Origin of the sequence: Bradyrhizobium sp. LVM 105 (assembly GCF_003957705.1) — a bacterium.
GTDB classification, from domain to species: domain Bacteria; phylum Pseudomonadota; class Alphaproteobacteria; order Rhizobiales; family Xanthobacteraceae; genus Bradyrhizobium; species Bradyrhizobium frederickii.
This window is the reverse complement of record NZ_QZMV01000002.1, coordinates 686,725-800,656: the sequence shown is the minus strand read 5'-3', so window position 1 is coordinate 800,656 and position 113,932 is coordinate 686,725. Positions and strand designations below refer to the sequence as shown.

Genomic DNA, 113,932 nt, shown 5'->3' with positions numbered 1-113,932 from the left:
CACCTGCGTCATCTACCGTAACAATCGATAACACTTCGCAATCCGCGTGGAACCGCGGTCTCCGACTTGTGGAGCGGCAATCGTCGAGAGGCTGAGGTACGATGCGCGAATGCATTGGGGCTGTGCTGGTTCGAACTCAATCGGACCAGATGAAGAGAATCAGTCCGCGTGGAACTCGGCGATCGGCCAAGCCCATCTACCGTCTGCTGCTGATGAGCGTCTCGGTGGCCATGCTATCGGCGCTGCTGCCGCGATCTGTGGCAGCGCAGGGCTGGAACGGCAGCACGAGTTCCGACTGGACCGTCGCAGCCAACTGGACAGGCGGAATTCTGCCCAGTGCCGGTGCCGCGGCCGGCATCAATACATTGTCCCCCAATCCGACCATCCTCGGCGTCAGCGGTGCTGCGTCGGCTGCGGTGGGCAGCTTCGGCGTCGCTCAGTCATCTGCAACGTCCGGCAGCCTCACAATTCAGAACGGCAGCACGCTGACGAGCGGCGGCACCCTGTCTTCGGTCGGTTCGGGCACGGCAGGCACCGGCATCGTGACGGTGACCGGCACCGGATCGCGGTGGATCGTATCCAGTACGACGTTCATCATCGGCAATGCCGGCAACGGCACACTCAACATTACGGACGGAGCGACCGTCGTCGCCCAGAACGGGATGAGGCTCGGAAACCTTGCCGCAGGTTTCGGCACGCTCAACATCAGCGGCGGTGGCGTCCTGGAGACAACCGGTCTGGTTGCGGGCGCCGGAGCGCGGCAGATGAACTTTGATAGCGCCATTGTCCGGGCATTGGCCAACAGCGCCGTTTTTTTTGGTGGGAGCATCAACCAGATCAATATTGCCGCCGGCGGACTGACGTTCGATACCAATGGGTTCAACGTCAAAACGCTTGGATTCAGCGGCGTCGGTGGCTTGACCAAGATCGGCGCCGGGACCTTCACGCTGGGCGCCGCCAGTACGTATACCGGCGAAACGGTGATCCAGCAGGGCACGCTTGCGCTGGCGGGCCCTGCCGGCTCTGCCACTGATGCCCTCGCCAACTCGAGCCGCGTGGTCGCGAACGCAACATTCGATATTTCGGCGATAATAGGTGCCGGCTCGCATATTCAGAGTCTGGCCGGCACCGGCACCGTCAACCTGGGCGCCAAAGACCTGATCGTCACCAATGCGAACGATACGTTCGCCGGAGCCATCAACGGCAGCGGCGGACTGACGCTCACGAGCGGCACGCAGACGCTGGCGGGGGGCAACACCTACACCGGCGCGACCACGTTGAGCGGGGGCACGCTACGAGCCGGCGCTGCGGGCGCTTTCAGTGCCGCTTCCGCCACCGTCGCAAACGCTGGCACGACATTAGACCTGAACGGCTTCAATCAGACGGTGGCCTCGCTTGATAACGCCGGCACCTTGCGGTTCGGCAGCGCGCCGGGGACTACACTGACGGTGACCGGGAACTATGTCGGCAACGGCGGCACGCTTCTCCTCAACACTGCGCTCGGCGGCGACAACTCGGCCACGGATCGCCTGGTGGTGCAGGGAAACACGTCTGGCTCCTCCACGCTGCGAATCACCAATGTGGGCGGCGCTGGAGCGCAGACGGTCGAAGGCATCAAGGTGATCGACGTCGCCGGTGCCTCGAATGGGAGTTTCGTCTTGCAGGGCGATTACGTGCTGCAAGACCAGCAGGCCGTCGTCGGGGGTGCCTACGCCTATACGCTGCAGAAGAACGGCCTCGGCACGCCGACGGATGGCGACTGGTATCTGCGTTCAAGTCTCATTAATTCGCCGACGTCGCCACCTGCCGGACCGCTCTACCAGCCCGGCGTTCCGCTCTATGAGAACTATGGACAGGTGCTGCTCGGCATGAACCAGGCGCCGAGCTTGCAGCAGCGCGTCGGCAACCGCTATTGGAACGGCAGCGAGGCGATGGCGCGCGCTGGCATCAACACGGCGCCGACGGCGGATAGTTCGTGGACGCAATCGGCATTCTGGGGCCGCGTTGAGGGCGGTCAGGCCGAGTTGCGGCCGTCGAACACCACCGGTTCGACTTACAATGCCGACGAGATGAAGGCCCAAGTGGGTCTCGACGGCGTTGCGCTCGACAACGACCGCGGCCGGTTGATCTTAGGACTCACCGCGCAATATGGCCTGACGACGGCCAATATCAATTCGTTCTTCGGCAACGGCCGCATCCGTGCCGAGGGGACGGGGGTGGGAGCGACTGCGACCTGGTATGGCCATGACGGCTTCTATGTCGATGGCCAGGCTCAGACCATGTTCTACCGCAGCGACCTCTCGTCGGCGCTCGTCGGCAGCATGACGCATGGCAATGAAGGCTTCGGCTACACGTTCAGCGTCGAGACCGGCAAGCGGATTGCGGTCGGCAACGGCTTTTCGCTGACGCCGCAGGCGCAGCTTTCCTATGCAAAAGTCGGTTTCGATGCCTTCGCCGATCGCTTCGGCGCGCTGGTCTCAATGCAGGATGCCGAGAGCCTGCTCGGCCGCGTCGGGCTGTCGCTCAATCATCAAAATGTCTGGAACGACGGCTCGGGCATTATCCGCTCCGACGTCTATGCGATCGGCAATCTGCAATACGAGTTCCTCAATGGCACCAGGATTGACGTCGCCGGCACCGGCTTCGCGAGTGCCGGCGACCGCCTGTGGGGCAATATCGGCGGTGGAGGCACCTATAGCTGGGCCAACGGACGCTATGCTGTGTTCGGCGAAATCACCTATCGCGCGAGCCTCGAAAGCGTTGACGAGAACCACAGCTACAGAGGCACCGGCGGCTTCCGCGTCACCTGGTGAATATCGGCCTCTGCGCGCTTCTCGTTCTTGGCCCTGACGCCCAAAGTCCGGAATAGGCCCATAGCGTCGTTTGGTCCGATGCAGCGGTCTGTCTGGAGTTGGCGGAAAAGTTGACCGGCCGGCCGAGCGCTCCGACTTCTCGGTTTGCCCGTTCAGCGACGTCTGGAGATGTCCGCTTTTCCGCCGCTATTGGAGGCATTGCGCGGCCAGCCGCGCAATGAGTACGCGGCCTAGCTCAACGCGGCCGAGAGCTTGTGCATCACCCGGTCGAGCACCTTCACCTCCTCGGCGGTCAGCACGCCGAGCAGCTCGGTCTCCCGCGCCAGCGCGAAAGGCACGATCTTGCGATAGAGCGCGCGGCCGGCCGGGGTCAGCGCAACGATCAGCTCGCGCCGATCTTCTGGATGATGCTTGCGACTCGCGATGCCGCGCGACTGAAGTCCTTGGACGGCGCGGCTGACCTGCATCTTGTCGAGCGTCGTCAGAGGGCCGATCTCCTTGGTCGCGATTTGCGGGCGTACGCCGAGGATCGCAAGCACGCGCCATTCCTGCCGCGTCAGTGCAAAGCGCTCGGAATAGACCTCGGCAACCGCCAGCGACACCTGTTCGGCGAGCCGCGCCAGCCGGTACGGAAAATATCGCTGCAGGTCGAGCTCGCCCCCATCCTGCGGCGTCATGCGCTTGGTCGCTTCCCGGTCTCGCGCCTCCCCCGAACGTCCCATCACACCATGTCCGCGCCGTAGGTCCACCTGGCGGATTCTTCCGAGCCAGTTGATCCAGATCAAATCCAGGGAATAGTAACATCTGATACCAATTTCGCAACGGCAAATCCAGGGAGCGAGACATCATGAAAATCGAGAAGATCCATCACGTCGCCTATCGCTGCGTCGACGCCAAGGCCACCGTCGAGTTCTACAAGAAGGTCATGAACATGGATCTTCTCGGCGCCATCGCCGAGGACCGGGTGCCGTCGACCAAGGCACCGGATCCCTACATGCACATCTTCCTCGATGCCGGGAACGGCAACATCCTCGCCTTCTTCGAGCTGCCGAACTCGCCGCCGATGGGACGCGATCCCAACACGCCGGACTGGACCCAGCACATCGCCTTCCAGGTCAAGGATCTCGCCGAGCTCGATGAGGCCAAGGCGCGCGCAGAGGCCGCCGGCCTCGAGGTCGTCGGCGTCACCGACCACGCCATCTTCAAGTCGATCTATTTCCGCGACCCCAGCGGTCATCGCCTGGAGGTCGCGGCCTGGACCGCGACACCCGAGCAGATCGATCGCATGAAGTCGGTCGCCCACGAGATGGTCGAGGAATGGTCGCGCACCAAGCGTCCGCCGCGCCACACCGCCTGGATGCACGAGAAGGAATTCGCGGACGCGCATTGATCTCTGGCCGTGCATCAGGAAGCGAACATGACGAGCTACATCTATCCGAAGTTCGGTTATCGGCGCTGCCAGGAGCAGGCCGAGGGAATTGTGAAGCGGCACCCGATCGTGGTGATCGGCGCAGGTCCCATCGGCTTGACCGCGGCGCTCGATTGCGCGGCACGCGGCCAGCCGGTCGTGGTGCTCGACGACAACGACACCGTCTCGATTGGCTCGCGCGCGGTCTGCTACGCCAAGCGTCCGCTCGAAATATGGGACCGCCTCGGCTGCGCGGCGCCCATGGTCGGGCGCGGCGTCAGCTGGAATGTCGGGAAGGTGTTCTTTCGGGACGAGCTGTCCTACCAGTTCGATCTGCTGCCGGAGGCCGACCACCAATGGCCGGCCATGATCAACCTGCAGCAATATCATCTGGAGGAGATGCTGGTCGCCCAATGCAGGGGCAATCCACTGATCGAGCTGCGCTGGAAGCACCGTCTCATCAGCCTCAAGCAGGCCGCCGACCATGCGACCTTGGCGGTGGAAACGCCCGACGGCATCTTCACCATGGAGGCGCAATGGGTGATCGCCTGTGACGGCGCCAATTCCGACGTGCGCAAGATGGTGGGCGCCGAGTTCACCGGACAGTTCTTCCAGGACCGCTTCCTGATCGCCGACGTCGCCATGAAGGCGGATTTCCCGACCGAGCGCTGGTTCTGGTTCGACCCGCCGTTCCACCCCGGCCAGTCCGTGCTGCTGCACCGGCAGGCGGACAATATCTGGCGCATCGACTTCCAGCTCGGCTGGGAGGCCAATCCCGATGAGGAAAAGCGGCCCGAGCGGGTGATCCCGCGCATCCGCGCCATGCTCGGCGAGGACACCGAGTTCGCGCTCGAATGGGTTTCGATCTATCAGTTCGCCTGCCGGCGCATCGACAATTTCCGGCAAGGTAGGGTGCTGTTCGCCGGCGACGCCGCGCATCAGGTCTCGCCGTTCGGCGCACGCGGCGCCAATACCGGCGTGCAGGACATCGACAATCTCGCCTGGAAGCTCGCGATGGTGCTGCGCGGCGAAGCCTCGGAAGCGCTGCTCGACAGCTATCACGAGGAGCGTGCCTATGCCGCGGACGACAACATCCTGAACTCGACGCGGGCCACCGACTTCATCACCCCGAAGACCAAACCGAGCCGCTATTTCCGTGACGCGGTGCTGGAGCTCGCCCGGCATCACGGCTTTGCCCGACCGCTGGTCAACAGCGGCCGGCTCTCGACCCCGACCCCTTACCTGACGTCGGCGCTCAACACGCCCGACCAGGACGCGGTGCCGGGAGGCATGCGGCCCGGCACGAATGCGGCGGATGCGCCGATCGCGGTGGACGGCAAGCCGGCCTGGTTCCTGCATTGTCTCGGTGACGGCTTCACGGTCGTGGCCTTCGGCAAGGGGAGCGACAAGACCGAGATTGCGGTGGGGCCGTTCACGGCGAAGCTCATTCTCGTCGGTCGCGACATCGAAGATCCCACAGGTCTTCTTGCCGAGCGCTACGGCGCTGCGCCCGGGACCACCTATTTGTTCCGCCCCGATCAATATGTCGCCGCGCGCTGGAGCGGATTCGACGAGGCCAAGATCACCCAGGCGGTGCTGCGCGCCGCCGGCCACGACACCGCCGACCGGACGGAGCTTGCGGCATGATGCTCAATCTGTCACCGAACATCGCTGACCCCGACGATTTCTACGCCGAACTGATCAACAGTCAGCGTGACCTCGACGAGGAGCAGGCGCTGCGCATGAACGCCCGGCTGATCCTGTTGCTCGCCAATCACATCGGCGACCGCAAGGTGCTGACCGAGGCGATCGGTTGCGCCCGCAGGGGCGGCGGTTAGGTCGCGGACGCCGGCCGCATCGAGGCTCGTACGAAGCCGCCGGCGGCGCCGGGTTCCTGTCGCGCGATCTCGCCGGCTGAATGCGGCGCCGGGGTCGCTCGCGTCGAAAAGCCACGGGGGCGCCTCTTCTTGACTTGGCTCAAGGTGAGCTCGGCGAAGTTCGCCATCCTCTCAGGCCACACCAAGGTCGGAGGAAGCCCCATGGTAGGCCGAACCGTTGCCGCAGCGTTGCTGTTCGCCGTCCTGAGCCAGCCAGCTCTGGCTCAATCGCCAGCGGACCATCAGAGCCATCATCCAGGACAGGACCAGGCGCCGGCGTCGCCGCAGTCGAGTTCTCCCGCAAACCCGTCCGCCGAGCGGCAAGGCTCGACGCGCGGCGGAGAAATGATGGGAATGATGGGGCGCGGAATGATGGGACAAGGAATGAAGGGGCACGGCTCGACAGGCGGCGATGCCGGGCACTCGCCGGTCGTCTTCCGCATCATCTTCGCGCTGATGGATGCCGATGGCGACGGGAACGTCTCGTTGCCGGAGTTTCAGGTCGCCCACGAGCGAATTTTCAAGGCAATGGACCGCGACAAGGACGGAAAGCTCACGTTTGAGGAGATGATGGCGTTCATGCACAGGAACAAGAGCCACGTCGCGCCACAGCAGTGAGCCGAACCGAAGGGCAGGCGCGCCAGACCATGTCGTTTGATCGGGTCCTGCGCTGGGCTCTGGTTGCGATCGCAATCGCCGGGTTGACTGCCGGCATTCTCGCGCGGGCCGCGGGCCGACCCGATCTGGCCGAGGTCGCGTGGTCGCTCGGCACCGCGCCCGTGATTGCCGGATTGGCGGTCTCGATCATCCAGGATCTGCTGAGAGGCCGCGTCGGAGTGGACGCGATCGCTCTGCTCTCGATGAGCGCGGCGTTGGCGCTCGGGCAGCCGCTCGCAGGGGCTGTGGTCGCGCTGATGTACTCCGGTGGCAACGTGCTGGAGGAGATCGCGATCGCACGGGCGGAGCATGATCTGCGATCCCTGGTTGATCGGGCGCCGCGGCAGGTCCATCGCAAATCCTGCGACCGGATAGAGGATGTTCCGATCGAGGACGTCGCGGTCGGCGAAGAGCTTCTGGTGCAGGCCGGCGAGGTCGTGCCGGTCGACGGTGTCGTTGCGTCGGCTTTTGCCACGATCGACGAGTCTGCGGTTACCGGCGAACCGATTCCGGTGGAGAAGACACGCGGAAGCGCCGTTCTCTCCGGCTCTCTGAATGCGGGTGAGACCTTCCAGCTGACCGCGACCGCGCCGGCCAGCGAGAGTACCTACGCGGGCATCGTGCGCATGGTGACTGCGGCGCAAACGGCGAGAGCGCCCTTTGTGCGGTTGGCCGATCGGTATGCGCTGATCTTTCTGCCGGTGACACTCGTCATCGCCTTTGTGGCATGGTACGTCTCCGGCGACGTGACCCGCAGCCTTGCCGTGCTGGTGGCGGCGACGCCTTGCCCCTTGATTCTGGCCGCACCCGTGGCCTTTATCGCCGGGGTGGCGCAGGCGGCCCGCCGCGGCATCCTGGTCAAGGGCGGGAGGGCGCTGGAGGCGTTGGCCCGTGCGCACACGGTGCTATTCGACAAGACCGGGACGCTGACCGTAGGCGGGGCGCGGTTATTGTCCGTCGAAGTCGCGCCGGGCGAGGATCCGGATGAGGTGCTCGCGCTCGGGGCGTCGCTAGAGCAGGCTTCGCATCACGTGCTTGCGAAGGCCGTCGTCGCTGCGGCCCTCGCCCGAGGGCTCAAGCTGAAGCCGCCGGATCATGTCAAGGAGACCATGGGTTCCGGCCTTAGCGGCCAGATCGACGGACGCCAGGTTATGGCGGGCTCGCGAGAGATGGTTCTCTCGCGTGCCGAGCTATCGCCATGGGAGTTGCGGGCAATTCGTCGTGCCTCGTGGCGCTCGGCGCTGATCGTCTTTGTCGCGGTGGACGGCCGTCTCATCGGCGCGTTGCTGCTGGCCGACGAATTGCGAGCCGATACACCACGAGCGATCAGGCTGCTGCGCGATGCCGGCATCGTGCGCATGGTGATGGTCACGGGTGATCGCGCCGCCGCGGCGCAGGCTATCGGGGCCGCGCTCGACCTCGATGCCGTGCTGGCCGATCGCGTTCCCTCGGACAAGGTCGAGGCTGTGCGTAGCGAACAGCGGCTGCATCCGACCATCATGGTCGGCGACGGCATCAATGACGCCCCGGCGCTGGCCGTGGCCGACACCGGGGTCGCGCTCGGCGCACGCGGTGCAAGCGCCTGCTCCGAAGCGGCAGACGTGGTGATTCTCACGGATCGGCTGGATCGGGTCGGCGAAGCGATCGTCATCGCGCAGCGGTCGCGGCGCATCGCCCTTCAGAGCATCTTCGTCGGAATGGGATTGTCGTTGGCGGCAATGGTCGCTGCCAGCCTCGGCTGGCTCGATCCCGTACCCGCCGCGATCGTCCAGGAGGTGATCGATGTTGCCGTCATTCTGAACGCGCTGCGAGCGCTCAATCCGCCCCTGGTCAGGACTGGTCCGCGCCTCAGCGCGGAGCAGGGGCTGACATTGCATCACGATCATCAGGCCCTGCTCAGGGATCTCGACCGCTTGCGTCAGATCGTCGATGCCCTGGATGATGCGGCCCCCGAATCCGTCGCTGCCTTGATCGGCGAGGCCCACCGCCTGGTCCAGGGCAGCGTCGTGCTGCACGAACGCGAGGATGAAGACAGCGTCTATCCGAAGCTCACGGAGGTGCTGCGCGACCGTCACGGGCTCTCTGCCATGAGCCGTGCGCATCGCGAGATACTGCATCTCGCGCGGCTACTGGCCCGGATCGCGGAGGATCTGCCGTCGGAGAAGATCGACCGCTACCTTGTTCGAGACGCTCAGCGCGTGATCGAGGCGATCGAAACGCTGGTGCGCATGCACACGGCCCAGGAGGAGGATATCTACGAGGCCGTGGCGGCATAGGCGATCGCCGTGCCGCACGCTGACGGGCATCAGGAGCTGTTCGCGATGCGATGATGAAAGCCGCATGTGCATTCCGCTTCGAAACTTGCCCTCGCAGCCTTTCCCTGTAATCTGCAACAAGCAACAGGGAAGGGATCGATGGCAGGAGTCTTGGAGGGCGTGCGTGTGCTCGATTTCGGGCGCTATATCGCGGGACCCTATTGCGCGACGCTGCTCGCCGAATTCGGCGCCGAGGTCATTCGCGTCGAGAAGCGCGACGGCAGCGAGGATCGCTTCGTGGCGCCGGTCGGCGAGAATGGCGAAGGCGCGCTGTTTCTCCAGGTCAACCGCAACAAGAAGTGCATCACGCTCGACCCGATGAAGCCGGAAGGGCAGGAGGTGATGCGCCGCCTGGTGGCGAGAGCGGACGTCGTCGTCGCCAATCTGCCGCCGCAGACCCTGCGCGCGATGAAGCTCGACTACGAGTCCCTGAAGGCGATCAAGCCCGACATCATCCTGACCACGGCGACCGCGTTCGGCGGACCGGGCCCGTGGTCCGACCGCGTCGGCTTCGACGGTGTCGGGCAGGTGATGTCGGGGTCGGTGTACATGACGGGCGCAGGCGATCCGCCGTACCGCGCCGCGGTGAACTGGGTCGATTTCGGCACCGCGCTGCATTGCGCGTTCGGCACGCTCGCCGCCCTGATCGAGCGCGGCAAGTCCGGGCGCGGGCAGATCGTGGAGGGCGCGCTGCTCGCAACCGCCTTGTCCTTCACCAACGCCACGCTGATCGAGCAGGCCGTCATCAACGTCAATCGCGTGCCGACCGGCAATCTCGGCCAGACCGCGGCTCCCGCCGACATCTACCGCACCAGGGACGGCTGGGTGCTGTGCCAGGTCACGGGACATCCGCTGTTCAAGCGCTGGGCGCGGCTGATGGGCGAGGAGGACGTATGGCTGAACGATCCCCGCTTTGCCGACGACATCAGCCGCGGCAACAACGGCGCCGTCATCAGCGAGCGGATGGCGCGCTGGTGCGCCGAGCGCACCACGCAGGAGGCCGTCGATACGCTGGGCCAGGCCATGATTCCGACCGGCCCGGTGCTCTCGCCGCAACAGGCGCTGGATCATCCGCATATCCGTGCGGCCGGGTTCATGCAGGACGTCGACTATCCCGGCCTGCCGAAGCCGGCACCGGTGACACGGGCCGCGGTCCGGCTCTCGGAAACGCCCGGTGAAATCGCAAGCCGCCCGCCGACGCTCGGCGAGCACACCGATCTCGTCCTCAAAGAGCTCGGCTATGACGAGGCCGCGATCGCCGCGCTTCGGCAAGGCGGCATCGTCTAGGCTCACAGCAATTGCTTCAACGCCAGCGCGTCGGCGGGGGCGGCGCTCTTCTGGTCATTGTCGAAATAGACATAGACGTCGCAGCCCTGCCGCTTCCAGGACTTGATGCGCTTGGCCCATTGCGCCAGCGCGGCCTTGGTATAGTGCCCGTGATAGCGCCCGCTCGGCCCGTGCCCGCGCACATAGACGAAATCTGCCGTGCGCTTCCACGGCGCCGGCGCATCGTGATGGTCGGACAGGCAGAGCGAGATGTTCTCGTCGGCCAGCATGCGCAGGATGCGCGGCTGATACCAGCTCGGATGACGGAATTCGAAGCTGTAACGCCGTTTCCGCGACAGCAGCTTGAAGAAGGATGCAAGCCGATCGGGGTTCGCCTCGAATTGCGGCGGCAGCTGGAACAGGATCGGGCCGGCCTTGCCGCCGAGCCGCGAGATGCGGTCTTCCAGCAGCTCGAGGCTGTTGACGGAGCGCTCCGACAGGCGCTTCCAATGCGTGATGAATTTCGATGCCTTCCAGGCGAAGATGAAATCGCGCCCGGTCTGCTCGCGCCAGCCCGTCACCGCTTCGGGCGTCGGCGTGCGGTAGAACACGCCGTTCAGCTCCGTGGTGTCGAACTGTCCGGCGTAGTAGCGCAGCTGCTGCTTCAGCGTCACGCCCTCGGGAAAGAACGGGCCGCGCCAGGAATCGTAATGCCAGCCCGAAGTTCCGATCAGAACGCGCGCCATCGATCTGCCATCCCTTGGGCGCGGCGGGAAGCCGCGCCTTGCTGGAGGCAAACGTTCGTGCGCGAGATATGTTGCTGTCGGCGTGGCGGGCGCGCGTGGATCAGTTCGACGCCAGCGCCGCCTTGGCCACCTCGGCCATCCAGCTTGACGCCACGGGTAGGATCGCGTCGTTGAAATCGTAGCGCGGGCCGTGCAGCTCGGCGCCGTCGCGCAACTCGCCGTTGCCGATCCAGACGAAGGCGCCCGGCCGCTGCTGGAGATAATGGGCAAAATCCTCGCCGGCCATGCTGGGCGCGAGGTCGCGCCGCACCGGCGCCCGCACCTTTTCCGCAGCAATGCGCGCGAGGTCGGCCTCATCAGGCGTGTTGACCACCACGCCCACACCCCAGACGATCTCCGGCGTGACCTTGACGCCGAAGCTCGTCGCGATCCCGGCGCAGGTGCGTTCGATGCCGTCAAGGATGACGTCCTTGACCGCCTCGCGGTGGTAGCGCAGCGTGCCGCGGATGGTGACGCGTCCCGCGATCTGGTTCGGCGCGGTGCCGCCTTCGATGGTGCAGAGCGACAGCACGGCGGTGTCGAGCGGATCGACGCCGCGCGCCACGATCGATTGCAGCGCCACGATCAGATGGCCGGCCGCCATTACCGGATCGCGCGTCAAATGCGGCATGCCGGCGTGGCCCGCATGGCCCTCGATGGTGATGGTGATGCGTCCGCCGGAGGCCATGACGACGCCGTCATGCACGGCGATGGTGCCGGCGGCAAGGCCCGGCCAATTGTGAAAGCCGAACACCCGCTGCATCGGAAAGCGGTCGAACAGCCCGGCGGCGACCATCGCGCGCGAGCCGCCAAAGCCTTCCTCGGCCGGCTGGAAGATGAAATCGACCGTGCCGCTCCAGCTGGTGTCAGTGGCAAGCAGCGCGGCGGCGCCGAGCAGCGAGGCGGTGTGGCCGTCATGGCCGCAGGCATGCATCACGCCGGGAGTCTTTGAAGCATAGGGCAGGCCGGTGTCCTCGGTGATCGGCAGCGCGTCCATGTCGGCACGCAAGCCGACGCGGCTCTGCGCATGCCCGCGCGTCAGGGTCGCGACGATGCCGTGGCCGCCGATGCCAGCCTCGAACGGAATGCCGAGCTCGGTGAGCCTGTCCTGCACGAAGGCGGCGGTGGCGCTTTCCTGGAGCGAGAGTTCCGGGTGGGCATGCAGATGCCGGCGCCACGCGGTCAGTTTCTGGTGCAGCTCGGGTGTCAAGGCAACGATCTCTCGCAAAATGTAGGTTGCCGGCACAATAGCGGATTATCCGCGCCATGCATCAAGCGCCTTGGAATGGCTCGCGTGCAGCAATGAGATCGGCGATGGCTGGGGCACCAACCGTGCCGTGCGCTCCACTTCACCTCTCCCGCTTGCGGGAGAGGCCGGGAGAGGGCTGGATCGTCATTGGGAGTCTCACTGCGGAGACACCCTCTCCCCAACCCTCTCCCGCAAGCGGGAGAGGGGGCGCGCCTCACTTGTTGTCGCATCTCTCTACGCCGGCAGCTTCGCCAGCCCCGCCCAGTCGAAGCTGATCCCATGCCCGGGCCGGGCCGGCGCCAGCGCTTTGCCGTCCTCGAGCACCAGCGGATGCTCGATGTACTTGTCGAGCCCGAATCCGTGCGCCTCCAGATAGGTGCGGTTCGGGCAGGCCGCGAGCAGATGCACGGTGATGTCGTGGGCGCCGTGGCTGGTGACGGGCAGGTTGAACGCTTCCGCCAGCCGCGCGATCTTCATGAAGGCGGAAACGCCGCCGCAATTGGTGACGTCGGGCTCGGGATAGGACACCGCGCCACTGGCGATGTAGCTCTTGAACTCCCACAGCGAGCGCAAATTCTCGCCCGCCGCGATCGGCACGCCGCCGGCCTGCATGATGCGCACGTGCCCCGCGACGTCGTCGGGGATGATCGGCTCCTCGAGCCAGGTGAGGTCATAGGGAACGAACGCGCGCGCGGCGCGGATCGCCTCCTCCACCGTCCACTTCATGTTGGCATCCGCCATCAGCGGAAAGCCGTCGCCGAGATGCTGTCGCATCGCGGAGACCTTGGCGACGTCGGCTTTCAGGTCGGGCCGGCCGACCTTCATCTTGATGGCGCGGAATCCCTTGGCGAGATTGCCGTCGGTCTGCTTGAGCAGTGCATCGACGGAGAGATCGAGATCGATGCCGCCGGCATAGCACGGCACACGTGCATCAAAGCCGCCGAGCAATTGATACAGCGGCAGCTTGGCGCGCCGCGCCTTCAGGTCCCACAGCGCGATGTCGAGCGCGGAGAGCGCCAGCACCACCGGCCCGCCGCGCCCGCCATAGTGCAGCGCCCACCAGACCTGCTGCCAGATTGCCTCGGTATCGTCGGCCTCGCGGCCCTCGACCAGCGCGGGGATCTCGCGCCTGAGAATGTCGGCGACAGCGCCGCCATTACGGCCCACGGTGTAGGTGTAGCCGACGCCTTCGGCGCCGTCGGCATCGCGGATGCGGCAGGTGATCAGCTCGAACGCCGCGATCTCGCCATGGGTGGAGTCGGACAGCGTGACGGGGAGGGGAATCCGGTAGAGTCCGGTCTCGATGTTTGCGATAAGCGGCATGCGACCTCCCTTTTTCTTTTTATTTCGTAGGGTGGGTTAGCGAGCGGCTGAGCGAAGCGCAGTCCGCTCGCGTAACCCACCTCTTTAATCTCCGCGGCGGCAGAAATGGTGGGTTACGCCGCGCGAACTGCGCTTCGCGCAGTCGCGGGGCTAACCCACCCTACAAATCTATCTCACCGCATCGTTGCGAGTTGCACCGCCAGCGCGCAGGCGCGGTCATATTCGTCGAGATTGATCCATTCGTCGACCGTGTGTGCCTCGTTCTGGCCGGCGCCGAAGGTCACGGTCGGAATGCCGTGACGGACCATCCAGTTGGCGTCGAGGCCGCCATTGGCGGTGCGGACGTTCGGAGTTCCGCCGACGGCGGTCACGGCCTCGACCGCGCGCTTGATGACGGGCTGGCTGTCCTTCATGCGGAATGGATAATAGTCGGTCTCGGCCTTGAACTTGACCTTGCCGGACTTGCCCTGCGCATTCGTCACCTTCTTGGCCGCTTTCTCGAACGCGGCCTTGTAGGCCTTGGTGATCTCCTTGAAGAATTTGCCGTCATGGCTGCGGCTCTCGCCGCGCACATGGACGTAATCGGTGACGACGTTGGTGGCATCGCCCGCGGGGCGGCCCTCGCCGCCGGTGACCGGGCCGACATTGCTGGTGCCTTGCCGCTTGCCCTTCACCACCTTGCCGAACCAGCCGCCCGCCTTCACGTCGGCGAGCGCCAGCGCCATGATCATGGTCGAGGAGATGCCGCGTTCCGGCGCGACGCCGGCATGCGAGGCCCGGCCGAAGATCTCGACGGTCCAGCGGTCGGCACCGACCGCGCCGATGACGACGTTGGAGGCCGAGCCGCCGTCATAGTTGAAGGCCATCACCGGCGAGCCGAGCTCGTCCAGCTTGACGTGGCGCGCGCCGTAGAGCCCGCTCTCCTCGCGGACGCAGAACAACAGCGTGATCGGGGGATGATCGAGCTTCTGCCTGGCGAGCTCGGCGGCCAAGGTCACCAGCACGCCGCAGCCGCAGCGGTTGTCGCCGCCGAGCGCGGTCCTTGCTTCGTTGACGATCTTGCGCCCGGATTTCTTCGGCTTGGCGCCGGCGCAGAGCGGCACGGTGTCCATGTGGGTCATGAACATGATGCGCGGCTGGTTGTGCAGCGCGCCGCGGCCGGGCAGGTCGACGATGAGATTGCCGGTCTCGGTCGGCACGGGAATGCGGGTGTTGGCGTCGTCGAGCCGGATCGCCTTTGCCGGCACGTCGGCTTCCTTCAGCGCGGCTGTGAGCTCACGCCCGATCGCCGCCTCCTGTCCGGTCACGCCCTCGACGGCGAGGAAACGCATGAGGCGATCGGTGGCGGCTTTGGTATCGACGGGCATGATTCTTCCTTTGGCAAACCGGCCCCGCACCTTATGAATGCGACGAGGTGTAAGTCAAAAAGATCAGCACGCCGAGTGCCAGCATGGCAGCCATGAATAGCAGCACGGCCGGTAATCCCGCGAACGCTGCCACCGCGCCCGTCACCGACTGCATCAAGGCCGCGCCGAGGAAGAAAGCGAGGTTGATCGCCGCCAGCGCCTTTCCCGCCACTTGCGCATCGACGAGCTGGCGGGACATGCCGAACAGCAGCGGCTGGGCGGAGGTCGCAAGCCCGATCAGCACGAACAGCACGAGGTCGTATTGCGGCGGCATCACGGGAACGCCGAACAGGACGGAGACCGCATAATATGGTGCCCCGAGCGCCATCAGCGCGAGCAGCACCGCCCCGGCCATATGCGAGCCCGCCACCAGATCGCGGCGGCGGCCGAGCCTGCGGTCGATCATGCCGATGCACAGGGGACCCGCGATCATCGCCAGCGTGAACGCGCCGAGCTGGTTGCCGGCCTCGACCCGCGAGAGTCCCTTGACGTCCATCAGCCACGGCCCGCCCCACAGGCCGCGCAGCACCAGCGAGGTCGCCAGCGACACCAGCGCCAGCGCGATCAGCCCGCGCAAGGGACGCGAGAGGCCGAGCCTGAGCACCTCGATCATTTGCGTCAGCGGCGAGGACTCGTCCTTGTGCTCGGCCGGCTGGTGTGGGACCAGCGCGAACACCGCAAGCGCCACCGCGATTCCGCCGATCGCGGACATCCAGAATCCGGCGCGCCAGCCGTAAGCGTCCACCACGAAAGCGAGCGGGCTCGACGACAGCAGCATGCCGATATTGCCGATCGAGAGGATCGCGCCCGACCACAGCCCGAAGCGGGCCGCCGACAATTGCTTGGCCGCCAGCGTCATCGGGCACATCAGCATGCCCGAGGTGGCAACGCCCAGCATGAACTGACCGACGGCAAAGCTCGCAGGGCCGGTGGCAAATCCCGATGCGACGGCGCCGAACACGGTCCCCGCGAGCAGGCTCAGCGACACCGGCCGCACGCCGAAGCGATCCATTGCCGCCCCGACCGGGATCTGCGCCGCCGCAAAGGCGAAAGGATAGATCGAGGTGAGGCTGGCGAGGGCCTGCGGCTCGAGATGGAAATCCGCCGCCATCAGATCGAGGCTCACGGCCGGAATGGTGCGCAGCAAGGTCGAGAGCATGTGGCCGCAAGCGAGCGCAAGCAGCGCAAAGATCAGCGCGCGAGTGCCATCTCCCGCCTCGTTCGTGGCAGCCGTCGTCATGAGCGTTCGTCCCGGCAAGCTTTGTGCTGCGGTTACACGATCGCAAGTCCGCTGCCAATGGCGGGCCGGGCAGCCCCCTCATTCCGGATTGCGTGGCGCTGATCGTCGGCCGGGGAGCCGTGTTAGATCCGTACAAACGTATCGACGTTCGTTGTCACGGCGCGCCACCCAAATTGCCGACCCGGGCGACATCGTGTCCCATGTCGGTTCTCCTATGCCCGCGCATCCGGTACAATACGCAGCCGGCGCAAGCGATGCAGTTCCTTCGCCGCAACCTGCATCAGACCATCGGCTGCCTTGCGCTCCTGACCGACGATGACGCCCGAGGCAAAGGCCTGGGCGCGGCGATGCGCAGGCGGCGCCGTCAGCGCGGCCTCCGTCGCCAGCTCGCGGTGCGCCATGAAGTCGTTCAACGATCCCAGCGCGGATTGGATCTGCTTGAGGCGGTCGGAAAGCTCTGCAAGCTCCTTCTGCTGGCTATCGCTGTAGAGGCTTTCGAAGAATTCGACGGCATAGCGAATCTTCTTGATCCTGATCCGCAGCTTGTGGCGCTGCATCGGTTCGAGATCGCTCAGCCGCTTGCCCTGCTTGCGCGCCTTCCGGATGCGCCGATCGAGCAGCTCCGCGGCGTAGGCGGCGATCGTGCGTTCGTCATTCCGACCGTCATGGACGCGAGGCCGTCCTTCAATCCATTCGATCACGTCGATCAGCAGGCGGCGGTAACGCGCCGACATGACCGCCGCGCGTGCGCGCTCGAATGCCGCCATCCGTTGCCGGGAGAACCGCTTGCGGATCGCGCGGGCGCCGCGTCGCGGCACGCCCTGCTCGGTGATCGGCCGAATGCTCTCGTTCAGGAACACGTCGATCTCACGCGCTGGCGCCAGCTCGCCCGTGAGCCATTTCAGCTCGGTCTTGATCCGTGCGGTGCTCGCGCGCGGCAGAAGATCGGCGAACAGCGAGATGGCCGCACGCAGGCGTCGCAGGCCGACGCGCATCTGATGGACCCCCTCGGCGTTCCTGTCGCGTACCGGATCGGCGTTGGACGTGATCTGACGTAGCGTCGAATGCGCGATGAGGCGGAACGCCTCGCGCGGTGACAGCCCCGCCTTCAGCGCGATCGATTCGGCGCCTTGGGCGCCGCCGCCGCTTCCCGAGACCAGCAGATATCCTTGCTCGGCCTTGGAGCGCAGATCGAGCTCGGCCCCCGCTTTGCGCTCGAGCTCGCGGGCAAGGCGGAACAGGTCTGCAACGTGTCCGGACTTCAGTTCCAGCTCCAGCTCGGCAACGGGCCGCGACCGCCGCCCGGCGCTGATGCGGCCACGGTCGACCGCAAGCTCGATCTGGCTCCTGCGTACGCGCCGCGCTTGCGCCACGCGATGAATGTCGGTCTGGAACACAGGGGCAAGCTTGTGGCGAAGCTTTCGCGTGGCAAGCTCCTGGAGCGGCGTATCCTTCGCCTTCTCGAGATCGGGGATTGCACCGGAAACCTCGCGCTCCCATTCGCCCCGCGTCACGCCGCCCGTGCCGCCCGCTTTCACGGTCTGCACATAACGATCCTCGATCTTGCGGACGCGCAGCGTCAGGCCATGACGTCTGAGCCTATGCTTGTTCGTATCGTAATAGGTCGACACGAGCGTTTGCTCGGTCTGGTCGCCGCGCCGTCCGGTCAAGCCACTCTTCCGCAGCAATGACGACAATTTTCCTGGCGCAATGCGGAATTTCAGTTCCGTTTCAGTGCTCATCGCGAACGCGTCCGTTTAGCCAGTTCAAAGTGGGTTACCGCGGGAAGTTCCGGCGCCCCGAGCATTTCAATGGGAACGCGCGCGCGAGATTTGCAAGGTCATGGAAATTTCACGGAACCCGGCGTGCGTGCGACTGATTGAGGAGCAGCATCCGTGAGCTGAAGGAGGCTTCGTTGAGCCGCATGAACGCAGTCGCGATCCTCGTCATCGCGCTCGTCCTCGCTGTCGGCTCCGCCGCGCTCTATCGCCTGGATACCGGCGAGGGCGGCCGCACCAGCCGGGCGGATTCGGCGAGGATGGCGTCGGATTGAGCGGGGTTTAGGGAGGACGCAGGAGGAAGTCTTGAGGTCAAGCAGCGTTGGGAAAGGAGAGCTAATGAGAAAGCCCGCAATCCATCCGGACGAATTCCCGGTTGAAGCCGCCGAGACCGCTGTCAAGACCACAGCGCGAGGCCGACGCCCTCATCGGTGAAACGCTCGAATGCTACGATGACGGCGCTATCGAGCAAGACGAACTCGCGGCATTTGCTCTGGTGCTCGGGCTGTTGAGCAATGCCATCGCGGACCGACGAGCCGCGTTGCAGCGCGCCAATTTCGAAACCGTTCGAGGCGCGGCGACGGCGCCGCGAGGATGAGGCGACCATCCGAAACTGCCGCGGTCGATCTCCGCGCGCAAATGTCCCGCAATGCAAAGACCGAGGGCACAGTCGGGAGGATCAACTTCTGCTTGCGGGCACCCAGCTTCCGACGCGGCCGGTGTGACGGTGACCGTCGCTGTTTCGCTCATTCGTGATTCAGGGCCGCGCGGCCCGGGAATAATCGGAACAAAAGCGACGTTGTCGCTCTTAGCTTGGTCAGGAGACCTTCTCATGCTGCGCTCAAGACCGCCACGGGTCATTCGCACAACGCTTGATCTTGCGAATGCGAAGCAGGTCAAGTCCGTTCGCAAGCGCCTCAAGATCTCCGATGCCGATCTGGTCAGGATCGTCGATAAGATCGGTAACTCTCTGGCGGCCATCGAGAAGGAAGTTCAGCTCGAAAAGCTCGAGCTCGTTGAGCAGTGCAGCACCAAGGGCGGACACATGATCCCCGGATAGACTCAATCATCCCGTCGAAAAGGAGAACTGAGATGAACGGCCTGATTTACCTCATAGGACTCATAGTCGTGATCGCGGCCATTCTGTCGTTTTTTGGCTTGCGTTGATCGTTCTCATGCGGGCCGACGCGCCACCCATCTGGGTGAAGCAGTTGGCGACTTCGTGTGTATCAAATGGATGATTTGCACCAGGTGAATACCATCATCGCCACGACCATTTGCGCGTTCTTCAAAGGACATCCCGACGCCCAGATCGGGACCGAAGAGGCCAAGCTGCTGGCGAAGCAGATTACCCAGGCGCTGGAGGAGGCAGGGCTGCAGATTTCTGCTGCCAATCCAACGAACGCGCCGCCCTAGTCTTTCGGCGGCCAGCCGATGGCGTGACCAAGCCTCGATTGCATTGTTTCGTGAGGGCGAACGCGTCCCGGAATTGGTGACGGCAAGAACGTTGCGGCACCGTCCTACATCTCTTTGCGAAACAAAACGGGTGCCTGAACGCTTCCGCTCTGGCCCTGCTTTCCGTTAACTCGAGTCCAACTCCCCTAGAAGCTTCCCCGCCTCTTCGAGTAGCTTCCGGATCGCCCGTCGCTCCGCGATCCGCTCCTGCGTGAAGGCGCCGTGCTTGTACGCGTTGCGATTGCCCCATGGCGCGCCCGATCCCGGGGCGCCACCGTGCATGCGGCAGCGCGGCTTGCCGCGCACGGCCGGCGCGCGGCAGGCGAGGCCGCCGCGCGTGCTGGCGCCGCAGCGCGGGCTCGCCGCCATCGCGCGCGTGTTGCGGATACGATCGGCGCTCACGCGGTGGTGCCCTGTAACACTTCGGCCAGGTTGGGCTCGGGGTCGCCGGCGTCGCGAGACGGGACCAGTCCCGCGTCTGTCGCGCTGCCCGGCTCGCCGACCGTCAGGTGCGCATGCTGCGCGACATTCCCCACGATTGCCCTGCCGCCATCCTGCACCGACAGATTCTGCACCGTGATCGGACGTTCGCCGTTGCCGCGGTGGCGGTTGAGGGCCTCGATCTGGGCGGCGAAGGTGCGGGCCAGCCGGGTCATCGTGCGCGCGACGCCTTCCTGCTGCGCGAGGTCCTCGGTGAAGGCGAGGCGGCAGGCCGAGCGCATGGTGGCGACGTGAACCGACACCATCTGCGCCGTCAGCATGGCCTCGAGCGAATCCCTGGGCGCGATGCTCTTCATCATCGAGACCATGAAGGCGAGATTGGCCTCGTCGGGCTTCTGCAGGATCACGCTGGCTTTCATCAATTGCTTGAGGATGCCGTGCAGCGCGTCGCGGTCGACGGCGCCGAGCGCCTCGCCCAACAGCCGTTCGCCGGCCTCGGCGTCGGGATGCTGAATCACGATGTGCTCTGGGGTGAGCTTGATCCGTGGGCTCGGCCTGCCGCGGTCATGCTTGGTGACGGGCGTGGTGCCGTTGCGTGTCAGGGCTGTCGTCATGTCGATATCTCCTTGGGCCCACGGCAGGCGCGCGGGGAGGCTCGCTGGCGCGAGGCCGACCCGCGCAGCTGCCGTGCGGCGGTTTTCGATTTTCAGATGTCGATGAAAGGCTTATGCGCGATTGAAACCGGCACCCATAGCCGGGCAGGCCGGGTTGCTCACGGTCATCGCGATGATGCCATTATGCCCCTGTTTTGCCCGACGAGTCAAAATCGATTTCGTCACATCCGAAGATGGGTGCCCCGCGCAAGCCCTTGTTTCGACTGGGGCCGTCTACTGTGCATGGGGTTGTTTTCGCATTTTTTGTTTGGAGGAGGTGCGTACCTGCCGTGCTGCGGAATGAAGACGCCCGAACGCGATTGCGAAATCCGGCACGACCGCTATTCATGATCCTCCAATGCGTCGCACCAACAAGCCTGCACAAGCGGCGCTGGTGAGGTCTGGGGAGAGAACCAATGCAACGAACCGTCCGCCTGCTCGCCGCCATCGCGGGATTGTGCGCTGCTGTGCTGTCGACCGAAGCCATGGCGCAGAAATATCCGGTGCGGCCGGTCAAGGTCATGGTCGGCTTCAGCGCGGGCGGACCGGTCGATGTCGTCGCGCGCATCGTCGGCGATCGCCTCGGCAGCAAGCTCGGACAGCCCTTCGTGGTCGAGAACCGCGCCGGCGCCAACGGCATGATCGCGGCCGAAGGCGTCGCGCGTGCCGAGGCGGACGGCTACACCATGCTCGCCTGCAACTCCTCCACCATCACGCTCAACAAGACGCTGTTCAAGGACATCCGCTACGATCCGGAAAAGGACTTCGCGCCGCTCACCACCGTCGTGTCGGCGCCGCTCGTGCTGGTGGTCAATCCGGAGAATCCCAAGACGGCCGATATCAAGACCGTGGCCGATCTCGTTGCCGCGGCGAGGGCCGCGCCCGGTGCGCTGGCCTACGGCTCGGGCGGCAACGGCAACCTCGCCCATCTCGCCATGGAGCTGCTCAGCCAGAAGGCCGGCATCAAGCTGATCCACGTGCCCTATCGCGGCGGCTCGGCCGCCGAGGTCGGGATTCTCGCACAGGAGGTGCTGGCGGTGTTCGATCCGCTCTCCGCCGTGCCGCTGGTCAAGGCCGGCAAGCTGCGCGCGCTCGCGGTGTCGTCGGCCGAGCGGCTGCCGTCGCTGCCTGACGTGCCGACCGTTGCGGAAGCGGGCTATCCCGGCTTCGACATCTCGTTCTGGGTCGGCTTCTTCATGCCGAAATCGACGCCGGCGCCGATCCTCGAGACGCTGCACCGGGAAATCGTCGCGGCGGCCAAGGATCCGGCGATCGCGGAGAAGCTCGGCTCCCAAGGCGTCGTCAGCGTGCTCAGCCCGGCCGACTACGCCACCAAGATCGCGAAGGAGACGAAGGACCTTGCCGAGGTCGTGGCCGCGGCGAACATCAAGGCGGAGTGAGAAGGCCGCTTGCTTGAATTGATCATGATTGCGGTCATCTCTATGCGTCGCCGGCCAGCTGCGCCAGCCGGTCGAGCAGCGGGCGTTGGCCTGCGTTGATCTTCTCCCGCGCCGCTTCGAGCGTGAACCATTCGGCACGATCGACCTCCGGGAAGGTTTGCCGTTGGCCGCTTCGTGGCGGCCATTCCATCTCGAACGTGTTGCTGCGAACGCTGCGCACGTCGAGATCGAGCTCGGCAGCGAAGGCGGTGACGAGCTTGCCGCCGCGCTGCTTGACCTGACCAACCGCCGTCAGCGGCCCGGACAGCTCGAGCCCAAGCTCCTCGGCGAATTCGCGCCGCGCGGCGATATCAGCATCTTCTTCGTCCGCATATTCCCCCTTGGGGATCGACCATGCGCCGAGATCCTTGTTGCGCCAGAACGGCCCCCCGGGATGAACGAGGAGAACCTCGAGCTTCCGGCGCCTGCGATAGGCGATGATCCCGGCACTCTTCGATGGCATCGCGGGTTCCGTGCAGAAGGGTCCACCTTTCGTTCGGGAAAAAGTGGAACAGGCGGTTTTAGCGCAGGTTAGTAGCCAACGTTCATTTGATAAAAGGGAGTGACCCATGATCCGCCTGTTGGCAACCACGGCCTTGGGGCTGGTGCTGGCGAACGCCGCCTTTGCGCAATCGCCCAGCACGACCACGAAGTCCGAGCAGACCCCGCAATCCCAGACAAATTCCACAGCGCCGTCCAGCACATCCGGCGCCGCTGATACGCAGCGCACCACATCGCAGCCGCAGCAATCACCGGCGACTGGAACGTCGGCACAGAATACGCAGAGCCCCGCGTCGTCTGGGGCTGCAAATCCCGGCACGACCAACAATGCGGCGAACAGCACGGATACCTCGCGGCCACAGAGCGGCACCGCGACCTCGAACACGGCCGGCAACCAGCCCGCGCCCCAGCAGAGCGCCAACCCGCCACCGGCCAACAGCAACCAGGCGCAGGATCGGTCCAATCCGCCTCCGACCAACAGCAATCAGGCCCAGCAGGCCCCTGCGGCGTCCGGAACCAACCAGGCCCAGCAGGCGCCGAATGCGCCCGCCAGCAATCAGGCGCAGGGCGAGCGGGCCGGAACCGGCTCGCAGGCGGCCGCGCAGACCGACGTCAATCGCAACCGGCAGCAGGAGACAAGGATCAGCACGTCGATCTCGCGCCTGAACGTTCGGCCTTTGACCAGCGTCAATTTCTCGCTGAACGTCGGCACGGTGGTGCCGCGCGACGTGCATCTCTCGACGCTGCCGCCGGACGTCGTCGAGATCGTGCCGCAATATCGCGGCTACAGCTTCGCGCTGGTCAAGGATCAGATCGTGGTGGTCGATCCGGCGACGTACAAGATCGTGACGGTGTTGCCGTATTCGGGGCAATCCACCGCGACAACGACGACCACGCGCGAGCGCAGCGCCAGCAAGTTCTCCGATCGCGATCGTGAGGTGATCCGCAAGCATGCGAAGATCCGCCCCGAAGGGCGAAGCGAGGCGCGGACCACCGGCAGCACGGCGCGAACGGAGATCCGCGTCGGCGATCGCGTGCCGGACAGTATCGAAGTGGAGGAATTCCCGAGCACGGTCTATCGAGATGCGCCGGGTCTGCGGGAATACCGCTACATCCATCGCGACGCCCGGACCTACGTCATCGAGCCCCGCGAACGGCGCGTGATCGAGGAGATCGACTAGCTGTGAATGTCGGAGCCACTCTCGCGGGTGGCTCCGAGCACTAAAGCGCGATGCGATTAGGATGAATCGTCATCGCGCTTTAGGTTGTTGTTTGAGCATGATCTTTTCGGAAAACCGCTGCGCACTTTTCCGGATCATGCTTTAGCCCGAGGGCCGTTCGCGTGATGCGAAGCGAACGGCGCGGGTCTTCGCGCTCTTTCCGGCCGCGCGCGCTGCAATCATGCTGCGCGCCTTGCCGTGAGCGGACGCATTCTTGCGCAGCAGGGTCGCGAATCGCTTGCGGGCACGATTCTCCGTCAGCCGCGCAGCCAGCTGTTCGGCCTTGCGGATGAAAGCGATCGCGGAAGACGTCAGGTTGACTGGAACCCAGGCCACGTCCCTGGCCTTCGACAGGCTGCCGACACCTTCGCAAGGCGCCTCGCGCGGCAGGTCGATCCGGATCGCAATGGCCTCCGAACGCTCGGTCCAGTCCTCGGCCTTGGTGCCAGTGATGATGCGGACATAGTCGCGCGTCTCGCGTGGCAGCTCACTCTGTTTGGCAAGCCACCTTTGAATGCGGCCCGGGCCTGCATTGTAGGCGGCTGCGGCGAGACCGAGATTGCCGAAATCATCGCGCAGCTTGCGCAGAAACTTTGCCGATGCCGGCAGCGCCTTCATGGGGTCGAAGGGATCGTCGAGCCCGACTTCTGCGGCCGTCTCCGGCATGAACTGCGCCACGCCCTGCGCGCCGGCATGGCTGACCTCGTTGGACTTGAAGCGACTCTCCTGCCAGAGCAGGCGGGCAAAGAACGGCACGGGAATGCCGCTGGCCTCGGCGGCTTCGCGAAGCGCATGGCAGAATTTATCGGTCGGCGAAACCGACCCCTCGGTGACGGGCTCGCTCGCGCGCAGTGGCTCGATCGTTTCCTCATGCGCCGCGCGCGCGTTGGCCAGCTCGATGGCCTGCACGCTGGCGAGGAAGAGTTCGACCATCGGAACCAGTGGCGAGGCATGATTGTTCTGAAGAATGGCGGTGTTGAAGGTTGATGTCTTCCGGGACGCCGACGGATCGAGGTCGCACATCAGAATCAGGAACGCGGCGCAAGCCGCGACGACAAATCGCATTTGCTGGGACAACCTCGAACTGTGGGAATGAACGGCCAGCGATGCGCCGGCGCTAGGAAGTCCTTAACCTTCCGATTGCGGCAAAGCTGCGATCTCGTCGGTTCCTTCGGTGCTACTACGGTGTTCCCAAAAAGAAACTGCCCGCGATTTTGCGGATCATTGTTTTTCAAATGGGACGAGCGATCATGATGCGATGGATGCTTGGCGTGGTGATGTCGCTGTGGCTCGTCTGCCCGGCGCTAGCGGGCAATCTCGATGCGAAGGCAGTGAACGATGCAGCGCGTCCGGAAAAGCAGCCAGCTGCGGACAAGATCAGCGCGCCGGTGACGAAGCTTCAGATTCTGCTCGATCGTGCGCAATTCTCTCCGGGCCAGATCGACGGCAAGCTCGGCGAGAACGCGCAGAAGGCGCTGAAGGCGTTCGCCGAGCAGAACGGACTTGGCTTCGACAAGACCATCGCCGCTGAACTCTGGGACAAGCTGAACGCTGCCAGCGAAGGCCCTGTTCTCGTCGACTACAAGATCACCGACGCGGATGCGAAGGGGCCATTCCTCAAGAAGCTGCCAACCAAGCTCGATGAGATGAAGTCGCTGGAGGCGCTGAGCTACACCAGCCCGCTCGAAGGGCTCGCTGAAAAATTCCACATGAGCGAAGAGCTGTTGAAGGCGCTCAATCCGGGAAAGGCGTTCGACAAGATCGGCGAGACGATTGCCGTGGCCAACGTACCGGCGCGTCGGGAGCTTCCGCGCATCGTTCGGATCGAAATCGACAAGGCGCGCGCGACGCTGAAGGCTTACGAGGGCTCTGGTCGTCTGGTCGCGTTCTATCCGGCGTCAATCGGCAGTCCGGATCGCCCGACGCCGACGGGGACGCTGAAAGTCACCGGCACCCATGAGCTGCCGACCTATCACTACAATCCGGAATACAGGTTCAAGAGCGTGAAATCCAAAAGGCCCTTCGAGATCAAGCCGGGTCCCAACAACCCGGTCGGATCGTACTGGATCGGGCTCTCGGCGCAGGGCTATGGCATCCACGGGACGGCGGAGCCGGACAGGGTCAGCAAGTCCGCCTCTCACGGCTGCATCAGGCTCACCAACTGGGACGCGCGCGTGCTCGGCGAGAATGCCAAGCGCGGCATCCCCGTCGTCTTCCTCGATGCGCCGACGGAATCCTCCTCGCAGCAGCGGGACACGGCGGCCGGCAAACGGGCGGCGAACTCGTCGAACTAGTCCTTGGGGAAGTCCTTGCGCATCGCGATCTCGGCGGCATCGCCGGGCGACAGCACGGTCTGGTCGAAGGCGGCCTGCGGCTTCGTCATGATGTCGTAGAGCGAGATGCCTTTGATGGGCTTGCCCATCAGCTCGCGGACGCAGTCGGCGAGCGTGCCGTTGTAGACGAGATAGGGCGGACCTCGGTCCTTCTGCCTCTCGCCCTTCAGCGACGGCCACTTCTTCAATTCGGCCGGCGCGTCATAGGCGATCGGCGATCCCTCTTTGAACATGCGTTCGGCCCCGGTGGCTAGGATTGCCTGGAATCCTAGAGCCGCCGGGTAAACACACGTTAAAGAATTAGTTCAAATCAATCGGCGATGAAGGCGAGCAGGGTGCCGTTGGCCTTGGCCGGCGGCACGCAGACCGCAGGCCCACTGCGCACGGCAGCCGACCCCAGTGCCTTCTCCGTCGTCGCGAGATCGCCGCTGACGAGCACGAGCGCTGCGCCGCCGCGCTCGGCGAGGCCGGCGAGTGGCACGCCGGGATAGCGCTTTCCGAGCTGCTCCAGCGTGAGATATACGAAGTCGGCGCGATCGCCGCCGGAGGGCACGGTCACGGCGCCGTCGGATTCCGCCTTCGGCTCGCGGTCGATCAGCCGGCCGAGATGTGCGGCGTCCTGCGCCGGCTCGGGCGTTGCGATCAGAATCTGCTTGATCCGCTTCGCCGCGTTGGCGTGCTTCATCAACTCGGGAATCCACACGGTCTCGCGCGTCTTGTGCTGGCAGGCGAAGATGCGAACGCCGCCGGGCGCTTCGGCGGTCGGCCACATGAAGGTGCGGAATTTCGCGGCGGAGACCGTGCCATCAGGCAGCGTCACCGGCCGCTCGAAATCGGTCGGGCCGATCGGCGTCAGGCCGCGGGCGCGGATCTCCTCGGCGCCGGCGGTTGAATCGACCGCGGTAAAGGCGATGCGCTCGATGCCTTCGCCGCGCTTGTCGAGGAAGGCGCGCGCCGGCGCGTTCTGGTCGGTCGCGGCGAGCACGCCGAGCAGCTCCATATAATCGGGATCGAACATGATGGTGTAATTGCCGGTGCCCATATGCGCGCTATGGGTGCCGCGCGGAGAGACGGTGAAGCCGAGCCGCCGGTAGTTCTCGGCGGCCTGGTCGAGATCCTTCACCATGATGACGGCGTGGTCGATACCGATGACGTTCTTGAGAGCCACTGTTCTTTTCCCGCGAATGCAAACCGACATGGACCGCCGCGCCGGCGGCCGCTGATCCTGTCTACGCCGGATAGGCGGCCAAGTCATTTTCAAATCGGCGCGAGATGCGGAATTTCATTTCGCGAAATGCGGCGCCGTTGGATGACCAGGGTCAGCGGGCCTGCGCGAGATAGGCGGCGAGGATCGCGCGCTCCTCGCCGGTCATCTCGGTGATGTTGCCCGGCGGCATCGCGCCGGACCAGGCCGCGACACGGCCGATCAAGCGGATGTTGCGATGGATGTGCTCGGGCGTATCGAGCAGGATGCCCTTCGGCGCGGTCACGATCCCGGCCCAGACCGGCTCGGCCGCGTGGCACATGCTGCACCGGGACATCACGATCTCCTCGACAGCGTTGCGCGTGGGTTGTGCTGACAGCGCGCTCGTCCTCACCTCGCGTGGGCCGGCTGCGGAGAGGAACAGGATCGCGATCACGCCGATTGCCGCCACGCCCCAGACCCACCATGGCGATTTGCGCCCGGCGTGCCGCTCGTTGAAGAAATGGCGGATCACCGGGCCAAGCGCCAGGATGATCGCGACGATGATCCAGTTGAAGCGTGTGGCGTAGAGCAGGGGATAGTGGTTGCTGATCATCAACACGACGACGGGGAGCGTCAGATAATTGTTGTGGACCGAGCGCTCCTTGCTGGCCTTGCCGAGCTTCGGATCGGGCGACTGCCCCGCGATCAGCGCCGCCACGATCTTCTTCTGGTTCGGGATGATCAGCGCGAAGACGTTGGCGACCATGATGGTGCCGATGATCGCCCCGATCTGGTTGAAGGCGCCGCGCCCGCTGAGCACATGGGTGAAGGCATAGGTCAGCGCGACCAGGAACAAATAGCCGCCGACGGCAAAGGGCAATTCGCGCTGCGCGAGCCCGGTGCGACAAGCGGCCTCATAGAGCAGCCATGCCAGCGCGAGGCTCGCGAAGCTGAACAGGCCGGCCTGGAACGGGCTGAGGTCGAGGATCGACTTGTCGACCAGGAACAGGTCGGCCTCGAGATAATACACCACCACCATCAGCGCAAAGCCGGACAGCCAGGTCGTGTAGGCCTCCCATTTGAACCAGGTCAGCTCGTCTGGCATCTGGCTGGGGGCGACCAGATATTTAATGATCCGGTAGAAGCCGCCGCCATGGACCTGCCAGGCCTCACCCTGCACGCCATCGGGCAGGTCGCGTCCCGGCCTGAGGCTGAGATCGAGAGCGATAAAGTAGAAGGAACTGCCGATCCAGGCGATCGCCGCCACCACGTGCAGCCAGCGGAGCAGCAGGCTCGCCCATTCCGATATGATGGATCCCCACATGATGCCCCCAACAATCGTGGCGGCGATGCCGCGGCACTGCTGACCGCGACGTGCAGCCGCGCCCTCACATCTGTCGCATCGATCGGCCGCATTTTCCAGTACGATGGAATGCGGCTGATGCACATCGTGCGAGCACGGGCTGACGTGGAATTCGGCGGCGTGTAACCTGCCGCAGACCATTTGCGGGCGATCGACGTTACGTTCGCGACGGGCAGGCCGGGAGGATGACGACGTGAAGAACAGGATTTCGACCGCGGTGCTGGCTGCGGGGATGATCGTATCGGCGACCAGTGCGGAGGCCGAGCCGGTGTTGCAGGGCAAGGACGCTTATGGCGATTGGCAGGCCGACAAGCCCGGCACGACCAGGCTGATCCGGCCGCAGGATCTGGTCAGGCCCGGCGCCACGCGCTCGGTTGCGAGCTCGTCGCGCGTGGTGCCGCGTCCGCCGGAGGCCGCGCTCCGGGTGCCGGCGGGCTTCAAGATCGAGCTGTTCGCCGAAGGCCTGCGCGCGCCGCGCATCGTGCGGGTGGCGCCGAACGGCGATGTCTTCGTCGCGGAGACGCGGGCCGGCACTATCCGCGTGCTGCGCGCCGGCGAGGGCGGCAAGGTTGCGAGCAACGAGGTGTTTGCCAGCGGCCTGCGCCAGCCCTTCGGCATCGCCTTCTTCCCGAGCGGCGACAATCCGCAATGGGTCTATGTCGCCAACACCGACAGCGTCGTCCGCTTTCCCTATCAGGCCGGCGATCTCAAGGCGCGCGGCAAGGCCGAGACAATCGTGCCAAGCCTGCCGCATGACGGCGGCCACTCCACCCGCGACATCGTCTTCGCGCCGGACAACAAGCGCATGCTGGTCTCGGTCGGCTCGCTCAGCAATGTCGCGGAAGGTCTGGGCACGCCGCCGGGCGGATTGGAGGCCTGGGCGAAAGCGCAGCCGCTCGGCGCGGCCTGGGCCAGCGAGACGGAGCGCGCCACCGTGCTCGCCTTCACGCCTGATGGCAGGGAGCGCAAGATCTACGCCACCGGCATCCGCAATTGCGTCGGCCTTGCGATCCAGCCACAGACCGGTCTGCCCTGGTGCTCGACCAACGAGCGCGACGGCCTCGGCGACGATCTCGTGCCCGACTACGTCACCAGCGTGAAGGAGGGCGCCTTCTATGGCTGGCCGTGGTTTTATATCGGCAGCAATGAAGATCCGCGCCATTCCGGCGCGCGGCCGGACCTCAAGGACAAGGTGACGGTGCCCGATGTGCTGATTCAGCCGCATTCGGCCTCGCTCGGCATGACGTTCTACCAGGGCACGCAGTTTCCGCAGGAGTACCAGGGCGATGCCTTTGCTGCCGAGCACGGCTCGTGGAACAGGTCGAAGCGCACCGGCTACAAGGTGATCCGCATCAGGATGAAGGACGGCAAACCAACCGGGGAGTATGAGGATTTCGTCACGGGATTCGTGGTGAGCGACACGGAAGTTTGGGGAAGGCCGGTGGGAGTGGCGGTGGCAAAGGACGGATCGCTGCTGGTGTCGGAGGATGGCAACGGCACGATCTGGCGGGTGACGCATTCGCGGTGAGCGAACATGCTTCGCCTCTCCCCGCAAGGGCAGGGCAATCGCATATGGCATCACACGCGAGCTGAGCGCGCGCCTCGTCCTTCGAGACGACCGCTTCGCGGTCTCCTCAGGATGAGGCTAAGTGGCATCGGTGCTCGCTGAAACTGCTGCCGCGCACTCCGTCCTCATCCTGAGGGCCCGCCAAAGGCGGGCGTCTCGAAGGATGGCCGCAGGGAAAAGCTCTCATATGCGATAGCCCTGCCGCGGGGGGAGGGAGAAGTAGGACCTACCCCCGTCTCACGCTCGCCCCGCCGTCCACCGGCAGGGTCACGCCGGTGATGAAGTTCGCCTCGTCTGACGCCAAAAACAGCGCGGCGTTGGCGACGTCCCACCCCGTTCCCATCTTCTTGCGCAGCGGCACCTTGCTGTCGCGCTCGGCTTCGACCTCGGCGCGGGTCTTGTGCCATTCGCGGGCGCGGGTGTCGACGGCCATCGGCGTGTTCATCAGGCCGGGCAGGATGACATTGGCGCGGATGCCGTATTCGGCGTTCTGGTAGGCAAGTTGTTCGGTGAAGGCGATCATCGCCGATTTCGTCGCCTTGTAGGCGACGTAAGGATAGGTCGTGATCGCCGCCATCGAGGAGATGTTGATGATGGCGCCGCTCTTCTGCGCGCGCATGATCGGGATCACTTCCTTGGCGGCGAGAATGCAGCTCTTCAGATTGATGGCGACGACGCGGTCGAACGCCTCCTCGGTCAGTTGCAGCAGCTCGGCGTCGCCGCCGGACAAGCTGACGCCGACATTGTTATGCAGCACGTCGATCCGGCCCCAGCGCGCCTGCGCGTCTACAACCATCGCCTTGATGTCGGCCGACTTCGTCACGTCGGCCTTGAAGGCCGCGGCGGTGCCGCCCTTCGCGGCGATCATCGCAACGGTTTCTTGCGCGGATTCCAGATGATGGTCGACGCACAGGACCTTCGCGCCTTCGCGCGCGAAGGTGAGCGCGGTGGCGCGGCCGTTGCCCATGCCTTCGCCGGGACTTTGCCCGGCCCCGACGACGATCGCGACCTTGTCCTTCAACCGCATCTCAGTTCACTCCCCGGCACGGGCATCATTCGTCCCATTATTTTCGTGCAGATTAGCAATCGTCCCGACCGGAGAGAAGAGCGTGGCTCCTGCGTACATGTCATTGACATCACATGGAATTGCATGTTGCGGCCGGCCTGTCGCGCATGACTGAGCCTTGCAGCGCAGGGAACCGTTCTGAGGTCGCAGCGTTTGCTGCCGGAGCCTTTCCCGCGCTAGGTTCTCTCCCGGGGGACCTCCCAACCGCCAGTGGCTTGCCGATGAATCTGCTCGATCCGCAAGGGCCCGTGGCTGCGGCCAACAGAACCATTCTGGTCGATTCCGTCTTCATCATGCTCGTGATCGTGGTGCCGACCATTGTCGCGATCCTGGCCTTTGCGTTCTGGTTTCGCGCCTCCAACACCAAGGCGCGCTACCAGCCCGACTTCGTCTATTCCGGCCGCGTCGAGATGGTGGTGTGGTCGATTCCGGCGCTCACCGTCATCCTGCTCGGCGGCGTCGCCTGGATCGGCTCGCACCAGCTCGATCCTGCGGCGCCGGTTCCTGGGACCGGCAGTCCGGTGCGGATCCAGGCCGTCTCGCTCGACTGGAAATGGCTGTTCATCTATCCGGACCAGCGCATCGCTACCGTCAATACGTTGACGGTGCCGGCCGGCGCCGAGCTGAATTTCCAGCTGACGTCGTCGAGCGTGATGAACACGTTCTTCATCCCGCAGCTCGGCAGCATGATCTATACCATGAACGGCATGGTGACGAAGCTGAACCTGCGCGCCGACAATGAAGGCAAGCTGCAAGGCCTGTCGGCGCACTTTTCCGGCGACGGCTTTCCCGACATGATGTTCGACGTCAACGTGATCTCGCCGCTCGCCTTTCCCGATTGGGTGGCGAATACGGCGAAGACCGACGCGGTGCTGAACGAGGCCAGCTACAAGAAGCTGATGCAGCAGGGCATCGAGAGGGGCAGGCCGTCCTATCGTCTCGAAGACCCGCGCCTGTTCGACCTGATCGCGAACCAGCACATTCCGCCGGGGCCGGGCCCGGAGCTGATCTCCGAGGCCGGCGGTCCGCACAGTGGAGGCCATGATGCTCGGTAAGCTCGACTGGTCCGCCATTCCGTTCGATCAGCCGATTCCGCTTGTCGCCGGCGCGGTGGTGCTGGTTGCGATCCTCGCGGTGCTGGCCTGGGTCGTGGCGAAGGGACATCTGCCCTACCTCTGGCACGAATGGATCACCAGCGTCGATCACAAGCGGATCGGCGTGATGTACATCCTGCTCGCTTCGGTGATGCTGCTGCGCGGCGGCAGCGACGCCATCATGATGCGGATCCAGCAGGCGGTCGCCTACCAGTCGCAAGGTTATCTGACGCCCGAGCATTACAACCAGATCTTCTCGGCACACGGCACCATCATGATTTTCTTCGTGGCGATGCCGTTCGTGATCGGGCTGATGAACCTCATCGTGCCGCTTCAGCTCGGCGTGCGCGACGTCGCGTTCCCGACCCTCAATTCGGTCGGTTTCTGGCTGACGGCGACCGGCGCATTGCTGGTCAATATCTCGCTGGTCGTCGGCGAGTTCGCGCGCACCGGCTGGCTCGCCTTTCCGCCGCTGTCGGAATTGTCCTATTCGCCGGGCGTCGGCGTCGACTATTACGCATGGTCGCTGCAGATCTCCGGCGTCGGCACGCTGGTCGCCGGCATCAATCTCGTCACCACGGTGCTGAAGCTGCGCACCAGGGGCATGAACTATCTGCGCATGCCGATGTTCTGCTGGACCACGCTGGCCTCGAACCTGCTCATCGTCGCGGCCTTTCCGATCCTGACCGCCACGCTCGCGATGCTGCTGCTCGACCGCTACCTGGGCTTCCATTTCTTCACGAACGAGGCCGGCGGCAACGTCATGATGTTCATGAACCTGATCTGGGCCTGGGGGCATCCCGAGGTCTATATCCTGGTGCTGCCGGCCTTCGGCATCTTCTCGGAGGTGGTCTCGACCTTCTCCGGCAAGGCGCTGTTCGGCTATCGTTCCATGGTGCTTGCGACGATGGCGATCTGCGTCATCTCCTTCATGGTCTGGCTGCATCATTTCTTCACGATGGGGGCGGGCCCCGACGTCAACGCCATCTTCGGCATCGCCAGCATGATCATCGCGGTGCCCACGGGCGTGAAGATCTACAATTGGCTGTTCACGATGTATGGCGGCCGAATCCGTTTCGCGACGCCGATGCTGTGGGCGGTCGGCTTCATGGTCACCTTCATCATCGGCGGATTGACCGGCGTCCTGCTCGCGGTGCCGCCGGCCGACTTCATCCTTCACAACAGCATGTTCCTGGTGGCGCACTTCCACAACGTCATCATCGGCGGCGTGCTGTTCGGCGCCTTCGCCGGCTTCGAATACTGGTTTCCCAAGGCGTTCGGTTTCCGCCTCGACGAACGCTGGGGCAAGGCTGCGTTCTGGTTCACCTTCCTCGGCTTCTACGTCACGTTCATGCCGCTCTACGTCGCCGGCATGCTCGGCATGACCCGCCGCATGCAGCACTATGATGTCGCGGCCTGGCGACCCTGGATGATCGTCGCGGCGGCCGGCATGGCGGTGCTCACGGTCGGCGTGATCTGCCAGATCGCGCAGCTCGTGGTCAGTATCCGCAACCGGGAGGCGCTGCGCGACCGCACCGGCGATCCCTGGGACGGCCGTTCTCTGGAATGGGCGACCTCGTCGCCGCCGCCGGTGTTCAATTTCGCCTTCAATCCCGACGTGCGCGGCGAGGACGCCTATTGGGACATGAAGGTCCATGCCCGGCAGCAATCGCTCGATCATGACCGACCGGACTATCAGGACATCGAGATGCCCCGGAATTCCCCGACCGGCTTCGTCTGCGCGTTCTTCGCCACCATCATGGGCTTTGCACTGATCTGGCACATCTGGTGGATGGTGGTTCTGGGTGGCCTCGGCGCCTGGGCGACCTTCGTCGTGTTCGCCTGGCGCGACCATGACGAATACGTCATCCTGGCCGAGGACGTCGCAGCGATAGACCGTATCAATCGCGAGGAACGCCGCGGCCTCGTCAGCATGGCGGGGACAGTCTGATGGCGATGACCGCAACCGCCGGCCACGCGCACGCCGATCCGCATCACATCGGCGTCGTCATCGAGCATCCCGGCCCGGCGCCGAAGCGGATCGTGACCGCCTACGGCTTCTGGATCTTCCTGCTCTCCGACATCGTGATGTTCTCCTGCTTCTTTGCAGCCTATGCGGTGCTATCAGGCCAGACCGCCGATGGCCCCAAGGGCTCGGAGATCTTCGAGCAGAGGAACGTCGCGATCGAGACCGTCTGCCTGCTGCTGTCGAGCTTTACCTGCGGCATGGCCAGCATCGCGGCCGATGTGCGCAACCGGTTCTGGTTCCATCTCGCCATGGCCGTGACCTGCGTGCTCGGGCTGATCTTCCTCGTGCTCGAGTTCCGCGAATTTGCCGACCTCGTCGCGCGCGGCTATGGCCCGTCGCGCAGCGCCTTCCTGTCCGCATTCTTCTCGCTGGTCGGCTGCCACGGCCTGCACGTCTCCGCCGGCGTGTTGTGGCTGCTCACCATGATGGCCCAGGTGTTCGCAAAGGGCTTTCGCGCCGATATCTTGCGCCGGATGACGTGCTTTGCCTTGTTCTGGCACGCGCTCGACATCATCTGGGTCGCGGTGTTCTCCGTCGTTTATTTGCTCGGGAGTGGCGCATGAGCGATCAGACCCACGCGCGGACCGACCATGACCTCGCGCCGGGCGAGGAAGAGCAGCATAGTGTCGGCGCCCGCATTCTCGGTTACGTCGTCGGGCTCGCGCTCGCGCTGCTGCTCACGGCGACATCATTCTTCATTGCAGGCACCGATCTGGTTTGGCAGCCCTCCATTCCCGTCGCGCTGATCGTGCTGGCGATCGCGCAGATGGGCGTGCATCTGGTGTTCTTCCTCCACATCACGACCGGCCCCGACAACACCAACAACGTGCTGGCGCTGGCCTTCGGCCTGCTGGTGGTGTTCCTCGTGGTCGGCGGCACAGTCTGGATCATGGCGCATCTGAATGCGAACATGCCGCCGATGGACCAGATCATGCGTATGCAGTGATAGCGCGTGGTTGCGCGATCGGATTGGACTTGGTCGGTTCGGATTCACCTGTCCCCAGCACCGCACAAAAAAGAAGAGCCGCTTGTGATGACAAGCGGCCCAAGTCTAGGGAGGAAACGCCCGAGCAAGGACAATCCGATGAGGATCGTCTGCCAAGGAAACGCTCGCGCAAGCGCTTGCGTACGCATACAAATGCAGCAAGTCCCGGCTTAGCTCAATTCCGGATCAATACGGTGCCGGACTACTACTCACGGCTGCGTGAAGCACTTTGTTCACTTCGGGCGGCGGCAATTATAGGCTTTGCGGAAGCCGGCCGCCTGGGCGTCGTCCTCCGAGCAGAACCAGCGGTCCGGCTTGGTGGTCGCCGGGTAGCTCGGGCAGCCCCGCAAATGATAGATGCCGATATTGCCGGTGACGCGCGCGCGCACCGCAAGCTTGCCCTTGATGCTGCAGCTCGGCGGCATCGTCAGCTCCTCCGGAAACAGCACGGCGCGAATTTCCTTGTCGCGGTCCTGGCGGCAGGCCGAGCCCAGGAGTGCGCCGTCCCTCTTGCCGGCGCGGAAGTCTTGCGGTGCAACAAAGCAGCCCTTCCAGATTCCGGCCGACGCCGTCTTGGCTTCGGACGCCGCCGGCTTGACGTTCGCCTTGATCGGCTCCCTCGCGACGGCAAAGCCAAGCTTGATCAACTGCTCGTTCAGGCTGGCCTTGTCGCCCTCGGCCGTGCAGATCGCCCGATGCCGCTTGCCGAAGCTCTTCTCCGGCCCGACATCGTCGCAGCGCACGGTCCGCTTGTTGATCAGCTTGGCCAACTGGTCGCGCGCCTCGATGCCGCAGGTCCAGGGATCGGCGTGATCGTCGATGCAGACCTGGTCCAGCTCCGGCGCGTCGACGCCGTCGAGCCGGTAGGTGACGTCGCCGAGCTGGATGGAATTGCCGTCGCGGGCCGTCGCGGCGGCGGTCAGCGCGGAGGCTGGCTGGGACGACGCCAGCAAGCCGGGCAAGGCGCAAAACCAAACAAGCGCGAAAGCGCGGGCGGCGGCAAAGACATTTCGGAAGGACATGTGGTCTCGCTATCGATTGCTAGTCTGCCCGTTCCTAGCATCCGGATATGGCGATACCAATGGTCTGCACCCCGCGAAGTGTGACATTCCGGCCTCGCGGCTTTACTCCCCGGCCGCTCTGACCCTATCGTTCACGGGCCTTGCGAACCGTGCAGGCCGAATCGCCCGGAAAGCGGCGAAGGCGGGAGGAACAGGTTGCGATGAAAGACCCCGTGGACGTCCTGATCATCGGCGCCGGCGCTTCGGGCGCGGCGGTGGCGTGGTCGCTGGCCGAGACCAAGATGCACATTCTTTGCCTCGAGCAGGGCGGCTGGATGAACCCGGCGGAATATCCCAGCACGGGCCGGGACTGGGAGGCCAAATTCTACGGCGAGTGGTCGTCGAGCCCGAACGTGCGCGGCCGGCCCGAGGACTATCCGATTAACGACGACAATTCGCCGATCAAGGTCGTCAACTACAATGCGGTCGGTGGCTCGACGGTGATGTACACCGCGCATTGGCCGCGGCTGCATCCCTCCGATTTCAAGGTGAAGACGCTGGACGGCGTCGCCGACGACTGGCCGATCGACTACGACGCGCTGACCCCATTCTTCGAGGAGAACGACCGCATGATGGGCACGTCGGGCCTCTCAGGCGATCCGCTCTCGCCGCTGACGCATCCGCCGATGCCGCAGCAGCCGCTCGGCCTGTCCGGCGCCATCATCGGCAAGGCCATGAACGAGCTCGGCTGGCACTGGTGGCCGTCGGACACCACGGTCGCGACCATGGACTATGAGGGGCGGGCGCGCTGCATCAATCTCGGCCATTGCACGCCGGCCTGTGCGCAAGGCGCAAAGTCCTCCACCGACATCACCTATTGGCCGCATGCGATCCGCGCCGGCGTCGAGCTGCGCACCCATTGCCGGGTACGCGAGATCACCACCGACGAGAACGGCATGGCCTCGGGCGTGGTCTATTACGACAAGGACGGTGTCGAGCAGTTCCAGCCCGCGCATGTCGTCATCATCGCCTGCAACGGCGTCGGCACGCCGCGGCTGCTCTTGAACTCGGCGTCCAGCCGCTTCCCGAACGGGCTTACCAATTCATCGGGCCTCGTCGGCAAGAATTTGATGTTCCACCCCTATGCGCAGATCTACGGCTATGTGAAGGAGCCGACCGACAGCAACCGCGCGCCGCCGACCTGCCTGTGGAGCAAGCAGTGGTATGACACGGACCTGTCGCGCGGCTTCGTGCGCGGCTATGGCGTGCAGTTCGTGCGCGGCGCGGGCCCGGTGTTCGAGGCCGTCGTCAGCGAGCAGAAGGGCATTTTGCCCTGGGGCGAGGATCATCACCGTATCTTCCGCAAGCTCAATGGCCATCGCCTGGGTTTCTCCGCGATCTGTGAGGATCTGCCGGAGGAGCACAACCAGGTCACGCTCGATCCCGTGCTCAAGGACAGCCACGGCATTCCCGCGCCGAAGATCGACTACACGATCAGCGAGAACAGCCGGAAGATGATGGAGCATGCACTCGCCCGCGGCCGGGAGGTTCTGGAGACGGCAGGCGCGACCGACATCTGCATCAACTCGCCGATCCCCTGGGGCGGCTGGCATCTGCTCGGCACCGCGCGGATGGGCACGGACCCGGCGCGCTCCGTCGTCAACGAATGGGGCCGCACCCACGACGTCAAGAATCTTTTCATCGTCGACGGCAGCATCTTCGTCACCTCGGGCGGCGTGAACCCGACCTCCACCATCCAGGCCCTCGCGCTCTACATCGCCGACCAGATGAAGCAGCGCCTCGCCAATTTGTTCGATTGATCATGATGTGGACCGAAGCGAGCCGCGAGGTCAGTGCACCTCTCCCGCTTGCGGGAGAGGTCGGCGCGCAGCGCCGGGTGAGGGTTCTCTCCGCTGGGGGAGTCTCTCTGCGGAAGCACCCTCTCCCCAACCCTCCCAGCGCGAGCGAAGCTCGTCGCGCCCCGCAAGCGGGGGAGGGAGCGCACCTTCATTTTGGTCTCAAAGTTTCCACGAGAGGACGACATGGCTGAAGAGCTCACCCTCACGCCGCGGCAGCGCCAGGACCTGCGCACCATCGCCGCGATGATCATTCCCGCCAGTGACGAGTATGGGGTCCCCGGCGCCGACGACCCCGCAATCCAGGCCGACATCCTGGCAACGCTCGGCCGGGACACCAGGCCCGTGGTCGCTGCGCTCGATCACCTGGCGCAGCTCGCGGGAGGGTCGCTCGCGGGGCTCGATGCCGAGAGGCGCGATGCCGTGGCGCCAGTGTTCCGCAAGCACGGCGGCGTGCCCGCGGCAACGCTCGTGCGCGTCGTGCTGCAATGTTATTACCGCGACGACCGCGTGCTGCGCTCGCTTGGGCTCGAGCTGCGCGCGCCGTTCCCTAAGGGCCACGTGCTGCCGGACGGCGACTGGTCGCTGCTCGATCCGGTCAAGGCGAGAGGCGGTTCGCTCAGGCGGGCGCCCTAGCCATCTGGGCAGTCCAGCCCTGCGCGCCAGGCGGGCACCTTGCGCGGCAGCGAACAGGCCACCATCTGTGTGAGCCTTCAAGGACTCTTGCCATGCTGGATTTCACTTCAGACATCGTCGATGACACGCCGTCATCGCGAACGACCCCCTCTGCCCCGGTCGATGACCGGGCGTTGCTGGACGCCTATTCCAATGCCGTGATCGACGTCACCGACCGGGTCGGCCCCGCGGTCGTGCGGGTCGAGACCGGGCCGAAGGTGCCGAACGGCCGCGAACGCGGCGGGCTCGGCTCGGGCATCGTGATCTCGCCGGACGGGCTCGTCCTCACCAACAGCCACGTGGTCGGCACCTCGAAGGAGATCCGGCTGCGCGATGTCGAGGGTCATGTCGGCGACGCCCAGGTGCTCGGTGTCGATCCCGATACCGACCTCGCTTTGCTGCGCGCCAACGGCGTGCGCCATTTGCCCTATGCCGCGCTCGGCAATTCCAAGACGTTGCGTCGCGGCCAGCTCGTGATCGCGATCGGCAATCCGCTCGGCTTCGAATCGACCGTGACGGCCGGCGTGGTCTCGGCGCTCGGCCGCTCGATCCGCTCCGTGAGCGGGCGCACCATCGAAGACGTGATCCAGACCGATGCCGCGCTCAACCCGGGGAATTCCGGCGGGCCGCTGGTGTCGTCGCATGCCGAGGTGATCGGCATCAACACCGCCATCATCAACGGTGCGCAGGGCATCTGCTTCGCGGTCGCCAGCAACACCGCGCAATTCGTGCTGTCGGAGATCATCCGCCACGGCTATGTCCGCCGCGCCTATATCGGCGTTGCCGGGCAGACCGCGCCGGTGCCGCGGCGGCACGCGGTGCTGGCCGGCATCGAGAACAAGATGGGCGCGCTGCTCGCGCAGATCGAGCCTGACGGCCCTGCGGCAAGGGCGGGCCTGCTGCCCGGCGACGTCGTGATCAGGCTCGATGGCGTCGAGATCAACGGCGTCGACGATCTGATCCGCGTGCTCGATCGCGACCGCATCGGCCGGCGGCTCGCCATGGATGTGCTGCGGCTCGGCCGCCTGCGGGCGATCGACATCGACCCGATCGAGCGCAAGCCGCAGCGCTAGCTGCGGGCTCACGGCCGAGGTATGACAATGTCATGCCTCGTCCCGGGAACACCGCCGCATGATGCCGGCGCATGAGACCTACGATGTCATCGTCATCGGTGCCGGTGCCGGTGGCATGACGGCGGCGGCCGTGGCCGCTGCCGAAGGCCTGCGCGTGCTCGTAATCGAGAAGACCGCGTTCGTCGGCGGCACCACGGCCTGGTCCGGCGGCATGGTCTGGATCCCTGCCAATGCGAAAATGAAGGAGGCCGGGCTCTCCGACAGTGTCGCCGATGCCGTCCAATATCTGTCGAGCACGGTGCCCGAGCCCGCCAATGCCGGCCTGCGCGCCGCCTTCCTCACGCGCGGGCCCGAGGCGGTCGCCTATCTCGAAGCCAACACGGAAGTTCGTCTCCAACCGGTGAAGGCCTCTCCGGATTATTATCCGGAACGACTGGGCGCAACATCAGGCGGCCGCGTGCTGGAGCCGGTTGCTTTCGACGGCAGGCGGCTGGGCGAGGGCTTTGCGCGCCTGCGGCCACCGCTGCCGGAGGTCACGCTGTTCGGCGGGATGATGGTCAATCGTCTCGACATTGCGCATTTGCGCAGAGTTGGAAAATCGCTGCGCTCGACCATGCGCGCGGCGCGGCTGGTTTCGGCCTATGCGTTGCAACGGCTGCGAAGCCTGCGTGGCACGACGCTGCATCTCGGCAACGCGCTTGCCGCGCGGCTGTACGCCTCGCTGCTGGCGCGGCAGGTTGAAGTTTTCTTCAGCGCCGAGGTCGAAGACCTCTCGATGCAGGGCGATCGCGTCAACGGCGTGGTGATCCGCCATGGCTCCCGCGACCGGCCGATCGCAGCGCGCCGCGGCGTGGTGCTGGCAACCGGCGGCTTTTCGCACGACGCCGTGTTGCGCAAGCGTCTCTTTCCCGCGGCGGCCGGATTTGTCTCGGCGGCCAACATCTCCAGCAGCGGCGACGGGCTGCGGCTCGCGGCAGCGACAGGTGCCGCGCTCAACACAGACGCGACCAGCCCGGCCTATTGGGCGCCGGCCTCGCTATTCGCCAGGGCCGACGGCAGCCGCGGCGTATTCCCGCACATGGTGACCGACCGCGCCAAGCCGGGCGTGATCGCCGTCAATCCGGCGGGCCGGCGCTTCGTCAACGAGGCGCTGTCCTACCACGACTTCGTGCTGGCCATGCTGCGCGACGGCAACGGCGAGCCGGACCGGCCGTTCTACTTGATCTGCGACCGCCGCTTCCTGTGGGCTTACGGTCTTGGCCGCATCAGGCCGTTCACGCGCCTCTATCGGCGTTTTGTGGCGAGCGGCGAGTTGATCGAGGCACCCGATGTCGCGCAGCTCGCCGCCAGGATCGGCGTCAAGCCGTCCACCCTCACGGCGACGATCGTGAACTACAATGCCGATGCCGAGGAGGGCCGCGACCCCGAGTTCGGCCGCGGCAGCACCATCTATCAGCGCCATCTCGGCGACATCAGCCACAAGCCCAACCCTTGCGTGGCCCCGATCAGGCGGGCGCCGTTCTTCGCGATGCGCATTCATCCGGCCGATCTCGGCACCGCGATCGGCATGAAGGTCGACGCGCAGGCCCGCGTGCTGCGCGCGGATGGCGCTCCGATCGCCGGCCTCTATGCCTGCGGCAACGACATGGGCTCGATCATGAACGGGCATTATCCGGGGCCGGGCATCATGTTAGGACCGGCGCTGACGTTCGGCTATATCGCGGGACGGCATCTGGCGGAGGGGGCGGTGACACGTGAGACCGCTGCCGGGCGCGTTGGCGTCGGTCCAGCCATCCCCACCGCTGTCATGCTCCGCGAAAGCGGGGCTTCCAGTACGCCGCGGCCCATCGAAGAATCACAGCTGCCTCTGAGTACTGGATCGCCCGGTCAAGCCGGGCGATGACACTGAGTGTGTGCGAGACTCTGGATTGCTTCGTCGCAAGGGCTCCTCGCAATGACGTGGAGAGAGCTGGCCCCAGTCTTTATTCCGCCGCCGCGGCAAAACGGCTGTTCTCAAGCTCCGCTTCCAGCCGCGCCGTCTCGGCTGCCGCGAGCTTGACGTTGGCTTCCTTGACGTGGCCAAAGCCGCGGATCGTCTCGGGCACGCGGGCGAGCCTTGCCAGCAACGGAATCTGCTCCGCCTTCAGCCCGGCGATCCGCTGGTTGATCATCGCCAGATAATCCGCAACTAGCTTGCGCTCGGTCCGGCGCTCCTCGGTGCGGCCGAACGGATCGAACGCGCTGCCGCGCAGGAATTTCAGCCTGGCGAGCACGCGGAAGGCATGGATCATCCAGCCGCCGAACTCCTGCTTCTGGAGTCGACCCGTCGTCTTGTCGCGCTTGGCGAAGATCGGCGGCGCCAGCTGGTACTTCAGCGTGAATTCGCCGTCGAATTTCTCAGACACCTTCTTGGCAAAGCTGCCATCCGTGTAAAGCCGCGCGACCTCGTACTCGTCCTTGTAGGACATCAGCTTGAACAGGTTCTTCGCGACCGTCTCGGTCAGCTCCGTAGACGTGGGCGAGGCGGCATTCTCCGCCTTGCGCACCTTGGCGACGGCCGCGAGATAGCGATCGGCATAGGCCTTGTCCTGATAGGAGGTCAGGAATTCGGCGCGTGTTGCGATGATGTCGTCGAGCGACTTGGTCGGCGCGGACGCACGGTTCTTGAACTGCAGCACGCTGCGCACCCGCGACATGTCGTGGGCAGCGAGGCGGCCCCAGGTGAAGGCGAGCTTGTTCATCTCGATCGCGGCGCCGTTGATCTCGATGGCGCGGAGCAAAGCCTCCAGCGACAGCGGGATCGCGCCCTTCTGGAAGGCGAAGCCGAGCATGAAGGGATTGGTCGCGATGCTGTCGCCCATCAGCGCGGCGGCAATGCCCGTCGCGTCGATAATGTCCAGATTCTGGTCGCCGATCGCATCACGCAGCACGGTCTGCATCGTGCCCATCTCGAAGTCGAGATCTGGATTTTGCACGAAGCTCGCAGTCGGTTGCAGATCGGCGTTGATGTAGGCTTTCGTCACCCCGCGCTCGGTGCGGCTGAGGGCGGCGGGGCCGGCCGAGACGATCATGTCGCAGCCGAGAATGACGTCGGCACCGCCCGTGGTGATGCGGACCGCGGAGATATCTTCCGGCTTCGGCGCGATCCGCACATGGCTCATCACCGCGCCGTTCTTCTGCGACAGGCCGGTGAAATCGAGCGCCGAGCAGCCGCGGCCGTCGACATGGGCGGCCATGCCGAGCAGCGCGCCGATGGTGATGACGCCGGTGCCGCCGATCCCGGTGACGAGGATGTTGTAGGGACCGTCCAGCTCACGCGCCGGCGGCAGCGGCAGGTCGGCGAACAGCTGGCCGGTATCCACCGCCGAGGTCTTCATGCGCTTCAGCGTGCCGCCGTGCACAGTCACAAAACTCGGGCAGAAGCCCTCGACGCAGGAAAAATCCTTGTTGCAGTTGGACTGGTCGATCTGGCGCTTGCGGCCGAACTCGGTCTCCAGCGGCTGCACCGAGACGCAGTTGGACGCCTGCGAGCAATCGCCGCAGCCTTCGCAGACCAGCTCGTTGATGAAGGCGCGCTTGGCGGGATCGGGATAGAGCCCGCGCTTGCGGCGGCGGCGCTTTTCGGCGGCGCAGGTCTGGTCGTAGATGATGACGGTGAGGCCCTTGATGTCGCGCAGCTCGCGCTGCACGGCATCGAGCTCGCGGCGGTGATGGATGGTCGCGCCTTGCGGGAAGTAGTTGCCTTGGGGATACTTGCCCGGATCGTCCGAGACGATCGCAAGCCGCTTGACGCCCTCGGCCCAGACCTGGTGCGCGATCTGCGCGACGTTGAAGGCGCCCTCGGCCGGCTGGCCGCCGGTCATCGCGACCGCGTCGTTGTAGAGGATCTTGTAGGTGATGTTGATGCCGGCGGCGGAAGCGGCGCGGAGCGCCAGAAGACCGGAATGGGTATAGGTTCCGTCGCCGAGATTCTGGAAAATGTGCTGCTCGGTGGTGAAGGGCGATTGGCCGATCCAGTTCACGCCCTCGGCGCCCATATGCGAGATCAGGTCGGTCCGGCGGGTCGGCATGCTCAGGGCCATGCCGTGGCAGCCGATGCCGGCCATGGCGCGGCTCCCCTCCGGTACGCGCGTGGAGGTGTTGTGCGGGCAGCCCGAGCAGAAGAACGGCGTGCGCGCGAGCTTGATCTGCGTGTTGGTGGTGACGGGTTGGTCGAACGCCTCGAGCCGGGCGAGGCGCTGCTCCAGCACCGGGCTATGATGGCCGAGCTTGCGCAGGCGCGCCACCAGCGCGGATGCCACGATGGTCGGCGTCAGCTCGCCCTCGCTCGGCAGCAGCGGCGCGCCGCTTTCGTCGCGCTTGCCGGTGACGGTCGGGCGCTTTGAGGCATCGATGTTGTAGAGGATGCGCATCAGTTGGTCTTCGATGAAGCCGCGCTTCTCCTCGACCACGAGCACGTCCTGCAGACCTTCCGCAAAGCGCTTCGCGCCGCTTTCCTCCAGCGGCCAGGTCAGCGCGACCTTGTAGATGCGAAGGCCGAGATCCTGCGCGTCCTTGTCGGTGATGCCGAGGTCGGCCAGCGCCTGCCGCAGATCGAGATAGGCCTTGCCGGTCGCAACGATGCCGAGCCGCGCGGGCTTGGAATCGAGCACGATGCGATCGAGCTGGTTGGCGCGGGCAAAGGCCTGCACCGCGGCCATCTTCGGCCCGAACAGGCGCTTCTCCGCCTCCAGCGGCGGATCGGGCCAGCGGATGTTGAGGCCGCCGGGCGGCATCTCGAAATCGTCGGGGAGCACGATCTTGACGCGTTCAGGGTCGCTATAGATCGAGGCCGAGCTCTCGACGGTCTCGCTGATCGCCTTGAAGCCGACCCAGCAGCCGGAGAAGCGCGACAGCGCGAAGCCGTAGAGGCCGAGATCGAGATAGTCCTGGAGCGTCGCGGGGTTGATCACGGGGATAAGGGCGGCGGCGAACACCTGCTCGCTCTGATGCGCCAGCGTTGAGGACTGGCAACCATGGTCGTCACCGGCGAGCGCGAGCACGCCGCCGTTGAGTGCGGTGCCGGCCGCATTGGCGTGCTTGAGCGCGTCGACCGAGCGATCGACGCCGGGGCCCTTGCCGTACCAGATGCCGAACACGCCATCGACCTTGGCGCCGGGAAACAGGCCGACCTGCTGGCTGCCCCACACGGCGGTTGCCGCGAGGTCCTCGTTCAGGCCGGGCACGAAGGCGATGTCGTGCTGCTGGAGGTGCGACTTCGCGCGCCACAGCGCGTGGTCGTACATGCCGAGCGGGGAACCGCGATAGCCGGAGATGAAGCCGCCGGTGTTGAGCCCCTGAAGCCGGTCGCGTTCGCGCTGCAGCATGGGCAGGCGGACCAGGGCCTGTGTGCCGGACAGGAAGATCCGCTTCGATTCGAGCCGGTATTTGTCGTCCAGCTCGACCTGCATCAGCGTCATTTCAAGAGTCCTTGGTGGCCTGGTTCGGCGGGAATATTGCGCTGCGGGAGGAGTCGCAGCTTGTGAGGCGGGGTGAGCGCAGTCAAAGGCATGGGCCGGCGAAGTCAATACGGCTAGCCGCATCCGTGGCGCTCCTGCTAGTCATGGCTTGCGAGCGGAGAACGTCATGACTGCAAACGCATTCGACACCGAAATCACAGAGACAACCGAGACCCTGATTGGGCCGTGGCGCCAGCCGCGTCAGATGCTGCAGGCACAAACTTACGACGCACATGCCTCGATCCACGACGACGCCACCGCGCAGAAGCTCGGTTTCAAGGGCGGCACCATCGAAGGCCCGACGCATTTCAGTCAGTTCGCCCCGCTCGGCGCGCGATTGTGGGGACAGGCCTGGTTCGAGACCGGATGTCTGTCCGCGCACTATCGCAGCGTCTGCTATGAGGGCGAGGAGGTGCAGGCGATCCTGTCGAAGCCATTGCCCGGCACCAGCCAGTGCCAGATCCAGATGGTCAAGCGCGACGGCACCGAGGTGCTGCGCGGTACGGCTTCGGTCGGTGAACCGCACGCGGCGACGGCGCTGGAGGCCCGCCTTGCCGAGCTCAAGCCGCTGGCCGATCCCGTGATCCTGCGCGATGTGAAGGTCGCTCAGACCGGCAAGCGCCAGACGGTGCGGATGGCGTTCGACCAGATCATGGGTGATCTCTATCCCTTCTCGCTGCGCCAGAAGCTGGCCGTCATCACGGAGAGCTCGCCGTATTACTCGGGCGCCGACAATCCGTGGCGCAGGCCGATCATCCCGATGGAGATGCTGAGCGTCCTGTTCCAGTACCGCTCCAAGGACGATCCGCTGCCGGCCAAGGGCCCGGCCGTCGGCCTGTTCGCCGATCAGGAGATCCGCCTGGTGAAAGGCCCGCTCTTCGTCGACGAGGACTACGAGGTCGAGCGCGAGGTGATCGCGCTCTCCGGCAGCCGCCGCACCGAAAGCGCCTGGGCCAAGACGCGCGTGTTCGACAAGGCCGGTGCGGTGGTGGCGACCATGCTGCTCAACATGGCGACGCTGAAGGATTCCTATGCGCCCTATGAGGAAGAGCATCGGCGGCTGTATGGGGCGGGGCGGTAGTTTCTCCTCGTCATTCCGGGGCGCGCGTAGCGCGAACCCGGAATCCATTTCACCTCATATATTGCCGCCCGATGGATTCCGGGTTCGCGACTTCGTCGCGCCCCGGAATGATGGCCAAGGCCGCTTATCCTTTAAGCAAATGCACGTCGCAAAGCCGTCGCACAGGGAATGAGCAGGCGCCGATCGCTCGCGTAACCTTCTGAGCACGCAGCAAATTCTTTCGCGGCCTGCGCGCCGTCGCGATTGTACACAATGGCACGCCGCTTGCAGAACTCCTGGCGCAGTTCTCGCAAGGGGCGGGCGTCATGCTGGACTTGAGCAAGCCGACATTGGGCGTCATCAGCGCCGAGCCCGAGCCGATCAGACTCGACTGGTCCGCCACCGCACTTCTGATCATCGACATGCAGCGCGACTTCATGGAGCCCGGCGGCTTCGGTGAGACGCTCGGCAACGACGTCAGCCAGCTTGCGCGCGCGGTGAAGCCGATCGGCGCGGTGCTGAATGCGGCGCGTGACACCGGCATGCTGGTGATCCACACCCGCGAGGGCCATCTGCCCGATCTCTCCGACGCGCCCCCGGCGAAGGTCGAGCGCGGCGCGCCGTCCTTGCGCATCGGCGATCCCGGCCCGATGGGCCGCATCCTCATTCGCGGCGAGGCCGGTCACGACATCATCTCCGCGCTCTATCCGCTCGACAGCGAGGTCGTGATCGACAAGCCCGGCAAGGGCGCGTTCTACGCCACCGAGCTCAATGACGTGCTGGAGAGATACGGCATCGAAAACCTGCTGGTCTGCGGCGTCACCACTGAAGTGTGCGTCAACACCACGGTGCGCGAGGCCAATGACCGCGGCTACCGCTGCGTCGTCATCTCCGACGGCTGCGCGTCCTACTTCCCCGAGTTTCACGAGATGGGCCTGAAGATGATCAAGGCCCAGGGCGGCATCTTCGGCTGGGTCGCAACCTCAGCCGCAGTCTTGGAGGCAATGAGAATTTCGACCACTTGAGGGGGTGACATCATGAGCACATTGACGGGGACGGCCGGCAAGTCTGAGATCGATACGTCCGGGTTCAAGCCGGCATTATGGACGTCGGGCGACTGGAATGCGTTTTTCGGCTTCGGCACCAACATCCTCGTCAACATGCTGGTGCTCACGGGCCTGTTGCGCTTCGTCCTGAAGATGCCGGACAGTCTGGTGTTCGGCCGCATCCTGCCCGCGCTCGGGCTGATGATGTGCCTCTCGACCTTCTACTACGCCTACCTTGCCTACCGTCTGGCGCAGAAGACCGGCCGCAACGATGTCTGTGCGCTGCCCTCGGGCGTCAGCGTGCCGCACATGTTCATCGTCACCTTCGTAATCATGCTGCCGATCACCCTGAAGACCGGTGATCCGCTCAAGGGCTGGTCCGCGGGCCTGGTCTGGGTGTTCTTCCAGAGCTTCATTCTGATGATCGGCGGCTTCATTGCGCCGTTTATTCGCAAGATCACGCCGCGCGCGGCGCTGCTCGGCACGCTTGCCGGCGTCTCCGTCACCTTCATCTCGATGCGGCCGGCGCTGGAAATGTACATGACGCCGCAGATCGGTCTGGTCTGCTTCGCCATCATCCTGGTGAGCTGGTTCGGCGGTGTGAAATACTGGCGCGGCATTCCCGCAGGCCTGGTCGCCATTGCCGTCGGCATGGTCATCGCCTGGGGCTCGAACCTGTTCGGGCTCGGCCTCGGCGGCTTGAGCATCGCCGGCGTTGGCGCTGCCTTCGCCAATTTCGGCTTCTCGGTGCCGATACCGGCGCTGGGCTACGTCTTCTCCGGCTTCGAATTCCTCGGCATCATTCTGGTCACCGCCATTCCATTCGGCATCTATGACCTCGTCGAGGCCATGGACAATGTCGAGAGCGCGGAAGCGGCCGGCGACGAATATCCGACCACGCGGGTGCTCACGGCCGACGGCGTCGTCAGCCTGATCGGCTGCCTGATGGGCAATCCCTTCATCAACGCCGTCTATATCGGCCATCCCGGCTGGAAGGCGATGGGCGGCCGCATCGGTTACTCCGCCGCGACCGGCATCATGGTGGTCGTGCTGTCCTGGTTCGGCATCATCTCGGTGCTGCTGGCACTCGTGCCCGTTGTCGCGATCTCACCGATCCTGCTCTATATCGGCATGCTGATCGGCGCGCAGGCGTTCCAGACCACGCCGGTCAAGCACGCGCCCGCGATCGTGCTGGCGCTGACGCCGCATCTGGCCGCCTGGGCCAAGCTCCAGATCGACACGATGCTCGGCTCGACCATGAATGCGGCGGCGACCGTCGGCGGCATGGCCGCCGACAAGGCCGACGCGGTCAAGGCGGCCGCGATCGCCGCGCTGCCGCAGCAGGGCGTGTTCTATCACGGTCTTGAGGTGATGGGTGGCGGCTCCATCCTCGGCGGCCTGGTCCTCGGCGCGATCGGCGTCTTCATCATCGAGCGGGATTTCGAGAAGGCTTCGGCGTTTGCTCTGGTCGGTGCCGTGCTCACCTATTTCGGCTTCATGCACGGTGAGGCCGTCGGCATTGGCGGCGGCCTTGGCGTCACGCCGGCGGTCGCGCTGGCTTACGCTGCGATGGCCGCCGGCCTGTTCGCGGCCAGCAAGCTCGGCACCAGCGAACACTATGCCGCGCATCCGGAGATGTCGGCGGCGCCGGCGGAATAGGCAACGGCGCGAGCTTGTTCGAAGCGGCCGGCGGATGCCGGCCGCTTTCACTTCAGGGCCGCACCGCCGGCGTCTCCATCGGCAGGCCGCGCGCGCGCGACATCAGATAGAGCTCGAGCGCGACCAGTTCAGGCGAGCCGTAATCATAGGCCTGGGCGCGCACGCCGCTCATGCAGCTGCGCAAGCGCCGCTCCAGCGAACCCAGCGTCTGCCATTCCAGGCGGTAGAGCGGATAGCCGGTCGGCTGTCCCTGCGTGATCGGCGCGCCTGCGAGGCGCTTGTCGAAATTGTCGTCGTGGCAATTGGTGCAGGCGAGATTGAGTTGGCCCTCGCGCTGCATGAAGAGTTCGCGGCCTTGCTGCACGAAGGGTTTTGCCTGCGGATCGTCTCCGGCGGTGATTGCGCCGCCGCGCGATTGATGGGCGACGAAAGCGGAGAGCGCAAGGAGGTCGCGGCTCTCGTAGGGCAGCGGCGTTGCCTGCTGATGATTGGCGCGGCAGAGATTGATGCGCTGCTCGAGGGTGACGGGGCGGTGAAGCGTTTTGTCGATGGCGGGATAGCGCGCCGCGACGCCCTTCATGCTGCCGCGCGCGTCGCCATGGCAGTCCACGCAGGCCTTCTCCGCGCTGCCGGTTTTCTTGCCCCATAGCTGTTCGCCATCGAGCACGAACAGCATGCCGGGATTGGAAGTGTCGTCATCCTGCATCGCGCGGGTGTCGGGACCCATGAACGAATAGCCGGACCGGCGCGCATCGGGCGGAATCTCACCGGCGAGCAAGGCAGGGGCCGCAGCGACCAGTGCCGCCGCTGCTATCGCGCGCCAGGCGCTCATTCGACCGTGATCGATGCCGAGGCGGTGGACGAATAGCCGTTGTCGCCGATCCATTCGAATTCGAGCTTGCCGCTCTCCTTGGCGACGGTGAAGAACGACAAATACGGATTGGCCGCGATCGCCGGAAAGAGATCGGCGCGAAAGATCTCGGCGCCGTTGTAGCGGCAGGTGAAGCTCGTGATGATGTCGCGCGGCACCAGCTTGCCGTCCACGGTGTGGCGAAAGCCGGTCTCCATGATGTGCGAGGTCAGCGCGCGGATCTCGATGACATCGCCGCGCCTGGCCTTGGCGGGAACGTTGATGAGTGCGGCCATCAGTTCATCTCCTCGGTGCAGGCGGCCAGCGTCACGACCACGTCGGCGGCGACCTGCCAGAACGTGTCGTCGGACAGGCGCGCGATCGCCACCACTTTCTGGGTGTCGGCGAGGCGGATCCGGGTCGAGACCTGGGCCCGGCCGGAGGAGGGGCCGAGATAGAAATTGCCGATGTTCGGCTGCGGGTTCTTCTCGTTGAAGACGTGGATGCTCTTGACGTGGTCATCTGCCGTCATCGGGCTTGCGACGCTCACGGTCATCGGCACCACGTTGCCGTTCTCGACCAGCGGCGGAATGTCGAGCTTCACCCTGCCGGTGCGAAGCGGCGCCTCGCCGACGATATTGCGGATCGCGTGATTGAGCATCGCGGGTGTTGCTTGAAGCGGATGCAGGGTGACGACCGGGATCGTCCCGGCGGCCGTGACGCCTCCGGCGAGGCTCAGGAATTGTCGTCGCGTGGTTGGCATGAACAGTCCTAATCGCGAAGCGTTGCAAGAAAGGCCACGATGTCCTCGACCTCGGCGGCCGACAATATCGGCTTGCCGGCGAAGTTGCGTCCGACACGGACGAGGCCGTCGGCGCGATAATAGGATGGCATGATGGTCTCCGGGTTGAAGCGCGAGGCATCGACCAGTCGAAGCCGCAACTGGCTCACCGTCCATCGGTTCCCGGCGCCCGCAAGGTCGGGCGCGAGGTCGCCTTGGAACCGTGTTTCCGGGAACGGGCCGGAATGGCAGAGGATGCAGGTCGTGGTGCGCGCCAGCACCAGAGCGCGTCCGCGCGCGGCATCGCCGGGGGAGCCTGTGAGCGAGGCGGGAATGCCGTCGTTGACGATTGTGTAGGGCAAGAGTTCGTCTGTTTCGGCAGGCGAGGCGAAGGAGAGGCTCGCTACGATGATTGCCGCAGTTGCAGATATCGGATGGGGTGCATGATGTCGTCGCGAACTCCACTTACCTCTCCCGCTTGCGGGAGAGGTCGGCGCGCAGCGGCGGGTGAGGGCTCTTTCCTCTTGGAGGCTCTCGATTGTGGAGACACCCTCTCCCCAGCCCTCCCCCGCAGGCGGGGGAGGGGGCGCACCTTGTTCGTGGCGATTGCTTCGTCTCGTCATATCCTAGCCAAAACAATCCGTCGTGATGGCCTGAAACCAGCGCTCGGCTTCAGTCGCCTCGCGCGCGCGCAATTCGCGCGGCGCTTCGACCGGACTGGTGGCGCCGCCCTCGACCTCGGCGAAGATGTCGCCTTTTGGCTGGTAATTGCCGGCAAGGGAGAAGCCGTAGCCGGGTGCGACAATGTTGTAGCAGATGCCGGTCAGCCGTGGCGGCTCCGGCGTGCGGCCCGCGAGCAAAGCGACGATGGCGGCGGCGCAGGCCTTGCCTTGTCCGCTTGCGGCCGATGCCGATTTGGGAATGCCGCCGCCAAGGCAGGCATCGCCGATGACGTGGATGTTCGGGGCGAGTTTCGACTCGAAGCTCACGGGATCGATCGGGCACCAGCCGGTCGCATCTGCAGCGCCCGCAATCTCGGCAACGCGCCCCGCACGTTGCGGCGGGATGACGTTGGCGACATCGGGCGTGTAGTTGCCGAACTCGGTGACGATGGTCCTGGTCGCCGGATCGACCGAGGTCACGCGGCCGCCTTGCGACAGCGCGATGCGCTCGATCATGTCGCCGTAGAGCTCCTTCCAAGCCTTCTCGAACAGCCGCTGCTGGGAGAAATTGTCCTTGGCATCGAGGATCAGAACCTTGGAGCGCGGCTTGTTCGTCTTCAGATAATGCGCGATCAGGCTGGCGCGCTCGTATGGCGCAGGCGGACAGCGCGAGGGATTGGCCGGGACTGCAATGGCGACCGTGCCGCCATCTTCCATCGCTTCCAGCTGCTTGCGCAGCAGCAGCGTCTGCGCGCCGGCCTTCCAGGCATGCGGCATCTTCTCCGATTCCGCCTCGTCGTAGCCGGGCAGGGCTTCGACATGGAAGTCGATGCCGGGCGACAGCACGAGACGATCATAGGCAAACGCGGTGCCATCGGCTGTGGTCACGCTACGCTTTTGCGTGTCGATGGTCGTCGCGGCCTGAGCGACGACGGCGATGCCCTCGGCAGCGAGCTTGCCATAGCCGAAATGTTGCCTCTCCATCTTGCGCAGTCCGGCGATCACCTCGTTGCTGAACGGGCAGGAGGCAAAGACCTTGTTCGGCTCGATCAGGGTGACCTGCAGGTCCGCGCCGGCGCGCTTGAGCGCACGCGCGCAGGCCGCGCCGCCGAAGCCGCCGCCGACCACGACGATGCGGCCTGCCGATTGCGCACGCAGGATCGAAGGTGTGGCGAGCGATGCGGCCGCAGCGGTGATGCCGAGGACGGCATTCCGCCGTGTCACCGGCACATTCATGGGACTTGTCCGGAACAGCGGGCGGCGGCGGCCGTCGTGGCCGCCGCCGTGTGTCTCAGGCGAAGGTGATGTTCTGGTCGCGCAGCGGCACCGCGCGGATGCGTTTGCCGGTCGCGGCGAAATACGCGTTGAGCACCGCCGGCGCCGCGACGCCGATGGTCGGCTCGCCGACACCGCCCCAGAACCCGCCACTCGGCACCATCACCGTCTCCACCTTCGGCATCTCGTTGATGCGCATCGAATTGTAGGTGTCGAAGTTGGTCTGCTCGATCTTGCCGTCCTTGACGGTGCAGCCGCCATAGAACAGCGCGGAGAGGCCATAGACGAAGGAGCCCGCGACCTGTCGCTCCACCTGCGCCGGATTGACGACGTAGCCGGGATCGGTGGAGGCGACGATGCGATGCACCTTGATCTTGCTGCCCTCGGTCACCGAAATCTCGGCGGCGCCGGCGACATAGCTGCCATAGCCCATCACTTGCGCGATGCCGCGATAGACGCCCTGCGGCGCCGGCTTGTCCCAGCCGATCTTCTCGGCGACCGCATTGAGCACCGCAAGGTGCTTGGGGTGATTGCCCATCAACTTGCGGCGGAATTCGAGCGGGTCCTGGCCTGCGGCCTGGGCCAGCTCGTCCATGAAGCATTCCATGTAGATCGCGTTGTGATTGACGTTGACGCCGCGCCAGAAGCCGGGCGGGACGTGCGGGTTGCGCATCGCGTGCTCGATCAACAGATTGGGCACCGAATAGCCGAACGCGGCCTCGCCGGATTGGGCGACGCCCTGGAAGGCGGCCGGATCCATGCCGTTCTGCAGCGCTTCGGGACGCAGCGAGAACAGGATCGATTGCCCGGACAGGCGATAGTGCAGCGCGACCAGATTGTTGTTGGCATCGAACGCGCCGGTCATCTTGCACTGGGTGATCGGGTGATACCTGCCGTGCGCCATATCCTCTTCGCGCGACCACAACAGCTTGACCGGCGTGCCCGGCATCTGCTTGGCGATCATCACGGCCTGACGGACATAATCGGTCTGGCCGCGCCGGCCGAAGCCGCCCCCGAGCATCACCTTGTGGACGTCGCACTTCTCCGCCGGCAGGCCGGAGGCCTCCAGCACCGCTGCGAACGCCGCTTCGCCGTTCTGCGTCCCGCACCAGACCTCGCATTTATCCGCGGTGTAGAGCGCGGTGGCGTTCATCGGCTCCATGGTGGCGTGGTTCTGGTAGGGATAGGAGTAAACGGCCTCGATCTTCTTGGCCGCGCTGGCAATCGCCCCCTTGGCATCGCCGTTCTTGTTGCCGACATAGGCCGGCTGCGCATCGTCGAGGCCCTCGGCCAGCCATTTCGCAATCGACTCGCTGGAGACCTTGGCGTTGTCACCCTCGTCCCAGACGATCGGCAGCGCCTCCAGCGCAGTCTTGGCGTGCCACCAGGTGTCGGCGACAACGGCGACCGCGGTGTCGCCGACCTTGACCACCTTCTTGACGCCTTTCATGCTGGCGATCTTGGCTTCGTCGAAGCTCTTCAGCTTGCCGCCGAACACCGGGCAGTCCTTGATCGCGGCGTTCAGCATGCCCGGCAGCTTGACGTCGGCGCCGTAGATCATGGCGCCGGTGGTCTTGTCGAGGGTGTCGAGCCGCTTCACGCCCTTGCCGATCAGCTTCCAGTCCTTGGGATCCTTCAGCTTGACATCGGCCGGCGGCGTCAGCTTCGCGGCGGCTTCGGCGACCTTGCCGTAGGTCGTGGTTCTGCCCGACGGCTTATGGGTGATGACGCTGTTTTCGGCCGTGCATTCGGAGGCCGGCACTTTCCATCCGTCGGCGGCGGCCTGGATCAGCATCACGCGCGCGGTGGCGCCGCCCTTGCGGACATAGTCCTGCGAGGAGCGGATGCCGCGGCTGCCGCCGGTCGAGAAATCGCCCCAGACGCGTTTGCGGGCGACGCTCGTGCCGGGTGTCGGGTATTCGGTCGTGACCTTGGTCCAGTCGCACTCGAGCTCCTCGGCGACGAGCTGGGCGAGGCCGGTCAGCGAACCCTGGCCCATTTCGGAGCGGGCGATGCGGATCACCACGGTGTCGTCCGGCCTGACCACGACCCAGGCGCCGATCTCGGGCGAGCCGTCGGCGGCGCGGACCACGGCGGGGCCGCCGAAGGGGATGTCGAGACCGATGGCGAGGCCGGCACCGACCGCGGCCGTGCCGATGACGAAGGCGCGGCGGTTGAGCCGCGGCGAGACATGCTTGTTCATGTGGGGATTTCCTTACGCGCTGGCGATCGTGTGGATCGCTTCGCGCACCTGCTGGAAGGTGCCGCAGCGGCAGATGTTGGTGATGGCCTCATCGATATCGGCGTCGGTCGGTTTCGGCTTCTCGTTCAGCAGTGCGGCCACCGCCATGATCATGCCGCTCTGGCAATAGCCGCATTGCGGCACGTCCTGGGCGATCCAGGCTTCCTGCACCTTGTGCAGCGTGTCGCCCGAGGCGAGCCCCTCGATCGTGGTGATCTTCTTGCCTTCGGCCTCGCTGACCGAGACCCCGCAGGAGCGGGTGGCAACGCCTTCGATGTGAACCGTGCAGGCGCCGCATTGTGCGATGCCGCAACCGTATTTGGTGCCGGTCAGGCCGGCATTCTCGCGGATCGCCCACAGCAGTGGCGTATCCGGCTCGACGTCGAGGGTGAAGGTTTTTCCGTTGATTGTTAGGTTAGCCATCGCAGTCCCCTGATTGGCCCAATCCACCGATTGAACTCAGGCGCGCAATGTGTCCGGCAAACTGGAACGGTTCAAATCAACAGTCCGAGGGGTGGCGGCCCGAGAATCTGGTCGCCGCGTGAAGAACAGGGATCAAGCCGGTTTTTGCCTTGCCCGGCTGCCGCAAGACCTCTCTTCAGGCGCCAGTTGCCGGGCCTGAGGCGACCTCCGCGGTTCCAGCGCATGGGGCCGAGCGACAGTTTGTCCGTTTTGCCGGGATGCAAGACGACCGCGCTTTGCTACACTGCGTCGACGCAAAAGGAGTTCCATCGACGTGCCAAGCCCCTGCAACGTGCTGCTGCTCTACCCGCTGTTCTCGGCAGAGTCCTTCTGGAGCTTTGGCGAATCCTGCAAAGTGATGGGCGTCAAGCGCCCTGCCGCCCCCTTGGGCCTGATCACCGTTGCCGCGATGTTGCCCGAGAGCTGGACGGTCCGACTGATCGACTGCAACACGGCGCCGCTCGGCGACGACGATCTCGCCTGGGCCGATGTCGTCTTCACCGGCGGCATGTTGCCGCAGCAGGCGGATACGTTGCGCCTGATCGACATGTGTCGCGCGGCGGGCAAGCCGGTTGTCGTCGGCGGTCCCGATCCGACTTCGAGCCCGCACATCTACGACAAGGCCGACTTCCGGGTGCTCGGCGAGGCCGAGAGCGTCATCGACGACTTCATCGCGGCCTGGGAGAGCGGGGCACGCTCCGGCGTCTTTACCGCGCCGAAGTTCCAGGCCGACGTCACCAAAACGCCGGTGCCGCGTTTCGACCTGCTCAAGTTCGAGGACTATCTCTATCTCGGAGTGCAATATTCCCGCGGCTGCCCGTTCACCTGCGAATTCTGCGACATTATCGAGCTCTACGGCCGCGTGCCGCGGACCAAGACGGTCGAGCAGATGTTCGTCGAGCTCGAGACGCTCTACAAGATGGGCTACCGCGGCCATCTCGACTTCGTCGACGACAATTTCATCGGCAACAAGAAGTCGCTGCGGCAATTCCTGCCAAGGCTCGCCGAATGGCAGCGCACGCACGGCTATCCCTTCGAATTCTCCACGGAAGCCTCGGTCAACCTCGCCGACGATGCGGAGCTCCTGGAGCTGATGGGTGCGGCCAATTTCTTCGGCATCTTCGTCGGCATCGAAAGTCCGGACCCGGCGACGCTGGTCGCGATGCGGAAGAAACAGAACACGCGGCGCAACATCGCCGAGAGCATCCACAAGATCTACGCCGCCGGCATGCTCGTCACCGCGGGCTTCATCGTCGGCTTCGACAACGAGAAGGTCTCGATGGCGGAGGCGATGATCGAATTCATCGAGGAGGCCGCGATTCCCGTCGCCATGGTCGGCCTGCTCTATGCGTTGCCGAACACGCAGCTCACGCGCCGCCTCGAGCGCGAAGGCCGGCTGCATCCGGGCCACGATGTGGCGCCGACCATCGGTGCCGATCAATGCACAGCCGGCATCAACTTCGATCCGGTCCGGCCGCTGCGCGACATTCTGACGGACTACAAGCGGGTGCTGGAGCACACCTATAGCCCCGCAGCCTATGCAGGGCGCGTCGACCGCCTGATGACGCTGCTCGACCGATCCAGGCAGCGTCCCGAGCTCGCCGAAGGAGATATCCGCGCCAGGCTCGGGGCGATGGAGACGGTGCACAAGGTGGTCACCGCCCTTCCCGAGGCACGGGGGCCGCTCTGGCAGACCTTCATGAATTGCGCCAAGCGTGACACCTCGTCCGCACGTATCGCCGTGCAGATGATCGCGGCCTATGCCCATCTCGGACCGTTCTCGCGCAAGGTGATCGCTGCTATCGATGAGCGTCTGGCCGCGCTGGACGATGAGACCGTCATTCCGGCGAATGTCGGCGTGACGGCGGCCTGACGGCTTACTTCACCGCCAGCCGCAGGAAGCTCATGACGCTGCCGAGGGCGGCAAAGCCGGCACCGAGCGCCAGTGCCAGCGTTGCGCCCTCGTGGCCGGCGAGCGCAAAGCAGGCGGCGGCAAGCGCGGCGCCGGTCGTCTGTCCCGTCAGGCGTGCGGTGGCGACGATGCCCGAGGCGCTGCCGCTGCGATGTGGCGGTGCGCTCGACATCACCGCCTTCATGTTCGGCGCCTGGAAGAAGCCGAATCCCATCCCACAGATCACCATCCGCCAGATGATGTCGGCAATGGCGGGGTTGGCGGGAAGCGTCGCGAGCAGCGCCATGCCGAGGCCGAGCAGCACGAGGCCGATGCCGCCGAGCAGGCCGACGGCATAGCGGTCGGAGAGGCGTCCGGCGATCGGCGCCATGATGCCGACCACCAGCGGCCATGGCGTCATGAAGAACCCGGTCTCGACCTGCGAGCGGCCGAGCACGTCCTCGAAATAGAACGGCAGCGAGACGAAGGCGAGGCCCTGGACTGCGAAGGAGCACACGGCCGTCGCCGCCGACAGCGCGAACATCGGCCGGGCGAACAGGTCGATCGGCAGCATCGGCGCCGGGTGATCGGCATGCCGGCGCGTCAGGATCAAGCCGAGCGCGAGCGCCGCGACCAGCTCGATGCCCACGAGTACCGGCGACAGATTGTGCGCGGCGCTGCCGATGCCGGTGATGAACAGGCCGAGGCAAGCCGACGCCAGGATCGCGCCGAGGAAATCAAAGCCGTGATCGGCGCGCGGCGTCTTCGGCAGCATCGCAAAGCCGATGCCGATCGCGACGAGGCCGAAGGGGATATTGACGGCGAACAGCCAGGGCCACGGGCCGAACGCCAGGATGGCCGACGCAATCGACGGCCCGAAGGTGAACGCCGTCGCGACCACCAGCGCGTTGTGGCCGAAGCCGCGACCGAGCATCCGTCCGGGATAGACGAAGCGCACCAGCGCCGTGTTGACGCTCATGATACCGCTGGCGCCCAGACCTTGCAGCGTCCGCGCGACCAGGAGGCTGTCCAGCGACCACGCCACCGCGCAGAACAACGAGGCGATGGTGAACAGGATCAAGCCGCCGAGATAGATGCGCTGGTGCCCGACGATCTCGCCGAGCGCTCCGAGCGGCAGCAGCGTTGCCACCAGCGCGATCTGGTAGACGTTGACGACCCAGACCGACTGCTCCGGGCTGACGTGCAGATCGGCGGCAATGGCGGGCAGGGCGATGTTGGCGATCGCGGTGTCGAGCGAGGCCATCGCCAGCGCGGTGAAGATCGCGGCGATCGCCCAGCGCCGCCGCGCGGTCGGCAGGCCGTCGGAAGCGGGGTGATCGGGCTCGCGCGCGGCAGCGGGTAACGTGATTGTCATTGCGTTCGCGCGTCGCTCCGGTGGGCTAAGCGCCGTGTACTACGGCTTGGCGGCCGGCCACAGGCTCATGCGTGCATGCTGTGTATGCGCCGATGCCGGATGCGCCGTGGAAAGGGAAGGGCGACCGAGCCGGGTCGCCCGCACCAGGTCCTTTCACGTCGCTCGAACAAAAAGTCGAAAAACAACCCCATGCACAGTAGAAGGCCCTTTGATCGACAAGGCATTTCCGGCCGTGTCGCAAACGGGCGGTCGCAGCCGCGATGAAGTTGACCCGTCGGGCAAAACACTGGCAGAATTCCAACGTGCCAGCGATCGAACCGAGAGCAGGCCGCGTGCGCGTCCTGCACGCGCCATCTCCACCAGGCCGACGTTGAGGCAGATCAACACTCGGCTTGTGCGGCCGCCCAACCTTTCCATCAGCGCATCGATGGAAGGGCGGCCACATGCAGACCCTGCTCAGGGAAATCCGGAAAACTCCTTTGCTCTGGACGCTGGCCTTCGTGCCCATCGTGCTGGTGGCCGAGGCGGTGGCGCCGCATTCCCACACGCTGCTGTTCGTGCTCGCGGTGCTGGCCATCGTTCCGCTGGCGGCGCTGCTCAGCCACGCCACCGAGGCGGTGGCCGCGAAGACCGGCGATGCCGTGGGCGGATTGCTCAACGCAACGCTCGGCAATCTGACCGAGCTGATCATTGCCATCACGGCACTGCGCGCCGGCCAGTACATGCTGGTGAAGGCCTCGATCGCGGGCGCGATCGTCACCAACGCCGTGTTCATGCTGGGTGCGTGCTTGCTGCTGGGCGGCCTGCGCTATCATGTGCAGGAGTACAACCGGGCCAGTGCGCGGCTTTCGTCCGGCCTGTTGCTGATGGCGACCGTCGCCCTGCTTGCGCCTTCGGCGGTCGCCGATCTCGAACATCTGCCGCAGGGTGGAGGCATCCTGAACAAGCTCAGCCTCGGCATTTCGGTCCTGCTCATCCTCGCTTACGGGCTCGGCCTGTTGTTCTCGCTGCGAACGCACAAGGAATTGTTCGCAAGCGCCGGTCACGGCGACGACGACAAGGAGGCGCACTGGCCGATCGGAACAGCCGTCGGCACGCTGCTGGTCGTCACCGTGCTGGTGGCACTGGTCAGCGAGATCTTCGTCGAATCGGTGCAGAAGGCGGCGGAAACGTTCGGGATGAGCCCGGCCTTCGTCGGCTTCATCGTCGTCTCGCTGGTCGGTGCCGCCGCCGAATTTGCGGTGGCCTTCGCCGCGGCACGCAAGGACCGGCTCGACATGGCCGTCAGCATCGCGCTCGGCAGCGCCTCGCAGATCGCGCTGTTCGTGGCACCCGCGCTGGTGCTGCTCAGCTATGTCGTGGGGCCGAAGCCGATGGACCTGCAGTTCTGGCCGGGCGCCGTCACCATGATGATGATCGCGACGGTGACGTCGGCCTTCATCACCGCCAGCGGGCGCTCGGCCTGGTTCGTCGGCGCGCTGATGATCTTCATCTATGCGGTGTTCGCGCTGACGCTGTACGTGGTTCCGCCGGCGGGCCAGGGGTGAGGTTCGGTGCCCTTCGATCTTGCGCCGGCAGCGCCAGTGGCCGCGCGGGATCATGCCAATCCCAGGCCGCCATCGATGGCGATCACCTGACCGGTTACCCACGCCGAGGCGGGCCCGGCGAGTTGGACGATCCATTCAGCGATATCGTCCGGCGCGCCGCGGCGACCGAGCGGTATGCTGACGCGCTCCTGTTCCTCGACCGCGACGGCCTGCTCCGCCGACAATCCCATCATGCCCGTCAGCGCGCCCGTCTCTGTTGGGCCCGGTGCAACGGCGTTCACCCTGATCCCGAACGGGGCCAGCTCCAGGGCCCAGCATCGCGTCAAATGCTCCACGGCGGCTTTGCTGGCTGCGTAGTGAGATAGGCCCGCGGCCGCTTTGTGCCCGAAGGTGCTAGAGACGTTGACGATCGTGCCGCGCGCGGCCTTGAGATGAGGAAGCGCCGCGGACGCGAGCAGACTGGGGCCGAGCACATTGACGGCGGAGATATCTGTGATGCGATCGACAGTGACATCGGCGAGTGACAAGATTGCGCCGGCGCCGGCATTGTTGACCAGCGCATCGAGGCGGCCCCACTTGTCGAGTGCCTTTGCAACGGTTCGCTTGGCATCTTCGGGGGACGCCGCATCCGCCGTCATTCCCGCGATACTCGGGTGTTGCAGCATTGTCTCCTCGATCAGGCTCGCCCGGCGGCCGGTGATGAGCACCCGGTAGCCCTGCTTTGCGAAGCGCAGCGCCGCTGCCCGTCCGATACCCGATGTGCCGCCCGTGACGACAACGACTTTTTGATCTTGCATGTTCTGGTCTCTCGCGCGGTGGACCGCATCGATTGGTTGGATTGAAGACGAGTTTGCAGGCCACGGCGGTCGATTTCTCGGTGTCCCGGCCGCCGTGAGGGCTTTCATCCGGAGCGGGAGCTCAGTCATCCGTGAGGGCTCCAGTTCGGCCTGTTCGATAGCGGTCAGTAGTCCCAGAAGACCGGTACCCAGCGGAAGGCATCGCCGGCGGCCGCGACATGACCGACCGATGGGAACGGCATGTGCGTGGCCACCAGCAGCTCGCCGCTCTGCGCGATCTCCCGCAACAGCCGGATGCGAACGCGCGCCGCCTCCTCAGGGTCGTGCTCGAAACCGTTGTGCCATTCGGGTTGGTCGAACCCGACCGCAAACACGGCATCGCCGGCAAAGGTCAGCGCCTCGCCGCCGGACGCCACGCGGACCACGCTGTGTCCTGGCGTGTGACCGCCGGTGCGGCGTACGACGACACCGGGTGCAACCTCGTGCTGCTCCTCGAACGGCCGGATCTGGCTGCCATACATCTTCACGAACTGCTTGGCGGCGGCCCGAAGCGCATCGGGAAATCCCTGCGGCATGTTGGTATGGGTGAAATCGGGCGACTCCCAGAACTTGACCTCGGCAGCGGCCACGTGGATCCGCAGGTCCTTGCGCAGCCGCTCCTTCACGCCGTCGACCAGCAAGCCACCGACGTGATCCATGTGCATGTGGGTCAACACGAGATCGGTCACGGACGAGAGGTCGATTCCGGCGGCCTCCAGGCGCTTGATCAACTGTCCGGCGCGCGGCAGATGCAGATCGGGATCGGACCCAAGTCCGGCGTCGATGAGAATGGTCTTGTCGCCACTTCGCACCATCACCGCATTCAGTGCCCAGTCGAACGCATCCTGAGGCAGGAACATCTCGCTCAACCAGTTGGCCCGCACGGCCGGGTCTGCGTTGTGCGCCAGCATGGTGGTCGGGAGCGGCAGCACGCCGTCGCTGACCACCAGCACCTCGATGTCGCCGATGCGCACCGCGTAGCGCGACGGCACGAGCTCTTCGGGTTTCGCGGCAATGGAAGCGTTGTGCAGATTCATGTTGGTCTCCTTTTCAAAGTTGGGGGGTAGTTGCTATAGCGCTGTGACGCGCTCGGGATCGGCGGAGGCGAGCGCTGCGGCACGCTCGGCCTTGGGTGGATAGATCCAGACCGTGTTGATCTCCTGCTTGGTCTTCTTGGCGACGTCGCCGACCATCTCGACCGTGCGCTCCCAGCCGCGGGTGAACAGCGCGCCGGCTTCGCCGAGGTCAAGGCAGGTGACGTAGGCTTTCTGGTGATAGGGTCTGGTCGGAACGCCCAGCAGCTCGGCAGCGGCGTTGTTGCCGGCGAAGGCGCCCATCCGGGTCGCGTGCTGACATGACATCAGCGCGTAATTGCCGACATCGTCACACGCAGCCCGCGCGGCATCGCCAGTAGCGAAGACGCCGCTTGCCGATGGCACGCGTAGCTCGCGGTCGACGAGCAACCGGCCAAACTGGTCGCGTTCGGCAGGGATCTGCGCCGTCAACGGCGCTGCGCGCATGCCGGCGGCCCAGATCACCGTCTCGCACTCGATCTGCTCGCCGTTGGAAAGCGTGACGCCGGACTTGTCGAGCGAGGCCACGCCGACGCCGAGCCTGGTCTCAATGCCGAGCTTGCGCAGCGCCTCCTCGATGATGGGACGTGAGCCTGCGCCCATGTCCGGGGCGATCGTCTCATTGCGGTCGACGATGACGACGCGCAGCTGGGCGTCCTTGCCGAGAATCTTGCGCAAGCGTGACGGCAGCTCGGTCGCCGCTTCGATGCCGGTGAACCCGCCGCCTGCGACGACGACGGTATTGCGCGCCTTAGAGGCAGGGCGGTTCAACAGTCCATGCAGGTGACGATCGAGCGCGATCGCATCATCGAGTTGGTCGACGCTGAAGCCGTGCTCCGCAAGGCCGGGAACGTTCGGGCGAAACAGCCGGCTACCGGTGGCGACCACCAACCGGTCGTAGGATAGCATCTTCCGCGTGCCCTCCGCGGCAGCGACCTCGACGATTCTGGACTTGGTATCGATCGTCTCGGCATGGCCCCTGATATAGACGACGTCGATCGCCTCGAGAACGTCCTGCAGCGGTGCCGTCAGGGTCTCGGGGTTCGGTTCGTAGAGCCGCGGCCGAACTACCAGCGTCGGCTCGGGCGCGACAAGCGCGATCTCGAGCTCGTCGGGCGGAGCGCCCTGGATGTCGCGCAGGCGGGCGGCTGAAAGGGCGGCATACATGCCGGCGAAGCCGGCGCCAATGATGACGATGCGCATGTTGACTGGTCCTTGAATTGATTGCGATGAAGACGAGGCTACGCCGTCACGAACCTGAGCAAGTCGCCGTTGACGATGTCGGGGTGGGTCGTGCAGACCCCGTGCGGCAGCAGGTCGTAGATTTTCAGGGTGCTGTGCTTCAGAAGCCGGGCCGACAGCGGTGCGGAGTCTGCGACGGGGACGATCTGGTCGTCGCTGCCATGCAGGACGAGCGTCGGGACAGCGATGCTCTTTAGGTCTTCGCTGAAGGCGGTCTCGGAGAAGGCCTTGATGCCGTCGTAGTGGGCCTTGGCGCTGCCCATCATGCCTTGGCGCCACCAGTTCCAGATTGTCGCCTGCGAAGGCTCGGCGCCCGGACGATTGTATCCGTAGAAGGGGCCGCTCGCGAATTCAAAATAGAACTGCGGCCTATTTGCAGCGAGCCGCCCGCGCAAGCCGTCGAAGACCTTAAGAGGCAATCCGCCGGGATTGGACTCGGTCTTGAGCATCAGGGGTGGCACAGCGCCGATGAGTACCAGCTTGGCCACGCGATCCCGGCCGTGACGTGCGACGTAGCGCGCTGCCTCGCCGCCGCCTGTCGAGTGGCCGATGTGGATGGCGTTGCGAAGATCGAGTTGCTGCACGAGGGCAGCGACGTCGGCCGCATAGTGGTCCATATCGTGCCCGTCGTTGACTTGGCTCGAGCGGCCGTGGCCGCGGCGGTCATGGGCGATCACGCGAAAGCCCTTGCCGAGGAAGAACAGCATCTGAGCATCCCAGTCATCGGAGCTGAGCGGCCAACCGTGATGGAAGACGATCGGCTGTGCGGACTTCGGTCCCCAGTCCTTGTAGAAGATCCTTACGCCGTCGCTGGTGGTGACAGAGCTCGTGCCGTCGTTCCTGCCGGTCAAGAGGGACGCGGTCTCCACGTCGCTGCCTACTGCCGAGGTGGAGCGGACGGTCAACGACGCCGCGTACAAGAGAGTTGTTGCGAGAATGTTTCGCCGCGAGGTGCTCGCGAGCCGACTGACAGAGCTGATCAAGGTCATTTGCCATTTCCGTTTCAGGTGTGGGGCACCATGATTCCTAGCGAAACGCATGCGCCGATGCCCCAGCGCGATTGACGCGATTGCAGCGCGATTGCTGCTAACGTGCGCGCCGCCGCCAATCGCTCGGCGATTCCCCGGTGAGCTTTCGAAACGCGGCGGCAAAGGCAGTCTGCGAGGAGTAACCGAGCGTGGCCGCAATCGAGACGACGGGCGCGTCGGTGTCGCGCAACATATTCATGGCTTGCTCGAGCCGGTGCTGGCGCAGCCAGGCATGGGGAGACAGTCCGGTGCTGTCCTTGAATGCACGGCAGAAATGAAAGCGCGACAAGCCGGCATCGGCCGCAAGAGCTGCGAGTGAGACGTCGGCATCACTGTCCGAGCGCAACCGCTCGATTGCGCGGAGCAGTGTCTTCGGCGACAACCCGCCCCTGGTCGGCAAGATCGCGCTCGGCGAACCGGTGTGCGCAGCCAGAAGACGCGTCGTTAGCAAATCCATGAGTTGTTGCCTGAAGAGCGTATCCAGCGCTTCGTGCCCTTCCAGCACATCCGCGGCACTCAGCAACAGTCGGGAAGTCACGGGATCGGGATGCGCGGTGCGCTCCAGGAGTTCGGCCGGCGATCCGGTTGCGGCTTCGTCCGCCACGCGCTTCAGCGTTGTCTGCGGCAGGTAGAGCTGAACGACGTCGACGGGCTTCGGGATGTCCCATCGGGAGGTCGATCCCTCCGGAATGATGATGACGACGCCGGGACGAAACGTCCCGATCGCGATCGACCGTCCGGACCGCCGCTCCATGCGCTGTACCGTGCCGTTATAAGCCATGATGACGTGGTGACTCATGGGCTCGACGACGTCGTGCAATGGGTCGTGCTTCCAGTGAGCAATCCCGGCGCCGGAGGCGTCCAACGCCATGCGAAAGGGAGCCGTCCTGAGCACGCGAGCCATCTCCACACCCGCAGCGGACCGGTCGCCTCCGAGGGCAACGTCGCGCTGCCCCCGAGGCGCGGCGGGGATTTCATTCGCGGATTCGCGCAAGACAACTTTGCTCATGGACTCTCGCTCGTGTGCGCGCGTCGCTGACGCGCGACCTCTTGATCATGGTCTTTGCCGCAGCAAAGCGGGCCGAACGGCCGATGCCGTGATCTTCGCTCGCCGGATGGATTGGGGTCCAAAGCGATCCGTCGAGTTTCGATGCAGTAGATTTGCGGGTTCTAGGCGGGGCGGAAATCTGTGTCTTTCCTATTGCTGCCGTGCCTTGCCTGATCCTGCTCTGCGGCAACAGGAGCGCGCGGCCCCCCGTGCGTTTGTGAAAAATCGTGATGTCCGCGCCTCTGTCGTCGGGCATCTAAGGCATCAGGCACGAACCGCATCGCTTTGAAGCAATTAACAAATTCTGGCGTGGCTCGGTCGAGGCGAAGGACCGAGCCGCCCCCGGTGCGACGTCGCCGGTCGTGGACAGCAATGGGTGGATAGCCGATATATCGCTCTGGAAATGGCAGCTTGCTGCGGCCTGCTCCCTCGACGTGACGGAAAAGACATAGGATGACCAGGACAGGCGCTTACGGTGAACGGGTTGCAGAATTCCTTCGCCTCGAGGAAGCCCCTCCCACTCTGACGACAGGGTCGCTGCGCAGCACCAAGATTGCGGTCACTGAAGCGCGCAACGACAATCCCGTGCCGGGCCTTTCCGGTTCGTTTGCCGCGGAAGATGCCTATCTCGTCAGTCTGAAGCTGCGCGACTATCCGGAGTGCGAGATCTGGGAGCAGGGGCGTCACATCAAGAAGGCGGATGTCCACGCCGGCACGACGTATCTCTATGATCTCAGGGTCGACCCGCGCTACTTGATCAACAAGCCATTCCACTCTCTGCACTTCTACGTGCCGCGTTCCGCGCTCGATGGTCTCGCTGATCAGTCGGGGGCGCGGCGCATCGATACGCTCGACTGCAGTCCTGTTGGGCACGATGATGCCATCGTCCGTCATATCGGTGCCTCCTTGCGCGAGGGACTGCGGCGGCCGGACGAGGCAAACCAGCTCTTCGTCGACCACACAATGCTGGCCCTCACCGCCCACGTCGCTCAGGCCTATGGGGGCTTTCGGCACAAGATCGAGGGCAGCCGCGGCGCGCTTGCGCCATGGCAGCTCGCGCGCGCCTGCGACAAACTCGAAGCGGATCTCAGCGGGAAGCTGCCATTGGAGGCGATCGCTGCGGAGTTAGGCCTCTCCGCCAGCCATTTCTCACGTGCGTTTCGCGCGGCCACCGGCCTGCCGCCTCATCGCTGGCTTCTGCATCATCGCGTGAGGACCGCAAAGCGTCTGATGAGCGAGCCCGGCCCATCATTGTCCGAGGTTGCGATCTCGGCCGGCTTTGCCAACCAGAGCCACTTCACGCGGGTCTTCTCGGCAATTGCCGGCGTCAGCCCGGGTGCATGGCGGCATGATGTGCTGGGAGCAGCAGCAAGCCGCGAGCGGTAATCTGCCCTTGTCTGAGACTGACACTGCAGGTCGTGCGAACATGTTCACGACCTTATAGCAGAAGGGTCGTGAGTGCGTAGATGACCACGGCGGCGCCGAGGCAGCGCCGCCAAGGGTTCACGCCGCGGACGATCTCGTCGACGCCCCAGATGATGAGGCCGCCTTTCAACACGATCGTCAAACCGATGCTGGCTTTGCCTGCGGAAGGCCAGATCCAAAGCAGAACGCCCGCAACGATCACGATCCACAAAAGGAGATTGGGCCACTGCGCGACGGTGATGGCACCGGTCTCGCGGTTCCGGAAGAACCATTGAGGGGCACTCGGCATGGCGTCCCGCGGCGGGCCAGGGATGAAGGGCTGTCGCCCGTCGGCATGAGGCTTCCAATTTCACCCGGGATGGCGGCCTGCGGCAAGCCGCGGGCGGCGGAGCCGTAGGCTGGATAATGACATTGCTCCATGACGCGCCGTCAAACCTGGCCTCGGCGGCCGACGAATCCCTCCCGGCACTGATTATTTAATTGACTTGTCATGCAGTTAAATTATATAGAGTTTTATATATTTAATAAATTTAAATAATGGCGGCGTGCCGCCTCAACGTTACGTCGATCTACCGTGTTCTGATCGAGCACTGAGCCAGGCGAACAGGCCGAGCCATCCGCTCCATTGGAGTTGCCGTCGAGGGAGGCGTGAGGCATGCGCCGACTAATTGATACAGCACCGAGGAGCGGAGAAGACATCTGGGTAGAGGATGCGACCGGGACTGCTGAGCTCGGCCACTGGTCACCTGGGGCGGATCAATGGGTCTGGCGGGACGGCTCTGCAATCAATCCTGCGCCCACCCATTGGCATCCCGCAACGGAGGATGTCGATCCGGAAGACGAAAAATCGGGCGGCTGGCTCGTGGCGGCTGCAGTTCTGGTCCCCTTCATCTGCCTCGGAGCTTCACTGCTCGGCGTGTTCACACCATTCACCGCGCAATCGGACATGACGCGCATCGGCGGCGAGAGCGGCATTAGCCTTGATCAGCGGCTGGAGATCACGACCGGTTCGCTGGCGCTCCTTCAGCGCGAAGCGACCGAAGCCCTGATGCAGGCGGAGCCGGCAAGCGTGGTGCAACCAAGCCCGCGGCTGGACGAGGAGGCGCCGCGCATCGAAGCGCCGGCCAACGAGCTGGCCGAGGCGCGCAGGGAGCTCGACGAGGCAGTCCAGCGCACGCACACGGCGGAAATCGCCGCGGACGAGCTGCGGAAATCGCTTCAACAGGAGCAAGCCCACAACGCCGAGCTCGCGAACGAACTTGCCGGAGCGCGCCGCGAGATCGACGCCGGTAACGCGCGATCCCGCAACGCGGACGATGCGGCCGCGCAGCAGAGAGATGCGGCGGCGCGGGAAATCGAGGAACTGCAGCTGACCCTGCAGCAGGAACGGCAAAGAAGTGGCTTCCTCGTGAAGCAGGCGAACGCCGCGCAGGCGGCAGCGGCGAGCGCTCAGCAAGAGCGCCACGAGGCGCAGTCGCGTGCCGCCGCGCTCGCGAGCGAGCTTGCCGGAATACCCCGCGCATCGCTCATGGCGGAAGCTGCGGCTACGGAACAAGAGGCAGAGGTTGCGGAGCTGCGGCAGTCTTTGCAGGACGAGCGGCAGAAGAACGCCGACCTCGTGGCCCAGGCCAAAGCCGCGCAAGCGGTAATGGCCAATGCCGAACCACAACGCCGCGCTCTCGAAGACGCTCAGGCGCATGCGGCCGCGCTGACGAGGGAACTTGCCGAAACGCGCCGTGAAATCGAAACCCGGAACGTGCAATTGCGCCAGGCGAATGATGCGGCCTCGCAGCAGAGACAGGTAGCGAACCGGGAGATTGCCGAACTGCGGCAGTCGCTGCACCAGGAGCGGAGCGGGACCGAAGCCAGGCAAAAAGACCGTGCATCGGCATCGGCTCCCATCGATGCCCGCCTCGAGGTGGCGAAAAAAGATGAAGGCCCGATCGTGCCGGCGACGCGGAGCGTGGAAGCGGCCCTCGGGGAGCCTCTGACAGCCGCAAACCAAAGCCAAAACGAGGCGGAGGCCCGATTGATCCCGCGCGCCAGGGCGTTGCTCGATCAGGGAAATATCGGCGCAGCGCGGATCGTACTCGAGCTCGCGGCTGAGAAGGACATTGCGCAGGCAAGCTTCATGCTCGCGGAGACATACGATCCGGCAGTTCTGTCCGCCTGGGGCACCTATGGAACGCGCGGCGAAGCGGCCAAGGCGCGAGAGCTCTACGCGAAGGCACACCGGGGCGGTATTCGCGAAGCGAAGGAACGGCTGGATGCGCTGCAGCGGTGAGAGTGCACTTGTTGCAGCCCTGCGGGACCAGAGATTGCGGTGGCGAATTCGGAAGGGAAACGACATGAACAGAGCGCCAAAGTCACTCTCGTTGCTCCTGCTCACCTGGTTGGTGCCGGTCGCGATGATGCTTCAGACGTCCTGCTTGGAAGCGCAAACGGCCAGAAATACCAAGGCCGATGCTCAGCCCGTCCGAAGGTCGCTGCCCCAGGAGAATGAAAAGGACCGGATGAACGCCTGGACGGTCGGGCTCGCCGGCGGTCTGCTCGAGGGCGCACCGATCCGCCTCGCCGCAGAAATGGCGCGTGTCGTGGACGACGGAGCAGACCTGCATCTCCTGCCGATCGTCACGCGGGGAGCCACCGATAATCTGAATGCGCTGCTGTATCTGCGTGGCGTCGACACCGCCATCATCAATTCCGATGCGCTCGAAGAGTACAAGGTCCAGGCACCGCAGATCCGAAGCCGCATCACGTATCTGCTCAATCTCTTCCCATCCGAGCTGCATGTCTTTGTGCGGCCTGAAATCACAAGCCTGCAGGATCTCGCCGGCAAGAAGGTGAACTTCAACACCCTGGGCACCGCAGCCGCCTATTCAGGGCCACTGATCTTCAGCCGTCTGGGCATCGATATCGACAAGACGTTCATTCCGCATCAGGTGGCCCTCGAACAGATGCGCAAAGGCGAGATGTCTGCCGTCGTGTTCATTACCTCGAAACCCGTCGACGCCTTCGTAAAGGGCCGTTGGGAGGCTGGATTCAAGTTCCTGCCGGTCAACTACGACAGCAAGTTCGAGGACTATTATCTGCCCGCGACTCTGGATGCCAGCGAGTATCCCAATCTGATCAGGCAAGGCGAGCGGATCTCGACCATCGCGGTGCCGACAGCGCTCGTTGCGTTCAACTGGCCACAACATTCGAATCGCTACAAGCGCGTGGCGCGCCTTGTCGAGTATCTGTTCTCGCGAGTCGACCGGCTGCAGGCGCCAGGCTTCGATCCGAAATGGCGGTCGATCAATCTCGCGGCGACCGTGCCAGGACTCACCCGCTTCCAGGCCGCGCAGGATTGGCTGGATCGCAAGGCGCGCAGTGCACAGGCGCGGCCATGAAGCGTGCGGCTGCTCCGCTCGCCGTCGCTTTCAATGTGGCTTGCGGAATCGCATACGCGCAAAACACGAGTGATCCCATAGCAATACTTCGGTCTTGTTCGGCGATGGAGGGGCAAGCTCGGCTGGAATGTCTGCAAGATCTGTCACGCAAGATTCCACCGCCCGGGCGGCGGGCCTCAGACGATAGCTGGCTGATCAGCGAGACCACTTCGCCAGTCGACTATTCACCAATCGTCACCGCCACGACCTCTTCCGTCGGCGGCTCGGATGGTGCCGCGATGCTACTCGCAATCCACTGCCGCAAAGGCCGTACGGAAGTCGTAGTCGCAGGACCGACGGTGGCACGCAGTGCCAGTGAATATGTCGTGTCCCTTCAGCTCAACGCGGAGCAGCCAATGCAACTCACGGCGGCCTTGCCGCTGTTCGGTTCCGGCGTCGCTTTCGGCGGCGACGTCGTGCAGTTGCTGAAGTCGCTACCCGACGACGGGCACATCATCGTGCGTCTCACCATCCGCACCGGCGCGGTGCAAGAGGGAAAATTCTCGCTCAGCGGATTCAAGAACGTGCGCGAAAGAGTGGGGACGGCATGCAAATGGCCGCATGCCGTTGCCAGACCAGGACGGTGACCATCAGGTAACGGGAGAAACGAGATGATCAATCCAAAGTTGGCGACGGCAATCATCAGCGCCTTGGCGATGCTGCTTCTGGCCGGACCAAACGCGCGGGCGCAGCAGGACAACCCGTGGGCCCCGCAGACGAGCGCGAAGAGCAAAGCGAGCAATCCGAAGCAGTCAAGCACACATAAACAAGCGGGCAAGCCGGGGCAGAATCACACAGGCAAGCGGAACCCTGCGAACGAGGGAGCGCTGGCTCAGATGATCAAACCGGAGGTCGCCCGCAAGCCCCATCGGTTGATCTTGCAGGTCAACTCCAACGAACCTGCGATGATGAACCTCGCCCTCAACAATGCGACCAACGTCGCGCAATATTACCGCGATGTTGGTGAGCCGGTGTCGATCGAGGTCGTCACCTTTGGTCCCGGGCTTCACATGCTGCGTGAAGACACTTCGCCGGTAAAGCCGCGCATCGAGGTTCTCGCGATGAGCCATCCCGAAATCTCCTTCAAGGCTTGCGGCAACACGCAGGAAAACATGCATAAGGCGGAGAACAAGGACATAAGCCTGATTCCGCAGGCCTCGGTCGTCAAATCCGGTGTCGTCCGCGTCATGGAGCTGCAGGAACAGGGCTGGAGTTACGTCAAACCGTGAGATCAGTCGGCAAATCGGGCACGGCAGGTCTCCGCGAGCCGCGCCAGGGGCACTCGCTGCCCGTCCTTGCGGGCTTCCAAGGCATGCGAAGATTGCCTCGCGGTTCGCAGCCCCTAGAACTGATACCGCCGCAAGCCCCCGTCCACCGGGATCACCGTCCCCGTGATGTACCGCGCCACGGGTGAGGCCAGGAAGACCGCGAGCGCCGCCAGATCCTCCGGCTCGCCCCAATAGCCGACGGGGATTTCCTCTTCGGCAAAGCGCTCGCGATAGTCGGGTGCGTAATTGCGGCGGATCTGCTCGCTCATGATGCGGCCGGGCGGGATGCAATTGATGGTGATGCCGTGCTCGCCGATCTCGCGCGACAGGCCCTTGGCCCAGGCGTGCACCGCGGCCTTGGCGGCGAACGCGGCGTTGAGGCCTTCCGGCTCGGACTTGCCGGTGATGTTGACGATGCGGCCCCATTTGCGTTCGATCATCTGCGGCAGCAGCGCATGCGCGATGCGGCGGTAGCTGGTGAAGTTCAGCGCGATCGCCTCGTCCCATTTGCTGTCGGGCGCGTCGACCGGCAGCGGGCGGCTGCCGCCGGCATTGTTGACGAGGATGTCGACATGGCCAAGCTCCTTCAACGCGAAGGCCGCGATCCGCTCCGCCGCGTCCTTGGCCATGACGTCCTGCTCGAACGGCGTGATCAGCCCGCCGCCGACTTCCTTCACGAGCTCTGCGAGCAAGTCGCCGCGCCGCGCCACGCCGACGACGCGCACGCCCTCGGCCGCAAGGCCCTTGGCAATGGCGCGTCCGATGCCGATGCTCGCGCCGGTGACAACAGCGGCTTTCGATTTGAGCCCGAGGTCCATGGTCACACGCTCTCTTGGTTGTCTTCTTGCTTGTTGCTGATCGTTTCCTGTCCCGTCCCGCCTTGCGAATTGCCTGAGCGGGACGAGCAGTGGTAACCAAGGGCGACGTTGAAGGAAACACGAAAAAGAAAAAGGCGTTGAGCGATGGTCTGGGATCCGCAGCAATATCTGAAATTCTCCGGCCATCGGCTCCGGCCCGCCGTCGACCTCTTGATGCGGATTCCGGATTTCGGCCCGCGCGAGATTGCCGATCTCGGCGCGGGCGCCGGCAACGTCACGAAACTGATTAGGGAGCGTTGGCCGGACGCGATGGTGACGGCTGTCGAGGGTTCGGCCGAGATGGTCGCCGCCGGCCGCGAGGCAGCACCGGATGTGGAATGGTCGCATGAAGATCTCAGCCATTGGCATCCGGCCAGGCAATACGACCTGATCTATTCCAATGCCGCACTGCACTGGCTACCCCATCATGCGGCACTGTTTCCGTCGGTGATGGAGAGGGTGAAGCCCAGCGGCATGCTTGCGGTGCAGATGCCGCGCAACTTTCTGGCACCGTCGCATGTGTTGATCGGCGAGACCGCGCTCGATGGTCCGTGGCGGTCCAAGGTCGAGCATCTCGTCACGCCGCCGCCGGTCGAGGGGCTGGCCTACTACCATGATCTTCTCGCGCCGATGTCGGCCAACATCGACATCTGGGAGACCGAATATCTGCAAGTCCTCGAAGGCGAGAACCCGGTCAAGGAATGGACCAAGGGGACCTGGTTGACGCGCTATCTCGACGTGCTTGCTGGCGACGAGAAGATCGCGTTCGAGGCCGCCTATGGCGCGCGCGTTGCGAAAGCCTATCCGAAGAATGCGGCGGGACAGACCCTGTTCGCGTTCCGCCGTCTCTTCATTGTCGCGCAGCGTAAGGGCTGATGCATTGCCGCAATGCGACATAAGCGCTCGTCGCCACGGACGGCCGCGCGTGCCGGGTTGCGCAGACGGCCTCCGTCAAGATAGCTTGGCTGCGGCAAATTGGGCTTAGGTCTGGTTGTTCGGCTTGCGGGTTGCTGCGAGTACTGACCGCAAAACAAAAAGAACCCGGTTTCGAGGTTGTTGGGGAGGTTCTTCATGCGCAAACTGCTTCTTGCGGTCGCGGCGGTCGCATTAGGTCTGGCCCCTGCCGCTGCGCCGGCCCAAGCTCCGATCGCCATCAAGTTCAGCCACGTCGTCGCCAACGACACCCCGAAAGGGAAGGGCGCGCTGAAGTTCAAGGAGCTGGCCGAGAAGTACACCGACGGCAAGGTCAAGGTCGAAGTCTACCCGAACTCCACGCTCTACAAGGACAAGGAGGAGATCGAGGCGCTGCAGCTCGGCTCGGTGCACATGCTTGCGCCCTCGACGGCGAAATTCGCGCCGCTCGGCATCAAGGAGTTCGAGGCGCTCGACCTGCCCTGGCTGTTCCGGGACGATGCGACCTATGCCAGCGCGATGAAGGGCACGATCGGCAAATGGCTGTTCCAGAAGCTCGAGGCCAAGGGCATCACCGGGCTCGCCTATTGGGACAACGGCTTCCACATGCTGTCCGCCAACCGTCCCTTGCTGAAGCCGACAGATTTTCAGGGGCTGAAATTCCGCATCTCCGGATCGAAGGTCGCCGACCAGTATCTCCGCATCATGGGCTCGATCCCGCAGATCATGGCGTTCTCGGAAGTTTACCAGGCCTTGCAGACCGGCGTGGTTGACGGCTGCGAGAACACGGCGTCAAACTACCTCACGCAGAAGTTCTACGAGGTGCAGAAGGACATCACCGTGTCCTATCATGCCCATCTGCAATATGCCGTGATCGTCAATTCGAAGTTCTGGTCGGGCCTGCCGCCCGACATCCGCACCCAGCTTGACAAGGCGATGGCGGAGGCGACTGACTACACCAACTCGATCGCGCGCCAGGAGAACGAGGACGCGCTGGCCGAGATCAAGAAGACGGGTAAGACCAATCTGCATTATCTCACCGACGCCGACCGCAAGGCCTGGCAGGAGGCGATGCAGCCGACGTATAAATGGGCAAAGGGGCGGGTCGGGCAGGAGGTGCTCGATCTCCTTGCCAAGGAACTCGACGTCAAGATGAACTGACGGCCGCGGCCCAATAAGAACAATACCAACGGTCGGGGGTGATCGCACTCCCGGCCGTTTCACTCTTGAATGGACGAGCCAATGCTGGGGGGACGAAGTTGCTGCGTGGGCTGAATCGCTTTCTCAATCATCTCGAGGAATGGCTGATCGCGACGATGATCGCGGCTGCGACGTCGCTGATCTTCGTCGCCGTGCTGCATCGTTACGGTGCCGGGCTGTCGATCGACATCGCCAAATGGGCGGAAGCCCGCAATCTGGCCTTCCTGGCCGTCCCGGCCCGCGCGGCGTTCGTCTGGCTTGCCGCGCTCGACCTGTCCTGGGCGCAGGAGCTCTGCATCTACATGTTCATCTGGATGGCGAAGTTCGGCGCCGCTTACGGCGTGCGGACCGGCATCCATGTCGGCGTCGACGTGCTGGTCAACATCCTGCCCGGCGGGTCGCGCCGGCGCGTGATCACCTTCGGCCTTCTGTGCGGCGCTCTTTTCACCGCCATCGTCGGCTATTTCGGGGCCGCCTTCGTCACCCACATGTGGCAGAGCGGCCAGCAGTCCAACGATCTCGAAGCGCCGATGTGGATGGTCTATCTCACCATCCCGCTCGGCTCCGGCCTGATGTGCTTCCGCTTCCTGCAGGTCGCCTGGTCGTTCTACCGCACCGGCGAGCTGCCGCACCACGACGTGGCGGGCGTCGAAGGCGTCGAAAGCGTCGAGATGGACCCGGTGCATCCGGCCCCGGTCACGCACACTCAGGTGGTCCGGGACGAGCGCAGCCCGCTCGGCTGGATCCTGATGCTGCTGCCGGTCCTGATCGTCGCCATCTGCTTCGCCCATGCGGGCCACCTCATCACGCTGCCGCAGGGCGTGCGCGTCGCCATCGTGTTCGCGCTGCTGCTCTCGCTGATGCTGACGGGCATGCCGATCTCGATCGCGCTGGGTCTCACCGTGCTCAGCTTCATGTTCACGCTGACCGACGTGCGAACCGAATCGGTGGCGCTGAAGCTGTTCACCGGCATCGAGAATTTCGAGATCATGGCGATCCCGTTCTTCATCCTCGCCGGTAACTTCCTGACCCATGGCGGGGTGGCGCGGCGGATGATCGCCTTTGCAACTTCCCTGGTCGGCCATTGGTACGGCGGTCTCGCCTTGTCGGGCGTCGTGGCCTGCGCGCTGTTCGCCGCGATCTCCGGCTCGTCGCCGGCGACCGTGGTGGCGATCGGCTCGGTGATCTTGCCGGCGATGGTCGCGCAAGGCTTCCCGAAGCGGTTCGGCGCCGGCGTGATCACGACCTCGGGTTCGCTCGGCATCCTGATTCCGCCGTCGATCCCGATGGTGCTCTACGCCGTCTCCACCAACAGCTCGGTGGGCAAGCTCTTCATCGCCGGCATCGTGCCGGGATTGGTGCTGGCCTCCTTGCTCGGCGCAACGACGTTCTATCGGGCCTGGCGCAACGACTATCCGCGGATGCCGAAGGCCACCTTCCTCGAGCGCCTCGATGCGTTCCGCAAGTCGATCTGGGGCATCCTGCTGATCGTGATCGTGATCGGCGGCATCTACAGCGGCCTGTTCACGCCGACCGAAGCTGCTGCCGTCAGCGCGGTCTACGCCTTTATCGTGGCCGTGTTCATCTACAAGGACCTGAGGCTGCGCGACGTTCCGCGCGTTCTGCTGTCATCGGCGAACCTCTCGGCGATGCTGCTCTACATCATCACCAACGCCGTGCTGTTCTCGTTCCTGATGACCTACGAGAACGTGCCGCAGGCGCTGGCGCAATGGATGATCGACCAGGGCCTGGGGTGGATCGGCTTCCTGCTGCTCGTCAACCTGCTGCTGCTGATTGCGGGCAACGTGATGGAGCCGTCCTCCATCATCCTGATCATGGCGCCGATCCTGTTTCCGGTCGCGATCAAGCTCGGCATCGATCCGATTCATTTCGGCATCCTGATGACAGTCAACATGGAGGTCGGGCTGTGCCATCCGCCCGTCGGCCTCAACCTCTACGTCGCCTCAGGCATCGCCAAGATGGGCATCACCGAGCTCACGGTCGCGGTGTGGCCATGGCTGCTCACGATGCTGGGCTTCCTCGTGGTGGTGACGTACTGGCCCGGCCTGTCGCTGTGGCTACCGCGGCTGCTGGGAATGTAGCGGCGCGGGGCGGAGCGGAGACAATGAGCTTGCGTCTCCGCCCGTCCTGGCGAGACATGGCTAATGCACGGTAAATCCGCACGCTCAAATGCGATCGTTGAGTAGCGAACGCAATCTTTACGGGTCTGCGCTAGATGCCAGCGGATGGGAGCTGGCATGTTTTTCAACAGAATGGAGTCCGGACCGGCGTCGATTTCGGACGCCGTCCATTTGGAAGTCATCACGGGTCTTCACGGCACGATGATGCCCACCATTCTCGCGGCCGCCTGCCAGGCGATGGTCGGCGCCATCACGACCTACGAGACCGGTGATATGATGACGGCCGGCCTGACGGTCGCCGGCGTGGTGGTGGCGATTGTTCGTCTCGTCGAGATATTTGCATTCCGCCGCCGCCTCGCGGCTCCGCCACTTCTCGGCCGGGCCGAGGCCGTGCACTGGGAACGGCGCTACATTGCCGGCACCGTGGTAACGGCCCTCGTGCTCGGCGTGTTCGCCGCGCGCAGCATCGTGCTGGGCGATGCGCTCTGCTGCGTGATGGCGGTCGGCATCGGTTTCGGCTTCGGCGCCGGCGTGGTGGCGCGGCTGGCGCTGCGTCCCGCTGCGGCGCTGCTCGATCTCGCCGCGATCGCCGCGCCCGCCGCGATCGTGAGCTTCATGCAGCCCGATCTCCGCCATGTCGGGCTCGGTCTCCTCATTCTGATGTACGTGGTCGCGAGCTTCGAGATGGTTCGGCTCAGCTTCAACGCCTCGATCAGCCAGATCACGCTCAAGCGCCAGTTCGAACAGCTCGCGCGCTCCGACCCGATGACCGGCGTGTCCAATCGTTCGGTGCTGGCAAGGGATATGCCCGTGATGCTGTCGGCCGGGATGGTTGCCGTCCATACGCTGGATCTCGACCGCTTCAAGGAAGCGAACGATCGGTTCGGCCACCCCGCCGGCGATGCGCTGCTGAAGCAGGTCGCCGGACGGCTCAAGGCGCTGGCCGCGCCTGACGACCTCGTGATCCGCATGGGCGGCGACGAGTTCGTCCTGGTGCAGCGCGCCGCGTCCGACGCGGAGGCGATGGCACGGCGGATCGTGCAATCGATCGGCACGCCATACGAGGTTGACGGACAGGTGATCGATCTCGGTGCGAGCGTCGGCGTTGCCGTCGCGCCGGACGACGGCCGAACCGCAGAGGCGCTGTTGTCGCGCTCGGACAAGGCGCTTTACCGGGCCAAGCAGAATCGTGGCGGCTACGTGCTGGCCAGCGAACTGCGGATGGCGGACAACGCCACGGCATCGCGCCAAGCCGTTGAAGGCGTAGCTGCCTAGCCCATGCACCCTCTCCTCGGGGGAGGGGAGAAGGGAAGACGGCATCCATTTCCTTCGTCTCCTCCAATGGCAATCGACCGCAAGATGCGGTTAGATGCCGTGCATCAGGCGGGGGGACACACATGACCGAACTCAGCAATGAGCCGAAGGACGCAACGCCCTCCGTCATCGCGCAGCAAGCGGCGATGCTGAACGCGTTGCCGTTTTCCGACACGCGGGATTTCGACGATGCCGCGCGCGGCTTCCTCGGCACCATCGAGAACGCGGAGATCACGAACCCGCAGGGGCGGACGGTCTGGAGTCTTCAGCCTTACGGTTTCCTGTCCACCGAAGAGGCGCCGCCCACGGTCAATCCGAGCCTGTGGCGGCAATCGCGTCTCAACATGCAGCACGGCCTGTTCGAGGTCGTACCCGGCGTCTACCAGGTGCGCGGGCTCGACATCGCCAACATGACGCTGATCGAGGGCGACAGCGGCGTCATCGTCGTGGACACCCTGACCTCGATCGAAGGGGCCCGCGCCGCGCTCGATCTCTACTTCAAGCATCGCGGCACGCGACCGGTCGCGGCGATCATCTTCACCCATACCCACACCGACCATTGGGGCGGCGCCCGCGGCGTGCTGGAGGACGATGCGCTCGCGACCGGCCGCGTGCCCATCATCGCGCCGAACCTGTTCATGGAGCACGCCGTCTCCGAGAACATCATCGCAGGACCGGCGATGCTGCGCCGGGCGCAGTACCAGTTCGGGCCGCTGCTCGCCAAGGGCGCGCGCGGACAGGTCGATTGCGGTCTCGGCAAATCGATGGCGGCGGGATCGGTTGCGCTGTTGCGCCCCACGGACCTGATCATGGCGACCGGCGATACGCGCGTGATCGACGGCGTCGCGTTCGAATTCCAGATGGCGCCGAACAGCGAAGCGCCGGCGGAGATGCACTTCTTCGTCCCGCGCTACAGGCTGCTGAACCTCGCCGAGAACTGCACGCACAATTTTCACAATCTGCTGCCGTTCCGCGGCGCCGACGTGCGCGACGCGCTGGCCTGGTCGAAATATCTGGGCGAGGCCTTGCGGCTCTGGGACGGCAAGGCCGAGGCGATGTGCGGCCAGCACCATTGGCCGGTGTGGGGACGTGAGCGCATCGGCACGATGATCCGCCAGCAGCGCGACCTCTATAAATTCGCGCATGATCAGACCATCCGCCTGATGAATCACGGCCTCACCGCGGCCGAGATCGCCGAGACGATCCGCTTGCCGAAGAGCCTGGAGGGCGCCTGGCACGGCCGCGGCTATTACGGCCACATCCGCCACAACGTGAAAGCGATCTACCAGAAATATCTCGGCTGGTACGACGCCAATCCGGTCAATCTCGATCCGCTGCCGCCGGTCGAATCCGGCAAGAAATATGTCGAGTACATGGGCGGGGCGGACGCGATCCTGGCGCGGGCGCGCACCGATTTCGACAAGGGTGAATTCCGCTTCGTCGCGCAAGTGCTCGGCCATCTCGTCTTCGCCGAGCCTGACAATGCGGCAGCACGCGGTCTCCTGGCTGATACGCTGGAGCAGCTCGGCTACGCCGCCGAAAGCGCGACCTGGCGCAACGCCTATCTGTTCGGCGCCCAGGAGCTGCGCCAGGGCATGCCGAAGGTGCCGGCACGCCCGCCGATGCCGCGCGAGACGCTGGCCGCGCTGCGCACCTCGCAGCTCTGGGATGTGCTCGGCATCCGCCTCAACGGTCCCAAGGCGGAGGGCAAGCACATCGTCTTGAACTGGAGCTTTTCCGACACCGGCGAGACCTTCGTGCTCAATCTGGAGAACTGCGCGCTCACCTACACCGAGGGGGTGCAGGCGGAAGGCGCCGATGCCAGCTTCACGCTGGCGCGCGCCACGCTCGACGAGGTGATCGCCAAGCTGACCAGCTTTCCGGAGGCGGTTGCCGCCGGCAAGGTCAAGCTCGCCGGCAACCCGATGAAGCTGGCCGAGCTGATGGGCCTGATGGACGAATTCCCGAGGATGTTCGAGATCGTCGAGCCGAAGCGGGCGGTGGTGAGATAGAGGCTTTGCTGTTTGCCACGCATGTGTCGCCACGCATGTGCGGTGATCTGTCCACCGCATATTCGCTGTCATCGCCCGGCTTGACCGGGCGATCCAGTATTCCAGAGAACGTAGTGCCTGAGCCGATATGTCGCGGCGTACTGGATGCCCCGGTCAAGCCGGGGCATGACAGTGTGCCCTTGGTGAATGGTGGCTGCCCTACTCCGCGCTGCTCACCAGCTTGATCCGCGGCGCCTTTTCTTCGGCGAGGCTGCGGTAGGCCGCGAGATAGTCCAGCGCCATGCGCCTCGCCGTGAAGCGCGTCTCGAATTGCTTGCGGATCGCGGCGCGGTCGAGTTGCGGCAGGCGGTTCACCACGCCCGCCGCGCTGATCACGTCCTCGACGATGAAGCCGGTCAGGCCTTCGTCGATGATCTCCGGCACCGAGCCGCGGTTGAAGGCGACGACCGGCGTTCCGCAGGCCATGGCTTCGATCATCACGAGGCCGAACGGCTCCGGCCAGTCGATCGGCAGCAGCAGGCCGAGCGCGCCGCTGAGGAAATCCGACTTCTCATGATCGCCGATCTCGCCGATGAACTCCACCAGCGGGTTGTTCTCGATCATCGGCCGGATCAGCTCGTCGTAGTAATCCTGATCGGCACGATCGACCTTGGCCGCGATCTTCAGCGGAATGCCGCAATGGGTCGCGATCTTGATGGCGCGGTCGACGCCCTTCTCGGGCGCGATGCGGCCGAGCACGGCGAGATATTCCTGCCGCATGGGCTTCGGCGTCAGCAGGTTCTCCGGAAGACCGTGGTGGATCGTCGTCACCCAATTGGCCTGCGGCACCGGCCGCCGCTGCGCGTTGGAGATCGAGATGACGGGCATCTTGGAGAAGGTGTTGAAGACCGGCTGATGCTCCGGCAGGTCGAGCCGGCCGTGCAGCGTGGTCAGGAACGGCGTCGGCTGCCGGTGGAACAGCGACCAGGGATAATAGTCGAGATGGAAATGGAGGAAGTCGAATTCCTCGTCATCACATTTCTGCCGCACACGCTCCAGCAGCACCATGTGCAGCGCATTGGGATCGCGCACGGAACCGTCGAGGCGAAGCGCCTTCGGCCAGAGGGCATCGAGCTTGGCCGAGGTGTGCGAGTCGCCGCTGGCGAACAGCGTCACGTCGTGTCCAAGGGCCACCAGCTCCTCCGTCAACCAATGCACCACCCGCTCGGTGCCGCCATACAGCTTGGGTGGAACAGCCTCCGTCAACGGAGCTACCTGCGCGATGCGCATCTCACCATCTCCTCTGCGATCATGATTGTCGAAACCCCCGCCAGTACGGCACCGGCATGCCAGATAGGGGAACGTTCCCGCAGTTGCGAAGTTCCTTCTCCCGAATGTTACTTCTTCGACACGTTGGAGCGCGCCGCGATCCTGCCACCACATCTTCGCAGATCGTCCGCATCCGCATGTCGTGATCGTCAAGCCCGGGAACCCGGGCGAAGAGATCGATGTTCAAGTCGGTCGGTCACCAACGAAAAACCAGCATAATGGGGCGATAACCATATGGATCAGCTTTCTGGATACGCGCGCAGGCCATTTGCCTTTGTCTTGCGCTATCTCCGGCGTCGTCTCGCGTCGCATTTGGTGATCCTGACCGCGGTCGTTGCCGCGGTTGCCTGCTCGGTAGGCACCCAGTACGGGGTCAAATCCCTGGTCGACAGCCTGTCGGCCGGGCCGTCGCATGGAGGCAGCGTATGGCTGGCATTCATTTTACTCATGTCGCTGATCGCTGCCGACAACTTCCTGTGGCGGATCGCGAGCTGGACGGCGAGCTTCACTTTCGTTCGTGTCACCGGTGATTTGCGCCGTGACATCTTTCGTCATCTGACCGGGCACGCGCCGAGCTATTTCTCCGACCGCATGCCGGGCATGCTGACGAGCCGCATCACGGCGACCTCGAACGCGGTGTTCACGGTCGAGAACATGTTCGTCTGGAACGTGCTGCCGCCCTGCATCGCCACAATTGCGGCAATTGCCCTGATTGGAACCGTCAGCCCTTATATGGCGCTCGGTCTGACCGTGATCGCCGGCGGCATGGTGGTCGCCATGTTCCACCTGGCCGCCGCCGGCAAGCCCCTGCACGACGATTTCGCCGACAAGGCGGCGGTCGTGGACGGCGAGATGATCGACGTCATCAGCAACATGCCGCTGGTGCGGGCCTTTTGCGGCATCGGCCACGAACATGAGCGGTTCGACGCGACGGTGAATCGGGAACTCACCGCGCGAAGCCGCAGCCTGCGTTATCTGGAGAAGCTGCGGCTGTTGCATGCCGCCGTGACCGTGCTCCTGACGGTGGCGCTGATGGCCTGGGCAGTCACGCTCTGGCAGAAGGGGGAAGCGACCACCGGCGACGTCGTGCTGGTCTGCACGCTCGGCATCTCCATCCTGAGCGCCACGCGCGATCTCGCGGTGGCACTGGTCGACGTCACCCAGCACGTCGCCCGTCTGACCGAGGCGATCGCCACGCTGCTGGTGCCGCACGAGCTGCGCGACCACCCCGAGGCGGAGCCGCTGGTCAAGAGCGGCGCCTCGATCTCGTTCAACAACGTCACCTTCGGCTATCCCGGCGGGGAGAAGATCTTCGAGCGGTTCAGCCTTCGCCTGCAACCCGGCCAGCGCGTCGGCCTGGTCGGCCAGTCCGGCGGCGGCAAGTCGACGCTGTTCACGCTGCTGCAGCGCTTCTACGACGTCGACGACGGCAGCATCACCATCGACGGGCAGGACATCTCGAAGGTCACGCAGCTGAGCCTGCGCGAGGCGATCTCCGTCGTGCCGCAGGACATTTCCCTGTTTCATCGCTCGATCCGCGAGAACATCCGCTACGGCCGCCCGAACGCGACCGACGACGAGGTGCTGCGCGCCGCGATCGCGGCACGCTGCGATTTCGTCGAGAACCTGCCGGATGGTCTCGACACCATGGTCGGCGACCGCGGCGTCAAGATGTCGGGCGGCCAGCGCCAGCGCATTGCCATCGCGCGCGCCTTCCTGAAGGACGCGCCGATCCTGCTGCTGGACGAGGCCACCGCCGCGCTCGACAGCGAATCCGAGGAGGCGATCCGCGAGGCACTGTCGCGCCTGATGCGCGGCCGTACCGTGATCGCGATCGCGCATCGGCTGGCAACGCTGCGTAATTTCGATCGCGTGGTGGTGCTGAGAAATGGTAAGATCATCGAAGACGGGTCGCCCGAGCGCCTGATGCAGGGTCACGGACCCTATCGTGAACTGGTCACGCAGGAAATGAGTAGGCTGGCGCAAGCCGCCGCGTAAGCCAACAATCGCGTTCTCGAGTCGGTCGCGTTTCAAACAAGCGCAGGGGAGCTGCTCATGTCGGCCGAAGCCGTAACCCAACTCGTCTCCGTGACACGGACCTCCGAACAGGTCGCGGAGCAACCTTTCTATATTCCGATGACCGGGCCCTCGGCGCGGCCGCGGCGGTCCCTCAAGCACGACGACATGTTCATCGTGCTCGACAGCCATGGCGACATCGGCGCCTCGGCAGGCGGGCCGGATGGCCTGTTCCATCACGATACGCGCTACCTCGCGCGGCTCGAGCTCGTGCTCGACGATCTCCAGCCGCTGCTGCTCGGCTCCAACCTGCGCGACGACAATTCGGCGCTGACCGTCGATCTGACCAATCCGGACATCTACCGACGGGAAAGCCTCGTCCTGCAGAAGGATCTGCTGCACATCGTGCGCACGATCTTCCTGTGGCGGGGCACCGCCTATCAGCGCATCGGCGTGCAGAACCATGGCGAGCAGCGCACCAGCTTCGAGCTGACGCTGCTGTTCGACAACGATTTTGCCGATCTGTTCGAGGTGCGCGGCGAGCGCCGCCCGCACCGCGGCACCGGCACGAGCAGACTGCTCGGGCCGACCGACGTGCTGTTCGAATATCGCGGTCTCGATGACATCGAGCGCACCACGGGGCTGCATTTCGACCCGCGTCCGACGCGGCTGTCGGTGAACGCGGCGACCTGGCAGATCGAGCTGGACCCGCACGAATCGACATCGCTGTTCGTGGCCGTGTCCTGCAACCGGCCGATGGCGGAGAGGCCGGCGCGGTTCTTCCGGGGACTGCTCGCTCACCGCCGCGAGATGCGCCATTCCACCATGGGCGCCGCCAGCATCGAGACCTCCAACAACATCTTCAACGAGGTGCTGTGCCAGGCCATGGCCGACCTCAACATGCTGATGACGGAGACGCCGCAGGGGCGTTATCCCTATGCCGGCATTCCCTGGTACTCGACGACGTTCGGCCGCGACGGCCTGATCACCGCGCTCCAAATGCTGTGGGTCGATCCGCGCATCGCCAAGGGCGTCTTGCGCCGGCTCGCGCATTTCCAGGCCAAGGCGGTCGATCCGCTTGCCGATGCCGCGCCCGGCAAGATCCTGCATGAGATGCGCGGCGGAGAGATGGCGGCGCTGCGGGAGGTGCCGTTCGCGCAATATTACGGCAGCGTCGATTCCACCGCGCTGTTCGTCCTGCTCGCCGGCAGCTATTTCGAACGGACCGGCGACGAGAAGACCTTGCTCGAGCTATGGCCGGCGATCGAGGCGGGGCTGGCCTGGATCGACGGTCCCGGCGATCCCGACCAGGACGGCTTCGTCGAATATCAGCGCGCGACCGAGAAGGGGCTGGCCAACCAGGGCTGGAAGGATTCCTACGACGCGATCTTCCACGCCGACGGCCAGCTCGCGGAAGGCAATATCGCGCTCGCCGAAGTCCAGGGCTACGTCTATGCCGCCAAGCTGCTCGCCGCGCGTTGCGCCTTGCGGCTCGGCAAGCCGGATCGCAGCCGCAAGCTCGAGGCCGAGGCGAGCGCGCTGGCCGAACGCTTCGAGCAGGCGTTCTGGTGCGAGGAACTCGGCACTTATGCGGTCGCGCTCGACGGCAAGAAGCGGCCGTGCAAGGTGCGGACCTCGAACGCCGGTCAGGTGCTGTTCAGCGGCATGATCCGCGAGGACCGCGCCCGCCTCGTCGCCGCCGATCTGATGCGGCCGCACTTCTTCTCGGGCTGGGGCATCCGCACCGTCGCGCAGGGCGAAGTGCGCTACAATCCGATGTCCTACCATGACGGGTCGATCTGGCCGCACGACAACGCGCTGATCGCGCTCGGGCTCGCGCGCTACGGCCTCAAGCACTCGGTGGCGCATGTCTTCAAGGGGCTGTTCGACGCGGCGACCTACATGGACCTGCGCCGGTTGCCCGAATTGTTCTGCGGCTTCCGGCGCGAGAAGCGGCGAGGTCCGACGCTCTATCCGGTCGCCTGCGCGCCGCAGGCCTGGGCCAGCGCGACGCCGTTCACGCTGCTGGAAGCGGCGCTCGGTCTCGAATTCGACGTGGCGCGCGGTGAGATTCGCCTGCGCAACCCGCATCTGCCGGCGTTCCTCAACGAGGTGTTCTTGCGCGATCTGCGCCTCGGCGATTCCAGCGTCGACCTGCGCGTCAGCCGCCACGGCGACGACGTGGCGCTGGAGGTGATGCGCACGCGCGGCCAGATCCAGGTCTCGATCGTGCTGGCGCGCTAGCGGCGCGCAAGGAGGGCGTCATGCGTACGATCGGAGCATTGATCCTTGGTACAGCCCTCGTTGCAAGGCTGGCGGTCGCCCCCTCGCACGCCGCGGACGAGCCGCCGACAAGCCCGCATGAGGCCAATGCGCCGGCGACCCAGCCGCCGGCCTCGACCGTGCCCGTCACGCCGAAGGATGCCGCTCCGCCGCCGTCGGTGACCATCATCGGCGCCAGCGAGGCCCATGGCGTGCTCGGCCGCGACGTGCGCAGCGCCGCCGGCGAGGACATGGGCCGCATCGTCGACGTCATCGTCGATCGCACCGGCCATGTGCGCGCCGCCGCGATCGATTTCGGCGGGTTTCTCGGCGTCGGCAGCCGCAAGATCGTGGTGGACTGGAACGCGCTGCGCTTCGGCAAGATTGCCAACAAAAAGGACAGCATCACGCTGGAATTGACCAAGGCGCAGGTCGCGGCCGCGCCGGAATACAAGGAAGACACGCCGATCGTCGTGCTCGGCGCGTCCGGCAGCCTTCAACCGCTGCAAGCAATCCAGTGAGGTGCGGGGAGGGCTGACCGCCTGTGCTGTTGTCGAGGAAGCTGAACCATGCAGATCGCGACGGCCGCGTTGAACAGGACGACGTCGCCGCGCCATCGGTCAACGGCATCCCGGCGCCGTCGCGCCAGAGCCTGCGTGGCCTCGACTGGTTCATCTTCTTCCTTGCCGACGTGCAGACCGGATTCGGTCCCTTCATCGCGGTCTATCTGACCACCCAGAAATGGACCCAGGTCGAGATCGGCCTCGTGCTGTCGATCGGCGGCATCGTCGGGTTGATCGGGCAGATGCCCGGCGGGGCGATCATCGATGCCGCGAAGTCGGAGCGTCTGGTTGCCGCCCTCGCGATCGCGACCATCGGCGCTTGCGCGCTGGCCTATGCCGCGATGCCGATCTTCCCGGTCGTGGTGGCGGCGGCCACCTTGCACGCGGCGGCGAGCTGCGTGCTGGGGCCGGCGATTGCGGCGATCAGCCTTGGCCTGGTCGGTCCGCTCGCGATCGGCGAACGGCTCGGCCGCAACGCGCGCTTTGCCTCGCTCGGCAACGGGGTCGCGGCGGCGGTGATGGGCACCGCGGGCTATCTGCTGTCGAGCCGCTCGGTGTTCCTGGTCACCTCTTTGCTCGTCATTCCGACCCTGATCGCGCTCTCGCGTATCCGCGAGAACGAGGTCGATATCAGGCGCTGTCACGGCGAGATGCCGCCTGAAGCCGCCGGCCGTGCCGACACCAATATCTGGCACCTGGTCCGGCAGCGTCCGCTGATCGTCTTTGCCCTGAGCGTTCTGCTGCTGCAACTGGCGAACGCCTCGATGATGCCGCTGATGGCAAGCGCGGTGACGGCGCGGTCCGCCCAATGGGCGACGGTGCTCGTCGCCTTTTGCATCGTCGTCCCGCAGGCGATCGTGGCGCTGCTGTCGCCGACGGTCGGGCGCAAGGCGCAAGCGTGGGGCCGGCGACCGCTGCTGCTGATCGGGTTCGGCGCGCTCGCGATTCGCGGCCTGTTGTTTGCGACCGTGCGCGATCCCTATCTGCTGGTCGCAGTGCAAGTGTTCGACGGCATCACCGCCGCGGTATTCGCGGTGATGATTCCGCTGATCGTCGCCGACGTCGCCTTCGGCAGCGGCCATTTCAATCTGGCGCAAGGAATCGTCGGCACCGCAACGGGCATCGGCGCGTCGTTGAGCACCGTGCTCGGCGGCTATGTCAGCGACAAGTTCGGCAACGCAACCGCCTTCATCGGGCTGTCCGGCGTTGCCGCGACCGGGCTCTTGCTGATTCTTCTGGTGATGCCGGAGACGCGGCGCACGGCATGATCGGCGGCCAAAAGGAAAATGGCCGGCCGAAACGAGCTCGGCCGGCCAAGTTGGTAGGGAGGAGAAAGATCAGACGAAGATCAGGCGTCGAGATGTTGCAGGCGCTGACGGTTGCGCAGCACGATCTGGCGGGCGCCGGAGAAGCCGAGGATACCCTGAGTGTGCAGCTGCGACAGCGCGCGCGACACGGTTTCAAGGGTGAGGCCGAGATAGTCGCCGATGTCGCGGCGGCACATCGGCAGCGCCATCATGCCGGCAACGGCGAGGCGGCGGTCCATTTCGAGCAGGAAAGTCGCGACCCGCTCCATCGCGGTCTTGCGACCCAGCAGCAGCATGTGGTCCTCGGCATGGCGCAGCTCGGAGGCAGTCATCGCCCAGAGCTTGCGGGCGACCTGGACGTCGGTGCCGGCGGCCTTCTCGAGGCTCGCGCGCTTCACGAGGCGCACGGTGGTGTCGATGATGGCTTCGGCGGCAAGGCGGTGGGCGGGACCGGATTCGAGGCCGAACACGTCGCCGGGAAGATGGAAGGCGCCGATCTGGCGGCGGCCGTCGGAAAGCAGCTTGTAGCTGCTCACTGCCCCTGAAACGACCTGGTAGACATATTCGGCCGGCTCGTCCTCGCCATAGATCTCCTCGTCCTTGCGGTAGGAGAACTCGGTGGCGACCAGACCCACGTGGCCGGTGATGGCGCCGAACTGGTCGGTGACGGGATGGGCGGGCGCAGCCTTGCCGACAATCTGGGTGTTGATCGCCGGGGTGTTGATCGTCTGGGTCAGCATCTGCGCCATCTCCGTTGTGATGGCGCCTTGGTACGCGGTATCCGGGGCTTCGAAAATTTCGATCGATATCTTAAGGGGGGTGCCTTACGTAGAATCCCGTAGGTCAGGCGCCGGGACGGTCCTGGATGGCGTGGCGGATGCACTTGACCAGGTTTTCGTCGAGAAGCGGCTTCAAAACCACGTCTTTGATGCCCGCCGTCGCAGCCCGGGCCGAGATGTTCTCGTCGGGATAGCCGGTGATCAGGATCACGGGCACATCGCGGTCGGATTTGCGCAGGCGGCCGGCCAGCTCGATGCCGTTGATGTCTGGCATTTTGTAGTCGATGACGTAACAGTCCGGTCCAGCCGCGCCGCCGATATTGAGCAGCGCCGTGCCGCTCCTGAAGGTCCGCACGGCAAAGCCGTCGGTCTCCAGCAGGAACCGCAGGGATCCCAGGACGGCGGCGTCATCGTCGACCACAAAGACGGTGGGTCGTGCCGGGGATGACGACCGCGCAGGATGTGAGCTGACCTCGATCATGTTGTCTGGCTAGCATTGCGCCGGGAAGGTGCCTTGACCTGCCTCAATCGTTGAGCATGCCGGCGCGCATCGCCAGCCGGACCAGTTCCGAGAGGCTGTTGGCCTGCATCTTGGTCATGACATTGGCCCGGTAGACCTCGATCGTGCGCGGGCTGATGTCGTATTCGCGGGCGATCAGCTTGTTGGAGAGGCCCGCAATCAGCCCTTCCATGACCTGGCGCTCCCTGGGACTCAAGGACGCGACGCGGGCGGCGATGTCCTGCGTGACGACTTCGTTCTTGGCGGCGGGCTCGGCCTGGCGGATCGCCGACTCGATCATGGCGGTGAGACGGTCGTCATCGAACGGTTTTTCCAGGAAGTCGACCGCCCCGAGCTTCATCGCTTCGACCGCGAGTGGCACGTCGCCATGACCGGTCATGATCAGGATCGGGAACGGGCTTTGCTGCGCCTTCATCCGCTTGAGCAGCTCGATGCCGTCGAGGCCGGGCATGCGCACGTCGGAGACGACGCAGCCGAAGCCGAGGCCGGGCAGGGCTTCGAGAAAAGCGAGGGCGTCGTCGAACAGCGTGACGTCGAAGCCGGCAGAATCCAGCAGGAAATTCAACGAATCGCGCATCGCTGCATCGTCGTCGATGACGTAGACATGTCCCTTGGTCGTCATGATCAGCTTTCGTCAGTTGCCGGCAAGGTGAAGCGGAATGTCGCTCCGCCCGCTGCGTTGCTCTCGGCCCACATGCGGCCGCCGTGGGCCTCGATGATCGAGCGGCTGATGGAGAGTCCCACGCCCATGCCGGTATCTTTGGTGGTGAAGAAGGTCTGGAAGAGATTTGGAAGAACGTCGTCCCGGAAGCCGGAGCCGGTGTCGGAGACCTCCACCTCGATCATGTCGTCGGCAACGCGGGCATTGGCAACGACGAGTTCGCGGCGCGGCGACTGCGCCATGGCCTCCAGCGCGTTGCGGAACAGGTTGACCAGCACCTGCTGGATCTGCACCCGGTCGGCGAGCACGAGATCGGCGTCGGGATTGAGGCTGAAACGGAGCTGCACGTTCTGCTCGCGCGCGCCGGCAAGCCCGAGCGCGCCGGCCTCCTCGATCAGCTTGGACAGGCTCTCGACCCGCTTCTCCGACTCGCCGCGGGAGACGAAGTCGCGCAGGCGCCGGATGATTTGGCCGGCGCGCAGGGCCTGCTCGGCCGCACGATCCAGCGCGTTTTCGACCTTCGGCGTGTTGGGATCGCTGCTGCCGGCGAGAAGGCGCCGCGACCCCTTCATGTAATTGCTGATCGCCGCCAGCGGCTGGTTGAGCTCGTGGGCGAGCGCCGAGGCCATTTCACCCATCGCGGTCAGCCGCGAGACATGGACCAGCTCGGATTGCAATTCCTGGAGCCGGGCCTGGGTCTGCTGGTGCTCGGTGAGGTCGCGGACGAAGCCGGTGAAATAAGGCTCGCCCGCGCGTTGCGTCTGCCCGACCGACAGGTGCATCGGGAAAGTCGTGCCGTCGCGGCGCTTGCCCGTCACAATCCGGCCGATGCCGATAATGTGCGGATCATTCGTCCTGAGATAGCGGACGAGATAGCTGTCGTGACGCGACTGATCGGGCTCCGGCATCAGGATGCTGACGTTTCGGCCGATGGCTTCCTGCCTGCTGTAGCCGAACAGCCGCTCGGCGGCGCTACTGAAGAGCTGCATGATGCCGCGGGAATCGATGACGATCATGGCGTCGGGCACTGTCTCGAGAATCGAACGAAGATGATTCTCCTGGGAACGCAGGGCGTCCTCGAGATGCTTTTCCTCGTTGATGTCGAGGAAGATGCCGCTGAGATGACGTGGCGTTCCTGAATCGTCGCGGATCACGCCGGCCCTGGCCCGGATCCACTGACCGGTCCCGGAGGCGACGCCCAGCCTGAAGGACAGGTCAAGTCCCCCGCCGCCTTCCAAGGCGCGCCCGATCGCCTTCAGGAAGTGGTCGCGATCGCCCGGCTCCAGCAAGGAAAGAAAGAGATCGTAGCTGACGGTCTGGTCCCGCTCGAGGCCAAACAGCCGCCTGGCCATGTCCGACCATTCGAGTTCGTGCGTCTTTAGATCAAGGTCCCATGTGCCGACCCCGAATCCCTCGATGCGGACGCGGAAATGGTCGCCCCGACCGTCGTCTGCCGGTTGGGTTACGCGGGTCGGCGCCAATCTCTGCTCCTCATCTCAGCACGGTCGGTAGGATGCCGTTACCGCTAGCACAATTTCGCCCAAGGCGCGTTCCGAGGCAAGCGCGGACCTTGAATTCACTGGCGTATTCCTTTGGGCAACGGCCGGGGAGCCACAACGCTCATTTTTGATCTATCTCATCCTGCTGCACGGCAGCGGGCTTAGGCTCCAACAAAACCCGGTGATGTGGAGATACCCGATGACATACGCGACGGTGATGGTCAGCCTGGCGCTCGATCAGTCCAACGAGGCGCGTCTTCAGGTCGCCGGTGAGCTCGCCGAACGATTCGAGGCGGCCATCGTCGGGGTCGCCGCGGCGCAGTTCGCGCCGCCGCTCTATTTCACCGACGGCGCCGAGGCACAAGCGCTGATCGACGAGGGCGAAGCCTCGGTCAAGCGGCGGCTGGCCGGCCTCGAGGCGCAATTCCGGGCGGCGACCAAGAATCGCGGCGGACATGCGGAGTGGCGCAGCGCCATGGACTTCCCGGCGCGATTCGTCCTGGCGCAGGCGCGTTGCGCCGACATCATCGTCAGCGGCGGGCAGAGCCCGGCCTTCTCTGACGCGTTCGCGCTCGCAAGCCCCAAGGATCTGGTGATGCAGGCCGGCCGCCCGCTTCTCGTCGCCCCCGATCGGGTCACCTGGCTCGACCTGCGCAGCGTGCTGGTGGCGTGGAAGGACACGCCGGAGGCGCGGCGGGCGGTGGCCGACGCGTTGCCGATGCTGCGCAAGGCGAGGGACGTCACCATCGCGGCAATTCCCGAGCGCGACGGGGACCGTTCGGTCGTGATGGCCGGCGTCACCGACGTTGCCGCCTGGCTCGCCCGCCATGGCGTCACCGCGACGGCGCGCATCTGCGAAGGCGCCCGGAACGAAACTGCCGCGGCGCAGCTGGAAAAAGTCGCAGGCGACGTTGATGCCGGCCTGATCGTTGCGGGCGCTTACGGTCATTCGAGGTTTCGTGAGCTGATCCTGGGAGGCGTTACCCAGTATCTGGTCACGCAGACCGCCCGCTGCGTGCTGCTGTCGCACTGACGGCCCGGCCGGAATCGAATCGAGGAGGACGCGCCGTGTACAGATTTCTTGAACAGACCGTCGACGGCTACATGACGCGCAACGTCAAGGCGGTGCAGCGCGACCGTGACTTGTTCGAGCTCAGCGAGATGTTCGAGACCGACGATTTCAACTCCTATCCGGTCGAGGACGACGGGCAGGTGGTCGGCATCGTCACCAAGTTCGACATCCTGAAGTGCTTCGCCTTCACGCCGAGCCAGATGATGCCCCGCTATCACGACCTGATGAGCCGCAAGGTCGGCGACGTCATGACGCCGGAGTTCATCTATGTCAGCCCGGATACGCGGCTGACGCGCGTGCTCCAGATCATGGTCGAGCACCGCATCCGCAGCATCATCGTGCTCAACAGCGCGCAGAAGCTGGTTGGAATCATCGCCCGCGAGGACGTCATCGCGGCGCTCAAGGCGACGGCGCGCGACTGACGGGGCCCCTTCCTGATTGAGAAGCTCATTGTCGCCTCCGTGATCCTACGGAGGCTGTTTCCGTTTGTAAGTCACGCTGGACCGCTCCCGCGGAAAGATGACCGATCTGGCGCCAGCCCCACACTCATTTGAGTTTCCCCCATGGTCCTTGCCATCACGAAGGGACAAGGCAATTCGTTTCGCCCACGGCGGAAATGCGGGGAACCAGCGAGATCTTCGGCCGCTGCGGAGAACTTAAGTGCCGCTCTTGATTTCAATCAATTCCCGGTGAGGGTGAATGTGGTTTCTGGCGGTGTGTTCTTTCAGAGAGAATCCGCATGAGCCAGCCCTCCATTTCCAAATCCATGACTATCGGTGAAAGCGGCTTGGCTGTCGTGTTCGCAGTCACCGCCTTCCTCTGCGTGATCGCGTCGGCCAAGGCGCTCGATGCGCCCTTCGCCTTCCATGCCGCGCTCAGCGCGGCGGCGAGCCTCGCGGCGCTGTTCGTCATCGTCAACCGCTACCTCGATCGCCCGGCGGCGCTGCCGCCGGCGGAGATCAACGGTCGCCCCAACTACAATATGGGCCCGATCAAGTTCTCGGCGTTCATGGCGATGTTCTGGGGCATTGCCGGCTTCCTGGTCGGCCTCATCATCGCCTCGCAGCTGGCCTGGCCCGCGCTGAACTTCGATCTGCCCTGGATCAGCTTCGGCCGCCTGCGGCCGCTGCACACCTCCGCCGTGATCTTCGCCTTCGGCGGCAACGTGCTGATCGCGACCTCCTTCTACGTGGTGCAGAAATCCTGCCGCGCACGCCTCGCCGGCGATCTCGCGCCGTGGTTCGTCGTCCTGGGCTACAATTTCTTCATTCTGATCGCCGGCACAGGCTATCTGCTCGGCGTCACTCAGTCGAAGGAATATGCCGAGCCGGAATGGTATGCCGATTTGTGGCTGACCATCGTCTGGGTCGTCTATCTGCTGGTCTTCCTTGTCACGATCATCAAGCGCAAGGAGCCGCACATCTTCGTCGCGAACTGGTTCTATCTCGCCTTCATCGTGACGATCGCGGTGCTGCATCTCGGCAACAACCCGGCGCTTCCCGTCTCTGTGTTCGGCTCGAAGTCCTACGTCGCCTGGGGCGGCATCCAGGACGCCATGTTCCAGTGGTGGTACGGCCACAACGCGGTCGGCTTCTTCCTGACCGCCGGCTTCCTCGCCATCATGTACTACTTCATCCCCAAGCGCGCCGAGCGGCCGATCTATTCCTATCGGCTGTCGATCATCCACTTCTGGGCGCTGATCTTCCTCTACATCTGGGCAGGTCCCCACCATCTGCACTACACGGCGCTGCCTGACTGGACGCAGACGCTGGGCATGACCTTCTCGATCATGCTGTGGATGCCCTCCTGGGGCGGCATGATCAACGGCCTGATGACGCTGTCGGGTGCCTGGGACAAGCTGCGCACCGACCCCGTGCTGCGCATGCTCGTGGTCTCCGTCGCCTTCTACGGCATGTCGACCTTCGAAGGCCCGATGATGTCGATCAAGGTGGTCAACTCGCTCAGCCACTACACCGACTGGACCATCGGCCACGTGCATTCCGGCGCGCTCGGCTGGGTCGGCTTCGTCTCCTTCGGCGCGCTCTACTGCCTGGTGCCGTGGGCCTGGAATCGCAAGGGCCTGTACAGCCTGAAGCTCGTCAACTGGCACTTCTGGGTCGCGACCCTCGGCATCGTCCTCTACATCTCGGCGATGTGGGTGTCCGGCATCCTGCAGGGCCTGATGTGGCGCGCCTACACCTCGCTCGGCTTCCTCGAATATTCCTTCATCGAGACCGTCGAGGCGATGCATCCCTTCTACATCATCCGCGCCGCAGGCGGTGGCCTGTTCCTGATCGGCTCGCTGATCATGGCCTACAATCTCTGGATGACGGTTCGCGTAGGCGAGCAGGAAGTCCAGATGCCCGTCGCTCTCCAGCCGGCGGAATGAGGAGCTAAAGCAATGTCGTTCTGGACACGCCACCAAGTCTTCGAAAAGAACTCGATCATCCTGATCGTCGGTATCCTGCTGGTGATCGCGGTCGGTGGTCTCGTCGAGATCACCCCGCTGTTCTACCTCAAGAGCACGATCGAGAAGGTCGACGGCGTCAGGCCCTACACGCCGCTGGAGCTGGCGGGGCGCAACGTCTACGTCCGCGAGGGCTGCTATCTCTGCCATTCGCAGATGGTCCGCCCGCTGCGCGACGAGGTCGAGCGTTACGGCCACTTCTCGCTCGCCGCGGAGAGCATGTATGATCACCCGTTCCAGTGGGGCTCCAAGCGCACCGGTCCGGACCTTGCCCGCGTCGGCGCCAAATATTCCGACGAGTGGCACGTCACCCATCTGACCAACCCGCGCGCGATCGTGCCGCAGTCGGTAATGCCGGGCTATCCGTTCCTCGGCAAGGCCGAGATCGACCCGGATGCCATCGCCGGCGACATGCGCACCCTCAGGACCGTCGGCGTACCCTATAGCGACGAGCAGATCGCCAATGCCGCCGCCGACCTGAAGGCCCAGGCCGATCCGGACAATGCCGGGACCGACGCCTTCACCAAGCGCTACGGCAAGGCCGTCGTGCGCAATTTCGACGGCAAGACTGGTACGCCGACCGAGATGGACGCGCTCGTCGCGTACCTGCAGATGCTCGGCACGCTGGTCGACTTCAAGATCTACAACGAGAAAGCCAATCTTCGCTGAGAAGGCATGAACGATGAAAGCCATCCTTACAGTCCACAATCTTGCGTCAGATCTCGTGACGACGATCTGGACACCGGTGTTCGTCGCGATCTTTCTCGCGATCATCGCCTACGCATTTTGGCCCCGTAACAAGGCTGTGTTCGACAAAGCAGCGCACCTGCCCTTGCGGGAGGAGTAGAGAACAATGACCGATCATTCTAGCGACATCGATTCCGTCTCCGGCAAGTCCACGACCGGCCACGAATGGGACGGCATCAAGGAGCTCAACACGCCGCTGCCGCGCTGGTGGGTGATCACCTTCTACCTCACCATCATTTGGTCGATCGGCTATTGGGTCGTCTATCCGGCCTGGCCGCTGATCTCCAGCAATACCACCGGCATGTTCGGCTACTCCTCGCGCGCCGACGTCGCGGTCGAGCTCGCCAACCTCGAGAAGATCCGCGGTGACAAGATGGCGGCGCTGGGCACGGCCTCGCTCGTCGACATCGAGAAGGACCCGGCCTTGCTGGCGCTCGCCCGCGCCAAGGGCAAGACCGTGTTCGGCGACAATTGCGCGCCGTGCCACGGCACGGGCGCGACGGGGTCCAAGGGCTACCCGAACCTGAACGACGACGAATGGCTGTGGGGCGGCTCGCTCGACCAGATCATGCAGACCATCCAGTTCGGCGTGCGGTCCGGTCATGCCAAGACGCATGAAGGCCAGATGCTCGCCTTCGGCAAGGATGGCGTGCTGAAGTCGGACGAGATCGTCACGGTCGCCAATTACGTGCGCTCGCTGTCGGGCCTGTCGACCCGAAACGGATATGACGCCGCCAAGGGCCAGAAGATCTTCGCGGAAAACTGCGTCGCCTGCCACGGCGACAACGGCAAGGGCAACCTGGAGGTGGGCGCCCCGAACCTGACCGACAAGATCTCGCTTTACGGCACCGACGAAGCGAGCCTGATCGAGACCATCAGCCAGGGTCGTGCCGGCGTGATGCCGGCCTGGGAAGGGCGGCTCGATCCCGCCACGATCAAGGCGATGGCGGTCTACGTCCATTCGCTCGGCGGCGGAAAATAGCGGATCCGCGGCACAAAGACTTCAAGCGGGGGCAAACAAAAGTGCCCCCGTTTGAGCTGGATCAACTGACGCGGCGGTGTCGGGTCTAGGTTTAATCGCACCTCTTTTAGAAGTTCCAAGCGATGAACAAGACCGTCAATCCGAACGAGCTCAAGCCTGTGGACGACGTCGGGCCGCTCTATGCGGCCCGCCAGAAGGTCTACCCCCAGAGCGTCTCGGGCACGTTCCGCCGGATCAAGTGGAGCCTGATGGCGATCTGCCTCGGCATCTACTATTTCCTGCCGTTCGTGCGTTGGAACCGCGGCCTCGGCGCCCCCAGCCAGGCTGTGCTGATCGATCTGCCCAACAGCCGCTTCTACTTCTTCTTCATCGAGCTGTGGCCGCAGGAGGTCTACTACTTCACCGGCCTGTTGATCGTGGCCGCGGTGGCGCTGTTCCTGATGAACTCGGTCGGCGGCCGTATCTGGTGCGGCTATCTCTGTCCGCAGACGGTGTGGACCGATCTGTTCTACGCGGTCGAACGTCTGATTGAGGGCGACCGGCGCGAGCGGATGAAGAAGGCCAAATCGTCCGATCCGTTGAAGCTCGAGCGCGTCTCCGAGATCGTGCTCAAGCATTCGATCTGGCTGATGATCGCCTGGTGGACCGGCGGCGCCTGGGTGCTTTACTTCAACGACGCGCCGACCCTGGTGAAGGAGCTCGTCACATTCCAGGGGCCGATGCTCGCCTATATCTGGATCGGCATCCTCACCGCGACGACCTATGTCCTCGCCGGCTACATGCGCGAGCAGGTCTGCACCTATATGTGCCCGTGGCCGCGCATCCAGGCCGCGCTCACCGACGAATGGGCGCTCAACGTCACCTATCGCTACGACCGCGGCGAGAAGCGCACGTCGGTCAAGAAGGCCGCCGAGCTGCGCGCGCTCGGCCAGCAGGTTGGCGATTGCGTCGATTGCTACCAATGCGTCGCGGTCTGTCCGACCGGCATCGACATCCGTAACGGACCGCAGATGGAATGCATCCAGTGCGGCCTCTGCATCGATGCCTGCGACAACGTGATGGCCAAGATCGGCCGGCCGAAGCGGCTGATCGGCTACGACAACGACATCAACATCCATCGCCGCCAGGAAGGCAAGGCGCCGATCTACCGGATCGTCCGGGCCCGCACCATCGTCTACAGCGCGATCATCGCGGCGATCGGCAGCTTCATGGTCTATACGCTGGCGACCCGCAGCCTGCTCGACGTCAACGTGCTGCACGACCGCAACCCGGTCGCGGTCAAGCTCAGCGACGGCTCGATCCGCAACGCTTACACGGTGCGGCTGCTGAACAAGAGCGGCTACGATCGCGCCATCGCCATCGATGTGGAGGGGCCGATCAATCCCACGATGCATGTCGTCGGCGTCGATTCGGTGACGCCGGATCGGCCGATCATCGTGATCCCGCGCGACTCCACCAGCGAGCTGCGGCTGCTCGTCACCGCGCCGGCCGAGAACAATGCGGAGAAGTCGATTCCGGTCCGCTTCCACGTCATGGATATCGGATTGGGCGTGGCCGCGAGCGCCACCGACAATTTCGTCGCGCCGTAAGTCGAGGAAACCATCATGTCATCCAAGCCGCTGACCGGAACCAAGGTCTTCCTGATGCTGGTCGCTTTCTTCGGCCTCGTGATCGGCGTCAACGCCACCATGATGAAGCTGGCGATCGCGACGCTGCCCGGCACCGAAGTTGACAGCGCCTATGCTGCCGGCCTGACCTACGACCGCGAGATCTCGGCGGCGCAGGACCAGGCGCTGCGCAAATGGAAGGTCAATGCCCATATCGAGCGCCGCAACGACGGCGGTGCCGTGGTCCAGGTCGAGGCGCGCGATGCTGGCGGCCAGCCGATCTCGGGGCTGAAATTCGGCGGACGCCTGGAGCGGCCGACCGACAAGCGCGCCGACCTCGCCGTCGAGCTCACCGAAGCCGGTATCGGCCTCTATCGCGGCGATGCCGCATCCGTCGCGCCGGGCCAGTGGGACCTGGTGATCGAGGGCGAGGCGCGGGGAACGCGCGTGTTCCTGTCGCGCAACCGCGTGATCCTGAACTGAAGGATTTTGTCATGCACGTCACGCGGGATTTCTCGCACTACGTCCGGGCCGCGGGCGAGGGCGTCCAGCACATCGATCTCGCGGTCGAAGGCGTTCACTGCGCCGGCTGCATGGCCAAGATCGAACGCGGCCTGTCCGCCATCCCCGATGTCACGCTGGCGCGCGTCAACCTCACCGACCGCCGCGTCGCGCTGGAATGGAAGGCGGGCACGCTCGACCCCGGCCGCTTCATCGATCGGCTTGAGGAGCTCGGCTACAAGGCCTATCCGTTCGAGACCGAGAGCGCGGAGGTGGCGGAGGTCGCCGAATCGCGCTTCCTGCTGCGCTGCCTCGGCGTCGCCGCCTTCGCCACCATGAACGTGATGATGCTGTCGATCCCGGTGTGGTCGGGCAACGTCTCGGACATGCTGCCAGAGCAGCGCGACTTCTTCCACTGGCTGTCGGCGCTGATCGCATTGCCGGCTGCGGCCTATGCCGGCCAGCCGTTCTTCCGCTCGGCCTGGCGCGCGCTGTCGGCGAAGACGACCAACATGGACGTGCCGATCTCGATCGGCGTGATCCTCGCGCTCGGCATGTCCGTGGTCGAGACCATCCACCACGCCGAGCACGCCTATTTCGACGCGGCGATCATGCTGCTGACCTTCCTCCTGGTCGGCCGCTTCCTCGACCAGAACATGCGGCGGCGGACCCGCGCGGTCGCCGGCAATCTCGCTGCGCTGAAAGCGGAGACGGCCGCCAAGTTCATCGGTCCCGACGAGATATCGCAGGTGCCGGTGGCGGCCATCAATCCCGGCGACATGGTGCTGCTCAGGCCCGGCGAGCGCTGCGCGGTCGACGGCACCGTGATCGAGGGGCGTTCCGAGATCGACCAGAGCCTGATCACCGGTGAGACGCTCTATGTCACGGCCGAGCAGGGCACGCCGGTCTATGCGGGATCGATGAACATCTCCGGCACGCTGCGGGTGCGGGTCTCGGCCGCCTCCGAGGCGACGCTGCTCGCCGAGATCACGCGGCTGCTCGACAACGCGCTGCAGGCCCGTTCGCGTTACATGCGCCTCGCCGACCGCGCCTCGCGGCTGTACGCGCCCGTGGTGCATGCGACCGCGCTTCTGACCATCCTCGGCTGGGTCATGGCCGGCGCGTCCTGGCACGATGCGATCGTGACCGGCGTCGCCGTGCTGATCATCACCTGTCCCTGTGCGCTGGGGCTTGCCATTCCGACGGTGCAGACCATCGCCTCCGGCGCGATGTTCAAGTCCGGCGTGCTGCTGAATTCCGGCGACGCGATCGAGCGGCTGGCCGAGGCCGACCACGTCATCTTCGACAAGACCGGCACGCTGACGCTGCCCGATCTCGAAGTGATGAATGCCGCCGACATCCCCGCCGATATCTTCGAGCTCGCCGGCCGGCTCGCGCTGTCGAGCCATCATCCGGTCGCTGCCGCCGTCGCGCAGGCCGCCGGCGCCAAATCGCCTGTCGTCGGTGCGGTCGAAGAGGCCGGGCAGGGCGTCCGTGCGACCGTGGACGGTGTCGAGCTTCGCCTCGGTCGCCCCTCCTTCTGCGGCGCGGAGGCGCTGGTCGGCAGCGTCGATCCCGAGGCCTCCATCGTCGCGTTCAGCAAGGGCAGCGAGAGATTCGTCCTCTCGGTCCGCCAGGGCCTGCGTCCGGATGCGAAGGCCGTGATCGCCGCGCTCAAGGCGCGCAACGTCGGCATCGAGTTTCTCTCCGGCGATCGCGAGGCGGCCGTGAAGTCGGCGGCCAGTGCGCTCGAGATCCCCGAATGGCGCGCCGGCGTCACGCCGGCCGACAAGATCGCGCGGATCGAGCAATTGAAGCAGCGCGGCGTCAAGGTGCTGATGGTCGGCGACGGCATGAACGACGCGCCCTCGCTGGCGGCGGCCCATGTCTCGATGTCGCCGATCTCGGCCGCGCATCTGAGCCAGGCCACCGCCGATCTCGTCTTCCTCGGCCGGCCGCTGGCCCCGGTGGTTGCCGCGATCGACGCCTCGCGCAAGGCGCTGCATTTGATGCGGCAGAACCTCTGGCTCGCGATCGGCTACAATGTCCTCGCCGTGCCGGTCGCCATCAGCGGCGTCGTGACGCCCCTGATCGCGGCGGCTGCCATGAGCGGATCGTCGATCCTGGTCATGCTGAATTCGCTGCGCGCGCGCAACACCTCGCGGGAGATCGTGTGATGGAGATCCTGGTCATCCTGGTCCCGCTGGCGCTGATGCTCGGCGGTGCCGGTCTCGTCGCCTTCCTGTGGTCGCTGAAGAGCGGCCAGTACGATGATCTCGACGGTGCCGCCTGGCGCGCCATCACCGACGACGAGCCGGCGCCGAAAGTCCCAGCCAAGCGCTAGCGCTTCAGGGCGAAGGTGAGCAGGGCCGCGGCCGCAAGGGCCGCGCCGACGCCGACCACGCATGCGGGCCATCCGAAAGCGTCGAACATGCGCCCGAGCATGGCCGTACCGACCAGCCCGCCGCCGAAATAGCATGCAAGATACGTCCCGCTGGCAATGCCGCGGTTCTCAGTAGCCGCCTGTCCGACGAAACCCGTGGCGGCGGCCTGCGCGAAGAATGTGCCGACGCCGACCAGAACCATGCCGGTGAGCACCTCAGGCAGCCGCGCTGTCAGCATCAGCGGCAGGCCGATGCCAGCAACGGCGAGCGCCCCCCAGATCGTGGGACGCGTTCCGAGCTTTGATGCCACCCTGCCGGCCAGGAGCGTCGTGACGACCGACGGCAGGAACACGAAATAGACGAGGCCGAGGTCCATCATGCCCAGCGCCAGCGGCGGGCGCACCAGCACGAAATTGACGAAGGTAAAGGTGCCGATGAAGGCGAACAGGATGCAGAAGCCGATGCCGTAGGCGGCGCGCAATCGCGGATCGCGCCAATGCGCGATGGTGGCGGCAAGCGGCGAAGCCGTCGGCGTCAGCGCATGCATCGGTTGCACGCGCCGAATGGTGAAATAGACTAGCACCGCGCCCGCCAGATTGAGAACCGCGAACAAATAGAAATTCCAGGCGAGGCCAAGGCCATCGGCAACCGCCGCCGAGATCAGCCGGCCGACGAGGTTGCTTGCGACGTTTCCGGTGATGTAGGCCGCGAAGGCGCCGCCTGCGTCCATCGCGCTGCATTGCTCCCCGAGATGGGCGAGGGTGAGCGCGAAGGCGGACGCCATGCACAGGCCCTGCGCGACCCGCAAGACAGTGAAGACGGCAAGATTTGGCGCCGAGGCCAGCAGGCTGGTGGGGATCGCCAGCAGCGCCAGGCTGAGCAGGATGCCGGTCCGCCGATTGATGTGCGGACTGAAGAAGCCGACGACGAGGCTGGCTATGGCCATGCCGAAGGTGCCGGCGTTGACGGCAAAGCTCATCGCAGCGGGCGTGACGCCATAGTGCCGCGTCAGCGAGGGCAGGATCGCCTGCGTTGCGAAGAGATCGACGACGGTCAGGAATGCCGTAAGGCCGATCACGAGCGAGCGCAGAGCCAGGCCCGGCGAGTGCGCCTCAATTGTCATCGCGGCCGGTTTGATCGACGCGGAAAAATCGGTCATGGCGATTGTCCTGAAGGGATGCGGCGCCCGGCGGTGGGAGTCCCGGGCGCCACATCTCGTAAGAGTGCGCTGGGGCTGGGTGCACCCGTTACATGTGGTGGTCGTTGGGATCCTTGCGGACGTCGCCGACATAGAGAATGACGGTCTCCTTGCCGAGGTTCTTCCACCAATGCGAGGTGCCGTGGACCTCGGGACGGATGTCGCCGGCCTTGTGCATGATCGGATCGACGCAGTTGGAGGCGTATTCGACGATCTCGCCCTGCTGCACGAAGATCAACGCGGGACGGTCGTCATGGCTGTGCCACGGCACGATGCCGCCGGGCGCGATGGTCAGCTTGCGGAAGCGCAGCTCGCGGCCCTCGATATGGGCGGGCTGCTTGCCGAGGTCGATGGCGCCCAGCGTCACGTCGGTGACGCCGACCGGCTTGTAGTCGATCATCTGTTGTGCGTTCGGCTTGACCTTGTCGGCTGGGCATTCACCCGCGACGGCCGGCTGCGACGCGAATGTCAGCGCGCCGACGATGGCGAGGCCGGACCAGACCAGGCGCGACAATGTGGGATGCTTGGACATGGGAAGTCTCCTGTGTTGGCCGCAACCTCGCTGGTCGCCGGCTATGACGGGAGCTTGGTCGAGATCACGTCGATCCTGAAATGCCGGCTTGCTTTCGATGCGATAGCGATGCGCTATGTTGATGCGCGGCGGCTATCGATCCGATTGGGTAACGGCATTTCCGCATTCGTCCCATTCGGCGTCCGATGACAGGGCGGGCCCGATTGGCGCCCGGCTTCGCGGCCGCCCCTTGCGGCCGGCCGAACCGGGAAACTAATATTCACCGAATGCAATGCCGGAGCAGAAGATGACGTCTCTCTCGCCAGCCGATGCCGAACAGCTCAGGCTTGCCTTCCAGCGCTGCCGCGACATGGACGGCACGCTGAACGAGCAGCTCCGCGCCTATGCCGATGCCAGCCGTGCGGTCTTTCCGGCCTATGGCGAGGCAGTCGATCGCCTAGTCGCGAGATTGGGCGGGAACGGCGGCGGCGAGACAGCGCCGCGTCCGGGCGATGCGATGCCGCCGTTCATGCTGCCGGACGAGGGCGGACGTCTGGTCGCGCTGCCTGCGCTGCTGGAGCGCGGTCCGCTCGCCGTGATGTTCTTCCGCGGCCATTGGTGTCCTTATTGCAGGCTCAATGTCCGCGCCGTGGTTCAGGCACTCGATCGCATCGAGGCCATGGGGGCGCAGGTCGTCGCAATCATGCCGGAGACGCAGGAATATACCGGGCAACTGAAGGCCGAATCCGGCGCGCCGTTTCCGATCCTGACCGATCTCGACAACGGCTATGCGCTCTCGCTCAATCTCGCGATCTGGCTCGGCGCCGAGATCCAGCAGCTGTTGTCGTATCAGGACATGGCGAAATTCCACGGCAATGACGGCTGGATGCTGCCGATCCCGGCCGTGTTCGTGGTTGGCCGCGACGGGATCGTCAAAGCACGGTTCGTCGATCCCGATTTCCGCAAGCGCATGGAGATCGATGATCTGCTCGCGGCGCTGGAGAGCGCGAGCCGGGAGAACTGAGCTTCTCTTCCCTTCTCCCACAAGGGGAGAGTGAAAGCAGCAGCTAGCCCGCAATCTCCCGCCAGTCGGCGCCGCGCAGCATGCGCATCACGGCGTTGGCGACCGCCGTGCGCTGCCGGCCGGCCACGCCGTAAAGGCTGACGGTGCGGCGGGCGTCCAGTCCGGCGACGGTGGCGCGGGTCAGCGTTTCCGGCAAAGGCGAGGTGTGCGGCACCATGGCGACGCCGATGTCGGCTTCGACCAGCTCGATCAGGTCGCGCTCGCTCGAAATCTCGTGGCCATGCTCGATGCCGTGCTCGCGCAGGCTCGCGGAGATGCGGCGCGAATGCTCGCAGAAGGTCCGGCTCAGCAACTGCTCCGAGCGCAAATCGTCCAGCTCGATGCTGCTGCGGCCGGCCAGCCGATGTCCGTCGCCAACGACGAGCTCGAAGCTTTCGGTGAACAGCGGCCAGGTGTCGAGCCGGTCCCAGGCCTCGTCGATCTCGGCGGCGATGCCGAGCTCGGCTTCTCCTTTCTTGAGGAAATCGGCGACCTCGCGGCTCGTCCCGCGCAGGAAGCGCAATTCGAGCCGGTTGAACTGCCGCCTGATCTCGTTGAGGTGCGGAATCAGCAATGCCAGATCGATCGAATGCGTCAGCGCGATGCGGAGCGCGCCGACCTCACCGCTCCTAAACGAGGAGGCGAGCGAGCGCGCGCCGACCGCGGCATCATAGCACTGCTTCAGCAGCGGATGCATGCGCTGGCCGAGCTCGGTCAGTTGCGCCGCCGGTCGCTCGCGGCGAAACAAGTCGCCGCCGAGTTCGGCCTCGAGCTGCTTGATCGCGCGCGTTAGCGAAGGCTGCGTGACGTTGCACTCCTCCGCCGCGCGCGTGAAATTGAGCAACCGCGCCACCGCGAGGAAATAGCGGACCTGGTGCATTTCCATGGATCGGCTCCCAGCAAGATCGGCCGGAAATCTAGCCGATCGAAGCGGGAAATGACATCCCGCCCGCGATAGCGCGGACGTATGGAGTCGGAAGCCAGCCGGTATTTCCGTTTGGGCCGGCGATCCTCCAGGGTTCTGCGAAGGCTTGAAACCCAGTCATCGCCAACGGAGACCGTGCCATGAACATACCGCTGAAGCCGCAGACATCGCAGCCTGCACGCGCGCTGGCCGGCAGGGTCGCGCTCGTCACGGGCTCGACCAGCGGCATCGGTCTCGGTATCGCACGGGCCCTGGCCGCGGCCGGCGCCGATGTCGTGCTGAATGGTCTCGGCGTCGCCAGCGAGATCGGTCGGACACGCGAGCAGATCGCCGCCGAGTTCGGCGTCAAGACGAGCTACTCGCCGGCCGACCTGACCAAGCCGAGATCGATCGCCGAGATGATCGCGGCGACTATCGCCCAGTCCGGTCGACTCGACATCCTCGTCAACAACGCCGGCATCCAGCATGTCGCGCCGCTCGAGCAATTTCCCGTCGAGAAATGGGACCAGATCCTCGCGATCAACCTGACCTCCGCCTTCCAAACGACGCGGCTCGCGCTGCCGACGATGCGTCAGAACGGGTTTGGCCGGATCATCAACATCGCCTCCGCGCACGGGCTGGTCGGCTCGCCATTCAAGGCAGCCTATGTCGCCGCCAAGCACGGCATCGTCGGTCTGACGAAGGTCACGGCGCTGGAGACGGCGGAGGAGGGCATCACCTGCAACGCCGTCTGTCCCGGCTACGTCTATACGCCGCTGGTCGAAGCGCAGATCGACGGGCAGGCCAAGGCGCACGGAATCTCCCGCGATCAGGTCATCCGCGACGTGCTGCTGGCGCAGCAGCCGAACAAGCGCTTCGCCACGGTCGAAGAGCTCGGCGCGCTGACGGTGTTCCTGTCGACGGACGCGGCCGCTTCGATCACCGGCATCGCGCTTCCGGTCGACGGCGGCTGGACCGCGCATTGAGATGGGCCGGCGCAACAAGCCGCAGCGGCATGTGAATATTCGATCGGTGCAAGCTCACCAGGAGCAAGACATGAATGGCATGCAGGACAACACACAGAGGAAGGGCCTGGGTCTGCCCGGGCAGGTCGTGCTCGTGCTCCAGGGCGGCGGCGCGCTCGGGTCCTACCAGGCCGGCGTATATCAGGCGCTGCATGAAGCCGGGATCGAGCCGGACTGGATCATCGGCACCTCGATCGGCGCCATCAATGCCAGCCTGATCGCGGGCAACGCGCCCGGCCAGCGGCTGGCGCATTTGAAGGAGTTCTGGAAGCGGATGGAGCAGAATCCGGTCTGGAATCTGCGCACCGCGTTTCCCGGCTTCAACGAGAAGCTCACCTATTGGTCGACCGTCACCAACGGCATTCCCGGCTTCTTTCGCCCCAATCCGCTGGCGCATGCCGGTGATTCCTATCCGCTGGGAGCGGATCACGCCGGCTTCTATTCGACCGCTCCGCTGGAGAGGACGCTGCTCGAGCTGGTCCACTTCGGCCTGGTTAACCGCTGCTCGCCGCGGCTGACGGTCGGCGCGGCCCATGTCCGCAGCAGCCAGATGCGCTATTTCGACAGCCGCGACGGCGAGCTGACCGTGAAGCATGTGATGGCCTCGGGCGCGCTGCCGCCGGCGTTTCCGGCGGTGCGCATCGACGGCGAGCTCTATTGGGACGGCGGCATCCTCTCGAACACGCCGACCGAAGCCGTGTTCGACGACAATCCGCGCAGGAATTCGCTGATCTTCGCCGTGCATCTGTGGAATCCGATCGGCGCAGAGCCGACGACGATGGCGGAAGTGCTGAACCGGCACAAGGACGTGCAATATTCGAGTCGTATCGCGAGCCAGATCGCCCGCCAGCAGCAGGCCCACCGCCTGCGCCACGTCATCAACCAGCTCGCCGCGCGCCTCTCCGAGAACGAGCGCCGCGACCCCGCAGTGCGGGAATTGATCAGCTACGGCTGTCCAACCCGGATGCATGTCGTGCGGCTGCTGGCGCCGCAGCTCGATCGTGAGACCCATACCAAGGACATCGACTTCAGCCCGTCCGGCATCATGCGGCGCTGGGACGCCGGCTATGCGCATACGCGGTCTGTGCTCGAACGAAAGCCGTGGCTCGGCGAATTCGATCCGCTCGCCGGTGTGGTGCTGCACGAGCATATGGACGTGCTGCCGATGGCGGCGGAGTAGGACGGCTTTTTCATCATCGAATTGCCACAGGCCTTGCGGATCGTCTCATTCCTCGCAACCGAAGGCCGCGCAGATGGTGTCCGCGAACGATCTCGAGGCAACGCTCGATCAGGTCCGCGCCAACGCAGCGGGACCGGTGGCCGGCGTGTTCGGTCCCGACACGCTGACCTGGCGGATCGACCGCGAGGCCGTCATCTTTCTCGGCGCCGGACGCGCGCTATTGCTGCAGCTGGCCCATCCGTGGGTCGCCGCCGCCATCGCCGAGCATTCGAAGACTCTTGCCGATCCGATCGGGCGCTTCCATCGCACCTTCGACATCGTCTTTGCCATGGTGTTCGGCTCGCTCGACCGGGCGCTGCTGTCGTCGCGCCAGCTGCACCGGCGCCACAGCATGATCATCGGAGAGATGCCCGAGACTGCCGGCCCGTTTGCGGCAGGTTCGCGCTACCACGCCAACGACATCCCGTCGCTGCGCTGGGTTCATGCGACCCTGGTGGAGTCCGCGCTGATGGCGCACGACCTGGTCCTGCCAGCTCTCTCGGCGGAAGAGCGCGAGCGTTACTGGAGCGAGAGCCGGCTGTTCGGTGCCTTGTTCGGGTTGACGGCAGACGATCTGCCGGCGGACTGGTCCGGCTTTACCGCCTACACCGCGGCGATGGCGCAGTCGGAGACGTTGACCGTGAGCCCGGCGGCACGCGAGATCGCGGCGCAGATTTTTGCCGGCGCACGCCCGTGGCTGCGGCCGCCGCGCTGGTACCGCGCGCTGACGGCGCGGATGTTGCCGGAACGGCTGCGCGCCGGGTTCGCCTTTGCGCTCGACGCGAACGACGAGAGGGCGGTCGACAATGCGCTGCGATGGATCCGGCGCGTCTATCCAAGACTGCCTGACCGGCTGCGCTATGTCGGCCCTTACCAGGAAGCGCAGGCGCGGCTGCGCGGCGAGCCGCAGCCCGACTGGATGACGCGCTGCCTCAACCGCGCCTGGATCGGACGGCCGCAGATGGACGTGCGCGGGAAGGGGTGAGGGCCCGATCTCTCGTGTCCCGGACAAGCCACAACGTGCCAAGCGCGTTGCAGCGCAGAGCCGGGACCCAGAGGCCTCGAACTCCGACGCGCCATGGGCCCCGGCTCAGCAGCGCACCACGTCGCAAGTGCGCCGCGCTACGCTGCGTTCGGGGCACGACTGGAGGGTGAGGCGCGCCACGGGTCTCCGCGTCGTCATTGCGAGGAGCACTTGCGACGAAGCAATCCAGGCTGCCTCCGCGGAGACGGTCTTGATTGCTTCTCTGCGCTCGCAATGACGGAGTGTGTGGGAGCGCCGTCGCGCCTCACACCGACGCCAGCTTCCGGTACAGCGCGCTGTAGCTGCCCGCCGAGATGCTCCAGGAGAACGATCGTCCCATGGCGCTGCGGCGCATGGTGTCGAGCTGGTCCTGCGCCATGAAGGCCGAGAAGGCCCGGCGGACGCCGCCGAGGAAGGAATCGCGCGAGGGTTTCGAGAACAGGAATCCGGTCTCTCCGTCGGTGATGGTCTCGGCGAGGCCGCCGGTCTGGTGCCCGATCGGCAGCGAGCCGAAGCGCTGGGCGTACATCTGGCTGAGGCCGCACGGCTCGAAGCGCGACGGCATCAGGGTGAAATCACTGCCCGCAAAGATGCGGCGGGCCTGGGCGTCGTTGAAGCCGATCGCGACGCCGATGGCGTCGGGGCGGCGGCGATGCGCGTCGATCAAGGCCTGCTCGAGCGCCGGCTCGCCGGAGCCGGTGACCACGATCTGCCCGCCGGCATCGACGATCTCGTCGGCCGCCGACAGCACGAGGTCGATACCCTTCTGGTGCACGAGGCGCGCGACGATGCCGAATATCGGGCCGCGCGAGACCGCAAGCCCGAACTGCTTGCGGACGTAATCCGCATTGGCCCTCTTGCCGACCCAGTCGCCGGCGCCGAACTGCTGGGCGAGCTGGGCGCAGGAGCGCGGGTCCCAGCTCTCGTCGATGCCGTTGAGGATGCCGGTGAGCTCGGCGGCGTCCGAGCGCAGGCGGAGCAGGCCCTCCAGGCCGCAGCCGAACTCGGCCGTGGTGATCTCGCGCGCATAGGTGCCGCTGACCGTGGTGAGGTGCGAGGCGTAGACCAGGCCGGCCTTGAGGAAGGAGAGCTGGTCGTAGAACTCGATGCCGTCGATGTGGAACGAGCTCTCCGGTGCGCCGATCCGCCGCAGCGCGTCCTTCGGGAAGAGGCCCTGATAGGCGAGGTTGTGAATGGTCAGGATCGACGGCAGCTTGGCGCCCTGCCAGGCGAGATAGGCCGGCACCAGCGAGGCCTGCCAGTCATTGGCATGGATCAGGTCTGCTGCCCAATTCTTGTCCAGCTTGCCCATGGCCAGCTCGGCGGCGGCCGAGGCAAAGCGCGCGAAGCGGATGTCGTTGTCCGGCCAGTCGCGTCCGGACTCGTCGCCATAGGGATTGCCGGGCCGGTCGTACAGTTGCGAGCAGAGCAGCACGTAGACCGGCAGTCCGTCCTTGGTCGCGGCCCGGCCGAGCGAGCAGGCGGGCATTTCCGCGAACGCCGGGCAGCGGCCAACGATCTGAATATGCGTGAGTTGTTCGATGATGTCGCGATAGCCGGGCAGCATGACCCGGATATCGGCAAAGGAGCGAAGGGCGCGGGGCAGAGCAGCGGACACGGCGCCAAGGCCGCCGACGCGGACGAAGTCGTCCATCTCTGTCGTGACGAACAAGACCCTCAAGAACAGCTGCCCTCTTCCGATCCCGTTTGCTGCTATGCAAGAACGGGTCCAGTTGCCCACGAATTCTTAAAGCCCGCCCACGCGGCGCGTCCGTTGGGTAAAGACTTTCCTACTCAGCCGCCGCCCTCTAGGGTCGCCGCATCAACAAGAGAGAACATCGAAGGTTCCAAGGGGCTTCGGGGATGCAACTAGCAGATAAGCATGAGGGGACGACGACAAAGGCCTTCGCCGGCCTCAGGGTCCTGGATTTTTCGACCACCATCGCCGGTCCGCACTGCGCGCGGATGCTGGCCGACATGGGCGCCGAGGTCATCAAGATCGAGACCGACGGCGGCGAGACGATGCGGACCCGGCCGCCGCTGCGCAAGGGCTGCAGCACCACGTTCGGCCAGCTCAATGTCGGCAAGAAGAGCGTGGTGCTCGACCTCAAATCGGAGGACGGCAAGGAGGCGGTCCGCCGGCTGGCCGCGACATCGGACATCCTGGTCGAGAATTTTCGCCCCGGCGTGATGCACCGGCTGCGGCTCGACTACGACAGGCTGCGCATCGTCAACCCGCGGCTGATCTATTGCTCGATCTCCGGCTACGGCCAGAGCGGCCCTTCGGCCGAGCTGCCGGCCTACGCGCCGGTGATCCATGCCGCCTCCGGCTACGATATGGCGCATCTGGCCTACCAGCCCGGCCGCAATCGGCCCGATTATTGCGGCATCTATCATGCCGACGTCGTCACCGGCACCTATGGCTTCGGCGCGATCGCGTCAGCGCTCTATCAGAGGACCGTGACCGGGCTCGGCCAGCATATCGACGTGTCCATGCTGGAATCGATGCTGTCGCTGACGCTGACCGAATTGCAGAGCGCGCAATTCGCCGTGAAGCCGCCGCCGCGCCCGATGTTCGGACCGACCGAGACGGCAAACGGCTACGTCATGATCACGGTCGCCAGCGAGAAGACGTTCCAGGGATTGATGGGCGTGATCGGCCATGGCGAATGGATCACCGACCCGCGCTTCTCGACCTATGCCGCGCGTCGCGACAACTGGGCGGAGGTGATGGACGGGGTCGAGGCCTGGTCGCGGCAGCTCACGACCGATGCGTGTCTCGCTGCGCTCGGCGCCGCCGGCGTGCCGGCTTCGGCCTATCGCACCGTGGCCGAGGCGCTGGCCGATCCGCAGCTCGCGCACCGGCAGGCGCTCACGTCCGTGCAGGACGAGGGCGGCGCCTTCAAAGTGCTCAACCTGCCGTTCCGGATGTCGGGCGCCGACACCGCGCCCGCCAGGACGATGGCCGTGCTCGGCGAGCATACCGATGCGCTGCGCGAGGAGATCGGCCTCGCCGACGATGCGACAATTCCGACAGGTAAAACAGCCGCGACACGCTGAGCAACGTTGCGCCGCACATGCGGCGTGTGATCTCGCGCGCGTTCCTCTTGCGGTGGCGCGCTTTTGTCGCCACTCTCGCCTCCAGTCATTCAGCGATCCGAAACATCGGACGAGGGATCCCGGGAGGAACCATGACGAAGATTGCTGCTGCGGCGCGCCAGCACGCGCCGATATTCCTTGCCGCGGCATTTGCCCTCCTTCCGCTGACTGGACCTGCGCAGGCGCAGAAATCCGGCGGCAGCATCACCGTCGGCCAGGAGCTGGAGATTGCAGGCTTCGATCCGCTCAAGGTCGGGGTCTACGACACCTCGACCTTCACCGCTGCCGCCGCCATTTTCGACACGCTCACCACGTTGGATGAGAAGGGAGACGCCGCGCCAAAGCTCGCGGTGTCCTGGACGCATTCCGACGACTACATGACGTGGACCTTCAAGCTGCGCGAGGGCGTGAAATTCCACGACGGCACGCCGTTCAACGCGCAGGCCTTCAAGGAGAATTTCGACCGGCAGAAGGATCCCGCCAACAAGTGCCGCTGCGCCTTCTACATCACCAATATCAAGGAAGTGCTGGCGCCAGACGACTACACCCTCGTCTACAAGCTCACCGACCCCTCCGTGAACCTGCCGGCGGTGATCACGATCCAGAGCCAGAACAACGCGGTGCATTCCCCGACGGCCTGGAAGACCAAGGGCGACGACTACAATCGCAATCCCGTCGGCACCGGTCCCTACATCCTGAAGTCATGGACCGCCGGCGACCGCATGGTGCTGGAGAAGAATCCAAATTACTGGGACAAGAGCCGTCCCTATCTCGACCGCATCATCCTGAAGCCGCTGCCCGACGCGCAGTCGCGCTTCGCCTCGCTGCAATCGGGCGAGGCCGACATCATCTGGGATGACGAGAACGACGCCGACAACATCATGAAGGCGCAGAAGGACCCCAAGCTCACCGTGCACACCTATAAGGGCTCGGGTGCGGCGGTCTACGCCTTCAACACCAAGGTCGCGCCGTTCGACGACGTCCGCGTGCGCCAGGCGCTGGTGATGGCGATCGATCGCCCGAAAATGTCGCAGGCGATCACCAACGGTCTGAGCCGGCCCGCGAGCAATCCTTACGGTGACGGCTCCTGGGTCAAATGCAAGGACGACGGTGCGCTGCCGTTCGACGTCGAGAAAGCCAAGGCGCTGATCAAGGATTACGGCAAGCCGGTCGAGTTCAAGATGCTGGTGACCGCGACGCCGCGCGGGCGCATGGTCGGCCAGGTGCTGCAGCAGTTCTGGAAGCGCGTCGGCGCCAACATGGAGATCGAGCAGGTCGATCAGGCCACCATTCCCTCGCGCGCCTTCACCCGCCAGTTCCAGATGACGCCGTGGCGCATCGTCGATCTCGCCGATCCCGACCCGCAGATGTACGCGAATTTCCGCAGCGGCAGCCCGCTGGCGCTCGCCGGATACTCGAACCCCGAGCTCGACAAGCTCCTGGACCACGCGCGCGTCACGGCGGACCTCGGCCAGCGCACCGAGGATTACTGCGCCATCAGCCGCCTGATCAACAAGGAGGCGATCTGGTTCTGGACCTTCCAGAACACCTATTACGCGCTGTCGAGCGCCAAGCTGAAGGGCTTCCCGAAGATGTACAACGGCGTGATCGACGTCTCGAGGACCTGGCTGGAATGATGGCGCGATGCTGAACTTCGTCGTTCGGCGGCTGCTTGCCATGCTGCCGGTGCTGCTCGCCGTCTCGCTGCTGACGTTCCTGATCGCCTCGCTGCTGCCGGGCGATCTCGCTCTCGTGATCCTGGGCGATCAGGCGACGCCGGAGAACGTTGCGGCGCTGCGCCGCGACATGGGGCTCGACCAGCCGCTGTGGTGGCGTTATCTCAGCTGGCTCGGCCAGGTTCTGCAGGGCGATCTCGGCCGCTCGTTCCGCACCGGGCAGACGGTGTTGCAGGCGGTCGCCGAGCGTATTCCGGTCTCGCTGCAATTGATGCTGATGGCCGAGTTCCTCGGCCTCCTGATCGGCGTTCCCGTCGCGATCGCCTGTGCCGCGCGTGCCGGCGGCGCGTTCGACCGCTTCATGACCGGCAGCGCGTTCGCGATGCTGTCGATGCCGTCCTTCCTGGTGGCGATCCTGCTGATCTATCTGTTCGCGGTCGAGCTGCACTGGCTGCCGGCGACCGGCTATGTGCCGTTCACCGAGGCGCCGCTCAGCAATCTGCGCTTCTTCATGCTGCCGGCCCTGACGCTCGCCCTTGCCGAATGGCCGGGCATCATGCGGGTGCTGCGCTCCGACATGATCGCGACCCTGCAGGAGGACTATATCGCGCTCGCCAAGGCAAAAGGCCTCAAGCCCGCGCGTATATTGTTCGTACATGCGCTGAAGCCGTCATCGCTGACCCTGGTGACCGTGACCGGCATCAATATCGGCCGTCTGCTCGGCGGCACGCTGATCGTGGAATCGATCTTCGCGCTGCCCGGCATCGGCCGGCTCCTGGTCGGGGCGATCTATACCCGCGACCTCGTCATCCTCCAGGGCGTGGTGCTGCTGGTCGCCTGCGGCTTCGTCATCGTGAATTTCATCGTCGACATGCTCTACGCCGTGCTCGACCCCAGGATCCGCCATGGCCACGCTTGAGCTCTCGCTGCAGGACGAGGCGGTGCCCGTGCCGGTCGGCCGCAAGCGCAAGCTCGGCCTGCTGTTCTGGATCGCGAGCGCCTGGCTCGCGATCATCCTCGCGCTCGCGATCCTCGCGCCAGTGCTGCCGCTGCAAAATCCTGTCGACATGGACATGCTGGAGCGCCGCGCGGCGTTCTCTTCCGAGCATTGGCTCGGCACCGACGGACTCGGCCGCGACGAGCTCGCCCGCCTGATTTTCGGCGCGCGCACCTCGCTGACGGTCGGACTGATCGCACCGATGATCGGCCTTGCCATCGGCGGTGCGCTCGGCCTGCTCGCCGGCTATTTCCGCGGCCGGTTCGAGACAGTCGTGGTCGGCAGCATGGACGTGCTGCTCGCCTTTCCGCCGCTGATCTTCGCACTTGCCGTGACCGCCTATCTCGGCCAG

101 protein-coding genes and 1 pseudogene (1 of these 102 cut by a window edge) are annotated in these 113,932 nt (G+C 65.0%); 61 read left to right on the top strand and 41 right to left on the bottom strand.

From position 1 onward, the window contains the following. The first annotated feature begins 101 nt into the window (after window positions 1-101). A complete protein-coding gene (locus D6B98_RS08965) occupies window positions 102-2,813 on the top strand; it encodes an autotransporter family protein (protein ID WP_245481295.1) in 2,712 nt (903 codons plus the stop codon). Window positions 2,814-3,043: 230 nt separating this feature from the next. On the opposite strand, the gene D6B98_RS08960 is transcribed toward D6B98_RS08965, so the two are convergent. Beyond that, complete coding sequence (locus D6B98_RS08960; RefSeq protein ID WP_126256767.1) at window positions 3,044-3,490, bottom strand: MarR family winged helix-turn-helix transcriptional regulator; 447 nt, start codon at window positions 3,488-3,490, stop codon at window positions 3,044-3,046. 170 nt (window positions 3,491-3,660) lie between these two features. Between D6B98_RS08960 and D6B98_RS08955 the strand changes: the two genes are divergently transcribed. The 6 genes from D6B98_RS08955 to D6B98_RS08930 all read left to right on the top strand — a co-directional run bounded on the left by D6B98_RS08955 (window position 3,661) and on the right by D6B98_RS08930 (window position 10,357). After that, entirely contained in the window at window positions 3,661-4,203 is a 543-nt protein-coding gene (locus tag D6B98_RS08955; protein ID WP_126256628.1) for a VOC family protein, read from the top strand. 27 nt (window positions 4,204-4,230) lie between these two features. Further along, window positions 4,231-5,868, top strand: a complete 1,638-nt coding sequence (locus D6B98_RS08950; protein WP_126256627.1) for an FAD-dependent oxidoreductase — start codon at window positions 4,231-4,233, stop codon at window positions 5,866-5,868. Continuing rightward, window positions 5,865-6,059, top strand: a complete 195-nt coding sequence (locus D6B98_RS08945; RefSeq protein ID WP_100179269.1) for a DUF2783 domain-containing protein — start codon at window positions 5,865-5,867, stop codon at window positions 6,057-6,059. Before D6B98_RS08950 ends, D6B98_RS08945 begins: the two co-directional genes overlap by 4 nt. A 201-nt stretch (window positions 6,060-6,260) precedes the next feature. Then, window positions 6,261-6,716, top strand: coding sequence for an EF-hand domain-containing protein (locus tag D6B98_RS08940; RefSeq protein WP_126256626.1), 456 nt, complete (start codon window positions 6,261-6,263; stop codon window positions 6,714-6,716). A gap of 29 nt (window positions 6,717-6,745) precedes the next feature. Continuing rightward, the gene (locus D6B98_RS08935; RefSeq protein ID WP_126256625.1) at window positions 6,746-9,031 is read left to right on the top strand and encodes a heavy metal translocating P-type ATPase; all 2,286 of its coding nucleotides are present in this window, start codon (window positions 6,746-6,748) and stop codon (window positions 9,029-9,031) included. A 138-nt stretch (window positions 9,032-9,169) separates the two neighbouring features. Beyond that, a complete protein-coding gene (locus D6B98_RS08930) occupies window positions 9,170-10,357 on the top strand; it encodes a CaiB/BaiF CoA transferase family protein (protein ID WP_126256624.1) in 1,188 nt (395 codons plus the stop codon). A 2-nt stretch (window positions 10,358-10,359) separates the two neighbouring features. On the opposite strand, the gene D6B98_RS08925 is transcribed toward D6B98_RS08930, so the two are convergent. The 6 genes from D6B98_RS08925 to D6B98_RS08900 form a co-directional block, all read right to left on the bottom strand. After that, entirely contained in the window at window positions 10,360-11,082 is a 723-nt protein-coding gene (locus tag D6B98_RS08925) for a DUF72 domain-containing protein (RefSeq protein ID WP_126256623.1), read from the bottom strand. A 100-nt stretch (window positions 11,083-11,182) separates the two neighbouring features. Beyond that, window positions 11,183-12,331: an amidohydrolase gene (locus tag D6B98_RS08920; RefSeq protein WP_126256622.1), complete on the bottom strand. Its 1,149-nt coding sequence runs from the start codon at window positions 12,329-12,331 to the stop codon at window positions 11,183-11,185. A gap of 273 nt (window positions 12,332-12,604) precedes the next feature. After that, complete coding sequence (locus tag D6B98_RS08915; RefSeq protein ID WP_126256621.1) at window positions 12,605-13,693, bottom strand: mandelate racemase/muconate lactonizing enzyme family protein; 1,089 nt, start codon at window positions 13,691-13,693, stop codon at window positions 12,605-12,607. A gap of 173 nt (window positions 13,694-13,866) precedes the next feature. Continuing rightward, on the bottom strand, window positions 13,867-15,060 hold the full coding sequence (locus D6B98_RS08910) for a M20/M25/M40 family metallo-hydrolase (RefSeq protein WP_126256620.1): 1,194 nt from the start codon (window positions 15,058-15,060) through the stop codon (window positions 13,867-13,869). Between the two features lie 31 nt (window positions 15,061-15,091). After that, a complete protein-coding gene (locus tag D6B98_RS08905) occupies window positions 15,092-16,339 on the bottom strand; it encodes an MFS transporter (RefSeq protein WP_126256619.1) in 1,248 nt (415 codons plus the stop codon). A 212-nt stretch (window positions 16,340-16,551) separates the two neighbouring features. After that, entirely contained in the window at window positions 16,552-18,081 is a 1,530-nt protein-coding gene (locus tag D6B98_RS08900; RefSeq protein WP_126256618.1) for a CYTH and CHAD domain-containing protein, read from the bottom strand. A gap of 173 nt (window positions 18,082-18,254) precedes the next feature. Between D6B98_RS08900 and D6B98_RS39765 the strand changes: the two genes are divergently transcribed. From D6B98_RS39765 to D6B98_RS08885, 4 genes are all read left to right on the top strand, one after another. After that, complete coding sequence (locus D6B98_RS39765) at window positions 18,255-18,392, top strand: hypothetical protein (RefSeq protein ID WP_164718478.1); 138 nt, start codon at window positions 18,255-18,257, stop codon at window positions 18,390-18,392. Window positions 18,393-18,493: 101 nt separating this feature from the next. Next, a complete protein-coding gene (locus tag D6B98_RS08895) occupies window positions 18,494-18,715 on the top strand; it encodes a hypothetical protein (RefSeq protein ID WP_430644535.1) in 222 nt (73 codons plus the stop codon). 123 nt (window positions 18,716-18,838) lie between these two features. Continuing rightward, window positions 18,839-19,177: a DUF3606 domain-containing protein gene (locus D6B98_RS08890; RefSeq protein ID WP_126256617.1), complete on the top strand. Its 339-nt coding sequence runs from the start codon at window positions 18,839-18,841 to the stop codon at window positions 19,175-19,177. A 173-nt stretch (window positions 19,178-19,350) separates the two neighbouring features. Beyond that, window positions 19,351-19,533 (top strand): hypothetical protein, encoded by a 183-nt coding sequence (locus D6B98_RS08885; protein WP_126256616.1) that lies wholly within the window; start codon window positions 19,351-19,353, stop codon window positions 19,531-19,533. 165 nt (window positions 19,534-19,698) lie between these two features. Here the strand turns inward: D6B98_RS08885 and D6B98_RS08880 are convergent, their stop codons facing one another. Next, window positions 19,699-19,974: an HGGxSTG domain-containing protein gene (locus D6B98_RS08880; RefSeq protein ID WP_126256615.1), complete on the bottom strand. Its 276-nt coding sequence runs from the start codon at window positions 19,972-19,974 to the stop codon at window positions 19,699-19,701. Then, window positions 19,971-20,627, bottom strand: coding sequence for a hypothetical protein (locus tag D6B98_RS39760; protein ID WP_164718477.1), 657 nt, complete (start codon window positions 20,625-20,627; stop codon window positions 19,971-19,973). Before D6B98_RS39760 ends, D6B98_RS08880 begins: the two co-directional genes overlap by 4 nt. Window positions 20,628-21,082: 455 nt before the next feature. Between D6B98_RS39760 and D6B98_RS08870 the strand changes: the two genes are divergently transcribed. After that, window positions 21,083-22,066: a Bug family tripartite tricarboxylate transporter substrate binding protein gene (locus tag D6B98_RS08870; RefSeq protein ID WP_126256614.1), complete on the top strand. Its 984-nt coding sequence runs from the start codon at window positions 21,083-21,085 to the stop codon at window positions 22,064-22,066. Between the two features lie 40 nt (window positions 22,067-22,106). Here the strand turns inward: D6B98_RS08870 and D6B98_RS08865 are convergent, their stop codons facing one another. Continuing rightward, on the bottom strand, window positions 22,107-22,568 hold the full coding sequence (locus D6B98_RS08865; protein WP_126256613.1) for an NUDIX hydrolase: 462 nt from the start codon (window positions 22,566-22,568) through the stop codon (window positions 22,107-22,109). A gap of 106 nt (window positions 22,569-22,674) precedes the next feature. Between D6B98_RS08865 and D6B98_RS08860 the strand changes: the two genes are divergently transcribed. Continuing rightward, the gene (locus D6B98_RS08860) at window positions 22,675-23,787 is read left to right on the top strand and encodes a DUF1236 domain-containing protein (protein WP_126256612.1); all 1,113 of its coding nucleotides are present in this window, start codon (window positions 22,675-22,677) and stop codon (window positions 23,785-23,787) included. A 141-nt stretch (window positions 23,788-23,928) separates the two neighbouring features. Here D6B98_RS08860 and D6B98_RS08855 read toward each other — a convergent pair whose 3' ends face one another. Beyond that, complete coding sequence (locus D6B98_RS08855) at window positions 23,929-24,891, bottom strand: lytic transglycosylase domain-containing protein (RefSeq protein WP_126256611.1); 963 nt, start codon at window positions 24,889-24,891, stop codon at window positions 23,929-23,931. Between the two features lie 185 nt (window positions 24,892-25,076). Between D6B98_RS08855 and D6B98_RS08850 the strand changes: the two genes are divergently transcribed. Then, entirely contained in the window at window positions 25,077-26,120 is a 1,044-nt protein-coding gene (locus tag D6B98_RS08850; protein WP_126256610.1) for a L,D-transpeptidase family protein, read from the top strand. Here D6B98_RS08850 and D6B98_RS08845 read toward each other — a convergent pair. The 3 genes from D6B98_RS08845 to D6B98_RS08835 all read right to left on the bottom strand — a co-directional run bounded on the left by D6B98_RS08845 (window position 26,117) and on the right by D6B98_RS08835 (window position 28,669). After that, a complete protein-coding gene (locus tag D6B98_RS08845) occupies window positions 26,117-26,392 on the bottom strand; it encodes a hypothetical protein (RefSeq protein ID WP_126256609.1) in 276 nt (91 codons plus the stop codon). The two genes, D6B98_RS08850 and D6B98_RS08845, sit on opposite strands and share 4 nt — an antisense overlap. A 77-nt stretch (window positions 26,393-26,469) precedes the next feature. Further along, the gene (locus tag D6B98_RS08840) at window positions 26,470-27,327 is read right to left on the bottom strand and encodes a VOC family protein (protein ID WP_126256608.1); all 858 of its coding nucleotides are present in this window, start codon (window positions 27,325-27,327) and stop codon (window positions 26,470-26,472) included. Window positions 27,328-27,478: 151 nt separating this feature from the next. Beyond that, complete coding sequence (locus D6B98_RS08835) at window positions 27,479-28,669, bottom strand: urate hydroxylase PuuD (RefSeq protein WP_126256607.1); 1,191 nt, start codon at window positions 28,667-28,669, stop codon at window positions 27,479-27,481. A gap of 232 nt (window positions 28,670-28,901) precedes the next feature. Between D6B98_RS08835 and D6B98_RS08830 the strand changes: the two genes are divergently transcribed. Continuing rightward, window positions 28,902-30,236, top strand: a complete 1,335-nt coding sequence (locus D6B98_RS08830; RefSeq protein WP_126256606.1) for a PQQ-dependent sugar dehydrogenase — start codon at window positions 28,902-28,904, stop codon at window positions 30,234-30,236. 265 nt (window positions 30,237-30,501) lie between these two features. On the opposite strand, the gene D6B98_RS08825 is transcribed toward D6B98_RS08830, so the two are convergent. Beyond that, window positions 30,502-31,302 (bottom strand): SDR family NAD(P)-dependent oxidoreductase, encoded by an 801-nt coding sequence (locus D6B98_RS08825; RefSeq protein WP_126256605.1) that lies wholly within the window; start codon window positions 31,300-31,302, stop codon window positions 30,502-30,504. 260 nt (window positions 31,303-31,562) lie between these two features. Here D6B98_RS08825 and D6B98_RS08815 point away from each other — a divergent pair, with 260 nt between their 5' ends. Genes D6B98_RS08815 through cyoD form a run of 4 tightly spaced genes read left to right on the top strand, consistent with a single transcriptional unit; the run spans window position 31,563 to window position 35,410 of the window. Further along, window positions 31,563-32,396, top strand: coding sequence for a cytochrome ubiquinol oxidase subunit II family protein (locus D6B98_RS08815; RefSeq protein WP_126256603.1), 834 nt, complete (start codon window positions 31,563-31,565; stop codon window positions 32,394-32,396). Further along, window positions 32,386-34,386 (top strand): cytochrome o ubiquinol oxidase subunit I, encoded by a 2,001-nt coding sequence (cyoB, locus tag D6B98_RS08810; RefSeq protein WP_126256602.1) that lies wholly within the window; start codon window positions 32,386-32,388, stop codon window positions 34,384-34,386. Before D6B98_RS08815 ends, cyoB begins: the two co-directional genes overlap by 11 nt. After that, the gene (locus D6B98_RS08805; protein WP_126256601.1) at window positions 34,386-35,027 is read left to right on the top strand and encodes a cytochrome (ubi)quinol oxidase subunit III; all 642 of its coding nucleotides are present in this window, start codon (window positions 34,386-34,388) and stop codon (window positions 35,025-35,027) included. The genes cyoB and D6B98_RS08805 overlap by 1 nt, the downstream gene beginning before the upstream one ends. After that, window positions 35,024-35,410, top strand: coding sequence for a cytochrome o ubiquinol oxidase subunit IV (cyoD, locus tag D6B98_RS08800; protein WP_126256600.1), 387 nt, complete (start codon window positions 35,024-35,026; stop codon window positions 35,408-35,410). Before D6B98_RS08805 ends, cyoD begins: the two co-directional genes overlap by 4 nt. A 272-nt stretch (window positions 35,411-35,682) precedes the next feature. Here the strand turns inward: cyoD and D6B98_RS08795 are convergent, their stop codons facing one another. Then, window positions 35,683-36,471: a thermonuclease family protein gene (locus tag D6B98_RS08795; RefSeq protein WP_126256599.1), complete on the bottom strand. Its 789-nt coding sequence runs from the start codon at window positions 36,469-36,471 to the stop codon at window positions 35,683-35,685. Between the two features lie 200 nt (window positions 36,472-36,671). On the opposite strand from D6B98_RS08795, the gene D6B98_RS08790 reads away from it, so the two are divergent. The 4 genes from D6B98_RS08790 (at window position 36,672) to D6B98_RS08770 (ending at window position 41,957) form a co-directional block, all read left to right on the top strand. After that, on the top strand, window positions 36,672-38,270 hold the full coding sequence (locus tag D6B98_RS08790; protein ID WP_126256598.1) for a GMC family oxidoreductase: 1,599 nt from the start codon (window positions 36,672-36,674) through the stop codon (window positions 38,268-38,270). Between the two features lie 222 nt (window positions 38,271-38,492). Beyond that, window positions 38,493-38,942 (top strand): hypothetical protein, encoded by a 450-nt coding sequence (locus tag D6B98_RS08780; protein WP_126256596.1) that lies wholly within the window; start codon window positions 38,493-38,495, stop codon window positions 38,940-38,942. A 92-nt stretch (window positions 38,943-39,034) separates the two neighbouring features. Continuing rightward, a complete protein-coding gene (locus tag D6B98_RS08775) occupies window positions 39,035-40,054 on the top strand; it encodes a S1C family serine protease (RefSeq protein ID WP_126256595.1) in 1,020 nt (339 codons plus the stop codon). Window positions 40,055-40,112: 58 nt separating this feature from the next. After that, the gene (locus tag D6B98_RS08770) at window positions 40,113-41,957 is read left to right on the top strand and encodes an FAD-dependent oxidoreductase (RefSeq protein ID WP_126256594.1); all 1,845 of its coding nucleotides are present in this window, start codon (window positions 40,113-40,115) and stop codon (window positions 41,955-41,957) included. Window positions 41,958-42,036: 79 nt separating this feature from the next. On the opposite strand, the gene D6B98_RS08765 is transcribed toward D6B98_RS08770, so the two are convergent. Further along, window positions 42,037-45,513: an indolepyruvate ferredoxin oxidoreductase family protein gene (locus D6B98_RS08765; protein WP_126256593.1), complete on the bottom strand. Its 3,477-nt coding sequence runs from the start codon at window positions 45,511-45,513 to the stop codon at window positions 42,037-42,039. A gap of 166 nt (window positions 45,514-45,679) precedes the next feature. Here D6B98_RS08765 and D6B98_RS08760 point away from each other — a divergent pair, with 166 nt between their 5' ends. The 3 genes from D6B98_RS08760 (at window position 45,680) to D6B98_RS08750 (ending at window position 49,317) form a co-directional block, all read left to right on the top strand. Then, window positions 45,680-46,633: a hypothetical protein gene (locus D6B98_RS08760; RefSeq protein WP_126256592.1), complete on the top strand. Its 954-nt coding sequence runs from the start codon at window positions 45,680-45,682 to the stop codon at window positions 46,631-46,633. A gap of 305 nt (window positions 46,634-46,938) precedes the next feature. Continuing rightward, window positions 46,939-47,637 carry a cysteine hydrolase family protein gene (locus D6B98_RS08755; RefSeq protein WP_126256591.1) on the top strand — a complete coding sequence of 233 codons (699 nt, stop codon included), beginning with the start codon at window positions 46,939-46,941 and terminating at the stop codon, window positions 47,635-47,637. Window positions 47,638-47,649: 12 nt separating this feature from the next. Next, window positions 47,650-49,317, top strand: a complete 1,668-nt coding sequence (locus tag D6B98_RS08750; RefSeq protein WP_126256590.1) for a regulator — start codon at window positions 47,650-47,652, stop codon at window positions 49,315-49,317. A gap of 52 nt (window positions 49,318-49,369) precedes the next feature. Here the strand turns inward: D6B98_RS08750 and soxA are convergent, their stop codons facing one another. From soxA to D6B98_RS08715, 7 genes are all read right to left on the bottom strand, one after another. Beyond that, window positions 49,370-50,149 carry a sulfur oxidation c-type cytochrome SoxA gene (gene soxA / locus D6B98_RS08745; RefSeq protein WP_164718476.1) on the bottom strand — a complete coding sequence of 260 codons (780 nt, stop codon included), beginning with the start codon at window positions 50,147-50,149 and terminating at the stop codon, window positions 49,370-49,372. After that, complete coding sequence (gene soxZ, locus D6B98_RS08740) at window positions 50,146-50,463, bottom strand: thiosulfate oxidation carrier complex protein SoxZ (protein WP_126256588.1); 318 nt, start codon at window positions 50,461-50,463, stop codon at window positions 50,146-50,148. The genes soxA and soxZ overlap by 4 nt, the downstream gene beginning before the upstream one ends. Beyond that, window positions 50,463-50,930: a SoxY-related AACIE arm protein gene (locus D6B98_RS08735; RefSeq protein ID WP_126256587.1), complete on the bottom strand. Its 468-nt coding sequence runs from the start codon at window positions 50,928-50,930 to the stop codon at window positions 50,463-50,465. Before D6B98_RS08735 ends, soxZ begins: the two co-directional genes overlap by 1 nt. Window positions 50,931-50,938: 8 nt before the next feature. Further along, window positions 50,939-51,310 carry a sulfur oxidation c-type cytochrome SoxX gene (gene soxX / locus D6B98_RS08730; protein WP_430644536.1) on the bottom strand — a complete coding sequence of 124 codons (372 nt, stop codon included), beginning with the start codon at window positions 51,308-51,310 and terminating at the stop codon, window positions 50,939-50,941. Window positions 51,311-51,574: 264 nt separating this feature from the next. Beyond that, window positions 51,575-52,846 carry an NAD(P)/FAD-dependent oxidoreductase gene (locus D6B98_RS08725; protein WP_126256586.1) on the bottom strand — a complete coding sequence of 424 codons (1,272 nt, stop codon included), beginning with the start codon at window positions 52,844-52,846 and terminating at the stop codon, window positions 51,575-51,577. Between the two features lie 55 nt (window positions 52,847-52,901). After that, window positions 52,902-55,088, bottom strand: a complete 2,187-nt coding sequence (locus D6B98_RS08720; RefSeq protein WP_126256585.1) for a xanthine dehydrogenase family protein molybdopterin-binding subunit — start codon at window positions 55,086-55,088, stop codon at window positions 52,902-52,904. A 12-nt stretch (window positions 55,089-55,100) separates the two neighbouring features. Further along, a complete protein-coding gene (locus D6B98_RS08715; protein WP_028135089.1) occupies window positions 55,101-55,550 on the bottom strand; it encodes a (2Fe-2S)-binding protein in 450 nt (149 codons plus the stop codon). A 307-nt stretch (window positions 55,551-55,857) separates the two neighbouring features. Between D6B98_RS08715 and D6B98_RS08710 the strand changes: the two genes are divergently transcribed. Next, a complete protein-coding gene (locus D6B98_RS08710) occupies window positions 55,858-57,462 on the top strand; it encodes a B12-binding domain-containing radical SAM protein (RefSeq protein WP_126256584.1) in 1,605 nt (534 codons plus the stop codon). A gap of 4 nt (window positions 57,463-57,466) precedes the next feature. On the opposite strand, the gene D6B98_RS08705 is transcribed toward D6B98_RS08710, so the two are convergent. After that, window positions 57,467-58,855 carry an MFS transporter gene (locus D6B98_RS08705; RefSeq protein ID WP_126256583.1) on the bottom strand — a complete coding sequence of 463 codons (1,389 nt, stop codon included), beginning with the start codon at window positions 58,853-58,855 and terminating at the stop codon, window positions 57,467-57,469. Between the two features lie 443 nt (window positions 58,856-59,298). Between D6B98_RS08705 and cax the strand changes: the two genes are divergently transcribed. After that, the gene (gene cax / locus D6B98_RS08700) at window positions 59,299-60,402 is read left to right on the top strand and encodes a calcium/proton exchanger (RefSeq protein WP_126256582.1); all 1,104 of its coding nucleotides are present in this window, start codon (window positions 59,299-59,301) and stop codon (window positions 60,400-60,402) included. A 50-nt stretch (window positions 60,403-60,452) separates the two neighbouring features. On the opposite strand, the gene D6B98_RS08695 is transcribed toward cax, so the two are convergent. The 5 genes from D6B98_RS08695 to D6B98_RS08675 form a co-directional block, all read right to left on the bottom strand. Continuing rightward, window positions 60,453-61,199, bottom strand: coding sequence for an SDR family NAD(P)-dependent oxidoreductase (locus tag D6B98_RS08695; RefSeq protein ID WP_126256581.1), 747 nt, complete (start codon window positions 61,197-61,199; stop codon window positions 60,453-60,455). Window positions 61,200-61,363: 164 nt separating this feature from the next. Further along, on the bottom strand, window positions 61,364-62,275 hold the full coding sequence (locus tag D6B98_RS08690) for an MBL fold metallo-hydrolase (RefSeq protein ID WP_126256580.1): 912 nt from the start codon (window positions 62,273-62,275) through the stop codon (window positions 61,364-61,366). 33 nt (window positions 62,276-62,308) lie between these two features. After that, complete coding sequence (locus D6B98_RS08685; RefSeq protein WP_126256579.1) at window positions 62,309-63,514, bottom strand: NAD(P)/FAD-dependent oxidoreductase; 1,206 nt, start codon at window positions 63,512-63,514, stop codon at window positions 62,309-62,311. 38 nt (window positions 63,515-63,552) lie between these two features. Then, entirely contained in the window at window positions 63,553-64,542 is a 990-nt protein-coding gene (locus D6B98_RS08680) for an alpha/beta fold hydrolase (protein ID WP_126256578.1), read from the bottom strand. Window positions 64,543-64,639: 97 nt separating this feature from the next. Continuing rightward, window positions 64,640-65,590, bottom strand: a complete 951-nt coding sequence (locus D6B98_RS08675) for a helix-turn-helix transcriptional regulator (protein ID WP_126256577.1) — start codon at window positions 65,588-65,590, stop codon at window positions 64,640-64,642. Between the two features lie 492 nt (window positions 65,591-66,082). Between D6B98_RS08675 and D6B98_RS08670 the strand changes: the two genes are divergently transcribed. Further along, window positions 66,083-67,015, top strand: a complete 933-nt coding sequence (locus tag D6B98_RS08670) for a helix-turn-helix transcriptional regulator (protein ID WP_126256576.1) — start codon at window positions 66,083-66,085, stop codon at window positions 67,013-67,015. A 52-nt stretch (window positions 67,016-67,067) separates the two neighbouring features. Here D6B98_RS08670 and D6B98_RS08665 read toward each other — a convergent pair whose 3' ends face one another. Beyond that, on the bottom strand, window positions 67,068-67,343 hold the full coding sequence (locus D6B98_RS08665; protein ID WP_126256575.1) for a hypothetical protein: 276 nt from the start codon (window positions 67,341-67,343) through the stop codon (window positions 67,068-67,070). A gap of 366 nt (window positions 67,344-67,709) precedes the next feature. On the opposite strand from D6B98_RS08665, the gene D6B98_RS08660 reads away from it, so the two are divergent. The 4 genes from D6B98_RS08660 to D6B98_RS40795 all read left to right on the top strand — a co-directional run bounded on the left by D6B98_RS08660 (window position 67,710) and on the right by D6B98_RS40795 (window position 71,714). Then, on the top strand, window positions 67,710-69,338 hold the full coding sequence (locus D6B98_RS08660; RefSeq protein ID WP_126256574.1) for a coiled-coil domain-containing protein: 1,629 nt from the start codon (window positions 67,710-67,712) through the stop codon (window positions 69,336-69,338). Window positions 69,339-69,402: 64 nt separating this feature from the next. Continuing rightward, window positions 69,403-70,446 carry a TAXI family TRAP transporter solute-binding subunit gene (locus D6B98_RS08655; RefSeq protein WP_126256764.1) on the top strand — a complete coding sequence of 348 codons (1,044 nt, stop codon included), beginning with the start codon at window positions 69,403-69,405 and terminating at the stop codon, window positions 70,444-70,446. After that, window positions 70,443-71,072, top strand: coding sequence for a type VI secretion system-associated protein TagO (locus D6B98_RS08650; protein ID WP_235884995.1), 630 nt, complete (start codon window positions 70,443-70,445; stop codon window positions 71,070-71,072). Before D6B98_RS08655 ends, D6B98_RS08650 begins: the two co-directional genes overlap by 4 nt. A gap of 24 nt (window positions 71,073-71,096) precedes the next feature. Continuing rightward, window positions 71,097-71,714, top strand: coding sequence for a DsrE family protein (locus D6B98_RS40795; protein ID WP_164718475.1), 618 nt, complete (start codon window positions 71,097-71,099; stop codon window positions 71,712-71,714). 113 nt (window positions 71,715-71,827) lie between these two features. Here the strand turns inward: D6B98_RS40795 and D6B98_RS08640 are convergent, their stop codons facing one another. After that, window positions 71,828-72,571, bottom strand: a complete 744-nt coding sequence (locus D6B98_RS08640; protein ID WP_126256761.1) for an SDR family NAD(P)-dependent oxidoreductase — start codon at window positions 72,569-72,571, stop codon at window positions 71,828-71,830. Between the two features lie 144 nt (window positions 72,572-72,715). Between D6B98_RS08640 and D6B98_RS08635 the strand changes: the two genes are divergently transcribed. The 6 genes and pseudogenes from D6B98_RS08635 (at window position 72,716) to D6B98_RS08615 (ending at window position 80,189) form a co-directional block, all read left to right on the top strand. Beyond that, entirely contained in the window at window positions 72,716-73,486 is a 771-nt protein-coding gene (locus D6B98_RS08635; protein ID WP_126256573.1) for a methyltransferase domain-containing protein, read from the top strand. Window positions 73,487-73,681: 195 nt separating this feature from the next. After that, entirely contained in the window at window positions 73,682-74,683 is a 1,002-nt protein-coding gene (locus tag D6B98_RS08630; RefSeq protein WP_126256572.1) for a DctP family TRAP transporter solute-binding subunit, read from the top strand. A 155-nt stretch (window positions 74,684-74,838) separates the two neighbouring features. Next, window positions 74,839-75,318 (top strand): annotated as a pseudogene (locus D6B98_RS41685) (TRAP transporter small permease); the annotation flags it as partial. A 225-nt stretch (window positions 75,319-75,543) separates the two neighbouring features. After that, window positions 75,544-76,824 carry a TRAP transporter large permease gene (locus tag D6B98_RS41680; RefSeq protein ID WP_235885004.1) on the top strand — a complete coding sequence of 427 codons (1,281 nt, stop codon included), beginning with the start codon at window positions 75,544-75,546 and terminating at the stop codon, window positions 76,822-76,824. Window positions 76,825-76,980: 156 nt separating this feature from the next. Continuing rightward, window positions 76,981-78,138: a GGDEF domain-containing protein gene (locus tag D6B98_RS08620; RefSeq protein ID WP_126256570.1), complete on the top strand. Its 1,158-nt coding sequence runs from the start codon at window positions 76,981-76,983 to the stop codon at window positions 78,136-78,138. A 122-nt stretch (window positions 78,139-78,260) separates the two neighbouring features. Beyond that, entirely contained in the window at window positions 78,261-80,189 is a 1,929-nt protein-coding gene (locus tag D6B98_RS08615; RefSeq protein WP_126256569.1) for an alkyl/aryl-sulfatase, read from the top strand. Window positions 80,190-80,387: 198 nt separating this feature from the next. Here D6B98_RS08615 and D6B98_RS08610 read toward each other — a convergent pair whose 3' ends face one another. Further along, complete coding sequence (locus D6B98_RS08610) at window positions 80,388-81,458, bottom strand: glycosyltransferase family 4 protein (protein ID WP_126256568.1); 1,071 nt, start codon at window positions 81,456-81,458, stop codon at window positions 80,388-80,390. A gap of 273 nt (window positions 81,459-81,731) precedes the next feature. On the opposite strand from D6B98_RS08610, the gene D6B98_RS08605 reads away from it, so the two are divergent. From D6B98_RS08605 to D6B98_RS08590, 4 genes are read left to right on the top strand one after another with little or no spacing between them, the layout of a single operon-like run. Further along, entirely contained in the window at window positions 81,732-83,495 is a 1,764-nt protein-coding gene (locus D6B98_RS08605; RefSeq protein ID WP_126256567.1) for an ABC transporter ATP-binding protein, read from the top strand. Window positions 83,496-83,552: 57 nt separating this feature from the next. Beyond that, complete coding sequence (locus tag D6B98_RS08600; RefSeq protein ID WP_126256566.1) at window positions 83,553-85,757, top strand: amylo-alpha-1,6-glucosidase; 2,205 nt, start codon at window positions 83,553-83,555, stop codon at window positions 85,755-85,757. A gap of 20 nt (window positions 85,758-85,777) precedes the next feature. Then, window positions 85,778-86,296 (top strand): PRC-barrel domain-containing protein, encoded by a 519-nt coding sequence (locus D6B98_RS08595; protein ID WP_164718474.1) that lies wholly within the window; start codon window positions 85,778-85,780, stop codon window positions 86,294-86,296. 23 nt (window positions 86,297-86,319) lie between these two features. After that, complete coding sequence (locus D6B98_RS08590; protein ID WP_126256565.1) at window positions 86,320-87,606, top strand: MFS transporter; 1,287 nt, start codon at window positions 86,320-86,322, stop codon at window positions 87,604-87,606. An 80-nt stretch (window positions 87,607-87,686) separates the two neighbouring features. On the opposite strand, the gene D6B98_RS08585 is transcribed toward D6B98_RS08590, so the two are convergent. The 4 genes from D6B98_RS08585 to fixL all read right to left on the bottom strand — a co-directional run bounded on the left by D6B98_RS08585 (window position 87,687) and on the right by fixL (window position 91,086). Next, the gene (locus D6B98_RS08585) at window positions 87,687-88,385 is read right to left on the bottom strand and encodes a helix-turn-helix domain-containing protein (protein WP_164718473.1); all 699 of its coding nucleotides are present in this window, start codon (window positions 88,383-88,385) and stop codon (window positions 87,687-87,689) included. A gap of 103 nt (window positions 88,386-88,488) precedes the next feature. Continuing rightward, window positions 88,489-88,905 carry a response regulator transcription factor gene (locus D6B98_RS08580; protein WP_126256563.1) on the bottom strand — a complete coding sequence of 139 codons (417 nt, stop codon included), beginning with the start codon at window positions 88,903-88,905 and terminating at the stop codon, window positions 88,489-88,491. A 43-nt stretch (window positions 88,906-88,948) separates the two neighbouring features. Continuing rightward, entirely contained in the window at window positions 88,949-89,566 is a 618-nt protein-coding gene (fixJ, locus tag D6B98_RS08575) for a response regulator FixJ (RefSeq protein ID WP_126256562.1), read from the bottom strand. 2 nt (window positions 89,567-89,568) lie between these two features. Further along, the gene (gene fixL / locus D6B98_RS08570) at window positions 89,569-91,086 is read right to left on the bottom strand and encodes a sensor protein FixL (RefSeq protein WP_126256561.1); all 1,518 of its coding nucleotides are present in this window, start codon (window positions 91,084-91,086) and stop codon (window positions 89,569-89,571) included. Between the two features lie 217 nt (window positions 91,087-91,303). Here fixL and D6B98_RS08565 point away from each other — a divergent pair, with 217 nt between their 5' ends. From D6B98_RS08565 to ccoS, 10 genes are all read left to right on the top strand, one after another. After that, complete coding sequence (locus D6B98_RS08565) at window positions 91,304-92,137, top strand: universal stress protein (protein WP_126256560.1); 834 nt, start codon at window positions 91,304-91,306, stop codon at window positions 92,135-92,137. 35 nt (window positions 92,138-92,172) lie between these two features. Continuing rightward, window positions 92,173-92,598 carry a CBS domain-containing protein gene (locus D6B98_RS08560; protein ID WP_126256559.1) on the top strand — a complete coding sequence of 142 codons (426 nt, stop codon included), beginning with the start codon at window positions 92,173-92,175 and terminating at the stop codon, window positions 92,596-92,598. 317 nt (window positions 92,599-92,915) lie between these two features. Beyond that, on the top strand, window positions 92,916-94,565 hold the full coding sequence (gene ccoN, locus D6B98_RS08555) for a cytochrome-c oxidase, cbb3-type subunit I (protein WP_126256558.1): 1,650 nt from the start codon (window positions 92,916-92,918) through the stop codon (window positions 94,563-94,565). A gap of 12 nt (window positions 94,566-94,577) precedes the next feature. Then, window positions 94,578-95,312, top strand: coding sequence for a cytochrome-c oxidase, cbb3-type subunit II (gene ccoO, locus D6B98_RS08550; RefSeq protein ID WP_126256557.1), 735 nt, complete (start codon window positions 94,578-94,580; stop codon window positions 95,310-95,312). Between the two features lie 13 nt (window positions 95,313-95,325). Further along, window positions 95,326-95,490 carry a cbb3-type cytochrome oxidase subunit 3 gene (locus D6B98_RS08545; protein WP_028135114.1) on the top strand — a complete coding sequence of 55 codons (165 nt, stop codon included), beginning with the start codon at window positions 95,326-95,328 and terminating at the stop codon, window positions 95,488-95,490. 6 nt (window positions 95,491-95,496) lie between these two features. Continuing rightward, entirely contained in the window at window positions 95,497-96,372 is an 876-nt protein-coding gene (ccoP, locus tag D6B98_RS08540; protein ID WP_126256556.1) for a cytochrome-c oxidase, cbb3-type subunit III, read from the top strand. Window positions 96,373-96,494: 122 nt separating this feature from the next. Continuing rightward, window positions 96,495-97,961 (top strand): cytochrome c oxidase accessory protein CcoG, encoded by a 1,467-nt coding sequence (gene ccoG / locus D6B98_RS08535; RefSeq protein WP_126256555.1) that lies wholly within the window; start codon window positions 96,495-96,497, stop codon window positions 97,959-97,961. Between the two features lie 15 nt (window positions 97,962-97,976). Next, the gene (locus tag D6B98_RS08530) at window positions 97,977-98,462 is read left to right on the top strand and encodes a FixH family protein (protein ID WP_126256554.1); all 486 of its coding nucleotides are present in this window, start codon (window positions 97,977-97,979) and stop codon (window positions 98,460-98,462) included. Between the two features lie 11 nt (window positions 98,463-98,473). Further along, a complete protein-coding gene (locus D6B98_RS08525; RefSeq protein ID WP_126256553.1) occupies window positions 98,474-100,657 on the top strand; it encodes a cation-translocating P-type ATPase in 2,184 nt (727 codons plus the stop codon). Continuing rightward, window positions 100,657-100,824 carry a cbb3-type cytochrome oxidase assembly protein CcoS gene (ccoS, locus tag D6B98_RS08520; RefSeq protein ID WP_126256552.1) on the top strand — a complete coding sequence of 56 codons (168 nt, stop codon included), beginning with the start codon at window positions 100,657-100,659 and terminating at the stop codon, window positions 100,822-100,824. The genes D6B98_RS08525 and ccoS overlap by 1 nt, the downstream gene beginning before the upstream one ends. Here ccoS and D6B98_RS08515 read toward each other — a convergent pair. Beyond that, window positions 100,821-102,023, bottom strand: a complete 1,203-nt coding sequence (locus D6B98_RS08515; RefSeq protein WP_126256551.1) for an MFS transporter — start codon at window positions 102,021-102,023, stop codon at window positions 100,821-100,823. The two genes, ccoS and D6B98_RS08515, sit on opposite strands and share 4 nt — an antisense overlap. Window positions 102,024-102,111: 88 nt before the next feature. Next, complete coding sequence (locus tag D6B98_RS08510; RefSeq protein ID WP_126256550.1) at window positions 102,112-102,594, bottom strand: cupin domain-containing protein; 483 nt, start codon at window positions 102,592-102,594, stop codon at window positions 102,112-102,114. A 286-nt stretch (window positions 102,595-102,880) separates the two neighbouring features. On the opposite strand from D6B98_RS08510, the gene D6B98_RS08500 reads away from it, so the two are divergent. Further along, on the top strand, window positions 102,881-103,597 hold the full coding sequence (locus D6B98_RS08500; protein WP_126256549.1) for a peroxiredoxin-like family protein: 717 nt from the start codon (window positions 102,881-102,883) through the stop codon (window positions 103,595-103,597). A gap of 43 nt (window positions 103,598-103,640) precedes the next feature. Here D6B98_RS08500 and D6B98_RS08495 read toward each other — a convergent pair whose 3' ends face one another. Further along, entirely contained in the window at window positions 103,641-104,522 is an 882-nt protein-coding gene (locus D6B98_RS08495; protein ID WP_164718471.1) for a LysR family transcriptional regulator, read from the bottom strand. Between the two features lie 179 nt (window positions 104,523-104,701). Here D6B98_RS08495 and D6B98_RS08490 point away from each other — a divergent pair, with 179 nt between their 5' ends. The 3 genes from D6B98_RS08490 to D6B98_RS08480 all read left to right on the top strand — a co-directional run bounded on the left by D6B98_RS08490 (window position 104,702) and on the right by D6B98_RS08480 (window position 107,769). Continuing rightward, window positions 104,702-105,526 (top strand): 3-hydroxybutyrate dehydrogenase, encoded by an 825-nt coding sequence (locus D6B98_RS08490; RefSeq protein WP_126256547.1) that lies wholly within the window; start codon window positions 104,702-104,704, stop codon window positions 105,524-105,526. Window positions 105,527-105,596: 70 nt separating this feature from the next. Continuing rightward, window positions 105,597-106,745 (top strand): patatin-like phospholipase family protein, encoded by a 1,149-nt coding sequence (locus D6B98_RS08485; RefSeq protein WP_126256546.1) that lies wholly within the window; start codon window positions 105,597-105,599, stop codon window positions 106,743-106,745. A gap of 73 nt (window positions 106,746-106,818) precedes the next feature. Further along, complete coding sequence (locus D6B98_RS08480) at window positions 106,819-107,769, top strand: oxygenase MpaB family protein (RefSeq protein ID WP_164718470.1); 951 nt, start codon at window positions 106,819-106,821, stop codon at window positions 107,767-107,769. A 304-nt stretch (window positions 107,770-108,073) separates the two neighbouring features. On the opposite strand, the gene glgA is transcribed toward D6B98_RS08480, so the two are convergent. After that, on the bottom strand, window positions 108,074-109,489 hold the full coding sequence (gene glgA, locus D6B98_RS08475) for a glycogen synthase GlgA (protein WP_126256545.1): 1,416 nt from the start codon (window positions 109,487-109,489) through the stop codon (window positions 108,074-108,076). A 182-nt stretch (window positions 109,490-109,671) separates the two neighbouring features. Between glgA and D6B98_RS08470 the strand changes: the two genes are divergently transcribed. The 4 genes from D6B98_RS08470 to D6B98_RS08455 all read left to right on the top strand — a co-directional run. Further along, window positions 109,672-110,868, top strand: a complete 1,197-nt coding sequence (locus tag D6B98_RS08470) for a CaiB/BaiF CoA transferase family protein (protein ID WP_126256544.1) — start codon at window positions 109,672-109,674, stop codon at window positions 110,866-110,868. Between the two features lie 131 nt (window positions 110,869-110,999). After that, the gene (locus D6B98_RS08465) at window positions 111,000-112,544 is read left to right on the top strand and encodes an ABC transporter substrate-binding protein (protein WP_126256543.1); all 1,545 of its coding nucleotides are present in this window, start codon (window positions 111,000-111,002) and stop codon (window positions 112,542-112,544) included. A 7-nt stretch (window positions 112,545-112,551) separates the two neighbouring features. Beyond that, window positions 112,552-113,502 (top strand): ABC transporter permease, encoded by a 951-nt coding sequence (locus D6B98_RS08460; protein WP_126256542.1) that lies wholly within the window; start codon window positions 112,552-112,554, stop codon window positions 113,500-113,502. Continuing rightward, window positions 113,489-113,932, top strand: the 5' portion of a protein-coding gene (locus tag D6B98_RS08455) for an ABC transporter permease (protein ID WP_126256541.1). The gene runs 429 nt beyond the window's last position; the window shows 444 of its 873 coding nt (coding positions 1-444); it begins with the start codon at window positions 113,489-113,491; its stop codon lies off the right edge, out of view. Before D6B98_RS08460 ends, D6B98_RS08455 begins: the two co-directional genes overlap by 14 nt.

What these genes read in the sequence shown, in the direction of transcription:
- ccoG (WP_126256555.1), top strand. Translation starts at nt 96,495, where the DNA reads ATGAACAAGACCGTCAATCCGAACGAGCTCAAGCCTGTGGACGACGTC.
- ccoN (WP_126256558.1), top strand. Translation starts at nt 92,916, where the DNA reads ATGAGCCAGCCCTCCATTTCCAAATCCATGACTATCGGTGAAAGCGGC.
- D6B98_RS08515 (WP_126256551.1), bottom strand. Translation starts at nt 102,023, where the DNA reads ATGACCGATTTTTCCGCGTCGATCAAACCGGCCGCGATGACAATTGAG.
- D6B98_RS08705 (WP_126256583.1), bottom strand. Translation starts at nt 58,855, where the DNA reads ATGACAATCACGTTACCCGCTGCCGCGCGCGAGCCCGATCACCCCGCT.
- D6B98_RS08685 (WP_126256579.1), bottom strand. Translation starts at nt 63,514, where the DNA reads ATGCGCATCGTCATCATTGGCGCCGGCTTCGCCGGCATGTATGCCGCC.
- D6B98_RS08760 (WP_126256592.1), top strand. Translation starts at nt 45,680, where the DNA reads ATGACTGCAAACGCATTCGACACCGAAATCACAGAGACAACCGAGACC.
- D6B98_RS08610 (WP_126256568.1), bottom strand. Translation starts at nt 81,458, where the DNA reads ATGCGCATCGCGCAGGTAGCTCCGTTGACGGAGGCTGTTCCACCCAAG.
- cyoD (WP_126256600.1), top strand. Translation starts at nt 35,024, where the DNA reads ATGAGCGATCAGACCCACGCGCGGACCGACCATGACCTCGCGCCGGGC.
- cax (WP_126256582.1), top strand. Translation starts at nt 59,299, where the DNA reads ATGCAGACCCTGCTCAGGGAAATCCGGAAAACTCCTTTGCTCTGGACG.
- D6B98_RS08695 (WP_126256581.1), bottom strand. Translation starts at nt 61,199, where the DNA reads ATGCAAGATCAAAAAGTCGTTGTCGTCACGGGCGGCACATCGGGTATC.
- D6B98_RS08640 (WP_126256761.1), bottom strand. Translation starts at nt 72,571, where the DNA reads ATGGACCTCGGGCTCAAATCGAAAGCCGCTGTTGTCACCGGCGCGAGC.
- D6B98_RS08530 (WP_126256554.1), top strand. Translation starts at nt 97,977, where the DNA reads ATGTCATCCAAGCCGCTGACCGGAACCAAGGTCTTCCTGATGCTGGTC.
- D6B98_RS08615 (WP_126256569.1), top strand. Translation starts at nt 78,261, where the DNA reads ATGACCGAACTCAGCAATGAGCCGAAGGACGCAACGCCCTCCGTCATC.
- D6B98_RS08600 (WP_126256566.1), top strand. Translation starts at nt 83,553, where the DNA reads ATGTCGGCCGAAGCCGTAACCCAACTCGTCTCCGTGACACGGACCTCC.
- cyoB (WP_126256602.1), top strand. Translation starts at nt 32,386, where the DNA reads ATGCTCGGTAAGCTCGACTGGTCCGCCATTCCGTTCGATCAGCCGATT.
- D6B98_RS08755 (WP_126256591.1), top strand. Translation starts at nt 46,939, where the DNA reads ATGCTGGACTTGAGCAAGCCGACATTGGGCGTCATCAGCGCCGAGCCC.
- D6B98_RS08665 (WP_126256575.1), bottom strand. Translation starts at nt 67,343, where the DNA reads ATGCCGAGTGCCCCTCAATGGTTCTTCCGGAACCGCGAGACCGGTGCC.
- D6B98_RS08850 (WP_126256610.1), top strand. Translation starts at nt 25,077, where the DNA reads ATGATGCGATGGATGCTTGGCGTGGTGATGTCGCTGTGGCTCGTCTGC.
- D6B98_RS08945 (WP_100179269.1), top strand. Translation starts at nt 5,865, where the DNA reads ATGATGCTCAATCTGTCACCGAACATCGCTGACCCCGACGATTTCTAC.
- D6B98_RS08675 (WP_126256577.1), bottom strand. Translation starts at nt 65,590, where the DNA reads ATGAGCAAAGTTGTCTTGCGCGAATCCGCGAATGAAATCCCCGCCGCG.
- ccoP (WP_126256556.1), top strand. Translation starts at nt 95,497, where the DNA reads ATGACCGATCATTCTAGCGACATCGATTCCGTCTCCGGCAAGTCCACG.
- D6B98_RS08545 (WP_028135114.1), top strand. Translation starts at nt 95,326, where the DNA reads ATGAAAGCCATCCTTACAGTCCACAATCTTGCGTCAGATCTCGTGACG.
- D6B98_RS08680 (WP_126256578.1), bottom strand. Translation starts at nt 64,542, where the DNA reads ATGACCTTGATCAGCTCTGTCAGTCGGCTCGCGAGCACCTCGCGGCGA.
- D6B98_RS08595 (WP_164718474.1), top strand. Translation starts at nt 85,778, where the DNA reads ATGCGTACGATCGGAGCATTGATCCTTGGTACAGCCCTCGTTGCAAGG.
- D6B98_RS08500 (WP_126256549.1), top strand. Translation starts at nt 102,881, where the DNA reads ATGACGTCTCTCTCGCCAGCCGATGCCGAACAGCTCAGGCTTGCCTTC.
- D6B98_RS08910 (WP_126256620.1), bottom strand. Translation starts at nt 15,060, where the DNA reads ATGCCCGTCGATACCAAAGCCGCCACCGATCGCCTCATGCGTTTCCTC.
- D6B98_RS08635 (WP_126256573.1), top strand. Translation starts at nt 72,716, where the DNA reads ATGGTCTGGGATCCGCAGCAATATCTGAAATTCTCCGGCCATCGGCTC.
- D6B98_RS08825 (WP_126256605.1), bottom strand. Translation starts at nt 31,302, where the DNA reads ATGCGGTTGAAGGACAAGGTCGCGATCGTCGTCGGGGCCGGGCAAAGT.
- D6B98_RS08630 (WP_126256572.1), top strand. Translation starts at nt 73,682, where the DNA reads ATGCGCAAACTGCTTCTTGCGGTCGCGGCGGTCGCATTAGGTCTGGCC.
- D6B98_RS08770 (WP_126256594.1), top strand. Translation starts at nt 40,113, where the DNA reads ATGATGCCGGCGCATGAGACCTACGATGTCATCGTCATCGGTGCCGGT.
- D6B98_RS08855 (WP_126256611.1), bottom strand. Translation starts at nt 24,891, where the DNA reads ATGCGATTTGTCGTCGCGGCTTGCGCCGCGTTCCTGATTCTGATGTGC.
- fixJ (WP_126256562.1), bottom strand. Translation starts at nt 89,566, where the DNA reads ATGACGACCAAGGGACATGTCTACGTCATCGACGACGATGCAGCGATG.
- D6B98_RS08485 (WP_126256546.1), top strand. Translation starts at nt 105,597, where the DNA reads ATGAATGGCATGCAGGACAACACACAGAGGAAGGGCCTGGGTCTGCCC.
- D6B98_RS08690 (WP_126256580.1), bottom strand. Translation starts at nt 62,275, where the DNA reads ATGAATCTGCACAACGCTTCCATTGCCGCGAAACCCGAAGAGCTCGTG.
- D6B98_RS08845 (WP_126256609.1), bottom strand. Translation starts at nt 26,392, where the DNA reads ATGTTCAAAGAGGGATCGCCGATCGCCTATGACGCGCCGGCCGAATTG.
- D6B98_RS08775 (WP_126256595.1), top strand. Translation starts at nt 39,035, where the DNA reads ATGCTGGATTTCACTTCAGACATCGTCGATGACACGCCGTCATCGCGA.
- D6B98_RS08525 (WP_126256553.1), top strand. Translation starts at nt 98,474, where the DNA reads ATGCACGTCACGCGGGATTTCTCGCACTACGTCCGGGCCGCGGGCGAG.
- D6B98_RS08870 (WP_126256614.1), top strand. Translation starts at nt 21,083, where the DNA reads ATGCAACGAACCGTCCGCCTGCTCGCCGCCATCGCGGGATTGTGCGCT.
- D6B98_RS08725 (WP_126256586.1), bottom strand. Translation starts at nt 52,846, where the DNA reads ATGAATGTGCCGGTGACACGGCGGAATGCCGTCCTCGGCATCACCGCT.
- D6B98_RS08935 (WP_126256625.1), top strand. Translation starts at nt 6,746, where the DNA reads ATGTCGTTTGATCGGGTCCTGCGCTGGGCTCTGGTTGCGATCGCAATC.
- soxA (WP_164718476.1), bottom strand. Translation starts at nt 50,149, where the DNA reads ATGAGCGCCTGGCGCGCGATAGCAGCGGCGGCACTGGTCGCTGCGGCC.
- D6B98_RS08835 (WP_126256607.1), bottom strand. Translation starts at nt 28,669, where the DNA reads ATGTGGGGATCCATCATATCGGAATGGGCGAGCCTGCTGCTCCGCTGG.
- D6B98_RS08965 (WP_245481295.1), top strand. Translation starts at nt 102, where the DNA reads ATGCGCGAATGCATTGGGGCTGTGCTGGTTCGAACTCAATCGGACCAG.
- D6B98_RS08510 (WP_126256550.1), bottom strand. Translation starts at nt 102,594, where the DNA reads ATGTCCAAGCATCCCACATTGTCGCGCCTGGTCTGGTCCGGCCTCGCC.
- D6B98_RS08885 (WP_126256616.1), top strand. Translation starts at nt 19,351, where the DNA reads ATGGATGATTTGCACCAGGTGAATACCATCATCGCCACGACCATTTGC.
- D6B98_RS08815 (WP_126256603.1), top strand. Translation starts at nt 31,563, where the DNA reads ATGAATCTGCTCGATCCGCAAGGGCCCGTGGCTGCGGCCAACAGAACC.
- D6B98_RS08715 (WP_028135089.1), bottom strand. Translation starts at nt 55,550, where the DNA reads ATGGCTAACCTAACAATCAACGGAAAAACCTTCACCCTCGACGTCGAG.
- D6B98_RS08750 (WP_126256590.1), top strand. Translation starts at nt 47,650, where the DNA reads ATGAGCACATTGACGGGGACGGCCGGCAAGTCTGAGATCGATACGTCC.
- D6B98_RS08915 (WP_126256621.1), bottom strand. Translation starts at nt 13,693, where the DNA reads ATGCCGCTTATCGCAAACATCGAGACCGGACTCTACCGGATTCCCCTC.
- D6B98_RS08670 (WP_126256576.1), top strand. Translation starts at nt 66,083, where the DNA reads ATGACCAGGACAGGCGCTTACGGTGAACGGGTTGCAGAATTCCTTCGC.
- D6B98_RS08565 (WP_126256560.1), top strand. Translation starts at nt 91,304, where the DNA reads ATGACATACGCGACGGTGATGGTCAGCCTGGCGCTCGATCAGTCCAAC.
- D6B98_RS08790 (WP_126256598.1), top strand. Translation starts at nt 36,672, where the DNA reads ATGAAAGACCCCGTGGACGTCCTGATCATCGGCGCCGGCGCTTCGGGC.
- D6B98_RS08650 (WP_235884995.1), top strand. Translation starts at nt 70,443, where the DNA reads ATGAAGCGTGCGGCTGCTCCGCTCGCCGTCGCTTTCAATGTGGCTTGC.
- D6B98_RS08925 (WP_126256623.1), bottom strand. Translation starts at nt 11,082, where the DNA reads ATGGCGCGCGTTCTGATCGGAACTTCGGGCTGGCATTACGATTCCTGG.
- D6B98_RS08950 (WP_126256627.1), top strand. Translation starts at nt 4,231, where the DNA reads ATGACGAGCTACATCTATCCGAAGTTCGGTTATCGGCGCTGCCAGGAG.
- D6B98_RS08465 (WP_126256543.1), top strand. Translation starts at nt 111,000, where the DNA reads ATGACGAAGATTGCTGCTGCGGCGCGCCAGCACGCGCCGATATTCCTT.
- D6B98_RS08620 (WP_126256570.1), top strand. Translation starts at nt 76,981, where the DNA reads ATGTTTTTCAACAGAATGGAGTCCGGACCGGCGTCGATTTCGGACGCC.
- D6B98_RS08780 (WP_126256596.1), top strand. Translation starts at nt 38,493, where the DNA reads ATGGCTGAAGAGCTCACCCTCACGCCGCGGCAGCGCCAGGACCTGCGC.
- D6B98_RS08930 (WP_126256624.1), top strand. Translation starts at nt 9,170, where the DNA reads ATGGCAGGAGTCTTGGAGGGCGTGCGTGTGCTCGATTTCGGGCGCTAT.
- D6B98_RS08865 (WP_126256613.1), bottom strand. Translation starts at nt 22,568, where the DNA reads ATGCCATCGAAGAGTGCCGGGATCATCGCCTATCGCAGGCGCCGGAAG.
- D6B98_RS08905 (WP_126256619.1), bottom strand. Translation starts at nt 16,339, where the DNA reads ATGACGACGGCTGCCACGAACGAGGCGGGAGATGGCACTCGCGCGCTG.
- ccoO (WP_126256557.1), top strand. Translation starts at nt 94,578, where the DNA reads ATGTCGTTCTGGACACGCCACCAAGTCTTCGAAAAGAACTCGATCATC.
- D6B98_RS08605 (WP_126256567.1), top strand. Translation starts at nt 81,732, where the DNA reads ATGGATCAGCTTTCTGGATACGCGCGCAGGCCATTTGCCTTTGTCTTG.
- D6B98_RS08460 (WP_126256542.1), top strand. Translation starts at nt 112,552, where the DNA reads ATGCTGAACTTCGTCGTTCGGCGGCTGCTTGCCATGCTGCCGGTGCTG.
- ccoS (WP_126256552.1), top strand. Translation starts at nt 100,657, where the DNA reads ATGGAGATCCTGGTCATCCTGGTCCCGCTGGCGCTGATGCTCGGCGGT.
- D6B98_RS08470 (WP_126256544.1), top strand. Translation starts at nt 109,672, where the DNA reads ATGCAACTAGCAGATAAGCATGAGGGGACGACGACAAAGGCCTTCGCC.
- D6B98_RS39760 (WP_164718477.1), bottom strand. Translation starts at nt 20,627, where the DNA reads ATGACGACAGCCCTGACACGCAACGGCACCACGCCCGTCACCAAGCAT.
- D6B98_RS40795 (WP_164718475.1), top strand. Translation starts at nt 71,097, where the DNA reads ATGATCAATCCAAAGTTGGCGACGGCAATCATCAGCGCCTTGGCGATG.
- D6B98_RS08860 (WP_126256612.1), top strand. Translation starts at nt 22,675, where the DNA reads ATGATCCGCCTGTTGGCAACCACGGCCTTGGGGCTGGTGCTGGCGAAC.
- D6B98_RS08480 (WP_164718470.1), top strand. Translation starts at nt 106,819, where the DNA reads ATGGTGTCCGCGAACGATCTCGAGGCAACGCTCGATCAGGTCCGCGCC.
- D6B98_RS08655 (WP_126256764.1), top strand. Translation starts at nt 69,403, where the DNA reads ATGAACAGAGCGCCAAAGTCACTCTCGTTGCTCCTGCTCACCTGGTTG.
- D6B98_RS08585 (WP_164718473.1), bottom strand. Translation starts at nt 88,385, where the DNA reads ATGCTGACCCAGACGATCAACACCCCGGCGATCAACACCCAGATTGTC.
- D6B98_RS08580 (WP_126256563.1), bottom strand. Translation starts at nt 88,905, where the DNA reads ATGATCGAGGTCAGCTCACATCCTGCGCGGTCGTCATCCCCGGCACGA.
- D6B98_RS08900 (WP_126256618.1), bottom strand. Translation starts at nt 18,081, where the DNA reads ATGAGCACTGAAACGGAACTGAAATTCCGCATTGCGCCAGGAAAATTG.
- D6B98_RS08735 (WP_126256587.1), bottom strand. Translation starts at nt 50,930, where the DNA reads ATGCCAACCACGCGACGACAATTCCTGAGCCTCGCCGGAGGCGTCACG.
- D6B98_RS08660 (WP_126256574.1), top strand. Translation starts at nt 67,710, where the DNA reads ATGCGCCGACTAATTGATACAGCACCGAGGAGCGGAGAAGACATCTGG.
- D6B98_RS08960 (WP_126256767.1), bottom strand. Translation starts at nt 3,490, where the DNA reads ATGACGCCGCAGGATGGGGGCGAGCTCGACCTGCAGCGATATTTTCCG.
- D6B98_RS08940 (WP_126256626.1), top strand. Translation starts at nt 6,261, where the DNA reads ATGGTAGGCCGAACCGTTGCCGCAGCGTTGCTGTTCGCCGTCCTGAGC.
- D6B98_RS08795 (WP_126256599.1), bottom strand. Translation starts at nt 36,471, where the DNA reads ATGTCCTTCCGAAATGTCTTTGCCGCCGCCCGCGCTTTCGCGCTTGTT.
- D6B98_RS08495 (WP_164718471.1), bottom strand. Translation starts at nt 104,522, where the DNA reads ATGGAAATGCACCAGGTCCGCTATTTCCTCGCGGTGGCGCGGTTGCTC.
- D6B98_RS08490 (WP_126256547.1), top strand. Translation starts at nt 104,702, where the DNA reads ATGAACATACCGCTGAAGCCGCAGACATCGCAGCCTGCACGCGCGCTG.
- D6B98_RS08955 (WP_126256628.1), top strand. Translation starts at nt 3,661, where the DNA reads ATGAAAATCGAGAAGATCCATCACGTCGCCTATCGCTGCGTCGACGCC.
- soxZ (WP_126256588.1), bottom strand. Translation starts at nt 50,463, where the DNA reads ATGGCCGCACTCATCAACGTTCCCGCCAAGGCCAGGCGCGGCGATGTC.
- D6B98_RS08765 (WP_126256593.1), bottom strand. Translation starts at nt 45,513, where the DNA reads ATGACGCTGATGCAGGTCGAGCTGGACGACAAATACCGGCTCGAATCG.
- D6B98_RS08805 (WP_126256601.1), top strand. Translation starts at nt 34,386, where the DNA reads ATGGCGATGACCGCAACCGCCGGCCACGCGCACGCCGATCCGCATCAC.
- D6B98_RS08720 (WP_126256585.1), bottom strand. Translation starts at nt 55,088, where the DNA reads ATGAACAAGCATGTCTCGCCGCGGCTCAACCGCCGCGCCTTCGTCATC.